The 115343-nt window shown below is 73.9% G+C and carries 59 protein-coding genes and 1 pseudogene (1 of these 60 cut by a window edge); 25 read left to right on the top strand and 35 right to left on the bottom strand.

All coding sequences use genetic code 11. The features are described from left to right. Positions 1-243: 243 nt before the first annotated feature. A complete protein-coding gene (locus ACFYNO_RS28980; protein WP_388018879.1) occupies positions 244-624 on the bottom strand; it encodes a MarR family transcriptional regulator in 381 nt (126 codons plus the stop codon). Next, entirely contained in the window at positions 618-1217 is a 600-nt protein-coding gene (locus ACFYNO_RS28985) for a replication/maintenance protein RepL (RefSeq protein WP_388018882.1), read from the bottom strand. Before ACFYNO_RS28985 ends, ACFYNO_RS28980 begins: the two co-directional genes overlap by 7 nt. 823 nt (positions 1218-2040) lie before the next feature. Between ACFYNO_RS28985 and ACFYNO_RS28990 the strand changes: the two genes are divergently transcribed. Further along, positions 2041-3189, top strand: coding sequence for an AAA family ATPase (locus ACFYNO_RS28990; protein ID WP_388018885.1), 1149 nt, complete (start codon positions 2041-2043; stop codon positions 3187-3189). Further along, the gene (locus ACFYNO_RS28995) at positions 3186-4337 is read left to right on the top strand and encodes a ParB/RepB/Spo0J family partition protein (RefSeq protein WP_388018888.1); all 1152 of its coding nucleotides are present in this window, start codon (positions 3186-3188) and stop codon (positions 4335-4337) included. The genes ACFYNO_RS28990 and ACFYNO_RS28995 overlap by 4 nt, the downstream gene beginning before the upstream one ends. A 237-nt stretch (positions 4338-4574) precedes the next feature. Here the strand turns inward: ACFYNO_RS28995 and metF are convergent, their stop codons facing one another. The 5 genes from metF to ACFYNO_RS29020 all read right to left on the bottom strand — a co-directional run bounded on the left by metF (position 4575) and on the right by ACFYNO_RS29020 (position 13659). Next, the gene (metF, locus tag ACFYNO_RS29000; protein WP_388018891.1) at positions 4575-5465 is read right to left on the bottom strand and encodes a methylenetetrahydrofolate reductase [NAD(P)H]; all 891 of its coding nucleotides are present in this window, start codon (positions 5463-5465) and stop codon (positions 4575-4577) included. Further along, positions 5462-8947 (bottom strand): methionine synthase, encoded by a 3486-nt coding sequence (gene metH, locus ACFYNO_RS29005; protein WP_388018894.1) that lies wholly within the window; start codon positions 8945-8947, stop codon positions 5462-5464. Before metH ends, metF begins: the two co-directional genes overlap by 4 nt. Then, on the bottom strand, positions 8944-9930 hold the full coding sequence (locus ACFYNO_RS29010) for a carbohydrate kinase family protein (protein ID WP_388018897.1): 987 nt from the start codon (positions 9928-9930) through the stop codon (positions 8944-8946). The genes metH and ACFYNO_RS29010 overlap by 4 nt, the downstream gene beginning before the upstream one ends. Before the next feature lie 70 nt (positions 9931-10000). Further along, a complete protein-coding gene (locus ACFYNO_RS29015) occupies positions 10001-12058 on the bottom strand; it encodes a condensation domain-containing protein (protein WP_388018900.1) in 2058 nt (685 codons plus the stop codon). A gap of 401 nt (positions 12059-12459) precedes the next feature. Then, positions 12460-13659: a serine hydrolase domain-containing protein gene (locus ACFYNO_RS29020; RefSeq protein WP_388018903.1), complete on the bottom strand. Its 1200-nt coding sequence runs from the start codon at positions 13657-13659 to the stop codon at positions 12460-12462. A 245-nt stretch (positions 13660-13904) separates the two neighbouring features. Between ACFYNO_RS29020 and ACFYNO_RS29025 the strand changes: the two genes are divergently transcribed. Beyond that, positions 13905-14651, top strand: a complete 747-nt coding sequence (locus ACFYNO_RS29025; RefSeq protein ID WP_388018906.1) for a MarR family transcriptional regulator — start codon at positions 13905-13907, stop codon at positions 14649-14651. Positions 14652-14675: 24 nt separating this feature from the next. Here the strand turns inward: ACFYNO_RS29025 and metK are convergent, their stop codons facing one another. Beyond that, positions 14676-15869, bottom strand: coding sequence for a methionine adenosyltransferase (metK, locus tag ACFYNO_RS29030; RefSeq protein ID WP_388018909.1), 1194 nt, complete (start codon positions 15867-15869; stop codon positions 14676-14678). A 415-nt stretch (positions 15870-16284) separates the two neighbouring features. On the opposite strand from metK, the gene ACFYNO_RS29035 reads away from it, so the two are divergent. The 12 genes from ACFYNO_RS29035 to ACFYNO_RS29090 all read left to right on the top strand — a co-directional run bounded on the left by ACFYNO_RS29035 (position 16285) and on the right by ACFYNO_RS29090 (position 52877). Beyond that, a complete protein-coding gene (locus tag ACFYNO_RS29035; RefSeq protein WP_388018912.1) occupies positions 16285-16818 on the top strand; it encodes a toxin-antitoxin system HicB family antitoxin in 534 nt (177 codons plus the stop codon). Positions 16819-16938: 120 nt separating this feature from the next. Continuing rightward, complete coding sequence (locus tag ACFYNO_RS29040) at positions 16939-17787, top strand: DUF4097 domain-containing protein (RefSeq protein WP_388018915.1); 849 nt, start codon at positions 16939-16941, stop codon at positions 17785-17787. A 49-nt stretch (positions 17788-17836) separates the two neighbouring features. Next, complete coding sequence (locus tag ACFYNO_RS29045; protein WP_388018918.1) at positions 17837-18835, top strand: ABC transporter ATP-binding protein; 999 nt, start codon at positions 17837-17839, stop codon at positions 18833-18835. After that, complete coding sequence (locus ACFYNO_RS29050) at positions 18832-19623, top strand: ABC transporter permease (RefSeq protein WP_388018921.1); 792 nt, start codon at positions 18832-18834, stop codon at positions 19621-19623. Before ACFYNO_RS29045 ends, ACFYNO_RS29050 begins: the two co-directional genes overlap by 4 nt. A 392-nt stretch (positions 19624-20015) precedes the next feature. Then, positions 20016-20807 (top strand): thioesterase II family protein, encoded by a 792-nt coding sequence (locus ACFYNO_RS29055; protein ID WP_388018924.1) that lies wholly within the window; start codon positions 20016-20018, stop codon positions 20805-20807. Positions 20808-20981: 174 nt separating this feature from the next. Then, complete coding sequence (locus ACFYNO_RS29060) at positions 20982-27143, top strand: amino acid adenylation domain-containing protein (RefSeq protein ID WP_388018927.1); 6162 nt, start codon at positions 20982-20984, stop codon at positions 27141-27143. Next, positions 27140-44668 (top strand): amino acid adenylation domain-containing protein, encoded by a 17529-nt coding sequence (locus ACFYNO_RS29065; protein ID WP_388018930.1) that lies wholly within the window; start codon positions 27140-27142, stop codon positions 44666-44668. The genes ACFYNO_RS29060 and ACFYNO_RS29065 overlap by 4 nt, the downstream gene beginning before the upstream one ends. Positions 44669-44671: 3 nt before the next feature. Further along, positions 44672-45904, top strand: a complete 1233-nt coding sequence (locus tag ACFYNO_RS29070; RefSeq protein ID WP_388018933.1) for a cytochrome P450 — start codon at positions 44672-44674, stop codon at positions 45902-45904. Positions 45905-45947: 43 nt separating this feature from the next. Continuing rightward, a complete protein-coding gene (locus tag ACFYNO_RS29075; RefSeq protein WP_388018936.1) occupies positions 45948-47141 on the top strand; it encodes a cytochrome P450 in 1194 nt (397 codons plus the stop codon). Positions 47142-47259: 118 nt separating this feature from the next. Beyond that, entirely contained in the window at positions 47260-48465 is a 1206-nt protein-coding gene (locus ACFYNO_RS29080; protein ID WP_388018939.1) for an FAD-dependent oxidoreductase, read from the top strand. Next, a complete protein-coding gene (locus ACFYNO_RS29085; protein WP_388018942.1) occupies positions 48462-51617 on the top strand; it encodes an amino acid adenylation domain-containing protein in 3156 nt (1051 codons plus the stop codon). Before ACFYNO_RS29080 ends, ACFYNO_RS29085 begins: the two co-directional genes overlap by 4 nt. Positions 51618-51638: 21 nt before the next feature. After that, on the top strand, positions 51639-52877 hold the full coding sequence (locus ACFYNO_RS29090) for a cytochrome P450 (RefSeq protein ID WP_388018945.1): 1239 nt from the start codon (positions 51639-51641) through the stop codon (positions 52875-52877). A 64-nt stretch (positions 52878-52941) separates the two neighbouring features. On the opposite strand, the gene ACFYNO_RS29095 is transcribed toward ACFYNO_RS29090, so the two are convergent. From ACFYNO_RS29095 to ACFYNO_RS29115, 5 genes are all read right to left on the bottom strand, one after another. Beyond that, positions 52942-53757, bottom strand: coding sequence for a hypothetical protein (locus ACFYNO_RS29095; protein WP_388018948.1), 816 nt, complete (start codon positions 53755-53757; stop codon positions 52942-52944). 16 nt (positions 53758-53773) lie between these two features. Continuing rightward, on the bottom strand, positions 53774-54682 hold the full coding sequence (locus ACFYNO_RS29100) for an aldo/keto reductase (protein WP_388018951.1): 909 nt from the start codon (positions 54680-54682) through the stop codon (positions 53774-53776). Continuing rightward, a complete protein-coding gene (locus ACFYNO_RS29105; RefSeq protein WP_388018954.1) occupies positions 54679-55869 on the bottom strand; it encodes a JmjC domain-containing protein in 1191 nt (396 codons plus the stop codon). Before ACFYNO_RS29105 ends, ACFYNO_RS29100 begins: the two co-directional genes overlap by 4 nt. 14 nt (positions 55870-55883) lie before the next feature. Beyond that, positions 55884-56018 (bottom strand): hypothetical protein, encoded by a 135-nt coding sequence (locus ACFYNO_RS29110; protein ID WP_388018957.1) that lies wholly within the window; start codon positions 56016-56018, stop codon positions 55884-55886. Positions 56019-56171: 153 nt separating this feature from the next. Next, positions 56172-56597 (bottom strand): ATP-binding protein, encoded by a 426-nt coding sequence (locus ACFYNO_RS29115; RefSeq protein ID WP_388018960.1) that lies wholly within the window; start codon positions 56595-56597, stop codon positions 56172-56174. 174 nt (positions 56598-56771) lie between these two features. Between ACFYNO_RS29115 and ACFYNO_RS29120 the strand changes: the two genes are divergently transcribed. Then, positions 56772-58058: a hypothetical protein gene (locus ACFYNO_RS29120; protein ID WP_388018963.1), complete on the top strand. Its 1287-nt coding sequence runs from the start codon at positions 56772-56774 to the stop codon at positions 58056-58058. 1 nt (position 58059) lies between these two features. On the opposite strand, the gene ACFYNO_RS29125 is transcribed toward ACFYNO_RS29120, so the two are convergent. From ACFYNO_RS29125 to ACFYNO_RS29160, 8 genes and pseudogenes are all read right to left on the bottom strand, one after another. Further along, a complete protein-coding gene (locus ACFYNO_RS29125; RefSeq protein ID WP_388018966.1) occupies positions 58060-58593 on the bottom strand; it encodes an NUDIX hydrolase in 534 nt (177 codons plus the stop codon). 125 nt (positions 58594-58718) lie between these two features. Further along, the gene (locus ACFYNO_RS29130) at positions 58719-59159 is read right to left on the bottom strand and encodes a hypothetical protein (RefSeq protein ID WP_388018969.1); all 441 of its coding nucleotides are present in this window, start codon (positions 59157-59159) and stop codon (positions 58719-58721) included. Further along, complete coding sequence (locus tag ACFYNO_RS29135) at positions 59156-59743, bottom strand: hypothetical protein (protein ID WP_388018972.1); 588 nt, start codon at positions 59741-59743, stop codon at positions 59156-59158. Before ACFYNO_RS29135 ends, ACFYNO_RS29130 begins: the two co-directional genes overlap by 4 nt. Before the next feature lie 588 nt (positions 59744-60331). Beyond that, complete coding sequence (locus ACFYNO_RS29140; RefSeq protein ID WP_388018975.1) at positions 60332-61135, bottom strand: thioesterase II family protein; 804 nt, start codon at positions 61133-61135, stop codon at positions 60332-60334. Continuing rightward, entirely contained in the window at positions 61132-63141 is a 2010-nt protein-coding gene (locus ACFYNO_RS29145) for an alpha-hydroxy-acid oxidizing protein (RefSeq protein WP_388018978.1), read from the bottom strand. Before ACFYNO_RS29145 ends, ACFYNO_RS29140 begins: the two co-directional genes overlap by 4 nt. Positions 63142-63143: 2 nt before the next feature. Next, a pseudogene (locus ACFYNO_RS29150) lies at positions 63144-69641 on the bottom strand (SDR family NAD(P)-dependent oxidoreductase); the annotation flags it as partial. A gap of 83 nt (positions 69642-69724) precedes the next feature. Beyond that, complete coding sequence (locus tag ACFYNO_RS29155; protein WP_388018981.1) at positions 69725-87580, bottom strand: SDR family NAD(P)-dependent oxidoreductase; 17856 nt, start codon at positions 87578-87580, stop codon at positions 69725-69727. 109 nt (positions 87581-87689) lie between these two features. Beyond that, entirely contained in the window at positions 87690-88874 is a 1185-nt protein-coding gene (locus ACFYNO_RS29160) for a cytochrome P450 (RefSeq protein ID WP_388018984.1), read from the bottom strand. A 462-nt stretch (positions 88875-89336) separates the two neighbouring features. On the opposite strand from ACFYNO_RS29160, the gene ACFYNO_RS29165 reads away from it, so the two are divergent. After that, positions 89337-89960, top strand: a complete 624-nt coding sequence (locus ACFYNO_RS29165) for an LmbU family transcriptional regulator (RefSeq protein WP_388018987.1) — start codon at positions 89337-89339, stop codon at positions 89958-89960. A 45-nt stretch (positions 89961-90005) separates the two neighbouring features. On the opposite strand, the gene ACFYNO_RS29170 is transcribed toward ACFYNO_RS29165, so the two are convergent. Further along, positions 90006-90653: an FMN-binding negative transcriptional regulator gene (locus tag ACFYNO_RS29170; RefSeq protein ID WP_388018990.1), complete on the bottom strand. Its 648-nt coding sequence runs from the start codon at positions 90651-90653 to the stop codon at positions 90006-90008. A 293-nt stretch (positions 90654-90946) separates the two neighbouring features. Between ACFYNO_RS29170 and ACFYNO_RS29175 the strand changes: the two genes are divergently transcribed. After that, positions 90947-92290, top strand: coding sequence for a lysine N(6)-hydroxylase/L-ornithine N(5)-oxygenase family protein (locus tag ACFYNO_RS29175; protein WP_388018993.1), 1344 nt, complete (start codon positions 90947-90949; stop codon positions 92288-92290). A 104-nt stretch (positions 92291-92394) separates the two neighbouring features. On the opposite strand, the gene ACFYNO_RS29180 is transcribed toward ACFYNO_RS29175, so the two are convergent. After that, entirely contained in the window at positions 92395-92622 is a 228-nt protein-coding gene (locus tag ACFYNO_RS29180) for an MbtH family protein (RefSeq protein ID WP_388018996.1), read from the bottom strand. A 341-nt stretch (positions 92623-92963) separates the two neighbouring features. Between ACFYNO_RS29180 and argB the strand changes: the two genes are divergently transcribed. The 3 genes from argB to ACFYNO_RS29195 all read left to right on the top strand — a co-directional run bounded on the left by argB (position 92964) and on the right by ACFYNO_RS29195 (position 96722). Beyond that, positions 92964-93944, top strand: coding sequence for an acetylglutamate kinase (argB, locus tag ACFYNO_RS29185; RefSeq protein WP_388019003.1), 981 nt, complete (start codon positions 92964-92966; stop codon positions 93942-93944). A 98-nt stretch (positions 93945-94042) separates the two neighbouring features. Beyond that, a complete protein-coding gene (locus tag ACFYNO_RS29190; RefSeq protein WP_388019009.1) occupies positions 94043-94345 on the top strand; it encodes a hypothetical protein in 303 nt (100 codons plus the stop codon). A gap of 49 nt (positions 94346-94394) precedes the next feature. Further along, positions 94395-96722 (top strand): MMPL family transporter, encoded by a 2328-nt coding sequence (locus ACFYNO_RS29195; protein ID WP_388019011.1) that lies wholly within the window; start codon positions 94395-94397, stop codon positions 96720-96722. A 55-nt stretch (positions 96723-96777) separates the two neighbouring features. On the opposite strand, the gene ddaH is transcribed toward ACFYNO_RS29195, so the two are convergent. Then, a complete protein-coding gene (gene ddaH / locus ACFYNO_RS29200) occupies positions 96778-97599 on the bottom strand; it encodes a dimethylargininase (protein ID WP_388019013.1) in 822 nt (273 codons plus the stop codon). A gap of 136 nt (positions 97600-97735) precedes the next feature. Between ddaH and ACFYNO_RS29205 the strand changes: the two genes are divergently transcribed. Then, a complete protein-coding gene (locus ACFYNO_RS29205) occupies positions 97736-98938 on the top strand; it encodes an ATP-binding protein (RefSeq protein ID WP_388019015.1) in 1203 nt (400 codons plus the stop codon). 63 nt (positions 98939-99001) lie between these two features. Continuing rightward, positions 99002-100204, top strand: a complete 1203-nt coding sequence (locus tag ACFYNO_RS29210) for a HEAT repeat domain-containing protein (RefSeq protein WP_388019018.1) — start codon at positions 99002-99004, stop codon at positions 100202-100204. 48 nt (positions 100205-100252) lie between these two features. Here the strand turns inward: ACFYNO_RS29210 and hemC are convergent, their stop codons facing one another. The 6 genes from hemC to ACFYNO_RS29240 form a co-directional block, all read right to left on the bottom strand. Continuing rightward, the gene (hemC, locus tag ACFYNO_RS29215) at positions 100253-101179 is read right to left on the bottom strand and encodes a hydroxymethylbilane synthase (protein ID WP_388019020.1); all 927 of its coding nucleotides are present in this window, start codon (positions 101177-101179) and stop codon (positions 100253-100255) included. A gap of 10 nt (positions 101180-101189) precedes the next feature. Beyond that, complete coding sequence (locus ACFYNO_RS29220) at positions 101190-102782, bottom strand: acyl-CoA carboxylase subunit beta (protein WP_388019023.1); 1593 nt, start codon at positions 102780-102782, stop codon at positions 101190-101192. 36 nt (positions 102783-102818) lie between these two features. Continuing rightward, complete coding sequence (locus ACFYNO_RS29225) at positions 102819-103022, bottom strand: acyl-CoA carboxylase subunit epsilon (protein WP_388019026.1); 204 nt, start codon at positions 103020-103022, stop codon at positions 102819-102821. 88 nt (positions 103023-103110) lie between these two features. After that, positions 103111-105120 (bottom strand): condensation domain-containing protein, encoded by a 2010-nt coding sequence (locus tag ACFYNO_RS29230; protein WP_388019029.1) that lies wholly within the window; start codon positions 105118-105120, stop codon positions 103111-103113. 241 nt (positions 105121-105361) lie between these two features. Further along, on the bottom strand, positions 105362-106186 hold the full coding sequence (locus ACFYNO_RS29235) for a BTAD domain-containing putative transcriptional regulator (protein WP_388019032.1): 825 nt from the start codon (positions 106184-106186) through the stop codon (positions 105362-105364). Between the two features lie 185 nt (positions 106187-106371). Next, positions 106372-107193: a BTAD domain-containing putative transcriptional regulator gene (locus tag ACFYNO_RS29240; RefSeq protein WP_388019035.1), complete on the bottom strand. Its 822-nt coding sequence runs from the start codon at positions 107191-107193 to the stop codon at positions 106372-106374. A gap of 356 nt (positions 107194-107549) precedes the next feature. On the opposite strand from ACFYNO_RS29240, the gene ACFYNO_RS29245 reads away from it, so the two are divergent. Further along, positions 107550-108575 carry a BTAD domain-containing putative transcriptional regulator gene (locus tag ACFYNO_RS29245; protein ID WP_388019038.1) on the top strand — a complete coding sequence of 342 codons (1026 nt, stop codon included), beginning with the start codon at positions 107550-107552 and terminating at the stop codon, positions 108573-108575. 69 nt (positions 108576-108644) lie between these two features. Here ACFYNO_RS29245 and ACFYNO_RS29250 read toward each other — a convergent pair whose 3' ends face one another. Continuing rightward, positions 108645-109838 carry an aminotransferase class V-fold PLP-dependent enzyme gene (locus ACFYNO_RS29250; protein WP_388019041.1) on the bottom strand — a complete coding sequence of 398 codons (1194 nt, stop codon included), beginning with the start codon at positions 109836-109838 and terminating at the stop codon, positions 108645-108647. Between the two features lie 467 nt (positions 109839-110305). Between ACFYNO_RS29250 and ACFYNO_RS29255 the strand changes: the two genes are divergently transcribed. Continuing rightward, positions 110306-110776, top strand: a complete 471-nt coding sequence (locus tag ACFYNO_RS29255; RefSeq protein WP_388019044.1) for a hypothetical protein — start codon at positions 110306-110308, stop codon at positions 110774-110776. A 623-nt stretch (positions 110777-111399) separates the two neighbouring features. On the opposite strand, the gene ACFYNO_RS29260 is transcribed toward ACFYNO_RS29255, so the two are convergent. From ACFYNO_RS29260 to ACFYNO_RS29275, 4 genes are all read right to left on the bottom strand, one after another. Beyond that, the gene (locus tag ACFYNO_RS29260; protein ID WP_388019047.1) at positions 111400-112629 is read right to left on the bottom strand and encodes a helix-turn-helix domain-containing protein; all 1230 of its coding nucleotides are present in this window, start codon (positions 112627-112629) and stop codon (positions 111400-111402) included. A 441-nt stretch (positions 112630-113070) separates the two neighbouring features. Beyond that, a complete protein-coding gene (locus ACFYNO_RS29265) occupies positions 113071-113901 on the bottom strand; it encodes a 4'-phosphopantetheinyl transferase family protein (protein WP_388019050.1) in 831 nt (276 codons plus the stop codon). 20 nt (positions 113902-113921) lie between these two features. Next, positions 113922-115136, bottom strand: coding sequence for a hypothetical protein (locus ACFYNO_RS29270; RefSeq protein WP_388019053.1), 1215 nt, complete (start codon positions 115134-115136; stop codon positions 113922-113924). Between the two features lie 19 nt (positions 115137-115155). Beyond that, a protein-coding gene (locus ACFYNO_RS29275) for a hypothetical protein (RefSeq protein ID WP_388019056.1) crosses the window boundary here: on the bottom strand, positions 115156-115343 show its 3' end. Its footprint extends 763 nt past the window's final position; only the last 188 of its 951 coding nucleotides appear in the window; its start codon lies off the right edge, out of view; its stop codon occupies positions 115156-115158.

Consider the following 115343-nt stretch of genomic DNA (forward strand, 5'->3'; position numbering starts at 1 on the left):
GGTGGGGGGTGAGGGCGGGGATGCGGGCCTTGGGGGGCTGGTGGGGATGTTGTCCGCGGACAACATCCCCACCAGCCCCCCAAGTGGGTGCGACATGTACTTGTAGGCAAGGCGACCCGATCCTGAGGTCGGGTCACCTTGCCTACAAGTACATGTCCTCTCCCCCGATCGAAGGCGGGCCGGAGGCCAAGTGGGGCCCACGATGTTGTCCGCGGACAACATCCGGAAGGGCGGTGTCCCGGGTCAGCCGACCACTCGGAGGCGGGAACGGCCGGGCTTGGGTGGGGCGGTCTGGTACTCGGGGAGCAGGATGGGCGGGACGCCTTCGCTGGCGGCCCGGGCCATGGCGGCCTGCAGCTCCGCCTCGGAGGTGTAGCCGGCCAAGACGGGGTGCAGGCGGTAGCGGTAGCCCTTGCGGAGGACCAGGCCGCGCTCGACCAGGAGGGCCATGCCCCGGCTCACCACCGAGGGGAGGATCTTCAGCTCGTCCGCGATCTCCTGCTGGGTCAGCGGGACCACGCCGCCGGGGCTCTGCTGATCGACCATCACGGACAGGACGTTCGTCGCGGTGGGTGTCAACTCCAGGCGGTGCAGCAGCCCGAGGAGGTCGGTGACCATCAGCATGCCGGTGTCTCCTTGCCGTCGCGCCCGGGGCTGGCAGGGGCCGGTACGACGTTGTCAGGGAAGCCGTTCTCCAGGGCGAGTGCCCGCAGTTCGGTCAGGAAGCCCCGCTGCTCGTTCCCGTTGCCTTTGTACGCGATGAGCGGGTTGAGCTGCCAGGTCCCGCGGCCGACGGCACGGATGTAGTTACGGGCCGCCAAGTACTTGAGGGCTTGGGTCACGTTCGGGCGCGCTGCACCGATCTCCTCGGCGATCTCCCGCTGGAGGGCTTGGCAGACGCCGCGCTCGGCCCGTCCGATGATGTTCGACAAGACCGCGCACTGAAGCTTCGTCATCCTGCTGGACATCAGCGCCTGCGGCAGGACGTAGCGGGCGAAGTAGCGGCTGAGGAGGGCGTAGCCGTCCGCTCCGAGAACTTCGTGCGAGGCGCAGCGGTAGAACCTGGTCCTCGCCTCGTAGACATTGCGGGGCAGAGCGGCGACAGACCCACGGATGATCTCCGGAGCGACGTTGACCTGGTTCTGTGGGCCCGCCGAATGAAGTGTCGACGTCCGGCCGTGCCAGGGCGCAGTACCGCGCCGTGGTGCGTGAGTCAAGACAGTGCTCCCTTTAGGTGACGTCGGCACACTATCTGTCTATCGCAGCTGTGCGCAGGACTCTGCGTCTTGGTGCGCACATATGAGTGACAAGCGTCGAATGAGATATCGAGCGCCGTACTCCTGTTCCCACGACTTCGCAATGCTGCGATGAAATCGCGGCAAGTGTAATTTTCGCGTGACCACAGGGGGTGCCTAATGTATCGCCAGCGATACCTTGGATTTTCCAAGTTCGCAGGTCAGAGCGCGTCTCCGAAGGACCGTGTCTTCCTAATAAAAAGGGCAGGTCCACGCCTTCCGCCCGCTCCCCCACTCGCCGCCTTCCCGACCGTCACCGCAGCGTGCCCGCCCCGGTGCTGCCGCACCCTGGCCTGCCAGGGCAGCTGCTGCGGAACCAGGCGACTGCGGGTGCCGCTCACCGAGTCCGGCGGGGGCGGGGTCCGGAGGAGCCCCCGCCGGGGCTTCCGCGCGGCTGGAAGCCAGGCGCGTCGGGCGGAGGGCAGTTCCAGGGTCAGTGGCAGGGGCGGAGCGAAGCGGGCGCGGCACCGCCGGATCGGCCGAAGGTCGATGCCACCACCAACGGCGAGTCAGGCGCCCACGGGCAGGGCCCGGTCGGTGCCGGATGTTGTCCGCGGACAACATCCAGCTCGAGGGGCAGTCGAACGGCGCTCGCGGGACGGCGGGAATGTTGTCCGCGGACAGCACCGTAGGGGGCCTGGTGGCGAGCTCTTCCGCGCACCAGACGGGGCATCTCAGCACATTTGACGCGAGATCACGAGGTGTCGGTGGGTCAAGCACGCCTCGGGGTTAGTAAACTCCCCTCATGGCCACCCCTCAGACCGATGATCGGGACAAGGTAGTTACCAAACTCCCCCCGCAGCTGCGACGCGAGCTGAAGATCCGCGCTGCCACCGTTGGCGTCGACATCCAGGACGCTGTCACTGACGGCATCAAGGCCTGGCAGACGGCCGTCAAGCCGCTGCCCGCGATCGATGTCTCCGGGGCGCAGTCCTTCTCCACCTACGTGCCCAGTGCCCTGCTGGCCGACTTCCGGGCCGACTGCTCCGAGTTGAAGCTCGCCTACAACCAGGGCCTGGCACAGTCGATCCGGCTCTGGTTGGACTCGCATCCGCTCCCCCAGCGGGTGCGGCGGGCCACCGGGGCGCGGCGGGTGGCGATCGGGAACCAGAAGGGCGGGGTGGGCAAGACCGCGCTGACCGCCGGGCTGGCGCAGGCGCTGGCCGAGATGGGGTTCCGGGTGCTGATGGTCGACTTCGACCCGCAGGGCCACCTGACCAAGCAGCTCGGCCACGACCACCTGCCGCTCAAGGGCGACAGCCTGGTGAAGCACATGACCGGTGAGCGCTCCGGGGAGCTGGCCGAGTTGGTGCTGCCGATCGGCGGTGAGCCCTTCGAGGACCGGCTGCACCTGCTGCCCGCCTGCACCGATGGCTTCCTGCTGGACGCCAAGCTCGCCACGTACCGCGAGATCCGGATCAAGGAGACCGCCCTGGAGAAGGCGCTCGATCCGCTCGCCGACGACTTCGACTTCATCCTCGTCGACTGCCCCCCGTCGCTCGGCTACGCGATGGACAACGCGCTCTACTACGTGCGCACCCGGGAGGACGAGGAGGCCGGCTCCGGCCTGATCATCCCCGTCCAGGCCGAGGACTCCTCCGCCGACGCCTACGTGCTGCTGCGCGAGCAGATCGACGCCCTCTGCAACGACCTCGGGGTGGACATCTGCGACCTCGGCTTCGTGGTCAACCTGTACGACAACCGCAAGGGCCATGTCCTCACCTCCTCGCTGGACAGCTGGCGCAGCCTCGGCGAGCCCGAGGTGATCGCCGTCATCAACGACCTGAAGGACCAGCGCGAGGCCGTCCGCACCAAGACCCCCCTGCTCGTCTGGGCCCCCGACAGCGAGCAGGCCGACGCGATGCGCGACATCGCCAGGAGGATCACCGCATGAGCAGCCGAGTGGCCGACCGCCTCGGGAACGGCAGCTTCGGTGCCGCCCGTTCGCTCCGCAGCGAGCGGGGCCGCGCGAAGGCCGTGACCGAGGGTGCCATCCCCGCCTACGAGCTCGTCCGGCTGCGCCTGGCGACGGTGGCCCCCTGCCCGATGAACCCGCGCCGGAACTTCGGCAGCGACGAGACCAAGACCGCCCTCGGCAACAGCCTGACGGTCCGCCAGACCACCGCCTGCGTCGCCGTCAGCCGCGAGGCGTACCTGAAGCTCTGGCCCAACCACGAGCGGCTGCTGGACCCCGCCGCCGAGCACGTGCTGCTGAACGGCGAGCGCCGGTACCGCTCCGCGCTGCACGTCGGCCTGGACACGCTCGACTTCGTGGTCCGGGACGACCTGGCGACCAGCCGGGAGGACTTCCTCGACGCGCTGCTGCTGGAGAACGAGGACCGCTCGGACTTCGACGTCATCGAGCGGGCCCGGGGCATCAAGCAGCTCCTGGAGGCCTGCGGCGGCAATGCGGCCGAGGTGGCCCGCCGGCGGGGCCGGGACCGCTCCTGGGTGGGCAACCAGATCGCGCTGCTGACGCTGCCGCCGCGGCTCCAGGAGCAGCTGGCGGTCGGCGAGCTGGCCGAGCGGTACGGGCGCCGGCTCGCCCGGGCGCTGAAGGAGAACCCGGCGCTGGGGACCGAGGAGCTGCTGGAGCTCGCCGAGCAGTTCAAGGACGAGGAGCGGGTCCGGCGGGACCAGGACCGGGAGCTGCGGGAGCTGGCGAAGGCCGGGGCGCTGGGGAGCGGCGGGGCGGTGGCCCCCGTGCCGGCGCCTGCTCAGGAGCGGGTCGTGGAGCGGGTGGGGGAGGGGGCGATGTTGTCCGCGGACAACATCGGGTCCGCTGCTCCGGCTGTCGGGATGTTGTCCGCGGACAACATCGAGGAGGGGGAGGCGGCCGTTGAGATGTTGTCCGCGGACAACATCCCGGCTCCCGAGGTGACCGCGCCGGTGCCGCACCAGGTGCAGGAGGAGGCGCCGCGGGACGACTCCCGCGAGCGGGTGCGGCGGCTCGGGGCGACGGTCGAGGAGCGGGCCGAGACGCTGCGGCGGGGGAGCAGCCCCGAGGAGCTGACCGCCCTGATCGAGGCGTTGCTGGGTTAGGGGTTGGTGGCAGGCGCCTGGGCCCCGGATCTCGTGGAGATCCGGGGCCCAGGCGTTTTGGTGGGGGTGGGGGAGGGGGGCGATGTTGTCCGCGGACAACATCGGGTCCGCTGCTCCGGCTGTCGAGATGTTGTCCGCGGACAACATCGGAGGGAGCAGGGGGTGGGGGAGTGAGATGTTGTCCGCGGACAACACGTGCGGGATGTTGTCCGCGGACAACATCCCGCCATGCTCATGTCAGTAGCGCCCCGCGAGCGTCAGGGACTGGACGTTGTGGTGGATGTCCAGGGTCGCCGTCGACTTGTTGAGGGTGATGTAGTGCAGCCCCGGCGCCCCCTCGCGGAGGAGGCGCTCGGCCATCGCCGTGGCGTAGTCGACGCCGATGCGGTGGCCGTCGGCGGGGCGGTCGCGGGCGGCTTCGAGGCGGTGGGCCAGGTCCTCGGGGAAGGCGGCGCCGCTGAGCTCGGCGAAGCGGCGGATCTGGCGGACGTCGGTGGCGGGCATGATCTCCGGGATGATCGGGGTGTCGCAGCCCGCCGCCACGACCCGGTCGCGCAGACTCAGGTAGTCGTCGACGTGGAAGAACATCTGGGTGATCGCGTAGTCGGCGCCGGCCCGGCACTTGGCGACGAAGTGGCGCAGGTCGGTCTCCCAGTCGGGGGAGCGCGGGTGCCGCTCGGGAAAGGCGGCCACGCCGACGCTGAAGCCGCCGGACTCCTTGACCAGGGTGACCAGCTCGTGGGCGTGCCGGTAGCCCTGCGGGTGCGGGTGCCAGGGGGCGTTGGGGTCGCCCGGCGGGTCGCCGCGCAGGGCCAGCACGTCGCGGACTCCGGCGTCCGCGTACTGGCCGATGATGTGCCGCAGCTCGCCCACCGAGTGCCCGACGGCGGTGAGGTGGGCGACCGGGCGCAGGGTGGTCTCGGTGGCGATCCGCTTGGTCACCTCGACGGTGCGGTCCCGGGAGGACCCGCCCGCGCCGTAGGTGACGGAGACGAAGCTGGGCGCCAGCGCCTCGATCCGGCGGATCGCCTCCCAGAGGGTGCGGCTGCCCTCCTCGCTCTTCGGCGGGAAGAACTCGAAGGAGAAGGACGGGCGGCCGCTGTCGAGCAGTGCGCGCAGTGTGGTCATGAGCGGCCTCCCGCGTTGAAGTACCCGGCCTCCGGGTGGTGGACGACGATCGCATCGGTGGACTGCTCGGGGTGGAGTTGGTACTCCTCGGAGAGCACCACACCGATCCGCTCGGGCCGCAGCAGTTCGGCGATCTTCGCCCGGTCCGAGAGGTCGGGGCAGGCCGGGTAGCCCAGCGAGTAGCGGCAGCCCTGGTACTCGGTGCGGAACATGCCGTCGACGGTGTGCGGGTCGGCGGCGGAGATGCCCAGTTCCGCGCGGACCCGGGCGTGCCAGTACTCGGCCAGGGCCTCGGCGAGCTGCACGGAGAGGCCGTGCAGCTCGAGGTAGTCGCGGTAGGAGTTGGCCTCGAAGAGCTCGGCGGTGGCCTGGCCGATCTTCGAGCCGACGGTGACCATCTGGAAGCCGACCACATCGGTCTCGCCGGACTCCTCCGAGCGGAAGAAGTCGGCGAGGCAGAGCCGGCGCCCGCGCTCCTGGCGGGGGAAGGTGAAGCGGGTCCGCTCGCCGCCGTGCTCGTCCAGCACGATCAGGTCCTCGCCCTTGGAGACGCAGCGGAAGTAGCCGTGCACCACGGCGGCTTCGAGCAGCCGGTCGGTCTGCAGCCGGTCCAGCCACATCCGAAGCCGCGGCCGGCCCTCGGTCTCCACCAGCTCCTCGTAGGAGGGGCCGGAGTCGGCGCGGGTCTGCTTGAGTCCCCACTGGCCCTTGAAGAGCGCGGCCTCGTCGAGCCAGGGGGCGTACTCCTTGAGCTGGATGCCCGTGACCACCCGGGTGCCCCAGAACGGCGGGGCGGGCAGCGGGTTGTCGGTGGCGACGTCCGAGCGGCGCGGGCCCTCCGCGGGCCGCTCGGCCACCCGCAGGGCGGCGGCGGCCGGCTTGACCCGGCGCTGCTTGAGCTCGGGCAGCGTCGCCCCGGGCACCCCGCGCTTGACCGCCATCAGGGCGTCCATCAGGTGCAGGCCCTCGAAGGCGTCCCGGGCGTAGCGCACCTCGCCCTGGTAGAGCTCGTGCAGGTCCTGCTCGACGTAGGCCCGGGTGAGCGCGGCGCCGCCGAGGATCACCGGGTAGTCGGCGGCGAGCCCGCGGGCGTTCAGCTCCTCGAGGTTCTCCTTCATGATCACGGTGGACTTCACCAGCAGCCCCGACATGCCGATCACGTCGGCACGGTGCTCCTGCGCGGCCTCCAGGATCGCCGAGACCGGCTGCTTGATTCCGATGTTGACCACGTTGTAGCCGTTGTTGGACAGGATGATGTCGACCAGGTTCTTCCCGATGTCGTGCACGTCGCCGCGCACGGTCGCCAGCACGATGGTGCCCTTGCCAGCGGCCTCGGACTTCTCCATGTGCGGCTCCAGGTGGGCGACCGCGTTCTTCATCACTTCGGCCGACTGCAGCACGAACGGCAGCTGCATCTGACCGGAACCGAACAGCTCGCCGACCACCTTCATGCCGTCCAGCAGCACCTCGTTGACGATCTCCAGCGCCGGACGGCCCGTCAGCGCCTCGTCCAGGTCGGCCTCCAGGCCGTTCTTCTCGCCGTCGATGATCCGCCGCTTCAGCCGCTCGTCCAGCGGCAGCGCGGCCAGTTCCTCGGCCTTGCCGGCCCGCAGCGAGCTGACGGTGGCGCCCTCGAAGAGCTCCATCAGCTTCTGCAGCGGGTCGTAGCCCTCCCGGCGGCGGTCGTGGATCAGGTCCAGGGCCGTGCCGACCTGCTCCTCGTCGAACCGGGCGATCGGCAGGATCTTGGCGGCGTGCACGATCGCCGAGTCCAGGCCGGCCTTGACGCACTCGTCCAGGAAGACCGAGTTGAGCAGGACCCGGGCGGCCGGGTTGAGGCCGAAGGAGATGTTGGACAGCCCGAGCGTGGTCTGCACCTCGGGGTGGCGGCGCTTGAGCTCGCGGATCGCCTCGATGGTGGCGATGCCGTCCTTGCGGGACTCCTCCTGGCCGGTGCAGATGGTGAAGGTCAGGGTGTCGATCAGGATGTCCGACTCGCGGATGCCCCAGTTGGCGGTCAGGTCGGTGATCAGCCGCTCGGCGATCTCGACCTTCTTCTCCGCGGTCCGGGCCTGGCCCTCCTCGTCGATGGTCAGCGCGATCAGCGCCGCGCCGTGCTCCTGGGCCAGCCGGGTGACCTGGGCGAAGCGCGAGTCCGGGCCGTCGCCGTCCTCGTAGTTGACCGAGTTGATGACCGCGCGGCCGCCCAGCATCTCCAGGCCGGCCCGCAGCACCGGGACCTCGGTGGAGTCCAGCACGATCGGCAGGGTGGAGGCGGTGGCGAACCGGCCGGCCAGCTCGGCCATGTCGGCGGCCCCGTCGCGGCCCACGTAGTCCACGCACAGGTCCAGCAGGTGCGCGCCCTCGCGGATCTGCTCCCGGGCGATCTCCACGCAGTCGTCCCAGCGGCCCGCCAGCATCGCCTCGCGGAACTTCTTGGAGCCGTTGGCGTTGGTCCGCTCGCCGATCGCCAGGTACGAGGAGTCCTGCCGGAACGGCACCGCCTGGTAGAGCGAGGCCGCGCCCGGCTCGGGTACCGGCTGCCGCTCGGCGGGGGCCAGCCGGCGGACCCGCTCGACCACCTGGCGCAGGTGCTCGGGGGTGGTGCCGCAGCAGCCGCCGACCAGCGAGAGGCCGTACTCGCGGACGAACTCCCCGTGCGCGTCGGCCAGCTCGGCGGGGCTCAGCGGGTAGTGCGCGCCGTTCTTGCCCAGCACCGGCAGGCCGGCGTTCGGCATGCAGGCCAGCGGCACCCGGGAGTGCCGGGCCAGGTAGCGCAGGTGCTCGGTCATCTCGGCCGGGCCGGTGGCGCAGTTCAGGCCGATCAGGTCGATGCCCAGCGGCTCCAGCGCGGTCAGCGCGGCGCCGATCTCGGAGCCCAGCAGCATGGTGCCGGTGGTCTCCACGGTGACCGAGCAGATCAGCGGCAGGTCGGTGCCGAGCGCGGCCAGCGCGCGGCGGGCGCCCAGCAGGGCGGCCTTGGCCTGCAGCAGGTCCTGCGAGGTCTCCACCAGCAGCGCGTCGGCGCCGCCCGCGATCAGGCCTTCGGCGTTGCGCTGGAAGGCGTCGCGCAGCAGGGCGTAGGGGGCGTGGCCGAGGGTGGGCAGCTTGGTGCCGGGGCCCATCGAGCCGAGCACCCAGCGCTGCTGCCCGGTGGCGGCGGTGAACTCGTCGGCCACCTCGCGGGCGATCCGGGCGCCGGCCTCGGAGAGCTCGAAGATCCGCTCGGGGATGTCGTACTCGCCGAGCGCGGAGTGGTTGGCGCCGAAGGTGTTGGTCTCCACGCAGTCCACGCCGGCCTCGAAGTAGGCCGCGTGCACCGAGCGGACGATGTCCGGCCGGGTCACGTTGAGGACCTCGTTGCAGCCCTCCAGCTGCTGGAAGTCGTCCAGGGTGGGGTCCTGGGCCTGGAGCATGGTGCCCATCGCCCCGTCGGCGACCACGACCCGGGTGGCGAGCGCCTCGCGCAGGGCGGCGGTCACGACGCGCTCCCGGTGCCTGGCGCGATCAGCGCGGCCGCCTCGGTGCCGTACGCCTGCTCGGCCACGGCCAGCAGCCGGGCCGGGTCGACGGTGTAGGCCTGCGGGCCGACCGCGCCCAGCGCCTCGGCGGCGAGCACGCAGCCGAGCCGGGCGGCGGAGACGGTGTCCAGGCCGCGGCCGGTGCCGGCCAGGAAGCCGGCCCGGAAGGCGTCGCCGACGCCGGTCGGGTCGGCCACCGCGACGCCGGGCACCGCGGGGACGGTGAGCGGCTCGTGGCCCGCGCGGTCGATCCGCACGCCCGCACCGCCCAGCGTGGTGACCCAGCTGCCGACCCGGGCGAGCACCGCCGCGCGGTCCCAGCCGGTGCGCTCCAGCAGCAGCGCGGCCTCGTACTCGTTGGTGAAGAGCCAGCGGGCGCCGTCCACCAGCTCCCGGGTCTGCTCGGCGGTGAGCCGGGCGAGCTGCTGGGAGGGGTCGGCGGCGAACGGCAGGCCCAGCTCGCGGCATTCGCGGGTGTGGCGCACCATCGCGGCGGGGTCGTTGGCGCCGACCAGGACCAGGTCGGGGGCCGGGCTGCCGGGGCCGGTCAGCCGCCGCAGGTCGATCTGCCCGGCCTCCTGCATCGCTCCGGCGTAGAACGCGGCGATCTGGTTGGCGTCCTGGTCGGTGATGCACATGAAGCGGGCGGTCTGGTGCTCGGCGGAGACCAGCACCGCGCCGGTGTCGACGCCGTGCTCCTTGAGCCAGACCTCGTACTCGGCGAAGTCGCTGCCGACCGCGCCGACCAGCTGCGGGGTGAGGCCGAGGCTGCCGAGGCCGAAGGCGATGTTGGCCGCGACCCCGCCGCGGCGCACCTCGAGCCCGTCGACCAGGAAGGAGAGCGAGACGTGGGCGAGCTGGTCGGGGATCAGCTGATCCACGAACCTGCCCGGAAAGACCATCAGATGGTCGGTAGCGATGGAACCAGTGACGGCGATGCGCACGTCAGGACCTCCTTGGATGTCCGCCGAGCGGTCAGGGACTGGTGCTGTGGGGGGATGCCGTGGGGTGCCGTCAGCCGGCCTGTGCGGCGACGGCTTCGAGCAGCCGGGTGAGCAGGGCGCCGTCGCCGGCGGCTCCGGTGAGCACCACCAGCGGCGGCCGGCCGCCGTCCGCCGCGATGAGCCGGGTGAGCTCGTGGGCGGCGGCGCCGCCTCCGGAGAACGCGCCCAGCACGAGCCGCCCGTCGGCCAGCGGCCGCAGCGCGGTGTAGCGGGCGCGGGTGCCCTCGGGCACCAGGCGCAGCAGCACGATCGCCTCGGGGCCGGGGTACCGGCGGGCCAGGCGGTCGTAGCGGGCGCGGGGGACGTCGTGGGTCTGCAGCAGGCAGACGGTGCCCGCGTCCGGGCGGGCGGCCGGGCGCAGGGTGACCAGCCCCGGTTCGGGGCCGGGCTCCGGCAGCGGGTCGGTGGCGGGCAGTACGGGTGCCACGGCGCCGCCCAGCGACTCCAGGGCGGCGGAGAGCTGGTCCAGCACCTCGCCGAGGGTGGTGTAGCCGTCGGTCTGCTGCAGCAGGATGCCGAGCAGCAGGGCGGTCTGGGTCAGCGCCTCGGCGACCTCGGCCGGGCGGGCCCGGTCGTAGGTGACGGTGAGCACCAGCCGGTCATCGCCGTCGTGGTGGGCGACCAGGGTGGTGGGGAAGGCGGTGCGGGCGGCCAGGTGCTCGGGTTCGCCGGCGCTGATGCCCTGGGCGGCGCACTCGGCGGCCAGGTCGCCGAGCGCGGGCGGCCGGCCCTCGAAGACCAGCAGGCTCTCGGCGGGGTCGGTGGCCTCGCCGCTCCAGTCCCGGACCTGCCCGGCCGACACCCACTCGTAGCCGGACATGTCCAGGGCCTTGTCCACGAGTTGGGCGAGCAGGGCGGGGAACGCGGCGTCCGGGTCGACCTCGACGGAGACCGGCAGCGCGCCGCGCAGGGCGCCGGGCAGGCGCTGCGCGCCGTCGAGCGGGATGCCGCGGCCGGTGACGGTGATGTCGAAGCGCACCCGGGCCGGGCCCCCGGCGCCGCTCGCCCGGTGCAGCAGCAGCGCCCAGACGGCCTGCAGCACGGTGCTCTCGGCGGCCCCCCAGGTGGCCGCCCAGGTGCGCAGCCGGGCGGTCTGCGCGCGGGTGAGCGGCAGCCGGACCCGGCCGGTGGCGGGGGTCCGCTCGGCGGTGTCCTCGGGCGGGGCGGGCTGCGGGCCGGTGCCGGGCGGCAGCGCCCGGCTCCAGAAGTCCCGGGCCGGGACGGTGTCCTGGCCGGCCAGCCAGCGCGCGTAGTCCTCGATGTCGGGGCGCCGCTCGCCGCCGGCCAGCCGGCCGCCGGCCAGGTAGGCGCGGTAGAACTCGCGCAGCAGCAGGTGGACGCTCCAGTCGTCCAGCAGCGCGTGGTGGTAGGTGAGCAGCACCCGGGTGGCGGAGGTGCCGGCCGGTGCGTCGGCCGCGCCGCCGATCACGGTGATCCGCAGCGGGCCGGGGCGCCGGGGGTCGACGCCGCGCCGGCGGTCGCGCTCGACCAGCGCGTGCCAGGGCTCGGAGCCCTGGGGCAGCCGGTCCAGCTCGGGCACCACCCGGTCGGGGATCAGGATCCGGGGCTCGGGGGCGTTGTCGAAGCCGGCCCGCAGCACGGACTCGCGGTCGGCGACCGACTGCCAGGCGTCGGCGAACCGCTCCTGGTCGAACGGCCCGTACCAGGCCCAGGTGAGCTGTCCGATGCCGCGCCCGGTGCCCGGGTGGGCGTCGGCGTCGGCGAGCAGCTCGCGCTGCAGCGGGGTCGCGGGGAAGGAGCGGACCGGCAGGATCCGCGGGGTGCGGCAGGTGAGCAGGTCGGCGAGCAGGCCGACCGGGTAGGCGCGCGGGGTGCGCAGCGTCTGGCGGCCGCGGCGGCGGCGCGTCCGCGGGTGCCAGGCCGGGGTCTGCGGGTGCTCGGCGGTGATCAGGTCGAGCGCGGCCTCGAGCCGGGTGCTGTCCAGCGGCCCGCCGAGTTCGAGGACCGGGGTGTCGTAGGGCGGACGCCCGGGGTCGATGACGACGGTCATCGCCTCGTCCGGCACGGCTGGGTCCGGCACGGCGGCCGAGGAGTGACTGGTGGTCATCGTGTGGTCCGGGGGCGCGCACATCCGGCGGCCGCGGGTGCGGCGGTCCGTCGTTTGTCACGGTCGTGCGCTGCCTCCGCCGGTGTCCGCGGAGATCCCCTCCCTCCCCTCTCTGGGCGCCCAACGAGTATGCGAAGACCCGCCGATACGGGCCTGATACAGCGCTGACACGGAGATGGTGGGGGCGCGGGGACGCCGCGGGGCGGTGTCCCCGGTGGCGCGCCGTACGGGGGAGCCGGCGCGCCACCGGGAGTTGGGGGGACGGTGGATCTCCCACCGTCAGCGGAACGCTAGCGCAGCGCCCGGGCCGGGGGTCGGGTTCTCCAGCCGCTCTGGAAGGGCCCGCGAGTGGAGCGGGCGGCCGGGCGGGGCGGGTGGGGTCACACCCGCCCCGCCGGCGCTCAGGACCCGGTGCCGCAGAACTCGGCGTTCAGCTCGGCGGTGAACAGGGTGATCGGGTTCGGGAACCAACTGCCGTTCGCCCAGTCGCCGTTCACATGGGTGGTGAGCAGGTGGCGGCCGTCGGGGGTGCCGAAGGTGTAGCTCCAGGAGCCCTCGATGGCGCCGCCCATGCCCTGGACGGTGGTGCCGCAGGAGAGCTTCACCGAGGCGAGGCCGAGGCCGTACTCGGTGTCCGGGATCCACTGGACGGTGGGCTGGGTGGCGAGCATCTCCCGCTGCTCGGCGGGCGGCAGCAGCCGGCCGGCCAGCAGGGCGCCCACGAAGGTGTTGAGGTCCTTGGCGTCGGAGACCATGTCGCCGGCGGCGAAGCCCCAGGACGGGTTGAGCTCGGTGACGTCGTAGGCGGGCACGTCGGTGCCGGTCAGGTAGAGGTGGGAGTAGCCGCGGCCGTGCGGGCCCTTGATGCCGGTGGTGTCGCCGGTGGGCTCGTAGGTGGCGGTGAGGTGCAGCGGGCGGACGATCCGGTCCTCGATCTCCTGGGCCAGGGCGTGTCCGGTGGCCCGCTCGATGATCAGGCCGGCCAGCACGTAGTTGGTGTCGGAGTAGCCCCAGCCGGTGCCGGGGGCGAAGGCGGGCGGGCTGGTGAGGGCGAGCCGGACCAGCTGCTCGGGGGAGTAGTGGTCGAAGCGGTGCTGCAGGAAGGGCGTGCCGGTGGCGTCGTCGAGCATGGTCTTGGTGAGCACGTAGTTGTAGATGCCGCTGGTCTGGCCGAGCAGCTGGCGCACGGTGATCCGGCTGCCGTCGTAGCCGTTGCCGTCGACCAGGCCCGGCAGCCACTGCTCGACCGGGTCGTCCAGGCCCACCCGCTGCTCGGCGACCAGCTGCAGCATCACGGTGGCGACGAAGGTCTTGGTGGTGCTGCCGATCCGGAACCGGTCGGCCCGGCGCGGCTGGGCGCCGGTGGCCAGGTCGTCCACCCCGGCCCGGCCGAACCAGCTGCCGCCCCGGCCGTCCTGGACCAGGGCGGTGGCCCCTGGCAGCCCGGCCTCGGCGACGGCGCGGTCCAGCACGGACTGGACGCCGCCGTGCCCGGCGCCGGTCCCGGCCGGCACCGGCGCGGCGCCGGCCGGGGCGGCGGCCGCGGTCGCCAGCAGTGCCGCGGCGGCGGTCAGTACGGCGGCGCGGATCGTGAGCTTCACCCGTGGTCTCCCTGGTCGGTGCGCGACCCGCCCGCTGCGGGTTCCGCATTCGGAAGGGACGCTAGGCGGCCGTTTGGGGGGCGGGCAATCCTGACTCGTCGTCAGCGAACCTTTTCCGCAGGTGAATGCGGGGCAATTGGTGCAACGGCCCTGGTGTGAAAGGCAACGGCGCCGGTGGGCGGGCGGGGGCCGAATACTGTCGGGTGCGGGGGGAACCGCGCACGGCATGGGCAGGGGAATCAGGGATGCCAGGAGCCAGGCTGACCCGGCGGGAACGCGGGCGGATCGCCGCCGGATTGGCGGGGGGACTCGGGTACGGGGAGATCGCCCGGGCGCTGGGCCGCTCCACCTCGACGGTCTCCCGGGAGATCGCCCGCAACGGCGGGCCGGCCGGCTACCGGGCCGACCGGGCGCACTGGGCCGCCGAGCGGCGGCTGCACCGGGCCCCGGTGCGGCGGCCGGCCGGGCGGCGGCCCGGGGGCGGCGGGGACGGGCGGGACCGCGAGGCGGTGGGCCGGTTCGCCGACGGGCTGGGGGAGTTGCTGACCCGGCTGGGCCTGCCGCGGCCGGTCGCCCGGGTGCTCTCCTGCCTGTACACCACGGACAGCGGCTGCCTCACCGCGGCGGAGCTGGACGAGCGGTTGCGGGTGAGCCCGGCCGCGGTGGCCCGGGCGGTCGGCTACCTGGAGCGGCAGCAGCTGGTCCGCCGGGAGCGCGCCGGGCAGCGGCGGCGCGAGCGGTACCGGATCGCGGACGACGTCTGGTACCGGGCGCTGCTGGCCAGCGCCCAGCGCAACGTGGAGCTGGCGGAGGCGGCCCGCGGCGGGGGGCGGCTGCTCGGCCCCGGCAGCCCGGCGGGCGCCCGGATGGACGGGGCGGCCGACTTCCTGGAGCGGATCGGCCGGGAGCTGGTCCGGGCCGTCGAGCTGTGGCGCCTGGGCGCGGCCGGGAACGCCGCTGTCGCGGTCGCCGGGGGCGACCGCGACAGCTGAGCGGGGTGCTGGGGGCCGAGTCGGTCAGAGGCCGGCGGCGGCCTTCAGCCGGTCGGCGCGGTCGGTGCGCTCCCAGGTGAAGTCGGGCAGCTCGCGGCCGAAGTGGCCGTAGGCGGCGGTCTGCGAGTAGATCGGGCGCAGCAGGTCCAGGTCGCGGATGATCGCGGCGGGGCGCAGGTCGAAGACCTGGGTGACGGCCTCCTGGATCTTCAGCACCGGGACGGTCTCGGTGCCGAAGGTCTCCACGAACAGGCCGACCGGCTCGGCCTTGCCGATCGCGTAGGCGACCTGGACCTCGGCCCGCTTGGCCAGGCCCGCGGCGACGATGTTCTTGGCGACCCAGCGCATGGCGTAGGCGGCCGAGCGGTCGACCTTGGACGGGTCCTTGCCGGAGAAGGCGCCGCCGCCGTGGCGGGCCATGCCGCCGTAGGTGTCGATGATGATCTTGCGGCCGGTCAGGCCGGCGTCGCCCATCGGGCCGCCGATCTCGAAGCGGCCGGTCGGGTTGACCAGCAGCCGGTAGTCCGAGGTGTCGATGGAGAGGTCCTTGAGGACCGGCTCGACCACGAACTCGCGGATGTCGGGGGCCAGCAGGGAGTCCAGGTCGATGTCGGCGGCGTGCTGGGTGGAGACCACCACGGTGTCCAGCCGGACGGCCTTGTCGCCGTCGTACTCGATGGTGACCTGGGTCTTGCCATCGGGGCGCAGGTAGGGGACGGTGCCGTTCTTGCGGACCTCGGTCAGCCGCTGGGAGAGGCGGTGCGCCAGGGTGATCGGCAGCGGCATCAGCTCGGGGGTGTCGTCGCAGGCGTAGCCGAACATCAGGCCCTGGTCGCCCGCGCCCTGCTGGTCGAGGACGTCCACCTCGGCACCCTGGCGGGCCTCGTGGGCGGTGTCGACGCCCTGGGCGATGTCGGGGGACTGGGCGCCGATCGACACCGAGACGCCGCAGGAGGCGCCGTCGAAGCCCTTGGCGGAGCTGTCGTAGCCGATCTCCAGGACCTTGTCGCGGACCAGCTGGGCGATCGGTGCGTAGGCGCCGGTGGTGACCTCACCCGCGATGTGGACCTGGCCGGTGGTGATCAGCGTCTCGACGGCGACCCGGGAGGTTGGGTCCTCCTTGAGCAGGGCGTCGAGGATGGTGTCGCTGATCTGGTCGGCGATCTTGTCGGGGTGGCCCTCGGTGACGGACTCCGAGGTGAACAGGCGACGGGACATGACTCTCCAGGGGTGTGGGCTCTCCGGTCGGGCGGGCGGTGCGGCGATGATCATGCCCGTGCTCAAGACTCTGCTGGCAGTCGCTCGAGCACCGGCAGCGGAGTGCTCGATTCGCGCGGGCCGGTTCGCCCGGCCGACGAGGAGCAGTGGAGACGGGGTCGGGAACACTTCAAGGATCTCTTGAATGTCATGACCCGGTTCACCGCTGCGCCACGGCGGCACCCGACGGCGCTGCCACGGTGCCACCAGGATGGCACCAGCACCCCGCAGGGTGGCCGGAGGCGCGCCGGAGGAGCTCTCAAGTCGACCATGGCACCACGAATTTACCCGCTCTGACCTGCGCATTTAAAAGTGGTGGCACCAGTGGTGCCATTTTGGCTCGCCATAGCGCCACATCTGTGCCAAGCTATGCGACATGGACCTCACACCGTACGTAGCAAGCCTCCGGAACGAGCTCGCACAGGCCGCCGAGGCGGGGGGTGACGACGCTCGGGCCCTCGCAGAGCGCATCACCCCCGCCCTAGAGTCGGCGGCACGGCTCACGCTCCTGAACGCCTTGTCGGACGCCATGGGCGAGATCACTCTCGAACTCGCCCCGGGATCGGTCGACGTGAGGCTCCGGGGGCTGGATCCCGAATTCGTCGTCACCGCGCCGCCCAGCGGCGCGCCTTTCGAGGGCCAGGACGACAGCGACCGCCTTCTGGAGGAGGCCGAGCTGCCGGCCCTGCCCCCCGTACCGGAAGGGGAAGAAGGCAGCACCGCACGGATCAACCTCCGCCTCCCGGCCCATGTGAAGGCCCGGGCCGAGCAGGCCGCCGCACGCGACGGCCTCTCCCTGAACGCCTGGCTGGTCCGGGCGGTCTCCGGCGCACTGGAGCCGGGCGGCGGGCGACAGCAAGCGGCGCGCACCGGAAACGGCAGGAGGAGCATCAGGGGCTGGGTCGGCTAGACCGGCCGCCAGACCCTGGAGCTCATGAACACCGGCCCGTGAGGCACCGATTCGCCTCAGGCCATCACACCGGTTCCCACCTGCGGGAACGCCCCAACAGACAACGAGGACGGGACAGCCATGCCTTCTTACACCACCCCGGGTCCGATCACCGCCGACATCCACGTGGAGGTCGGGAACACCACGGTGCACGCCACCGACCGGACCGACACCGTCGTCCAGATCCGCCCCACCACCCCCGACGACAAGGACGACCTGCGCTCGGTGCAGGAGACCAAGGTCGAGTTCACCGACGGCCGGCTGACCATCAAGACGCCGCGGGCCCGCGGGCTGTTCAGCCCCAAGGGTTCGGTGGTCGTGGAGGTCTCGATGCCGCAGGGCTCGCAGCTCACCGCCTCGGTCGAGCTGGGCTCCCTCAACTCCAAGGGCCTGCTGAGCAACTGCGAGGTGCGCTCCAGCGCCGGCGACATCCGGATCGACGAGGCGCGCACCGTGCGGCTGAAGACCTCCAGCGGCGACATCAGCCTGGAGCGGGCCTCCGGCAACGCCGAGATCTCCACCGGCTCGGGCGAGGTGCGGGTCCACGAGATCGCCGGCAACGCCGAGATCAAGAACTCCAACGGCTACACCTGGGTCAACGAGATCGCCGGCGACCTGGAGGTCAAGGTCTCCAACGGCAACACCACCGTCGGCCGTGCGCAGAACTCGGTGGTGGTCAAGTCCGCCCACGGAAACGTGAAGATCGGGGAGGTCGCCCGCGGCACCGTCGACCTGCAGACCAAGTCCGGCAGCATCGAGGTCGGGATCCGCGAGGGCAGCTCGGCCTGGCTGGACGTCAACTCCCAGACCGGCAAGGTCTACAGCGACCTCGGCGCCACCGAGGGACCGGTCGAGGGCACCGAGACCGTCAAGGTGCACGGGCGGACCGGCTTCGGCGACATCGTCATCCAGCGCACGCAGAGCGTCTGACGCGGGCAGAGCCCTGCCCTCGCGACAACCAGGAGATGGAGGGGGCACGATGAGTGCCGCATTCGAACAGATGGGCCCGCCCATGGGCATCAGCGCAGTCGGGCTGTGCAAGTCGTACGGCGAGAAGTCCGTACTCAACGGGGTGGACCTTCAGGTCGAGGCCGGGACGATCTTCGCACTGCTCGGCCCCAACGGGGCCGGCAAGACCACCACGGTGCAGATCCTCTCGACGCTCATCGCGGCCGACGCGGGCGAGGCCTACGTCGTCGGCCAGTCGCTCGGCGACCCGGACGCGGTCCGCCGCCAGATCGGCGTCACCGGCCAGTTCGCCGCCGTCGACGGTCTGCTGACCGCCGAGGAGAACCTCCTCCTGATGGCCGACCTGCACCACCTCGACAAGCGCGAGGGCAAGCAGCGGGCCGCCCGCCTGCTGGAGCAGTTCGACCTGACCAAGGACGCGAAGAAGCGCGCCGCCACCTTCTCCGGCGGCATGCGCCGCAAGCTCGACCTGGCGATGACCCTGGTCGGCAAGCCGAGCCTGATCTTCCTGGACGAGCCGACCACCGGCCTCGACCCGCGCAGCCGCCGGGTCCTCTGGGAGCTGATCAAGGAGCTCGCCAACCAGGGCGTGACGATCTTCCTCACCACGCAGTACCTGGAGGAGGCCGACCAGCTCGCCGACCGGATCGCCGTGCTCGACGGCGGCCGGATCGTCGCCGAAGGCACCGCCGACCAGCTCAAGCGCCGGGTCCCCGGCGGCCACATCCGCCTGCAGTTCGCCACCGCGGCCGCCCTCCAGGCCGCCGCCGACCGGCTCGCGATCAGCACCGCCACCCTGGACGAGGAGAGCCTGAGCCTCCAGATCCCCAGCGACGGCAGCATCCCCGCGCTGCGCTCGGTGCTCGACCTGCTGGAGCACTCCGGCGTCCACGCCGAGGCGCTCACCGTCCACACCCCCGACCTCGACGACGTCTTCCTCGCGCTCACCGGCAACGGCAGCGCCAGCCACGTCCCCGCCCCGGCCGCCGTGAAGGAGAGCGTGCGATGAGCACCGCCTACGCGATGCGCGACTCGATGACGATGTTGCGCCGCAACCTGAAGCACGCCCAGCGCTACCCGTCGATGACGGTCTCGATCGTCGCGATGCCGGTCCTGATGCTGCTGCTCTTCGTGTTCGTCTTCGGCGGCACGCTCGGCGCGGGCATCAACCACTCGGGCGGCACCAACCGCAGCGCCTACACCAACTTCGTGGCTCCCGGCATCATCCTGATGACCGTCACCGCCGGCGCGATCTCCACCGCCGTCTCGGTCTGCACCGACATGACCGAGGGCATCATCAACCGCTTCCGGACCATGTCGATCGCCCGCTCCTCGGTGCTCACCGGGCACGTGATCGGCAACGTGATCCAGACCATGATCAGCCTGGTCATGGTGATCGCGGTGGCGCTGGCGATCGGCTTCCGCCCGCACGGCACCTTCCTCGGCTGGCTCGGCGCCCTCGGCATCCTGGCCCTGCTCGCCTTCGCCCTCAGCTGGATCTCCGCCGCGATCGGCCTGGGCGCCAGCAGCGTCGAGGCCGCCAGCAACGCGCCGATGCCGCTGACCTTCCTGCCCTTCCTCGGCAGCGCGGTCGTGCCGCCGTCCTCGATGCCGATCGGCCTGCGCCAGTTCGCCGAGTACCAGCCCTTCACCCCGATCACCGACACCCTGCGCGCTCTGCTGATGGGCACCAGCGTCGGCAACAGCGCCTGGATCTCGCTCGCCTGGGGCGTCGGCCTGAGCGTGCTGGGCTTCCTGTGGGCCCGCTCCGCCTTCAACCGCGAGGCGAAGATCTGACCCGCCCGACCCGGCGCCGGCCGCGGTGAGAAAACCGCTCGGCAGCGCTTCGAAAAAACACCGAAGAATACTCGAGAAACGCGACTGGGCCGCCCGGCATTGTGCCGGGCGGCCCAGTCGCGTTCGATTGTCCGAGAGGCCGTGCCGTCTTGGCGACAGGACAGGTCAGCGGCCCTGCCGTGCGGTCGGCGGCCCGCTCCCGGAGCGCTCGAGAAAATCTCGAAACGTGCCCGTACAAGCACCTGGCACTCGGTACTTCCTTGCCTCGTGGAATGGAACACTCCTACGATCGATGGGGAGGAGCGGGGTAATTCAATTCAGTCCGTTCCGGCCCACTGCACGAACCTCCCGAGTGTTTCCGCCAGACCGCCACCGAATTCCGCAGAGGGGTCATGAGCATTCACACGCGCAGCCATTCACCGGAACGCGGCGCCGGCCTCGCGGTCGAGAGCCCCTTCCTCTGGCGCGCCCGGCGGGCCGAGCACACCCACCAGCTGGTCTGCTTCCCGCAGGCCGGCGGCGGGGCCGGCGCCTTCGGCGACTGGCCGCAGCAGCTCCCGGCCGGCATCGAGGTGCTGGCCGTGCAGCTGCCCGGCCGGCAGAACCGCCTGCTGGAGGACCCCGCCACCGAGGCCGGCCCGCTGGTGCGCACCCTGATCCAGGCGCTGCGCCCGCTGTTGGACGGCCCGTTCTCCTTCTTCGGCCACTCCAGCGGCGCGCTGCTCGCCTACGAGCTGGCCCAGGCCCTGCAGGCCCGCGGCGGCCCGGCGCCGGCCCACCTCTTCTTCTCCGGCCAGGCCTCGCCGATCCCGTTCCGCGACCGGCCCCGGCTGGCCGGCCTCTCCGAGCAGGAGTTCCGCGCCGAGGTGCTGCGCCTGGGCGGCTTCGACGAGGAGGTCATGCAGGACGAGGAGGCCCTGGAGGCGCTGCTGCCCCCCGTGCTGGCCGACTTCGCGCTCTGGGAGCAGCACCCGATCTCCGTCACCCCGCGGCTGGCCGCCCCGATCACCGCGCTGGTCGGCGAGAGCGACAGCCGGGTGCCGGTGGAGCACATGGCGACCTGGCGCGACCACACCGACGCCGAATTCGAGCTGAAGGTCTACCCCGGCGGGCATTTCTACCTCTTCGACCAGCCGGTCGGCACCGAACTGCTGGAATTCATCGCCGCCCGGCTCACCGCCTGACCAGCACCGACCGCCGCTCCGCGGGAATGTGCCGGAGCCGTTCCGGCGCATTCCCGCGGAGCCGCCCCGGGGGACGCGGAACGCGATTGATGAGCAATACCACCCGAAAGAACTCCCGCCGCTACGTTCAACCATTGGGGGATGGTCGCTTTGTGCTCGTTCCATGACCCGGCGATGCCACCGGCGACGATTCCTGAGCTGTTCGAGCGCCAGGTCGCCGCGGCGCCGGACGCCGTGGCCCTGGTCTTCGGCGCCGAATCGCTGAGCTACCGCGAGGTCGACGCCCGGGCCAACCGGCTGGCCCGGTTCCTGATCGGCCGGGGCGTCGGCCCCGAGACGGTGGTCGGCGTGGCGCTGCGGCGCTCGCCCCAGCTCTGGGTGACCGTGCTCGCCGTGCTCAAGGCGGGCGGCGCCTACCTGCCGATGGACGCCGCCTACCCGGCCGACCGGCTGCGCTACATGGTCGAGGACTCGCGGGCCCGCCTGGTGCTGGCCGACTCGGTGACGTCGGGTCAACTGCCCGAGCTGGCCGCCCCGGTGCTGGAGCTGGACGCCCCGGAGACCGCGGCCGCGGTGGCCGCCGCCCCGGCCGGCCCGATCGGCGCCGCCGAGCGCAGCCGCCCCAACCGGGTCGCGCAGGCCGCCTACGTGATCTACACCTCCGGCTCCACCGGGCGCCCCAAGGGCGTGGCCGTCACCCACGGCGGCCTGGCCGCGCTGCTGGACACCCACTACGGCCGGCTCAAGGTCACCGCCGACAGCCGGGTGCTGCAGTTCGCCTCGCCGAGCTTCGACGCCTCGGTCTGGGAGATGTGCATGGGCCTGCTCTCCGGGGCGGCCCTGGTGCTGGCCGACAAGGAGCAGCTGGCCCCCGGCGAGCCGGTGGCCGAGACCATCGCCGCGCACGGCGTCACCCACGTGACGCTGCCGCCGCCGGTGCTGGCCGCCGTGCCGGCCGGCTCGCTGCAGAGCGTCGAGACCCTGGTGGTGGCCGGCGACGCCACCACCCCCGAGCTGGTCGCCACCTGGTCGGCCGGCCGCCGGATGATCAACGCCTACGGGCCGACCGAGACCACCGTCTGCGCCACCATGAGCGCCCCGCTGACCGGCGACGGCAAGGTCCCGCCGATCGGCCGGGCGATCACCGACACCGCCGTCTACGTGCTGGACGACGCGCTGCGGCCGGTGGCCCCCGGCGTGACCGGCGAGCTCTACGTCTCCGGCGCCTCGCTGGCCCGCGGCTACCTGGGCCGCCCCGACCTGTCCGCGCAGCGCTTCGTGGCCTGCCCGTTCGGCGCGCCCGGCGGGCGGATGTACCGCACCGGCGACCTGGTGGAGCCCACCCCCGACGGCGACCTGGTCTTCCACGGCCGGGCCGACACCCAGGTGAAGATCCGCGGCATCCGGATCGAGCCGCTGGAGATCGAGGCCGTGCTGAGCGCCCACCCCGGCGTCTCGGACGCCGCCGTGGTGGTCCGCGACGCCCGCGGCAGCCTGCAGCTGGTGGCCTACGTGGTGCCGGCCGGGCGCGGCGCGGGCAAGCCGGCCGGCGAGCAGCAGGGCACCGCGTACGGCAGCATCGCGCTGGACTCCGGCTTCGGCGCCGCCGACCTGCGCGCCTACGCCACCCAGCACCTGCCGGAGTCGATGGTCCCGGCCGCCTTCGTGCTGCTGGACCGGCTCCCGCTGACCCCCAACGGCAAGCTCGACAAGGCCGCCCTGCCGGAGCCCGAGTTCCGCGGCGAGGCCTACCGGGCGCCGCGCAGCCCGCAGGAGGAGCTGCTGGCCGAGCTCTTCGCCAAGGTGCTCGGACGCAACCAGGTCGGCATCGACGACGACTTCTTCGTGATCGGCGGCGACAGCATCATGTCGCTGCAGATCGCCGCCTTCGCCCGGGCCCAGGGCGTGATGGTCAGCGAGCGGCAGATCTTCGAACTGCGCACCGTCGCCCGGCTCGCCGAGGTCGCCACCGCCGCCGGCCCGGCCGGCCCGGTGCTCGAGGAGCTGGAGGGCGGCGGCACCGGCGAGCTGCCGCTGCTGCCGGTGGCGCGCTGGATCAAGAGCTGGGGGCCGGGCTTCGACCGGTTCCTCCAGGCCATGGTGCTGGAGCTGCCCGCCGGCATCGAGACGGCCCAACTCGCCGCCGTGGTAGGCGCGGTGCTGGACCGGCACGACATGCTGCGGGCCCGCCTGCTGGACGACGAGACCCTGGTGATCGGCCCGGCCGGCTCGGTGGAGCCCGGCTCGGTGCTGCGCGAGGTGGCCTGTGCCGGCGGCTGGGACGCACCCGAGGGCTCGGCCGAGGGCCGGGCCTGGCGCGAACTGCTGCTGGCCGAGCTGGAGGAGGCCGCGCAGCGGCTGGACCCGGCGGCCGGCGCGGTGGCCCGGTTCACCCGGTTCGCCGCCCCCGACGGCACCGGCCGGCTGCTGGTCGCCCTGCACCACCTGGTGGTGGACGGCGTCTCCTGGCGCATCCTCACCCCCGACCTGGCCGACGCCTGGCGCCAGGTGAGCGCCGGCCGGGCCCCCGAGCTCGCCCCGGCCGCCACCTCGATGCGCACCTGGGCGCACGCCCTGGCGGCCGAGGCCCGCACGCCGGCCCGGATCGAGGAGCTGGACCTCTGGGAGTCCATCGTCGAGCGCACCGAGCCGCTGCTCGGCGCCCGCCGGCTGGACCCGGCCACCGACGTGCGCGGCACCGTCCGCTCGGTCCAGGTCGAACTGCCGGTCCCGGTCACCGAGGCGCTGCTGACCACGCTGCCCGCGGCCTTCCACGGCGGTGTCAACGACGGCCTGCTGGCCGGCCTGGCGCTGGCGCTGGCCAAGTGGCGGCGCGACCGCGGCACCGAGCACCCCGCCGCGCTGGTCCGGCTGGAGGGCCACGGCCGCGAGGAGGGCGCCGCGCCCGGCGCCGACCTGTCCCGCACCGTCGGCTGGTTCACCAGCGCCTTCCCGGTCCGCCTCGACACCGCCGGGCTGGACCTGGACGAGGCCTTCGCCGGCGGCCGCGCCGCGGGCGAGGCCGTCAAGCGGGTCAAGGAGCACCTGCGCTCGCTGCCCGACAAGGGCATCGGCTACGGCCTGCTGCGCCACCTCAACCCGCAGACCGCCCCGGTGCTGGAGCGCTACCCGATCGGCCAGGTCGGCTTCAACTACCTGGGCCGGTTCTCGGCCGGCGCCGACATGCCGGAGCAGCTGCGCGGCCTCGGCTTCACCCAGGACCCGGTGGCCTCCGCCTGGCCCGAGCTGGCCGAGCTGGACGCCGCCCAGGACCCGCGGATGCCCGCCCCCGCCGAACTGGACATCAACGCCTCGGTCCGGGACACCCCGGCCGGCCCCCGGCTGGAGGCCGCCTTCAGCGCCCCCGAGGGCGTGCTCGACCCCGCCGCGGTGCGGGAGCTGGCCGAGCTGTGGTGCGCGGCGCTGACCGGGCTGGCCCGGCACGCGGCCGAGCCCGGCGCCGGCGGCCTGACCCCCTCGGACGTGCCGCTGGTGAAGGTCAAGCAGAGCGACCTGGACGAGTGGGCGGCCCGCTACCCGGGCCTGGCCGACGTCTGGCCCACCACCTCGCTCCAGTCCGGCCTGCTCTTCCACTCCACCCTGGAGGACTCCTCCTTCGACGCCTACCAGGTGCAGTACGCGCTGCACCTGGCCGGCCCGGTGGACCCGGAGCGGATGCGGGCCGCCGCCCAGGCGCTGCTGGAGCGCCACCCCAGCCTGCGCACCGCCTTCGTCCACGACGCCGACGGCGGCCTGGCGCAGCTGGTGCTGACCGGCCTGCGGATGCCCTGGACCGACCTCGACCTGAGCTCCCTCGGCGCGGCCGAGCGCGAGCAGGCCTTCGAGGAGTTCCTGGCCAAGGACCTGGCCACCACCTTCGACCAGGCCGCCCCGCCGCTGCTGCGGATGTCCCTGGTCCGGCTGGACGGGGAGCGCCACGAGCTGGTGCTGACCGCCCACCACGTGCTCTTCGACGGCTGGTCGGTCCCGCTGCTGATGCAGGACCTGCTGCGGCTCTACGGCTCGGCCGGCGACGCCTCGGCGCTGCCCCGGGTGCCGGACTACCGCGAGTTCCTGGCCTGGCTCTCCCGGCAGGACCGGGCCGAGTCGGCCCGGGTCTGGCAGGCGGAGCTGTCCGGCGTCACCGAGCCGACGCTGGTCGTGCGCCCCGACGAGGTCCCGCCGGCCGGCTCCGCCCGAGCGGCCGACGACGCGGTGATGAGCCAGGCCGACGTGCCGCTCGACCAGGAGACCGCCCGGGCGCTGCTGCGCAGCGCCGGTGAGCTGGGCGTCACCCTGAACACCGTGGTGCAGGGCGCCTGGGCGGTGCTGCTGGGCCAGCTGACCGGCCGTCAGGACGTGCTGTTCGCCTCCACCGTGGCCGGCCGGCCGCCGGAGCTGCCCGGGGTCGACGCGATGGTCGGCATGTTCCTCAACAGCCTGCCGGTCCGGGTGGGCTTCGGCCCCGGCGACCGGCTGGGCGAGGTGCTGGGCACGCTGCAGACCCGGCAGGCCGTGCTGAAGGACCACCAGCACCACGGGCTGAGCGAGATCCTGCGGGCGGTGGGCCTGGGCGAGCTGTTCGACAGCATCATCGGGTTCGAGTCCTTCCCGATGGACCGCTCCGGCATCGTCGAGGCCTCCCGGTCCGCCGGGATCGCGATCACCGGCATCCGCTCCTTCACCGCCAGCCACTACGCGCTGAGCGTGTTGGTCTTCATCGAGCCGGACGACATCCGGCTGACGGTGCAGTACCAGCGCTCGATGGTCGAGCCGGCCGTGGTGAAGGCGATCGCCGCCCGCTACGGCATGGTGCTGCGCCAGCTGGTCGCCGACCCGGCCCGGTTCGCGGGCACCGTGGACCTGCTGGAGCCCGCCGAGCGGGAGCGGCTGCTCGCGCCCGCCGCGGCGGCGGACGGCGCCGCGGCGACCGTGCCGGAGCTGTTCGACCGGGCGGGCCTCCCGGAGCTCGGCGAGCGGGCGGACCGGCTGGCCCGCGCGCTGGCCGGCCGCGGAGTCGGCGCCGAGACGCCGGTCGCCGTGGCCCTGCCGGCCGGCGAGGACCTGCCGGTCGCGCTGCTCGGCGTGCTGAAGTCGGGCGGCACCCTGGTGGCGCTCGACCCGGCCGACCCGGCCGGGCGGCAGGCCGCGGTGCTCGCGAGCACCCGGCCGCTGCTGCTGGTCACCGACCGGCCGGCCGCCGACGGCGCCACCCCGACCGCGGGCGTGGCGGAGCTGCTGGCCGAGGCCGGCGGCGCGGGCCGGCTGCCGGCCCCGCACCCCGACCACCTCGCCCTCCTCACCCACCCGACCGGGCTCTCCGTCACGGCACCCGCCGTCGGAACCACCCACCGCAACCTCGCCGGGCAGGTCGCGAGCCTGCCCGCCGGGGTGCCCGACTGGACCGCCGGCGTGCCGGTGGCGCGGCTGCTGGCCGCCGTGCTCTCCGGCGGGGCCGAGTCCGGCACCGCCTCAGAGCGGCCGGCCGGCCCGGTGCTGCCGCAGGGCCGGGCCTATCTGCTCGGCGCCGGCCTGGTGCCGGTGCCGCCCGGCGCCGTCGGCGAGCTCTACCTCGCGGGCGACGCCGTCGCCCGCGGCTACCCGGGGCACCCGGCGGACACCGCGCTGCGGTTCGTCGCCGACCCGTTCGGCCCGCCCGGGGCGCGGATGCTGCGCACCGGGGACCTGGCCCGCTGGAACCGCGCGGGGCAGCTCGAGCACCTGGGCCGCACCGACGCCCTGCTGACGGTCCGCGACCTGCGGATCGACCCGGCCGAGGTGGAGGCCGCGCTGGCCGCCCACCCGGCGGTGGCCCGGGCGGCCGTGCTGGTCCGCCCCGGCACCGACCAGCTCATCGCCTACCTGCAGCCCGCCGACCCGGCCGAGAACGCACTCGACGGCGCCGACGAGGACCTGCGCGCGCACACGGCCGCGCTGCTGCCCGCGGCCCTGGTCCCGTCCGCCTTCCTGGTGCTGGAGCGGCTGCCGCTGGCCCCGGACGGCGGGGTGGACCGCACGGCACTGCCCGATCCCGACACCGTCGGCATCGCCTACCGCGCACCGAGCACCCCCCAGGAGACCGCCCTGTGCGAGCTGCTGGCCGAGGTGCTGGGGGTGGAGCGGGTCGGCATGGACGACGACTTCTTCGCACTCGGTGGCAACTCCCTATCGGCTACTCGGCTGACCAGCCGGATCCGCAAGGTGCTCGGCGTGAGCGTGCCGTTGCGGGCGATCTTCGAGTCTCACGTCATCTCAGAAATTTCGAGCACGGTCAGGAACGCAGGCACGTCGAGCCGGCCTCGACTGCGCAAGATGGACAGGAGTGGACAGAAATGATCCCGTTGTCGTTCGCACAGCGTCGGCTGTGGTTCATCGACCGGTTCGAGGGCCCATCGGCGACGTACAACGTCCCCTTCCTCATGCGGTTGACCGGTGACCTGGACCAGGGCGCGCTGAGCGCCGCGGTGCGCGACGTGGTGGCGCGGCACGAGAGCCTGCGCACCCTGATCGCGATGAACGAGCACGGCGTGCCTTCGCAGCTGGTGCTCCCGGTCGAGCAGGCGCAGGTCGAGGTGCCGGTGCTCGAGGTGGCGCCCGAGGCGCTGGACGAGGCGATCGCCGAGGCCTCCCGGCACGCCTTCGACCTCGGTTCGGAGATCCCGGTCCGGGCCACCCTGCTGCGCTCGGGCGAGCGCGAGCACGTACTGGTGCTGCTGATCCACCACATCGCCGCCGACGGCGAGTCGATGCTGCCGCTCTCCCGCGACCTGGCCGCCGCCTACACCGCCCGGCACCGCGGCGAGGTCTCGCAGCAGCCCGAACTGCCGGTGCAGTACGTGGACTACACGCTCTGGCAGCGCGAGGTCCTGGGCGACGAGAACGACCCGGACAGCGTGGTCTCCGCCCAGGTCGGCTACTGGCGCGACGAGCTGGCCGGCGTGCCGCAGCCACTGCGGCTCTCCACCGACCGCCCGCGCCCGCCGGTCGCCAGCCACAAGGGCGACATGGTCGGCTTCCCGATCGACGCCGAGCTGCTGGCCCAGGTCGAGCGGACCGCGCGCGAGCGCGACATGTCCGTCCCGATGGTGCTGCAGGCGGCCCTGGCCGTGGTGCTCCAGCACCTGGGCGCCGGCTCCGACATCGCGATCGGCTCCACCGTGGCCGGCCGCACCGACGACGAGCTCCAGGACCTGGTCGGCTTCTTCGTCAACACCTGGGTGCTGCGCACCGACCTGACCGGCAGCCCGACCTTCGACCGGGTGCTGGAGCAGGTCCGGCAGAAGGCGCTGACCGCCTACGACAACCAGGACGCCCCGTTCGAGCACCTGGTCGAGGTGCTGAACCCGGAGCGCTCCACCGCCTACCACCCGCTCTTCCAGGTCATGTTCACCTGGGAGAGCGACGCCTGGATCGACCTGGAGCTGCCGGGCCTGGAGCAGGCCCGGCTCGAGGTGCTCTCCACCTCCAGCGCCAAGTTCGACCTGGAGTTCAACTACTTCTCGGACCCGGACGGCCCGGGCATGCTCTGCTACCTGGAGTACGCCACCGACCTGTTCGACGAGTCCACCGCGCAGTCCATCGTCGACCGCTACGTGCGGGTGATCCGCTCCGTGGTGGCCCGCCCGGACCAGCCGGTCGCGCTGGCCGAGATGCTCGAGGCCGACGAGCTGGACACCGTGCTGCACCGGTTCAACGACACCGCGCGCGAGCTGCCGCAGCTGACCGTCCCGCAGCTGTTCGCCCGTCAGGTCGCGGAGCGCCCGGACGCGGTGGCCGTCGAGTGCGAGGGCACCGTCCTCACCTACCGCGAGCTGGACGCCCGCGCCGACCGGCTGGCCGGCGTGCTCGCCGGTCTCGGCGTCGGCGCCGAGACCCCGGTCGGCGTGGCCGTGCAGCGCACCGCCGACCTGGTCACCTCGCTGCTCGCGGTGCTCAAGGCCGGCGGCGCCTACGTGCCGATCGACCCCAAGTACCCGAGCCGCCGCCTGGACTTCATCCTCGAGGACGCCGCGCCGCGGCTGATCCTGACCGACGGCCGCAGCGCCGACGTGCTGCCGCTGACCGGCATCGACCAGCTCTCGCTGGACGACCTGGACCTCGACGACGCCGCGCTGGACGCCGCCGCTCCGCAGGCCGCGCCGCTGCCCGGCCAGCTGGCGTACGTGATGTACACCTCCGGCTCCACCGGCACCCCCAAGGGCGTCGCCGTCACCCACGCCACCGTGCTCAACGACGTGCTGGGCCTGGCCGAGCAGGTCGGCATCACGGCCGGCACCCGGGTGCTGGCCGGCACCTCGATCAACTTCGACGTCTCGGTCTTCGAGCTCTTCGCCACCCTGACCGCCGGCGGCACCGTCGAGCTGGTCCGCGACGTGCTGGTGATCGGCGAGCGCGGCGGCTGGCGCGGCGGCGTGATCAGCACCGTGCCGTCGGTCTTCGCCGAGCTGCTGGACCAGGTCCACGGCAAGATCGAGGCCGACACCGTGGTCTTCGCCGGCGAGGCGCTGCCCGCCGCGCTGCTGGACCGGGTGCGCGCCGCGATCCCCGGCGTCCGGGTGGTCAACGGCTACGGCCAGACCGAGTCCTTCTACACCAGCACCTTCGCGCTCGCCGCCGACCAGGAGTTCACCGGCACCGGCGGCGCCCCGATCGGCTCCCCGCTCGGCAACATGCGCGCCTACGTGCTCGGCCCCGGCCTGCGCCCGGCCCCCGTCGGCGTGGTCGGCGAGCTGTACGTGGCGGGCCAGGTGGCCCGCGGCTACCGCGGCCGCCCGACCCTGACCGCCGACCGCTTCGTCGCCGACCCGTTCGGCCCGGCCGGCTCCCGGATGTACCGCACCGGCGACCTGGCCCGCTGGAACGAGCAGGGCCAGCTGGAGTACGCGGGCCGCGACGACGTCCAGATGAAGGTCCGCGGCTTCCGCATCGAGCCCGGCGAGGTCGAGGCGGCGCTGACCGCCCACCCCGGTGTCGCCAAGGCCGTGGTGACCGTCAAGGGCGGCCGCGGCGGCAGCCCGCAGCTGGTCGGCTACATCGTGCCGGTGGAGGCCGAGCAGAGCGGCCTCGGCAGCGTGAAGAGCCTGGGCGACCTCGACGTCGACCTCACCGTCACCCTCTCGGTGCGCGACCTGCGCCGCTTCGCCGCGAGCCGGCTGCCCGAGTTCATGGTCCCGGCCGTCTTCGTGCTGCTCGGCCGGCTGCCGCTGGCCCCCAACGGCAAGCTGGACCTGGCCGCGCTGCCCGAGCCGGACTTCTCCGGCGGCGAGTACCGCGCCCCGCGCAACCCGGTCGAGGAGGTGCTGACCGGCGTCTACGCCGAGGTGCTGGGCCTGGACCGGGTCGGCATCGACGACGACTTCTTCGGCATCGGCGGCGACTCGATCCGCTCCATCCAGGTGGTCTCCCGGGCCCGCGCCCAGGGCGTCGAGGTGACGCCGCGGCAGATCTTCGAGCACCGCAGCGCCGCCGAGCTGGCCACCGTCGCGCTGGTCGGCGAGACCGGCGGCGGCCCGGTGCTGGCGGAGCTGGCGGACGGCGGCCTCGGCCACCAGCCGCTGCTGCCGATCGGCCACTGGCTGGGCGAGCTCGGCGCCGGCGCCGACCGGTTCGCCATGTCCCAGGTCCTCGACCTGCCGCAGGGCATCGACCTGGCCGGCCTGACCGCCACCCTGTCCGCGGTGCTGGACCACCACGACATCCTGCGTTCGCGCCTGGTCACCGAGGGCGAGGGCGGCCTGCTGGTCGCCCCGGCCGGCTCGGTGGACACCGCCGCGCTGATCCGCCGGGTCGAGACCGACGGCAGCTGGGACGCGCAGTGGCGCGAGCTGGCCACCGCCGAGCTCAACGCCGCCACCGGCCGGCTGGACGCCGAGGCCGGCGTGATGGCCCAGTTCGTCTGGTTCGCCGCCGCGAACGGCACCGGCCGCCTGATCGTGGTGCTGCACCACTTCGTGGTGGACGGCGTCTCCTGGCGCATCCTGCTGCCGGACCTCGCCACCGCCTGGGAGCAGGTCCGCGACGGCCGCGAGATCGAGCTGCCCCCGGTCGCCACCTCGGCCCGCCGCTGGGCGCACGCCCTGGTCGAGCAGGCCACCGCCCCCGAGCGGCTGGCCGAACTGCCGCTCTGGCGCTCGGTGGTCTCCGGCCCCGACCCGCTGCTCGGCAGCCGCCCGCTGGACCCGGCCGTCGACACCGTCGACACCGTCGAGCACACCTGGCTGACCCTGCCGGCCGGCGTCACCGAGACCCTGCTGACCACGCTGCCCGCCGCCTACCGCGGCGGCGTCAACGACGGCCTGCTGGCCGCCCTCGCGCTGGCCCTCGCCGCCTGGCGCCGCTCGCGCGGCATCGAGGAGTCCTCGGCGCTGGTCCGCCTGGAGGGCCACGGCCGCGAGGAGCAGGTGGCGCCCGGCGCCGACCTGTCGCGCACCGTCGGCTGGTTCACCAGCATGTTCCCGGTCCGCCTGGACCTCGCCGGGATCGACCTGGACGAGGCGCTGGCGGGCGGCGCCGCCGCCGGCAGCGCCGTCAAGGCGGTCAAGGAGCAGCTGCTCGCGCTGCCCGACAAGGGCATCGGCTACGGCCTGCTGCGCCACCTCAACCCGGACACCTCCGCGGTGCTGCGCCGGTACCCGACCGGCCAGATCGGCTTCAACTACCTGGGCCGCTTCTCCGCCACCGACGTACCCGAGCACCTGCGCGGCCTGGGCTTCACCCGCTCCGAGGGCACCACCGACCTGATCGGCGACCTCGACCCGCGGATGGCCGCGCTCTCCACCCTGGACGTCAACGCGCTGGTCGCCGACACCGAGCGGGGCCCGGAGCTGACCGCCCGGCTGGCCTTCCCGGCCGGCCTGCTCAGCCTCGCCGAGGTCGAGGAGCTGGCCGGCCTGTGGCGCACCGCGCTGCTCGCCCTGGCCCAGCACGCCACCGCCCCGTCGGCCGGCGTGCTCACCCCCTCCGACGTGCCGCTGGTCCCGGTGACCCAGGGCGACCTGGACAACTGGTCCGACCAGTACGCGGGCCTGGCCGACGTCTGGCCGCTCACCACCATGCAGTCCGGCCTGCTCTTCCACGCCGAGCTGTCCGGCTCCACCTTCGACGCCTACCAGATGCAGCTGGTCTTCCACCTGGCCGGCGAGGTCGACCCGGCCCGGATGCGGGCCGCCGGCCAGGCGCTGCTCGACCGGTACGACAGCCTGCGCGCCGCCTTCGTCTTCGACGCGGCCGGCGACCGGGTGCAGCTGGTGCAGAAGCAGGTCCAGCTGCCCTGGCAGTACCTGGACCTCAGCGGCTTCGGCGAGACCGGGCAGAAGGCGGCGCTGCGCCGCTTCCTGACCGAGGACCACAACACCCACTTCGACCTGGCCAAGGCCCCGCTGGTGCGGATGTCCCTGGTGATGCTGGCCCCCGACCGCTGGGAGCTGGTCTTCACCGCGCACCACGTGCTCTTCGACGGCTGGTCGGTCCCGCTGCTGATGCAGGACCTGCTGCGGCTCTACGGCGCGGCCGGTGACGCCTCGGTGCTGCCGAAGGCGCACAACTACCGCGACTTCCTGGTCTGGCTCAACCGGCAGGACCGCGCCGAGTCGGACCGGGCCTGGGCGGAGGAGCTGGCCGGCCTGGAGGCGCCCACCCTGCTGGTGCCCAACCAGCACGCCGGGGCCGCCCCGGAGGGCATCGGCCAGATCGACATCCCGCTCAGCGCCGACGACGCCCGCGAGCTGGGCCGCCGCGCCGCCGAGCTGGGCCTCACCCTCAACACCCTGGTGCAGGGCGCCTGGGCGCTGCTGCTCGGCGGCCTGACCGGCCGTCAGGACGTGGTCTTCGGCGCCACCGTCTCCGGCCGCCCGCCGGTGGTCCCCGGGGTCGACGGCATGATCGGCCTCTTCATCAACACCCTGCCGGTCCGGGTCGACTGCGGCCCGACCACCACCCTGCGCGGGATGCTCACCGATCTGCAGAACCGGCAGAGCGCCCTGCTCGACCACCACCACCAGGGCCTGCTGGACATCCACCGCTCGACCGGCCTGAACATCCTGTTCGACACCCTGGTCGGCTTCGAGTCCTACCCGATCGACGGCGTCGCGCTGACCGAGGCCAACTCGGCCGCCGGCATCTCGATCACCGGCATCAGCCCGCTCTCCGGCGCGCACTACCCGATGGTCGTGATGGCCTTCGCCGAGCCGCACCTGCGGGTCGCGCTGCAGTACCAGCACCACCTCTTCGACCCGGAGACGGTGCGCGGCTACACCGAGCGGTTCGCCCGGATCCTGCAGCAGCTGGTCACCGACCCGGACGCCACCGTCGGCGAGGTCGAGCTGCTGGAGAGCGCCGACCTGGACCTGGTGCTGCGCCGGTTCAACGACACCGCCGTCGAGGCCCCGCAGGGCACCGTCGCCGAGCTGTTCGCCGCGCAGGCCGCCGCCACCCCCGAGGCCCCCGCGGTCGCCGCCGGCGACCTGGTGCTGAGCTACCGCGAGCTGGACGGCCGGGCCAACCGGCTGGCCCAGGTGCTCGCCGCGCAGGGCGTGGGCCGGGAGTCGGTCGTGGGCGTGGCCCTGCCGCGCTCCGCGGAGCAGGTCGTCGCGCTGCTCGCGGTGCTGAAGGCCGGCGCCGCCTACCTGCCGGTGGACCCGGACTACCCGGCCGAGCGCATCGAGTTCATGCTGCGCGACGCCGAGCCCGCGGTGCTGCTGACCGACACCGAGACCGCCGACAAGCTGCCCGCGGACGCCCGCCTGCTGGTGCTGGACGCCCCGGAGACCGCCGAGGCCGTGCGCACCGCCGCGGACCTGGCCCCGGCCACCGCCGCCGGCAGCCCGGAGCAGCTCGCCTACGTGATGTACACCTCCGGCTCCACCGGTCTGCCCAAGGGCGTCGGCGTCACCCACCGGGCCGTCACCGGCCTGGCCACCGACCGCCGTTACCGCAACGGTGCGCACGCCCGGGTGCTGGTGCACTCGCCGCAGTCCTTCGACGCCTCCACCTACGAGCTGTGGGCGCCGCTGCTGGGCGGCGGCACGGCCGTGGTCGCGCCGGCCGGCAAGCTGGACGCGGCCGCGCTGACCGCGCTGATCGCCGAGCAGCGGATCACCGCGCTCTGGCTCACCGCGGGCCTCTTCAAGGTGATCGCCGACGAGAACCCGGAGGCGATCGCCGGCGTCCGCGAGGTGTGGACCGGTGGCGACGTGGTCTCCCCGGCCTCGGTCGCCCGCGCCCTGGAGGCCAACCCCGGCCTGACCGTGGTCGACGGCTACGGCCCGACCGAGACCACCACCTTCGCCACCTGCCACCCGATGGCCTCGGTCGCCGAGGTCGGCGAGTCGATCCCGATCGGCCGCCCGATGGACAACATGCGGGTGTACGTGCTCGACGCGGGCCTGCGCCCGGTGCTGCCCGGCGTGGCCGGCGAGCTCTACATCGCGGGCGCCGGCCTGGCCCGCGGCTACGCCCACCGACCAGGCCTGACCGCCGAGCGGTTCGTGGCCTCGCCGTTCGGCGCGGCCGGCGAGCGGATGTACCGCACCGGCGACGTGGTCGCCTGGACCCCGGAGGGCACCCTGGCCTTCCGCGGCCGCGCGGACTCCCAGGTCAAGATCCGCGGCTTCCGGATCGAGCCCGCCGAGGTCGAGGCCGCCCTGGTCTCCCACCCCGGCGTGGCCCAGGCCGTGGTCACCTGGAACGAGGACCGCTCGGGCGAGCGCCGCCTGGTCGGCTACGTGGTGCCCAAGGCCGACGCCGTCGAGGAGCTGGACGCCGCCACCGGCGGCGCCGAGGAGCAGATCGACGAGTGGGAGCTGATCTACGACGACCTCTACGCGGAGACCAGGACCGCGTGGGGCGAGGACTTCAACGGCTGGAACTCCAGCTACTACGGCGGTCAGCCGATCGAGCTGGACCAGATGGCCGAGTGGCGCGACGCCGCGGTGGCGCAGATGATGCGCTGGCAGCCGAGCCGGATCATGGAGATCGGTGTCGGCACCGGTCTGCTGATGTCCCAGGTGCTCGGCCGGGTGGACGAGTACTGGGCCACCGACATGTCGGGCCCCGTCGTCGAGCGCCTGCGGGTCCAGGTCGAGCAGGCCGGCCACGCCGACAAGGTGCACCTGCAGCACCAGAACGGTGACGACCTGTCGGGCCTGCCCCGCGACCACTTCGACCTGGTGGTCATCAACTCCGTCATCCAGTACTTCCCGAGCGCGGAGTACCTGGACGAGGTGCTGGCCGGCGCGCTGGAGCTGCTGCGCCCCGGCGGCCGGATCCTGGTCGGCGACGTCCGCAACGCCGCCACCCTGCGGCTCTTCCGCTCCGGCGTGCAGCGGGCGCTGCACCCCGAGGCCGCCCCGTCGGTGAGCCGGGCCGCGGTGGCCCGCGCGATCCTGATGGACAAGGAGCTCGTGCTCGACCCCGAGTGGTTCTCCCAGTGGGCCGAGCGGCACGGCGCCGGCGGCGTCGAGATCCGGCTGAAGGCCGGCCGCGCGCACAACGAGCTGACCCGGCACCGCTACGAGGTCGTGCTGCACAAGGCCCCCGCGGCCGCGGTGCAGGTGGCCGAGGCGCCGGTGCTGCGCTGGGGCCGCCAGGTCGACGACCTGGTCGGGCTGGCCGAGCTGGTCCGCTCGCACGGCGACACCCCGGTCCGGATCACCCGGATCCCCAACGGCCGGCTGGCCGACGAGGTCGAGGCCGCGGTCTCGATGGGCGTCATCACGGCGCCCGCCGCCGCCGGCCCGGTGGTCGAGCCCGAGGACCTGCGCGCCTTCGCCGCCGAGCAGGGCTGGGGCCTGGTGCTCAGCTGGTCGGCCGCGGCCGACGAGTGCTTCGACGCGGTGGTCTTCCCGGCCGGCCTGGCGGACGACCAGGCGGTCAGCGGCTCCTTCGTGCCCTCCCGCCGGACCGACCGGGTGCTGGCCAACGTGCCCGCCGCGGCCGGCCGGATCGGCACCCTGGTCGGCGCGCTGCGCGGCTACCTGAAGGGCCGGCTGCCCGAGCACCTGGTGCCCTCCACCGTGGTGGCGATCGCCGAGGTGCCGCTCACCCCGAACGGCAAGCTGGACCAGAAGGCGCTGCCCGCGCCGGACTTCGCCGGCGCCGCCACCGGCCGGGCCCCGCGCACCCCGCAGGAAGAGGCGCTGTGCGGCCTGTTCGCGGCGGTGCTCGGCCTGGACCGGGTCGGCATCGACGACAACTTCTTCACCCTGGGCGGCCACTCGCTGCTCGCCACCCGCCTGGTCAGCCGGATCCGCTCGGTGCTCGGCGTCGAACTGCCGATCCGGGTGGTCTTCGAGGCCCCGACCGTGGTGGAGCTGGTCGCGCACCTGAGCGCCGGTGCCGCGGTGCGCGCCCCGCTGCGCCGGGCGGCCGAGCGGCCCGAGTCGCTGCCGCTGTCCTACGCGCAGCGCCGGCTCTGGTTCATCGACAAGTTCGAGGGCCCGTCCTCGACCTACAACGCGCCGTTCCCGCTGCGCCTGACCGGCGAGCTGGACCGGACCGCGCTGCGGGCCGCGCTGGCCGACGTGGTGGTCCGGCACGAGAGCCTGCGCACCCTGATCGTCGAGGGCGCCGACGGCGTCCCGGCGCAGGTGGTGCTGCCGGCCGAGCAGGTCTACCTGGAGCTGCCGGTGGTCGAGGTGCCCCAGGGCGGACTGGACGACGCGATGGCCGCGGCCGCCGCGCACCCGTTCGACCTGGCCGCGGAGATCCCGGTCCGGGTCACCCTGCTGAAGATCAGCGAGCAGGAGCACATCCTGGTCCTGCTGATCCACCACATCGCCAGCGACGGCTCCTCGATGGCCCCGCTGGCCCGCGACCTGGCCACCGCCTACGCGGTGCGCAAGGAGGGCGCGGCCCCGCAGTGGGCCGAACTGCCGGTGCAGTACGCCGACTACACCCTCTGGCAGCGCGAGGTGCTGGGCGAGGAGGAGGACGAGGGCAGCCTGCTGGCGGCCCAGGTCCGCTACTGGCGCGAGGAGCTGGCCGGCGTGCCGCAGCCGCTGCGGCTGCCCACCGACCGACCACGCCCCGCCTCCGCCTCGCACCGCGGCTCCGCGGTCGAGTTCGCGCTCGACCCGGCCACCGCCACCGCCGTCGAGGAGCTGGCCCAGCGCCACGGCGCGACCGCCTCGATGGTGCTGCAGGCCGCGCTGGCCGTGCTGCTGCACGGACTCGGCGGCGGCGACGACCTGACGATCGGCTCGCCGATCGCCAACCGCACCGACGAGGCGCTGGCCGAGCTGGTCGGCTTCTTCGTCAACACCTGGGTGCTGCGCACCGACCTGTCCGGCAACCCGGCCTTCGGCGAGCTGCTGGAGCAGGTCCGCGGCAAGTCGCTGGCCGCCTACGACAACCAGGACGTGCCGTTCGAGCGCCTGGTCGAGGTGCTCAACCCGGAGCGCTCCACCGCCTACTCGCCGCTCTTCCAGGTGATGTTCGCCTGGCAGAACTTCGCCCGGAAGGACTTCGCGCTGCCGGGCCTCCAGGTGGAGTTCGAGCGGGTGCGCACCGAGACCGCCAAGTTCGACCTGTTCTTCAACATGGCCGACCTGCCGGGCATGGGCGTGGTGGGTCTGCTGGAGTACGCCACCGACCTCTTCGACCGCGCGACGGCCGAGGCGATCGCCCAGCGCTTCGTGCGCCTGGTGGGCGTGCTGGCCACCGAGCCGGAGCGCGGCATCGCCACCGTCGAGCTGGTGGAGGCGGCCGAGCGGGAGCTGGTGCTGCACGGCTTCAACGCCACCGCCGCCGAGACCCCCGAGCTGACGCTGCCCCAGCTGTTCGAGCAGCGGGCCGCGGCCACCCCGGACGCGGTCGCGCTGGTCACCGAGGGCGAGGAGCTGACCTACCGCCAGCTGGACGAGCGGGCCGACGCGCTGGCCCGCGCGCTGGCCGGCCGCGGGGTCGGCGCGGAGTCCGTGGTGGGCATCGCCCTGCCGCGCTCCGCCGACCTGGTGGTGGCCCTGCTGGGTGTGCTGAAGGCCGGCGGCGCCTACCTGCCGATCGACCCGAAGTACCCGAGCAGCCGCCTGGCGCACATCGTCGCCGACGCCCGCCCGCACCTGGTGCTCACCGACGCGGCCAGCGCCCACGTGCTGCCGCAGGACGGCGCCGAGCGGGTGCTGCTCGCCGACCTGGCCGGCGAGGCCGGCGCCGAGCCGGCCGCCGTGCGGCCGGACAACGCCGCCTACGTGATGTACACCTCCGGCTCCACCGGCCTGCCCAAGGGCGTGGCCGTCACCCACCGCAACCTGGTCAACGGCCTGCTCCGGCTGGCCGGCACGGTCGGCATCACCGCCGCCACCCGGACCTTGGCCGGCGCCTCGATCAACTTCGACGTCTCGGTCTTCGAGGTCTTCACCACCCTGACCGCCGGCGGCACCGTCGAGCTGGCCCGGGACGTGCTGGTGATCGGCGAGCGCGGCGGCTGGAGCGGCGGCGTGATCAGCACCGTGCCGTCGGTCTTCGCCGACCTGCTGGAGCAGACCACCGGCACCATCGCCGCCGACACCGTGGTCTTCGCCGGCGAGGCGCTGCCCGCCGCCCTGGTGCGCCGGGTCCGCGAGGCGATCCCCGGCGTCACGGTGGTCAACGCCTACGGCCAGACCGAGTCCTTCTACGCCAGCGCCTTCGCGCTGGCGGCGGGCGAGGAATGGACCGGTGCGCACACCGCGCCGGTCGGCGCCCCGCTCGGCAACATGCGGGCCTACGTGCTCGGCGCCGGCCTGGTGCCGGTGCCGGTGGGCGCGGTCGGCGAGCTGTACGTGGCGGGCGAGGTGGCCCGCGGCTACCACGGCCGCGCCGCGCTGACCGCCGAGCGCTTCCTCGCCGACCCGTACGGTCCGGCCGGCTCGCGGATGTACCGCACCGGCGACCTGGCCCGCTGGAACGCCCAGGGCCAGCTGGAGTACGTCGGCCGCGGCGACGCGCAGCTGAAGGTCCACGGGTTCCGCATCGAACCCGGCGAGATCGAGGCCGCGCTGACCGCGCACCCCGGCATCGAGCAGGCGGTGGTGGCGGCCCAGGCCGTCCCCGGCGGCGGCTCGCGGCTGGTCGGCTACGTCGTCCTCGGCGGCCTGGACTCGGGCGGCGAGGTCGACGCCCAGGGCCGCTTCGAGGCCGACATGACCGCCGGTGTCACCATGCGCGAGCTGCGCAGGTTCGTCACCGGCCGGCTGCCGGAGTTCATGGTCCCCTCGGTCCTGGTGCCGCTGGACCGGCTGCCGCTGGCCCCCAACGGCAAGCTGGACCGGGCCGCGCTGCCCGCCCCGGACTTCACCGGCGAGACCTACCGGGCCCCGCGCAGCCGGGCCGAGGAGGTGCTGGCGGAGGTCTTCTCCGAGGTGCTGGCGGTGGACCGGGTCGGCATCGACGACGACTTCTTCGCCATCGGCGGCGACTCGATCCGCTCCATCCAGATCGTCTCGCGGGCCAAGGCCCAGGGTGTCGTGGTCAACGCCCGGCAGATCTTCGAGCTGCGCACGGTGGCCGAGCTGGCCGCCGCCGCGGGCAGCCAGGACCTCGGTCCGGTGCTGGCCGAGCTCGAGGGCGGTGGCACCGGCGAGATGCCGCTGCCGCCGATCGCCAAGTACATGCTGGAGCTGGGCGCCAGCTTCAACCGGTTCTCCATGTCGGCGGTGCTCGACCTGCCGACCGGGATCGACGAGGCCGGCCTGACCGCAGTGCTCGCCGCGGTGCTGGACCGCCACGACATCCTGCGCTCGCGCCTGGTGCTGGCCGGCGAGGGCAGCCTGGAGATCTCCGCCCCCGGCACGGTCGACCCGGCCGCGCTGCTGCACCGGGTGGACTGGGACGGCGCCTTCGACGCCGCCTGGCTGGAGTCGGCCAAGGCCGAACTGGACGCCGCCACCGGCCGGCTGGACCCGGCCGCCGGCACCATGGCCCAGTTCACCTGGTTCGCCGGCCCGGACGGCGCCGGCCGCCTGATCGTGGTGCTGCACCACCTGGTGGTCGACGGTGTCTCCTGGCGCATCCTGGTGCCGGACTTCGCCGCGGCCTGGGAGCAGATCAGCGCGGGCTCGCCCGCGAACCTGCCGGCCGTCGGCACCTCGGCCCGCCGCTGGGCGCACGCCCTGCGGGACGAGGCCTCCGACCCGGACCGGATCGCCGAGCTCTCCAAGTGGTCCGAGCTGCTGGACGGCGACGACCCGCTGCTCGGCTCCCGCCCGCTGAACCCGGCGGTGGACGTGATGTCCACGGTCGACGCGGTCTCCCTGGAGCTCTCCGGGGAGGTCACCGAGGCGCTGCTGACGGCGGTGCCCACCGCCTTCCACGGCGGCGTCAACGACGGCCTGCTGGCCGGTCTCGCGCTCGCCGTCTCGCAGTGGCGCGCCGACCGGGGCGTGCAGCAGTCCTCGACCCTGATCAAGCTGGAGGGCCACGGCCGCGAGGAGCAGGTCGTGCCCGGCGCCGACCTGTCCCGCACGGTCGGCTGGTTCACCAGCCTCTTCCCGGTCCGCCTGGACGTGGCCGGGTTCGACCTGGCCGAGGCGCTGGCCGGCGGCGCGGCCGCGGGCGGCGTGGTCAAGGCGGTCAAGGAGCAGCTGCTCGCGATCGACGACAAGGGCGTCGGCTACGGCCTGCTGCGCTACCTCAACCCGTCCACCGCCGCCGACCTGGACTGGCGCGCGACCCCGCAGATCTCGTTCAACTACCTGGGACGGGTGGCCGCGGGCGACCCGGCCGACGGCGGCGCGGGCTGGACCCTGGCCGCCGACGCGCTGGGCCTGGCCGCCGAGCTGGACGCCGACATGCCGGCGCTGGCCACGGTCGAGGTGAGCGCCTACGTCACCGACACCGCGCAGGGCCCGCGCCTGACCGCCCGGGTCGCCTTCCCGACCGGCCTGCTCTCCCGCGAGGAGGCGCAGCAGCTGACCGGCCTGTTCGGCACCGCCCTGGAGGGCATCGCCCGGCACGCCGCACAGCCCGGCGCCGGCGGTCTGACCCCGTCGGACCTGCCGCTGGTGACGATGGCCCAGGCCGAGATCGAGTCCTGGGAGCAGCAGTACCCGTCGCTGACCGACATCTGGCCGCTCACCCCGCTGCAGTTCGGTCTGCTCTTCGAGACCATGCGGCTGGAGCAGCACGAGTTCGACGCGCACATCGTCCAGGTGGCCTTCCACGTCCAGGGCGAGATCGACCCGGCCCGGATGCGGCTGGCGGCCCAGGGCCTGCTGGACCGCTACGACACCCTGCGCACCGCCTTCGTCACCGGCGCCAGCGGCGACCTGACCCAGCTGGTGCTCAAGGACGTCGAGCTGCCCTGGCGGGTGGTCGACCTGCGCGAGCTGGACGACGCGGCCCGGGACGCGGCGCTGGAGGAGGTGCTGCGCGAGGACCACTTCGCCCACTTCGACCCGGCGAAGCCGCCGATGCTGCGGGCCAGCCTGGTCCGGCTCGGCGAGGACAACTCCGAGCTGGTCCTGACGGTCCACCACGCCATCTTCGACGGCTGGTCGTTCCCGATCCTGGTCCGCGACCTGGCCCAGCTGTACGCGGCCGAGGGCGTGTCGGCCGGGATGCCGCGGGTGCCCGACTACCAGGAGTTCCTGCGCTGGCTGGCGCGCCGCGACGACGACGCGGCCGCGGCGGCCTGGACCAAGGAGATGGAGGGCGTCAGCGAGCCCACCATGCTGGCCACCGAGGAGCTGGCCGAGACCGAGGCCCGGGTGGGCCAGGTCGACGTGCCGCTCCCGCTGGAGGAGGCCCAGGCGCTGAAGCGGCGGGCCGCCGAGCTCGGGGTGTCGATGAGCACCCTGGTCCAGGGTGTCTGGTCGGTGATCATCGGCCAGCTGACCGGGCGTCAGGACGTCATCTTCGGCACCACCGTGTCGGGCCGTCCGCCGGAGGTGGCGGGCGTCGACCAGATGGTCGGCCTGTTCGTCAACTCGCTGCCCATCCGGGCCGAGTTCGCGCCCAGCGACACCCTCGCCGACGTGCTGCGGCACCTGCAGCGGCGGCAGACCGCGCTGCTGGACCACCACCACTACGGCCTGCACCGCATCCAGCGGGGCACCGGCCTCAAGGAGCTGTTCAACACCATCGTGCTGTTCCAGTCCTTCCCGGTGGACCGGGAGGGCATCGGTGCGGCCAACACCGCGGCGGGCCTGTCGTTCAGCGGCATCCGCCCGTCGGCCGGCGCCGCCTACCTGGTGGGCCTGGCGGCCGACGCCGAGCCGTACCTGCGGATGATCCTGCAGTACCAGCGCCGGGACATCAGCCCCGAGCGGGTGCAGGCGATCGCCGACCGGGTGCTGTACGTGATGCGCCAGCTGGTCGCCGACCCGCAGATCCCGGTGGGCGCGCTGGACGTGCTCGGCGCGGCCGAGCGCGAGCAGCTGCTGGCGGCCTTCAACGACACCGCCGTGGAGAGCCCGAAGCTGACCCTGCCGGAGCTGTTCGAGCGGCAGGCCGCCCGGACCCCGGACGCGGTCGCGGTGCACTTCGAGGACCGGACCGTCAGCTACGCCGAGCTGGACGCCCGGGCGAACCGGCTGGCCCGGGCCCTGGCGGCCCGCGGGGTCGGCGCGGAGACCGTGGTGGGTGTGTCGCTGCGGCGCTCGCCCGAGTGGTGCGTGGCGGTGCTCGCGGTGATGAAGGCCGGCGGCGCCTACCTGCCGCTGGACCCGAAGTACCCGGCCGACCGGCTCACCTACATGGTCGAGGACTCCTCGACCAGGCTGATCCTGGTCGACGCGGACACCGCCGACCAGCTGCCGGAGCTGCCGGCGGACACCCTGCGGCTGGACGACGCGGAGTTCGCGGCGGCCACCGCGGAGCTGGACGCCACCGCGCTGACCGGCGCGGACCGGGCGCTCACCCTGGCCAACGCGGCCTACGTGATCTACACCTCCGGCTCCACCGGCCAGCCCAAGGGCGTGGCGGTCACCCACACCGGCATCATCAACATGGTCTCGGTGATGACCGAGCGGATGGCGGTCGACTCGGACAGCCGGGTGCTGCAGTTCGCCTCGCCGAGCTTCGACATCTCGGTCGGCGAGATGTGCATGTCGCTGCTGGCCGGCGGCGCGCTGGTGATCGCCGAGCCCGACAAGATCACCCCCGGTGCCCCGCTCGCCGAGACCGCGGACACCTACGGCGTGACCCACGCGATCCTCACGCCCACCGTGCTCAGCGCCATGCCGGCCGGCTCCTTCGGCTCGGTGCGGTCGCTGATGGTGGCCGGCGAGGCCGCCTCGCCGGAGCTGGTGGCCACCTGGTCGGCCGGCCGCCGGATGTTCAACGGCTACGGCCCGACCGAGACCACGGTCGGCGCCACCATGGGCGAGCTGACCGCCGGACAGCCGGTCACCATCGGCCGCCCGCTGCCCAACACCCGGGCGTACGTGCTGGACACCGCGCTGCGGCCGGTGCTGCCGGGCGTGGCCGGCGAGCTGTACGTGGCGGGCGCGGGCGTGACCCGCGGCTACCTCGGCCGCTCCGGCCTGACCGCCACCCGCTTCGTGGCCTGCCCGTTCGGCGAGCCCGGCGAGCGGATGTACCGCACCGGCGACGTGGTCGCCTGGACCGCGGACGGCGAGCTGGAGTTCCGCGGCCGCGCGGACAGCCAGATCAAGATCCGCGGCTTCCGGGTCGAGCTCGGCGAGATCGAGGCCGCGCTGCTGGCCCGGGAGGACGTCGAGCAGGCCGTGGTGATCGCCCGCGACAACCGCAACGGCGACAAGCAGCTGGTGGCCTACGTGATCCCGGCCCAGGGCGCGAGCCCGAACGCCGAGGAGCTGCGCAAGGCGCTCGGCGAGCGCCTGCCGGAGCACATGGTGCCGGCGGCCTTCGTCACCCTGGAGCGGCTGCCGCTCACCCCGAACGGCAAGCTGGACCGCAACGCGCTGCCGGACCCGGAGTACTCCGGTGCCAAGTACCGCGCGCCGCGCAACCCGCTGGAGGCCAAGCTCGCGGAGCTGTTCGCCGAGGCCCTGGAGCTGGAGCAGGTCGGCATCGACGACGACTTCTTCGACCTGGGCGGCCACTCGCTGCGCGTCACCAAGCTGATCAGCCGGATCCGGGCCTCGCTCGGCATCAAGGTGCCGATCCGCGTGATGTTCAGCAACACCACGGTGGCCAAGCTCTCCGCGCACCTGGAGTCGAAGACGGCCAGTCAGCTGCCGGTCTTCAGCGACCCGTTCGCGGCGGTGCTGCCGATGCGGACCGAGGGCACCAAGTCGCCGCTCTGGTTCATCCACCCCGGTGTCGGCCTGTGCTGGTCCTACGTGGGCCTCGCCCAGCTGCTCGGCGACCGTCCGGTGCGCGGCATCCAGGCCCGCGGCTTCGACGGCAACGGCCGGGCCGAGTCGACCCAGGAGATGCTGGACGACTACCTGCGCCAGATCCTCGAGATCCAGCCGGAGGGCCCGTACCTCTTCGTCGGCCACTCCACGGGCGGCACCTACGCCCACGCGATCGCCGCCGAGCTGGAGCGGCTGGGCCACCGGGTCGAGCTGCTGGCCCTGCTGGACTGCCCGCCGGCCAGCTGGTTCCGCAACATCGAGGACCCGGTGAACATGCCGGAGGTCCGGGAGTTCTTCACGGAGTTCTTCATCGGCTCCGGGGTGGACGAGGACCGCGAGGCGCTGGTGGAGAACGGCAGCCAGCTCTTCAAGGCGCACTCGGAAATGCTGCTGGAGTACGACTCGCCGGTCTTCAACGGCGACGTGGTGTTCTTCAACGCCACCCAGAACCCGGACGAGTCCTACGCCGGCGTCTGGGCCCCGCACATCGGCGGCACGATCCACCACTACGACATCGACGCCACCCACATGGGCCTGCCCAAGGCCCAGCCGGCGGCCGAGATCGCCCGCATCATCAACCTCCACCTCGAGGGGAACTGAGCCATGACCGGAATCACCACCGGCACGGACGAGCAGGCGGCCGCGGCGCTGGCCGACGGCCTGGGCATCAACCCGGACTTCTTCTGGCTCCGGGGCCACCGACCAGACCACCCGGTCGAGGTCAACGACTACGGCGTCGTGGACGTCTTCGGGTACAAGGAGGTCCTGGAGGTCTTCGCCGACCCGTCGACCTTCTCGGCCGACGTGGCCGAGCTGATCGTCGGCGACGCCGAGATCGACCCGGAGTTCAGCGACGGCACCCTGCTGCAGTCCGACCCGCCGGAGCACACCAAGCTGCGCAAGATCATCAGCAAGGCCTTCACCCGCGGCACCGTCGCCGCGCTGGAGCCGCGGATGGTCGAGATCACCCACGAGCTGCTCGACATGGTCGCCGGGCAGGACCGCATCGAGATGGTGAACGACCTCGCCTACCCGATGCCGATCATCGTCATCTCCGAGCTGCTCGGGGTGCCGAAGAGCGACCGCGACCTGTTCAAGACCTGGGTCGACCGGATGGCGCACAGCGCGGTCGCCCTCACCTCGGGCGACCGGGAGTTCGACGACGAGGTCGACGCCCAGGCCGCCATGCGGGTGGTCCCGGAGATGTTCGCCTACCTGCGCGAGCACGCCGCCGAGCGGCGGATCAGGCCGCGCGAGGACCTGCTCACCAAGCTGGTCGAGGCGGAGGTGGACGGCGAGCGGCTGACCGACAACGCGGTGGTCAACTTCGCCAACGAGCTGCTGGTGGTCGGCCACGCCACCACCAGCGCCCTGCTCGGCAACACCCTGCTCTGCCTGGACGCCTTCCCGGAGCACCAGGCGGCGGTCCGGGCGAACCCGGGGCTGATCCCCGGCGTGGTCGAGGAGTCGCTGCGCTACCTGAGCCCGATCGCCACCGCCTACAAGGCGTGCGTCGCCGAGGGCGAGCTGGCCGGCGTCAAGATCCACCCCGGCCAGCTGGTCGCCATCTCGCTCTCCGCGGCCAACCGCGACCACCTGCAGTTCGACCGCCCGCACCTGTTCGACCCGTACCGCGACCCCAACCCGCACATCGCCTTCGGCCGGGGCATCCACTTCTGCCTCGGCGCCCCGCTGGCCCGGATGGAGGGCCGGATCGCCACCGAGATCCTGCTGGAGCGCTTCCCGACCCTGCGCACGGACCCGGACAACCCGCCGAGCTTCCTGCCGCTGCCGCACGTCATCTCCACCTCGGAGCTGCCGCTCCTCACCCGGTGAGGCGCCTGAGGGCCCGTCACCGGGCCAGTGAAGGAGAGAAGCGATGAACGGCCCCATCGACAAGTGGGACATGCACCCCAAGCACTTCTGGCTGCGCGGTGAGCAGCCGGAGCAGAAGGTGCAGTACGACGAAGAGATCGACATGTGGCACGTCTACGGCTACCCGGAGGTGATGGAGACCCTCAGCGACACCAAGACCTTCTCCTCCGCGGTCGCCTCCCGGTTCCTGCCGCCCGAGCAGGCCGCCGTCGCCTTCGACGGCAACCTGACCCAGGTGGACCCGCCGGACCACCGGAAGCTGCGCGAACTGGTCGGCAAGACCTTCACGCTGAAGATGGTGGCCGGCCTGGAGCAGCGGATCGCCACCCTGACCCACGAGCTGCTGGACGAGATCGAGGGCGACGGCTTCGACCTGGCCGAGGGCCTGGCCTACCCGCTGCCGGTGATCGTCATCTGCGACATGCTCGGGCTGCCGCGGGAGGACCGCGAGCAGCTCAAGGAGTGGACCGACCAGTCCCTGATGGCGAGCACCCAGCTCACCACCAAGGCGGGCGACGGCGCCCAGGAGGAGTCGCTCGACACCCAGGCCGAGGCGGCCATGGAGCTGGGCTTCTACCTCCTGGAGGCGGTCACCGACCGGCGCAGGCGGCCGCGCGAGGACCTGTTCTCCAAGCTGATCGCGGCCGAGGTGGACGGCGAGCGGCTGACCGACCGGCAGATCGTCAACTTCGGCAACCTGCTGATCTCGGCCGGCCACATCACCACCACCATGCTGCTCGGCAACAGCATCCTGTGCCTGGACGCCTTCCCGGACGCCAACGAGCAGGTCCGCAAGGACCGTTCGCTGGTGCCGACGATGCTGGAGGAGTCGCTGCGGTTCCTCAGCCCGCTGGCCGCGGGCTACCGGGTCGCCACCCGGGACGTGGAGCTGGGCGGGGTGACGGTGCCCGAGGGCGACGTGCTGGAGACCTGGTTCTCGGCCGCCAACCGGGACGACCGGGTCTTCAAGGACCCGTACACCTTCGACCCGACCCGCAACCCCAACCCGCACCTGGCCTTCGGCCGCGGCGTGCACTTCTGCCTGGGCGCGCCGCTGGCCCGGCTGGAGGGCCGGATCGCGATGAACATCCTGTTCGACCGCTACCCGAACCTGCGGATCGACCCGCGGGAGACGCCGAAGTTCCTCGGCTCCCCGGAGTTCACCGGGGTCTGGCAGCTGCCGATCCGGGTGGACTAGGCGCCCCGGCGGCCCGGACCCCACCGGGTCCGGGCCGCCGCCGCACACCCCGCGCGGGTGCCCCGCGCACCACGACACCGGCCGCCGGGCGGCCGGCCCAGGAGCGAAGGAGCCTCCTTTGACGCAGTACGACGTGATTGTGGTCGGCGCGCGCTGCGCCGGGGCTCCGGCCGCGATGCTGTTCGCCCGCGCCGGCTACCGGGTGCTGATGGTCGAGCGCGGGAAGTTCCCCAAGGACACCCTGTCCACCCTCTACATCCACCAGCCCGGGGTGGCCGCGCTGGCCCGCTGGGGCATCCTGCCCGAGGTCGTCGCGACCGGCGCGCCCGCCCTGGACCGGGTCCGCTACACCCACGGCGAGATCCGGCTGGACGGCTGCTCCTGGGCCGCCGAGGGGCAGCGCGCCGCCTACGCGCCGCGCCGCTACCTGCTCGACCCGATCCTCGCCGCGGCCGCCGTGGCGGCCGGCGTGGAGTTCCGGGAGAACTGCTCGGTCAGCGACCTGGTCTTCGAGGACGACCGGGTGGTCGGCGTCCGGCTGGCCGGCGGCGCCGTCGAGCGGGCCGCCCTGGTGGTCGGCGCCGACGGCATGCGCTCCACCGTGGCGGCCAAGGTCAACGCCCCCTACGTGGTCCAGGACCCCACCTCCACCTGCGCCTACTACTCCTACTGGTCCGGCCTGCAGCCCGGGTTCCGGCTCTTCGACAAGCCGGGCCACTGGGTCGGCACCGTGCCGACCAACGACGGCGCCACCCTGGTCGCCGGCTACCTCCCGCAGGACCAGTTCGACGCCGTGCGCGGCGACGCCCTCAACGCGCTGCTCGCCAACGTCGAGAAGACCGCCCCCGAACTGCGCGAGGAGATGGCCGGCGGTGCCCGGCTGGAGCGCGTCTTCGGCACCGGCGACCAGCGCAACTACTTCCGGCAGGCGGCCGGGCCCGGCTGGGTGCTGATCGGCGACGCCGGCCACCACAAGGACTCGATCACCGCCCGCGGCATCACCGACGGCTTCTACTCCTCCCAGCTGCTCGTCGACTGCGTCGGCGACGGCCTGCACGACCCGGCCCGGCTGGCCGCGGCCCTGGACACCTTCGCCGAACAGCGGCTGGAGGCCCTGCTGCCCGAGTACCAGGCCACCCTGAAGACCGCCCGGCTGGCCCCGCCGGCGCACCACCTGGACCTGCTGCGCGCCATCGCCACCAGCGGCGAACTGACGGACCGGTACTTCTCGACGCTGTCCGGCGTCTGCCCGATCGACGAATTCGTCACCCCCGAACTCCTCGACCTGATGGAGGAGATGGAAATGGAAGGACTGCAGGGATGACCGACGGGACGACCGACGGCACGACCGCGAACGACCGGCTTCCGCTCACCCTCGGGCAGGAGTTCATCCGGTCCGGCCAGGACGGGGCGCGCGGCCCCCACCCGCTGCTCGCGCTGCGCCTGACCGGCGCCCTGGAGCGGACCGAACTGGCCGCCGCCCTGCGGCTGCTGGTCGCCCGCCACGAGCCACTGCGGACCACCTTCACCGAGCTCGACGGCACCGCCCACCAGGAGGTCTGGCCGGCCGGACCGGTCGAGCTGGAGCTCACCGACCTGCCGGCCGGCCCGGAGCAGGCCGGGCAGCTGGCCGCCAAGGCCGCCGAACTGGCCGCCCGCCCGTTCGACCTGGCCTCCGGCCCGCTGCTGCGCTCGCTGCTGGTCGGCCTCGGCGCCGAGGAGCACGTGCTGCTGCTCAGCGCCCACCGGATCGCCGTGGACGCCCGCTCCGAGGCGCTGCTCACCGCCGAACTGGCCGAGCTGTACGCGGCGGCCGTCTCCGGCCGCGCCGCCGAGCTGCCCGAACTTCCGCTCTCCTACAGCGGGTTCGCCACCGAGCAGCGCGCCGCCGCCGGCGAGCAGGAGCTGGCCGCGCAGCTGGAGCACTGGCGCGGCCACCTGGCCGGCCTGCCCGCGCTGCGGCTGCCCACCGACCGACCACGCACCGGGGCCCGCGGCACCGCCGCGCACCACGGCTTCCGGCTGCCCGCCGAGTCGGCGCGCGCCCTCGCCGCCACCGCCGAGGCGGCCGGCGGCACCCTTTTCACCGGCCTGCTGACGGCCTGCCAGGTGCTCTTCTCCCGGCACACCGGCCAGGAGGACCTGGCGCTCGGCACCCTGGCCGCCGGCCGCCCCGCCGCGGAGCTGGCCCACCTGGTCGGCGCCTTCGACAACCCGCTGCTGCTGCGCGCCCAGGTCCGCCCCGAGGCGCCGTTCACCGAGCTGCTGGCCGAGACCCGTACCGCGCTGGCGGCCGGCCTGGCCCACCAGGAGGTGCCCTTCGAACGGGTCCGCGCCGCACTCGGCGAGGGCCGGGACGCCGGCGACACCCCCGGCATCCAGGTGCTGGTGCTGCTCCGCGAGGCCGCCGAATTCGCCCAGGCGCCCGCCCTGGCGATCCGCACCGAGCAGCTGACCGGCGGCCCCGCCGCCTTCGAGATCACGGTGGCCTTCACCGCCACCGCCGACGGCGCCCTGGACGTCGAGATCGGCTACGACTCCGCGCTCTTCGAGGCCGCGACGATCGAGGTGCTGGCCCGTCACCTGGCGGTGCTGCTCGGCGCCGTCGCCGCCGACCCGGCCCGCACGGTCGCCGACCTGCCGCTGGCCGACGAGGCCGAGCTGCGGCTGCTCACCACCGACTGGGCGGTCAACCACACCGACTTCCCGTCCGAGAGCTGCGTGCACGAGCTGGTCGCCGAGCAGGCCCGGCTGCGGCCCGAGGCGGTCGCCGTCACCGCCGGCCTGGAGCAGCTGACCTACGCCCGGCTGGAGGCCGGCGCCAACCGGCTGGCCAACCGGCTGGTCGCCGACGGCGTGCAGCCCGGCACCTTCATCGCCGTCTGCCTGCCCCGCGGCCCCGAGCTGATCACCACCCTGCTCGCCGTGCTCAAGGCCGGCTGCGCCTACCTGCCGCTCAACCCCGACTACCCGGCCGACCGGCTCGGCTTCATGCTCTCCGACGCCGCCGTGCCGCTCTGCCTCACCGAGTCCTGGCTGACCGGCAAGCTGCCGGCCGGCGGCACCCGGATGGTCGCGCTGGACGAGCTGGAGCAGGAGATCGCCGCCCAGCCCGACACCGCCCCCGAGGTGGCCGTCACCGCCGACGACCCGGCCTACCTGATGTACACCTCCGGCTCCACCGGCACGCCCAAGGGCGCCGTGATCGGCCACCGCTCGGTGGTGCGGATCTTCGCCAACACCGACTGGATCTCGCTCGGCCCGGACGACGTGATGACCCAGGGCTCGGACGTCACCTTCGACGCCGCGATCCTGGAGATCTGGGGCCCGCTGCTGGCCGGCAGCCGGATCGTGGTGATCGACAAGGACACCCTGCTGGACCCGGCGGCGCTGACCGCCGCGATGCGCCGCAACGGCGTCACCACCCTGTTCGCCACCACCGCCGTCTTCAACCAGATCGCCGCCGCCGACCCGCACGCCTTCGGCGCGCTGACCAACGTGCTCTTCGGCGGCGAGGCCGCCAACTCGGTCCGGGTGGCCGAGGTGCTGGCCTCCCCGACCCCGCCGAAGCGGCTGGTGAACCTCTACGGCCCCACCGAGACCGCCGTACTCGGCACCTGGCACCTGATCAGCCGGGCGGACGAGAACATGCCGGTCCCGATCGGCCGCGCCGTCGCCAACACCACCGTCTACGCGCTGGACGAGCAGCTGCGCCCGGTGCCGGTCGGCGTGCCCGGCGAGCTGTTCATCGCCGGCCCCGGCGTGGCCCAGGGCTACCTCAACCGGCCCGAGCTGACCGCCGACCGGTTCCTGGAGAACCCCTACGGCGGCCCCCAGGACCGCCGGATGTACCGCACCGGCGACCTGGTCCGCTGGACCAGCGCGGGCGTGCTGGAGTACGTCGGCCGGGCCGACCACCAGGTCAAGGTGCGCGGCTACCGGATCGAGCCGGGCGAGATCGAGCTGGTCCTGCAGCAGCACCCGCAGGTCGGCGTCGCGCTGGTGGTGGCCCTGGCCGACGGCGAGCACAAGCGCCTGGTCGGCTACGTCACCCCCGCCGTCCCCGGCCAGCAGGCGCAGCCCGCCGAGTTGCGCGAGTTCGTCGCCGCCCGGCTGCCCGTGCACATGGTGCCGTCCGCCGTGGTCTGCCTGCCGGAGTTCCCGCTCACCCCGAGCGGCAAGGTGGACCGCCGGGCGCTGCCCGCCCCCGAGCACGCCGCGGCCGCCGCCGAGGACGTCCAGGAGCCGCGCACCGAGGCCGAGAAGGTGCTCGCCCGGATCTGGTCCGACGTGCTGGGCGTGCCCGCCGTCGGCGTGACCGACAACTTCTACGAGCTGGGCGGCGACTCCGTGCTCGGCATCAAGGTGGTCGCCCGCGCGAAGAAGGCCGGACTGGTGATCACCGCCAAGGACGTGTTCCGCCGCCAGACGATCGCCGAACTCGCCACCACCGCGGCGCCGGCGCCCGCCGCCTGAGGATCCAGAGGAGACCGAACGATGACCGCGCCCGCCCTGGCCGCCCCGGTGGACTTCGACCCCACCGCGCTCGACCTGACCGACCCGCAGACCTTCCTCGACCACGACCCGCACGAGCTCTTCCGCCCCTACCGGGCCCACAGCCCGGTCTTCTGGCACCCCGGCAGCGAGCACCTGCCCGGCTTCTGGGTGCTCACCAAGTACGACGACGTGATGGCGGTGTACCGCGACAACAAGCGGTTCACCTCCGAGCGCGGCAACGTGCTCAGCACCCTGCTGCTGGGCGAGGACTCGGCCGCCGGCAAGATGCTGGCCGTCACCGACGGCCCGCGGCACCGCGAGATCCGCAACCTGATGATGAAGTCCTTCTCGCCCCGGGTGCTGGCGCCCGTGGTGGAGAGCGTGCGGGCCCGCACCGACCGCCTGGTCGCCGAGGCGGTGGACAGGGGCGAGCTGGACTGGGTGCACGACGTGGCCGACCAGGTGCCGATCCACAGCATCGGCGACCTGATGGGCGTGCCCGAGGAGGACCGCGAGCAGCTGGTGGACTGGAACGCCCAGACGCTCTCCCGGTACAGCTCCGAGGACAGCGAGGAGGTCTCGCTGATGGCCCGCAACGAGATCATCCTCTACATCTCCGGGATGCTGGAGGAGCGCCGCCGCAACCCCGGCGAGGACGTGCTCAGCACGCTGGCCAACGCCACCATCGACGGCAAGCCGCTCACCGAAGAGGAGATCATCTACAACACCTACAGCCTGCTGCTGGGCGGCGACGAGTCCAGCCGGTCGACCGCGACCGGCGCCCTGATCGCGCTCAGCGAGCACCCGGAGCAGTGGCGGAAGCTGAAGAGCGGCGAGGTGGGCATGGATACCGCCACCGAGGAGGTGATGCGCTGGATCACCCCGACCAACCACTTCGGCCGGCACGCGCTGACCGACCTGGAGATCCGCGGGCACCAGGTGAAGGAGGGCCAGGTCGTCACCCTCTGGAACGCCTCGGCCAACTTCGACGAGGACGCCTTCGCCGACCCGTACTCATTTGACCTGGCCCGCACCCCCAACAAGCACGTCAGCTTCGGCCACGGCCCGCACTTCTGCCTCGGCGCCTACCTGGGCCGGGTGCACCTGCAGGCGCTGCTGGAGTCGATGGTGACCCGGATCGCGGAGAGCGAGGTGCTGGGCGACCCGGTTCGGTTGTTCTCCAACTTCGGCATGGGCTGGAGCAGCATGCGGGTCCGGGTCACCCCGGAGCGGGGCTGACCGGGCCGGTCGAAAACGCCGAGTGCCCCGACACCAGTTGGTGCGGGGCACTCGTGACGTGAGGTCAGGCAGGGATCTCCGAGCTGACCGGGATCGGCGGCTGCACTCCCGTGAGCTCGACGGCCCGCGCCACCAGGAGGTGCGCCAGCTCGGGGTAGTAGCCACGGGCGACCGCCTGCAGCATCTCGGCGAGGGCGGCGAGCTCGCCGATCCGGCCGGCGGGGGTGTCGAGGACATCGGCGAACTCGGTGCGAACGCGTGCGGCCACCTCGGGGACGAGGAGGCTGTTCACGTACAGGATGCCGGGGTCGTAGCCGACGGGGACCAGGCCCCAGCGCTCCCAGTCGAGGATCACCAGCGGGGCGGTGAGGTTGCCCCAGTGCAGGTCACCGTGGCCGGTGACGCGCTCGATCTCCGCTGGCGCCGGGATGCCGAGGAACTGCGGGAAGGCCTTGCCGAACCAGGCGTCCCGCACCGTCGTCCGCACGCCCCGGGACTTCCCGAGCCCCGTGAGGGCGCCACGCAGGTCACTCCACCACTGGTCCGGCAAGCCGGGGTCGTGGTCGAGGTCGGGGCGGTGCGGCGAGATCACCGGGTGCTGGACGAAGTCGAGCAGGTCGGCGCCGAAGCCGAAGCCGTCCGTCGCCCAGTCGAGCGAGCCGTGGAGCCGGGGACGGGGCACATCGTCCGGGACCAGCGCCTCCGCGCCCACGATGCCCTCACCGTCAGGGCGGCGGCCGTCCGGCCTCCTGGTCGAGAACACCCGCAGCCATCGGTCACCGGCGCGTCGGCTGAGCGTGCTGCCGAGGTCTCCCCAGACTGGGGCTCCGTCGCACTCCACCCCGAGTCGGCGGGCAGCCGTCTGGAGTGCGGCGTCCATGCGGACTCTGGTGTCGTCATCCGGTGGCGAGTGCATTGATCACCTTCCTGACTCGGCTGGCGGCCAGCGGTTCGGCCAGCACCTTGGCAGCATCGTCCCAGTGCTGCCGACTGCTGGCCGACAGCAGGACGACGTCCAGGTCCGGGCACGAGCCCGCTACCAGCAGTGCGGCGGCCGGGATCGAGAGGCCCGGCCGGATGAACTCCGCCAGTTCGGGTGTCATCAGAGCGGGCAGCTCGCCGCCGTGCAGCGGTGCCGAGCCGAACGTGGTGATGCCGGCTTCGTGAGCCTGGACGAGCGGACCGCCACCGTCGAGCGCCTGCTCGATGGGGGTGGCCATCACCAGACTCACCGGGAGTTGCAGGCCCCGGAAGTGGTGGCGGCCCGAACCGGCCGCCTCGGTGGCCAGGCGCATCAGGTCGGGCACGGTGAACACACTGGCGGTGAATCCGGACCAGGTGGCGACCCCATAGCCCCGGATCTGCCCGGCCTGCACCAGGATCTCCAACTCGGCTAAACAAGCGCGAAGTTGAGCATGGAACTCGTCCCGGCCGAGCTGCTGGTGGACCCGCTCGGGGCTATGGACGAAGACCAGGTCCGCCGTCCGGCCAAGAGCGCGCAAGGACTGCTCGGTCTGCCAGCGGACGAACGCCGGCTCCAGGCTGTGGCCGACAGCGGCCTGTTCGGCGGTGAGCACGCCCGCCACGACAGCGGCCTGTCCTTGAGCGCGGGTGTGGAACCCCGTCTTGGTGGACAGCCAGACGTCCGGGTACTCACCGAGGACGGGGGCGAGTTCCTGGTGGGCCAGGCCGTGAGCGTAGTTGGGTGCGGTGTCCACCCAGGGCGCACCGGCGGCGAGGGCGGTGCGCGCCGCCTCCTGGACGGCGCGCACCCGGTACGTCCCCAGGCCCAGGACGGCCGTCATAGCGCCGTCCCGACGACCGAGGCTGCTTGACCCTCGATGAGTTGCGAGAGCGCCGAGGCCACGTCCTTGACTTCGAGCCCGGCGGTGGCGGCCAGCGAGCCGAGCGTGGCGGGCCGGCCGGTGAGGAGGACCCGGAGCATGGGAGCGGCCTGTTCGCCGAAGTCCCATTCGGTTCCAGCAGCGGCGAGCGTCACCGTTCCCTCGGCCTGGTTCTCCGTCAGGTGCGCTCGGGGTGTGGTCAGGCGCACGGAGATCTCCGCCCGAGCGGGCAGGCCGGTGACGTAGGGCAGGGAGGGCACCGCGCGGCCGCAGTGGGTGGTGTCCACCGAGTCCGCCCAGCGGCTGACCAGGTCCGGGCCGGTCAGTTCGACGGCCATGGCTTCGCGCAGCTCCCGCACGAACGCGGCCTGCTCGCGGGGCGAGCCGAAGCGGGGGATGTCCTGGCGGAGCGTCAGGTGCGAGCGGAGCTGGTCGATCAGCCAGATCAGGAGGTCCGCGCCCGTATGCGTCACCAGGCCGAACGACAGGTGCAGCGACTCGGTGCCCTGATCGGCCGTGACGCCGTGCCACCAGCCGCGCGGCACGTAGAGCACGTCACCGGCGGTCAGCACCAGATCGGCCACCGGGTCGCCCTGCGGTTCCTCCGGCGACTCGACGTCCCGGAAAGTCGGGTCCAGGCGGGTGGGTCCGTACAGCTTCCAGCGCTTGGAGCCGTGCACCTGGACCACCACCACGTCATGGTCGTCCCAGTGGGTGCCGAAACCCTCTCGTTCGGTCCACGAGGCATAGGCGTTGACCTGGACCAGCGTCCCGAGGAGGCGTTCCAGGGCCTCGGCAGCGGTCCCGATCGGCGGGTGGATCTTCTCGATCGAGTCCAGCACCATCGAGGCGCCCTCGGCCAGCCGGGCGTGCAGCTCGGCCGGCTGGATGCGGTGCCAGGTCACGGACCGGCGCGTCGCGACTGGCAGCGTGTACCGGTGCTGGGGCACCATCTCGCCGTCCAGCGACAGGCGGAGCCGCGGGGGCTCCAACTGCTGGGTTGCGAGGATGGTGTTCATGTCGTCCCAGGAGAGGAGACCGGCGACGTCGGCGGCCTCTCCTGGGAGGACGGCGTAGGAGCGGTGGAGCGTCTGGGCGAGGAAGGACTCCCCGCCCAGACGCGCCGCCCACGAAGCAGCGTCAAGCATCGTGGGCGGCCTTACTAGTCGTTGCCGTCGGAACGGCCGCCGCTGACGTCGGACGGCTGCTCGGTACGCGCCCGCGCAGCGGTGATCTTCCGGGCGGCGACCAGGAGGCCGCCCTCAGCGGCCGGAGCCGCCGGGGTGTCCTGCACCATGTGCTTCTTCCCTTCTTCTTGGGGTACTCCCGCCGGGATTCCGGCAGGGAGCTCGGAGACGGCACCGGTCAGCCATCGAGAAGGACTGGCGACCGGCGCCGGGACCAGCCGGCCCGAGATTCCCCAACGGGCCGGCTGGAGCATGAAGTGGCGTCAGGCCGATCCGGGAAGCGTGTCGATCTCGAACCAGACGGCCTTGCCCGCGCCCTCGGGACTCCAGCCCCACGAGCGGGCGAGTCCCGCGACCAGAACGAGCCCACGACCGCCGGTGAGCAGGTCCGCAGCGGCACCGGGTTGGGGAGGCCGCAGGCTGCTGTCCGCGACCTCCACCCGGATGCGTTCGCCCGTCCACCACGCGGTGACCCGGAACCGGGCACCGGCGTGCTCCACGGCGTTGGCGAGCACCTCGCCCGCGCACAGTTCGACGTCCCGCAGTGCTTCGTCGGACAGCGGAACGCGCCAGCCCCGGGCGACCTCTATGATCAGCCGACGCGTTGACGGAACGGCAGCCAACTCGGGCTCAACTTCCCACGTCTGCGGCGCAGGCAGCGTGACGGCGTCGATCGGGCTCGTCAGCACGGGCCGCCCTCCGTCTCGATCGGGTTCCCCGGGCGACCCCCGGAGGATTCCCAGGATTTCCGGTCGGACAGTTCCGCGATAAGGGCCAGATGATTACCCATCGTGGATAGAATCGCGGTCTGTTATGCCACGTGACACCGAGTGATGATCGTCCCGGTGTGGGGGTTACCCGACATGACCGAACCGACACCAGCATCCGGCCTGCCGGCTCAGCTGCTGGCCGACCCCGCGATGGTGGCGGCCTGCCAGGCGCGGAACTTCACCGAGATCTTCCGGCTGGCCAAAGCCCGGGGCGGCTTCCACCCGTCCCGGATCGCCCGCGCCTGCGAACTGACCCCCAGCCGCGTCGGCGAGGTCATCGCAGGGCGCCGCGAGATCGCCAACATGACCGTCATCGAGCGCATCGCGGACGGCCTCCGCATCCCGGGACACCTGGTCGGACTTGCTCCCCGAGCTTGGGAGCGCCCGGAAGCCGCCCGGAAGCCGACGGCTCTGCCAGCGGACTCAGTACTGCCGAGCCGGGAGCTGGACGACATCCTCGCCATAGCGGCCAGCACCCGGGTCACGCCGACGGTTCTCCGCTCGCTCCAAGCCTCCATCGAGGACTACTGGCGACGCGACGACGAGCACGGCGGCGAAGCCCTCCGCCCTGCGGTCATCGGCCAACTGCGCTACGTGCTCGGCATTCTGCGTGACACCGCCGATCCGAACCACCAGCGCAGCTTGCACGGCATCGCGGCCGAACTCGCGCGCCTCACCGGTTGGACGTACTTCGACGCCCGGCAGTACAGCACGGCCCGCAGCTACTTCACCGAGTCCCTGCGTCTGGCGAGGGAGATCGACGACCGTCCGTTCATCGCCAACGTGCTCTCCTGCCTGAGCCTTCAAGCCACCTACGAGGACAGGGCACGCGAGGCGGTCATCCTCGCCAGGGCCGCCCAGGACAGCGCACGGCTCGACGGCGGCGCCCCGAGACTGATGGCGATGCTGTCCATGCGGGAAGCCTTCGGCCACGCCAGCGCGCACGACCAGGACGCCACCCACCGCGCGATCGAGGAGGCGGGGCGACACTTCGATCGCATCGACCAGGCAGACGAGGAACCGGCGTGGGTCCAGTACTTCGACCGGACGAAGCTCACCGTCGACACGGGCATCGCCCTGGGCCAGCTCGGCGACGCCGCAGCCGCCGAACCACTCATCAGGGATGCCCTCCGGGCCGAGACGAGCGCGAACCAGCGGGGGCGGGCATTCCACGCCTACTGGCTGGCGCGCACGCAACTCCAACGCGGCGAAGTCGAGCTGGCGTGCAGCACGGCCGGTGAAGCCCTCGGTCTGACAACAGAGGTCGGGTCCCCGCGCGTGGTCGCGCACCTCCAGGAGTTCCGCCACCAACTGGCGCCCTACCGCAGCACCCGGCCGGCTGCCGAGCTGTCGGCACGAATCCAGGAGATGCGCGCCTGAGCTAGAGGCCGGCCTCATCGAGCAGCAGATACAGCACGCCGACCAGCGAGCCACTGCTGACGATCTCCCTGCGGTCGATCATGCCGCGCAGGTCGGAGAGTGGAATCCACTCGATCCGGTCCGACTCGTTGCGCTCGCTCGGAGGCCCGGTGAACTCGACGGCTTCGGCCCTGAACACAAAGTGCTCTGAGTCGGTGATGCCGTTAGCCGGCTGGGCATAGATCAGCGGCTTGACCTCCCCGACCCGCCAGCCGGTCTCCTCCAGCACCTCGCGAGCGGCGGCCTCGGCCGGGGACTCCTCCCCCTCGATCAGCCCCATGGGCAGCTCCCACGCCCACGAGTCGGTGATGAACCGGTGCCGCCACATCATCAGCACCTGCTTCTGCTCGTTCACCACCGCCGCCACCGCCAGGTGCCGCAGCTTGAGCACGTGGTGTTCCCAGCGGTGCCCGTCCGGCTGCTCGACGTCGACCAGCCACACGTCCACCCAGGGGTTCTCGTAGATCGGTCGTTCCCCGTGGATCTTCCACTGCATCGCTGCGGCCCCTCTCGACGGACCTTCAGCATGTCAGACCAGCAAGGTACTTCGAGCCGGTTCTGATGAATTCGCGTCAAAGTGACGAATAGTAGAGATGCCCGCAGATCGCTGCCCGTCAGGTCTCACGATTGCGAAGAAAGTCCCGCCGCCGATCGGCGGCGCGGCGGGCGCCGCCGATAGTCCGGCAGCACGACTTCCGGTACCTCGTCCGGCACCTCGCCGAGCGCCGCGATCCAGTCGTCCCGGCTGCCCTTGAAGGCGATCCGGGGATTGATCCGGTAGAGGCCGTTCGATACCCGCCAGAGCAGCCCGAGCCCGATCAGCCGGGACAGGGCGGGCGAGATGTTGCTCTTGCTGGTGCCGAGGCGAACCCCGATCTCCTCCAGCGTCAGGTGCACCCAGCCACCGTCAGCCATGTCGCCCAGTACGACGTGCCACACGTCGTACTGGGTCGTCGTCAGGCGGTACAGCGGAAGGGCCCGGGAGAGGCCCTGCGCCGTGTACATCGAGCCCGCCACGGTCAGGAACGCCTCGTCGTCCTGGTCATGCTCGTGCGTGGTCACAGCGACTCCAGCTTGGGTCTGCGGGCGCGGCGGGGCGGGCGCACGGTGCACTCGGGCAGCCGGATCCTGGGGATGGTGTCTGGCATGCGGGCCAGGGCGAGCCGCTGCTGACGGCTCGTTCCCCAGAAGGCGATCCGGGGGTTGATCCGGTACTGGCCGCGCCTCTCCTGCCAGATGAAGCCCAGCGCGAACCTGGCAAGTGCCTGGCCGGCCTCCCCGCGGCCGATCCCGAGGCCTTCCCCGAGCTTGGTGACGGTGATCGGCACGATCCCGCCCTTGAGCTGGGCGCCGAGCATCGCGTGCCACACGTCGTACTCGGTGGCGGTGAGGCCGATGAGCGGCAGCTTGGCGGACAGCTCCACCGACGCCAGGTAGAAGTGCTCGCCGAGGAAGTCGAAGTCCTCATGCCCACCGGAGGAGAGGGCAGGCGCCGGGGCGACCGACACCGACTCGCCCGGCTCCAGCCGGATCGAGACGATGTTCTGCGGATTCGCAATCTCCGCGGGTGGTGGCTGGGCCGGTGTCCTGCCCGGCCGAGCGGAGGGAAGGCGGGCGGTCCTGGCGCCCGTCGAGGGACTGATCACCACCAGAGATTATCCCAACGGATAACTTTTGTAGGGCTAGAACCCACACTCCGCACTACTCCACGCGAATGTAGGTTATAACCTACGTTACTGGTCAGTAACGTAGGTTATAACCTACATTCGTTCGGCGTTTTCGCAGGTCAGAGCGCTGCCCCTCTTTAAGCTAAGAACCACTGCCCGGGCGAGCACATTCGCTCGGCCTCCGCCGAGCCGGTCCTCCATGCCGGTCCGCTGCCAACTGATCCATCTGAACGGGTGATTCGACCCCCTGGCAGGCAGTGGACAGCAGCCGTCGCACGGCAACCGGAGGACATCCCGGACCCGGGCAAGGACGGGACCAAGGAGTGGCAGGTGGCGACCCGGGAACCACCGAGTCGATGCCTGTGAGCCCCGCCCACGACCAGGGGTCACCGCCTTCGACGGCGGGCAGGTGGCCGAGGCGGGTGGTGCGGTCCGCAGTCCGGCCGCGTCAGCTGGGGCGGGAGGGGCCGCCCCGGTAAGGCAGTGGACGGGATGAGAAGACGCCCAGTGCTGCGGCCCCCGATCACCAGGTGATCGGGGGCCGCTCGCAATGCGCCTGACGCCGGCTCAGCGGCTCCCCACCAGCGCGCCGGTGCTGAACGCGTGCACGTCGTCCAGGATCGACCGGGACACCTCCTGCTCGCGCGGCTGCAGATAGAAGTGGCCGCCCTCGAAGAAGCGGGCCTTGAACTCGCCGGTGGTGTGCTCGCGCCACTGCAGCAGCTCGTCCACCGGGACGCCCCGGTCGGCCTTGCCGGAGTAGGCGCTGATCGGGCAGCGGGTCTGCGCGCCCGGGGTGCCCTGGTACAGCTCCGAGGCCTTGAAGTCGGCGCGCAGCGCGGGCAGCACGGCGGCCATCAGGTCCTTGTCGGCCAGCAGCGCCGCCGGGGTGCCGGAGAGCGCGGCCATGCTCGCCGTCATGTCCTCGTCGCTGAGCAGGTGCACGCCCTGGTTGGTCTGCACCGAGGCCGCGCCCCGGCCGGAGACGATCAGGCCCAGCGGGCCGCGGCCCTGCGCCCGGGCCTCCAGGCGCAGCGCCACCTCGAAGGCCACGGTGGAGCCCATGCTGTGCCCGAAGAGGACCAGCCGGCGCTCCTCGGCGAACGGCAGCAGGGCCTCGACGGCGCGGTCCGCCATCTCCGCGATGTTGTCCGGGCAGGCCTCCGCGAGCCGGTCCTGCCGGCCCGGGTACTGCACGATGAACGCCTCGACCTGCGCGGCGGCGGAGACCGCCGCCGACAGGCCGAAGTAGCCGGTCGCGGCGCCGCCGGCGTGCGGGAAGAAGACCAGCAGCGGGGCGTCCGCCGGGCCCTTGTGGTACTGCCGCAGCCAGCCGGTGCGGTCCCGGCCGCGGCCCAGGAGAGTGCTCATGCGGCTGCTCCGTTCTCCAGGGCCGCGCCGGCGAACAGCTGCGGGCCGAGCTCGGCGAGGGCGGCGCTGCCGGTCAGCGCCAGGGACAGCTCCAGGTCGGCGAGCAGGCAGCGCAGCACGTGCTCCACGCCGCGCTGGCCGTCCAGCCCGAGCCCGTAGACGTAGGGGCGGCCGTACAGCACCGCGTCCGCGCCCAGGGCGAGCGCCTTGACCACGTCGGCGCCGGTGCGCACCCCGGAGTCCAGCAGCACCGGCACCCCGGTGCCGACGGCGGCCCGCACCGCGGGCAGCGCGTCCAGGGCGGCCACGCTGCCGTCCACCTGGCGGCCGCCGTGGGTGGAGACCACCACGCCGTCGGCGCCGTGCTCGAGCGCCAGCCGGGCGTCCTCCGGGTGCAGGATGCCCTTGACGATGATCGGCAGGCTGGTCAGCGAGCGCAGCCAGGAGACCGCGTCCCAGGTCAGGCTCGGGTCGTTGGAGATCTGCAGCCAGCGCCGGACGGCCGACTCGGGGCCGGCCTCCTGGCCCAGGCTCCCCCAGAAGACCGGGTCGGTGGTGAAGTTGGCGATGCCGATGCCGCGCAGGAACGGCGAGTAGCCGTGGTCCAGCTCGCCCGGGCGGAACCCCAGGTGGGTGTTGTCCACGGTGAGCACCAGCGCGGTGTAGCCGTTCGCCTCGGCCCGGCGGACCAGCGACTCGCCGACCGCCCGGTCCGAGGGCAGGTAGAGCTGGAACCAGCGCGGGCCGCCGCCGGACTGCCGGGCGACCTCCTCCAGGGAGCGCGAGGCGAAGCTGGAGAGCACCATCGGCAGGCCCAGGCGGCCCGCGGCGCGGGCGGTGGCCGACTCGCCCTCGGGGTGCACCAGGGCCTGCGCGGCCAGCGGCGCCAGCAGCACCGGGGCGGGCAGGCGCTGGCCGAACAGGGTCACCGAGGTGTCGGGTCGGGTCACCCCGCGCAGCACCCGCGGCACCAGGCGGTGGCGCTCGAAGGCCTCCCGGTTGGCGCGGCCGGTGGAGCCGGTGCCCGCGGTGCCGGCCAGGTAGCCGAAGGCGTTGGGCGCCAGCACCGCGCGGGCCGCCTCCTCCAGCTGGGTCAGGTCGGTGGGCAGGCCGGGCGTCTGGCCGTCCAGACCCGCCGTCAGGATCTCCTTGACCAGCTCGGTGGCCGGGCCCTGCGGCGCCTTGCGGGCCAGCGCGGCCCGGTCGCGGCGGATGTAGCGGCCGAGCACGGCGGCGGTCTCCGCGGCCTGCTCGACCAGCGAGAAGTGCCCGCCGGTCAGCGGCTCGACGCTGTGCCCCTGGGCGCTGTGCCGGCCCCAGTCGGCCATCTGCTCGAAGGTGTTCTTGGGGTCGCTGCTGCCCAGCAGCACGGTCACCGGGGCGGCCGTGGCCGCCTCCGGGTCGCCCTGGTAGCGGCGCAGCGCGCGGTGGTCGGCGCGCAGCAGGCGCACCAGGTCGCCGACCACCTCCGGGTCCTCCAGCAGCGCGGCCGGGATGCCGCCCAGGGTGCGCAGCCCGGCGACGATCTGCGCGTCGCTGAGCGCGTCCACGTCCTGCTCCTGCCAGTCCTGGGCCGGCGGCCGGGCGGCGGAGACGAACAGCCGGGCCACCGAGCCGCCCTGGCGCTCGATCAGCCGGGCGGTCTCGAAGGCCACCAGGGCGCCCATGCTCAGGCCGAGCAGGAAGACCGGCTTGTCGTCGTACTCGGCCAGCGCCCGGGCCGCGCCCTGGGCCAGCGCCTCGATGGACTCGGCGCAGGCCTCGGCGCGCCGGAACTGGCGGCCCGGGTACTGCACGGCCAGCAGCTCGGTGCCGGCCGGCAGCACGGCGGAGAGCCGGGCGAAGGCGTTGGCGGTGCCGCCCGCGTGCGGGAAGCAGACCAGGCGGACGGCGGCGGTGCCGGCTTCGCCCCGGTAGTAGCTGCGCAGCCACCGGGAGGCGTCGGCCGGTGCGGTCGTCGGAGCCGGCTGGGGCTGGGTCGTTGGTTCGGCCGGTGGGGCCGTCATGGTCACACCCATGCTGAGGAACCCTCCTTCGAAGAGCTCAGTTCGGTGAGCAGGTCACGCAGCCGTTCGCTGACGGTGGCCCGCTGGCTGTCGCTGAGGGGGCGGTCGGCGACCGCGGCCTCGAGCCGGGCGATCTCGGCGAGCAGGGCGACCGTCTCCGGTGCCCCGCTCGCGGGAGCGTCCTGCTGGTCGTGCTGGTTCTGCTGGTCGTTCTGGTCGTGCGTGTTCTGCGGTGCCGGCTGCTCCGGGAGCTGCGGGCGCAGGTGCGCCACCAGCTCGGTCGGGGTCGGCCAGTCGTAGATGAAGGTGGCGGGCAGCCGGATCCCGGTGGCCTCGGCGAGCCGGTTGCGCAGCTCCACCGCGGTCAGCGAGTCGAAGCCCAGCCGGTCGAAGAAGCCGTCCGGGTCCACCGCCGCGCCGGAGGCGTGGCCGAGCACGGCCGCCACCTCGTCGAGCACGGTGTCCAGCAGCGGATCGCCGGTGCGGGCACCGGAGCCGGCCGGGGAGTCGGCCGCGGCCGCCGCCCCCTGCGCGCTCGGCGCCGCCGCGGCGGCCGCCGCCTTGACCGCCGGGGCGGGCAGCAGGCCGCGCAGCATCGCGGGCACCTCGCCGCCGGCCGCCGCCCGCTCGCGCAGGCCGGCCAGCTGCCAGCCGGCCGCCACCGCCACCGGCTGGTCGCGGCGCACGGCCGCGTCCAGCAGCTCCAGGCCGCGCTCGGCGGTCAGCGGAGCCACGCCCACCCGGGCCATCCGGGCCACGTCGGCCTCGGTGAGGCCGGCGCCCATGCCGCCGTCCCCGCCCCACAGGCCCCAGACCACGGAGACCCCGGGGCGGCCGATCGAGCGGCGGTACTCGACCAGCCCGTCCAGGAAGGCGTTGCCGGCCGCGTAGCCGGCCTGCCCGGGCGAGTTGACCGTGCCGGCCAGCGAGGAGTAGACGACGAAGGCGCTCAGGTCCAGGCCGTCGGTCAGCCGGTGCAGGTTGAGCACCGCGTCGACCTTGGGCCGCAGGGTGCGGTCCAGCGCCTGCGGGGTGAGCGAGGAGAGCAGGCCGTCGTCCAGCACGCCCGCCGCGTGCACCACGCCGCCGATCCGCACGCCGTCCAGCGCCAGCCGGGCCAGCGCGGCGGCCAGCGCCTCGCGGTCGGCCGCGTCGCAGGCCTCGGTGCGGACCTCGGCGCCCAGCGCGCGCAGCTCGGCGATGTCCCGCTCCGCCTCCGCGCCCGGCCGGCCGCGGCCCATCAGCACCAGCTGCCGCACTCCGTGACCGGTCACCAGGTGGCGGGCCGTCAGCCGCCCCAGCCAGCCCAGGCCGCCGGTCACCAGCACGGCCCGGTCGGTGTCCCAGCGCTCGCCGGTGCCCAGGTCCAGCACCACCTTGCCGATGTGCCGGGCCTCGCTCAGGTACCGGAAGGCGTCCGGCGCCCGGCGCAGGTCGAAGCCGGCGACCGGCGGCGGGGTCAGCGCGCCCTGCTCGAACAGGCCGGCCAGGGTGAGCAGGATCTCCTGCACCCGGTCCGGTCCGGGGTCGCGCAGGTCGTAGGTGCGGTAGTCCACCCCGGGGTGGCTGAGCGCCACCGAGGCGCCGTCGCGCCGGTCGGTCTTGCCCATCTCCAGGAACCGCCCGCCGCGCGGCAGCAGCCGCAGCGAGGCGTCGGCGAACTCGCCGGCCAGCGAGTTGAGCACCACGTCCACGCCGGCGCCGCCGGTGGCGGTCAGGAACTCCGCCTCGAAGTCCAGCGTGCGGGAGGAGGCGATCCGCTCCTGCGGCACCCCGGCGGCGCGCAGCGCGTGCCACTTGGCGGGGCTCGCCGTGGTGTACACCTCGGCGCCCAGGTGGCGGGCGATCTGCAGCGCGGCCGTGCCGACGCCGCCGGTCGCCGCGTGCACCAGCACCGACTCGCCGGCCCGCAGGCCGGCCAGGTCCACCAGGCCGTAGTAGGCCGTCGCGTAGGTCACCGGCACGGCGGCCGCCTGACGGAACGACAGGCCGGCCGGGATCGGCACCACGAACCGGCGGTCGGCCACGGTGACCGGGCCGATGCCCTGGAACAGGCCCATCACCCGGTCGCCCGGCCGCAGCCCGGTCACCCCGGGCCCGACCTCCAGGACCACGCCGGCGCCCTCGCCGCCCTGGCCGGAGCCGCCCGCGTGCCCGTCCACCGAGGCCGGGATCACGCCGAGCGAGAGCAGCACGTCGCGGAAGTTCAGCCCGGCGACCCGCATCTCCACCCGGACCTGGCCCTCGGCCAGCGGCTCGCCGGCCTCCGGCCAGGGCTTCAGCGCCAGGTTGGCGAAGGTGCCCTTGGCGACGTAGTCGAGGTGCCAGTGCGGTGCGCCGGCCGGGGCGCGCAGCAGGCCCTCCGGCTCGGCCGCGGTCAGCGTGGGCCGGTGGGCGGTGCCGCCGCGCAGCGCCAGCTGCGGCTCGCCGGCGGCGAGCGCGGCGGCCACGGCGCGCAGCGAGGCGGGGCTGCCGTCCTCGTCGAGCAGGGTGAAGCGGCCCGGGTGCTCGCCCTGGGCGGAGCGCAGCAGGCCCCAGACGGCGCGCTGGGCCGGCTCGCCGGCGTACTGCTGGCCGCCGAGGGTGACGGCGCCGCGGGTGAGCACGGCCAGCTTGGTGCCGGCCAGCCGCTCGTCCTCGATCAGCAGCCGCACGGCCTCCAGCACCTGGTGCAGCAGCCCGCGCACGTCCACGGCGTCGGCCGCGCCGGCCGGGACGGCGAGCAGCAGCTGCTCGGGCACCGGCTCGCCCTCGTCCAGTGCGGCGGCCAGCTCGGCCGCGTTGGCCAGCACCGGGCCGGTGCCCAGCTCGGCCGCCAGCGGGTCGGCGTCGCCCAGCACGATCCAGTCGTAGCTGTCGGGCGCGGCGGGCAGGTCGGCCAGCGGCTCCCAGGCGGTCAGCAGCAGGCCGTCGTCCTGGCCGGCCGGGGCGGCCGGGCGCAGCGCCAGCGAGGCGATCGAGGCGACCGGGCGGCCGTCCCGGTCGGCCACCGACACGCTCACCCCGCTCGCGCCGGCGGGCGCGATCCGCACCCGCAGCGCGGCCTCGGCCGTGCCGTGCACCCGGACGCCGTTCCAGGCGTAGGGCAGGAACATCCGGTCGTCGCCGCCGACCCCGTCGAGCACCCCGCCCAGGGCGATCGGGTGCAGGGCCGCGTCCAGCAGCGCCGGGTGCAGGCCGTAGCCGCCGGTGCCGGGCTGGCGCCCGTCGGGCAGCGCCACCTCGGCGAAGAGCTCGCTGCCGCGCCGCCAGAGGGCCCGCACGCCGCGGAAGACCGGGCCGTAGGCGAGGCCGGTGGCGCCCATCGCGGCGTAGAGCTCGGCGGGCGCGGTGCCGGCCGGCTCGGCGCCGCTCGGCGGCCACTGCGAGGCCAGGTCGGCGGTCTCGGCGGGCGCGGCGGCGGTCAGCAGGCCGTGCGCGTGCCGGGTCCAGTCGCCCTGCTCGCCGGTGTGGATGCCGACGGCGCGGGCGCCGGTGCCGTCCGGGGCGCCGACGGTGACCCGCAGCGGCAGCGCGCCGTCCGCGGGGAGCACCAGCGGGGCCTCCAGGACCAGTTCCTCCACCAGGTCCAGGCCCGCCGCCCGGGCGGCCTGCACGGCCAGGTCGAGCAGCGCGGTGCCGGGCAGCAGCACCTGCCCGGCGACCTGGTGGTCGGCCAGCCAGGGGTGCTCGGCCAGCGCGAGCCGGCCGGTGAGCAGCAGGCCGCCGGTGTCCGGCAGTCCGGTGGCGGCGCTGAGCAGCGGGTGCTCGACGGCGGTCAGGCCGGCCGAGCCGACGTCACCGGTGCGGGCCGGCTGGTCGATCCAGAAGGTGCGGTGCTGGAAGGCGTAGCCGGGCAGCTCGATCCGGCGGGCGCCGCGGCCGGCGAAGACCGCGCGCCAGTCCACCGCGCCGCCGCGCACGTGCAGCCGGGAGACGGCGGTGAGCAGTGCGGCCGGCTCGGGCAGCCGCTTGCGCAGCGCGGCGACCACGGTGTGGCCGGCCGCGCCGTCCAGGCAGTCGGCGGCCAGCGAGGTGAGGTCGGTGCCCGGGCCGAGCTCCAGGAACCGGGTGCAGCCCAGCTCGGCGAGGCCCCGCACGCCGTCCTGGAACCGGACGGCCTCGCGGGCGTGCCGCACCCAGTACTCCGGGTCGGCCAGTTCCTCGGCGGTCACCGGACGGCCGGTCAGGTCGGAGACCATGGTGAGGGTCGGCTGGTGGACCGTCAGCCCGGCGGCGACGGCGCGCAGCTGGTCCAGCGCGGGGGCCATCAGCGGGGAGTGGAAGGCGTGGCTGACCTTCAGCCAGGTGGCCTTGCCGCCGTCCGCCTCGACGGCGGCGACGATCGCGGCCAGCGCCGCCCGGTCGCCGGAGAGCACGGTGCTCGCCGGTCCGTTGACGGCGGCGACCGAGACCAGCTCGCGGTGGCCGGCGATCCGCGCCAGGGCCTCCTGCTCGGTGGCGCGCAGCACCACCATCGCGCCGCCCTCGGGCAGCCGCTGCATCAGCCGGCCGCGGGCGGCGGCCAGCGCGGCGGCGTCCTCGAGCGCGAGGAACCCGGCGGCGCGGGCGGCGGCCAGCGCGCCGACCGAGTGGCCGAGCACCGCGTCCGGCCGCACGCCCCAGGAGCCGAGCAGCTCGAACAGCGCGGTCTCGAAGGCGAACAGCGCGGGCTGGGTGTACTCGGTGCGGTTCAGCAGCTCGCCGGCCGCGGTGTCCGGCTCGGCGAGGACCACCTCGCGCAGCGGGCGCGGCAGGTGCGGGTCCAGGGCGGCGCAGACCTCGTCGAAGGCGGCGGCGAAGGCGGGGAAGGCCTGGTACAGCTCCCGGCCCATGCCGGCCCGCTGGGCGCCCTGCCCGGCGAAGAGGAAGGCGGTGCGGCCCTCGGCCGCGGTGCCGCGGACCAGGTCGGCCGGCCCGGTGCCGTCGGCCAGCGCGCGCAGCCCGGCCAGCAGCTCCGCGCGGTCGGCGGGCAGCAGCACGGCGCGGTGCGCGAGCCGGCCGCGGGTGGTGGCCAGCGAGAAGGCGGCGTCGGTCAGGCTGCCGGCGGCCGGGTCGGCCAGGTGCGCGTGCAGCCGGTCGGCCTGGGCGCGCAGCGCGGCCTCGCCGGCCGCGGAGAGCACCACCGGGACGGCGGGCAGCGGCGTGCCGGGCTCCCCGGCCGGCTCCTCGGCGGGGGCCTGCTCCAGGATGACGTGCGCGTTGGTGCCGCTGATCCCGAAGGAGGAGACGGCGGAGCGGCGTGGTCGCTCGAGGGCCGGCCAGGGGGTGGCCTCGGTGAGCAGCGCCACCTCGCCGGAGCTCCAGTCCACGTGCGGGCTGGGCTGGTCCACGTGCAGGGTGCGGGGCAGCACGCCGTGCCGCATCGCCATGATCATCTTGATCACGCCGCCGACGCCGGCCGCGGCCTGCGAGTGGCCGATGTTGGACTTCAGCGAGCCCAGGTAGAGCGGGTGCTCGCGGTCCCTGCCGTAGGTGGCGAGCAGGGCGTGCGCCTCGATCGGGTCGCCCAGGCTGGTGCCGGTGCCGTGCGCCTCCACCGCGTCCACCTCGGCGGCGGACAGGCCGGCGCCGGCCAGCGCCTGCCGGATCAGCTGCTCCTGCGCGGGGCCGTTGGGGGCGGTCAGGCCGTTGCTGGCGCCGTCCTGGTTGACGGCCGAGCCGCGCAGCACCGCCAGCACCGGGTGGCCGAGCCGACGGGCGTCGGAGAGCCGCTCGACCAGCAGCAGGCCGGCGCCCTCGGCCCAGCCGGTGCCGTTCGCCCCGGCCGCGAAGGCCTTGCAGCGGCCGTCCGGCGAGAGCGCGCGCTGCCGGCTGAACTCCACGAACGGCATCGGCGTGGCCATCACCGTCGCGCCGCCGGCCAGCGCCAGCGAGCACTCGCCGCGCCGCAGCGCGGCGGCCGCCAGGTGCAGGGCGACCAGCGAGGAGGAGCAGGCGGTGTCGATGGTCATCGCCGGGCCCTCGAGCCCGTAGGTGTAGGAGAGCCGCCCGGAGGCGACGCTGCCCGCGCTGCCCAGGCCCAGGTAGCCCTCGTACTCGGCGGGGGCCGGCGAGAAGCGGGAGGCGTAGTCGCCGTACATGGTGCCGACGAAGACACCGGTGCGGCTGCCGCGCAGCGCGGCCGGGTCGAGCCCGGCGGCCTCGAAGGCCTCCCAGGCGGTCTCCAGCAGCAGGCGCTGCTGCGGGTCGATGGTGTAGGCCTCGCGCGGGCTGATGCCGAAGAACTCGGCGTCGAACTTCGCCGCGTCGTGGAGGAAGCCGCCCTCCCTGGAGTAGGAGGTGTGCGGCACGTCCGGGTCCGCGTCGTACAGGTTCGCCAGGTCCCACCCGCGGTCGGTGGGGAACGGGCCGACCGCGTCGACCTCGTCGGTGACCAGGCGCCACAGGTCCTGCGGGGAGCGGACCCCGCCCGGGTAGCGGCAGGCCATCGCGATGATCGCGATCGGCTCCTGCTCGCGGTCCTTGATCCGGGCGTTGTCCGCCTTCAGCCGCTCGTTCTCCTTCAGCGCGGCCCGCAACGCCTCGACGACTTGCTGCTGGGTTGTGGAAGCCATCCTGCTCTCTCCGTACTTCCCTGGTGGGGTTGTGGTCTGTCGCTGGGTCAGGAGGTGGTCGCGCCGAGCGCCAGGCGGACCAGCTCGTCGGCGTCCATCTCGTCCAGCAAGCTGTCCGGCACGATCTCGTCGGCACTGTCGTCGGTCGGACCGGCGGCCTCCTCGGGGCCGTCGGGCTCGGTGTCGGGCACCAGCGCGTCCCGCAGCCGGTCCGCCAGGGCACCGGACGTGGGGTGGTCGAAGATCAGCGTCGGCGGCAGCTTGACGCCGGTGGCCGCGGCCAGCCGGTCGCGCAGGTCGATCGCGGTCAGCGAGTCGAAGCCCAGGTCCTGGAACCGGCGGTCGGCCGGCACCCGGTCGCCGTCGGCGTGCCCGAGCACCGCCGCCACCTGGGCCCGGACGGCCTCCAGCAGCAGGTGGTGGTGCTCGTGCCGGGGCGCGCGCTCCAGCTGGTCCCGCAGGTCGGCCGCGGTGTCCCGGACCGGGCCGGCCGCCGCCCTGGCCCGGCGCTGGGCGCCGGCCAGGCCGCGCAGCAGGGCTGGCACCGGGTCGGCCTGGCGCAGGTCCAGCGCGGCCGCCGTCAGCACCGGCGTGCCGGCGGTGGCCAGGGCCGCGTCGAACAGGGCCAGGCCCTCCTCGTCGGTCAGCGCGGCGACGCCGTAACGGGCAGTCATCCGGGCCAGGTCCACGCTGCTCAGCGCGTCCGTCATGGCGCTCTCCGCCGCCCACAGGCCCCAGACCAGCGACAGCGCGGGCCGGCCCTGGGCGTGCCGGCGCTGGGCCAGCCCGTCCAGGAAGGCGTTGGCCGCCGCGTAGTTGGCCTGCCCGGCCGAGCCGAGGGTGCCGGCCACCGAGGAGAAGAGCACGAAGGCCGTGAGGTCCAGCTCCCGGGTCAGCTCGTCCAGGTGGACGGCCGCCTCGGCCTTGGGCCGCAGCACCCGGGCCAGCCGCTCGCCGGTCAGCCCGGCCAGCGCCGAGTCGTCCAGCACGCCGGCGGCGTGGATCACGGCGGTCACCGGGTGCTCGGCGAGCAGCGCGGCCAGCGCGCCGCGGTCGGCGGCGTCGCAGGCGGCGACGGTCACCGTGGCACCGGCCCCGGCCAGCTCGTCGACCAGCTGCTGCGCGCCCTCGGCGGCCAGGCCCCGGCGGCTGGTCAGCAGCAGGTTCCGCACCCCGTGACGGTCCACCAGGTGACGGGCCAGCAGCCGGCCCAGGGCGCCCAGGCCGCCGGTGATCAGCACCCGGCTGTCCGGGCCGAACGGGCCCGCCGCGGGCACGGCCACCGGGCGGTGGCGGCGCAGCGCGGGCACTGTCAGCCGGCCGGACCGGACCGCGAGCTGCGGCTCGGCCGAGGCCAGCGCCCCGACCAGGGCGCGCAGCGACTCGGGCCTCCCGTCGGTGTCGAGCAGCGCGAACCGCCCGGGGTGCTCGGCCTGCGCGGAGCGGACCAGGCCCCACAGGGCCGCGCGGTCCGGCTCCGGCCGCTCGCCGTCCGCCGCCGCGACCGCGCCCTCGGTGAGCACGGCCAGCCGGGCGGCGGCGAACCGCTCCTCGGCGGCCCAGCGCTGGGCCAGTTCCAGCAGTCCGTCCAGGCCGGCCGGCTCGGCGGCCAGCACCACGGCGGGCACCGGCTCGCCGGCGTCAACGGCCCGCAGCAGCGCGTCCAGGTCCAGGTGGGCGCGGACCGCGGCGCCGGTGGCCCGCGCGGTCGCCACCAGCTCGTCGACCGCGCCGCCCAGCACCGCCAGCGGCCCCGGCAGCGCGGACGCCTCGGCCTCCGGCGCGACCCAGTGCAGGTCGAACAGCCCGGCACCGTGCACCGGCCCGGCCTCCACCGCGTCGGCGCTCAGCTCGCGCACCGCCAGCGCGTCGGCGGTGAACACCGGCGCGCCGGCCGGGTCGGCGAGCAGCAGCCGGTAGCTGTCACCCTCGCCCCGGCGCAGGCGCACCCGCAGCTCGGTGGCGCCGGTGCCGGCCAGGGCCAGGCCGCGCCAGCTGAACGGGACCAGCAGCGGGTCGCCCGCCGCGCTGCCGGCGAGCAGGGCGTGCAGGGCGGCGTCCAGCGCGGCGGGGTGCAGGGCGAAGACCGCCGGAGCGCCCGCGGGGAGCGAGACCTCGGCGTACCGGTCCTCGCCGTCCTGCCAGACCGCGCGCAGGCCCTGGAAGACCGGGCCGTAGGCGTAGCCGCGCTCGGCCAGCGCCGGGTAGAGGCCGTCCAGCGGCACCTGCCGCGCGCCCGGCGGCGGCCAGGCGGTCAGCTCGTCCGGCTCGTCCGGCTCGGCCGGCCGGCCGTCCGTCAGGGAACCCTCGGCGTGCCGGACCCACGGGGCGTCGGCGGCGGCCTCGGGGCGGGAGTAGAGCGCGAGCGGGCGGCTGCCGTCGGCGGCGCGGGCGCCCACCATCAGCTGCAGCGCGCAGGCCTCGGCCAGCGGCAGCGGACGCTCCAGGGTCAGCTCCGCGACCTGGCCCGCACCGGCCCGCCGGGCCGCGAACAGCGCCAGCTCGGCGACGGCGGCACCGGGCAGCAGCGGGGTGCCGGCGATGGTGTGGTCCGCGAGCCACGGCTGGGCGTCGAGGTCCAGCCGGCCGGTGAAGAGCCAGCCCTGCTCGCCCGCCAGCTCGACCGCCTGGTCCAGCAGCGGGTGCCCGCCGTCCCGGACCGGCGCGGCGACCGGGGCGGCCGGTGCGTCCAGCCAGTAGCTGTCGCGCTGGTAGGCGTAGGTCGGCAGGTCCACGGCGCGGCCGCCGGGCAGCGCCCGGGTCCACCGCACCTCGGCACCGCGCACGTAGGCCTGCGCCAGCGCGGTCGCGACGGTGCGCGCCTCGGGCTGGCCACCGCGCAGCAGCGGGGCGGCCAGCGCGTCGGCGCCGTCCAGGCAGCTGCGGGTCATCGCCGTCAGCACCGGGTCGGGGCCGAGCTCCAGGTAGGTGGTGACACCCTGCTCGCGCAGGAAGTCGATGCCGTCCAGGAAACGGACGGCGCCGCGCAGCTGGCGCACCCAGTAGTCGGGGTCGGCCAGCTCGTCAGCCAGTGCGCCGGTGACGTTGGAGACCACCGGGATCCGCGGCTCGCGGAAGGTCAGGCCTTCGGCGACCTGGCGGAACTCCTCCAGGATCCCGTCCATGTGGGGGGAGTGGAAGGCGTGGCTGACCTTCAGCCGCGAGGTGCGGCGCCCCGCCTCCTTCCAGGCGGCGGCCACCTCCAGGGCGGCGTCCTCGTCACCGGTGATGACCACCGAACGCGGGCCGTTGATCGCCGCGATGTCCAGCTTCCCGGCCCACGGGAGCAGCGTCTCGCGGACCTCGGCCTCCTCCGCCTCGATCGCGACCATCGCACCACCGGCCTGCGCCGACTGCATCAACCGCCCACGCGCCGCGACCAGCGCGCACGCGTCGTCCAGCGACAGCACCCCCGCGACATGCGCGGCCGCCACCTCGCCCACCGAGTGGCCCAATAGGTAATCCGGCGTCAGCCCGTAATGCTCCACCAGCCGGAACAGCGCCACCTCGATGGCGAAGAGCGCGGGCTGGGTGAACTCCGTGCGGTCCAGCTCCTCACCGCCGGCGAACACCAGTTCACGCAGCGAGCGGCCCAGGTGACCGTCCATCCGCTCGCACACCGCATCGAACGCCGCCGCGAACACCGCGTCCGACGCATACAGCTCACGACCCATCCCGACCCGCTGGCTGCCCTGCCCCGTGAACAGGAACGCCGACCGGCCGCCGGCCCGCATCGCACCCGTCACCAGCTGCGGCGACTCCTCGCCGCGGGCCAGCGCCGCCAGTCCGGCGCCCAGCTCCTCCGTGCTCCCGGCGAGCACCACGGCCCGGTCGACGTGCGCCGAGCGGGTGGTGACCAGGGAGTGCGCGATGTCCAGGTGCTCCGGGCCGAAGCCCGCCCCGATGTCCGCCGCCGCGGCGAGCCGGCGCAGCTGCTCGGCCTGCCCGGCCAGCGCCTGCGCGCCCCGGGCCGAGACCACCCACGGCAGCAGCGCGGGCAGCTCGCCGGCGTACTCCTCGGCCGGCTCCTCGGCGGGGGCCTGCTCCAGGATGACGTGCGCGTTGGTGCCGCTGATCCCGAAGGAGGAGACGGCGGAACGCCGCGGTCGGCCGATCCGGGGCCACGGGGTGGCCTCGGTGAGCAGCGCCACCTCGCCGGAGCTCCAGTCCACGTACGGGCTGGGCTCGTCGATGTGCAGGGTGCGGGGCAGCACGCCGTGCCGCATCGCCATGATCATCTTGATCACGCCGCCGACACCCGCCGCGGCCTGGGTGTGGCCGATGTTGGACTTCAGCGAGCCCAGGTAGAGCGGGTGCTCGCGGTCCTGGCCGTAGGTGGCGAGGATCGCCTGCGCCTCGATCGGGTCGCCCAGCTTGGTGCCCGTGCCGTGCGCCTCCACCGCGTCCACCTCACTCGCCGTCAGACCGGCCGCCGCCAGCGCGTCGCGGATCACCCGCTCCTGCGAGGGGCCGTTGGGCGCGGTCAGGCCGTTGCTCGCGCCGTCCTGGTTCACCGCGGAACCCCGGACCACCGCGAGCACCTGGTGCCCGTTGCGCCGCGCGTCCGACAGCCGCTCCAGCAGCAGCATGCCGACGCCCTCGCCCCAGCCCGTGCCGTCCGCCTCGGCGGAGAACGCCTTGCAGCGCCCGTCCGGCGCCAGCCCGCGCTGGCGGCTGAACTCCACGAAGGTCCGCGGCGTGGCCATCACGGTCACCCCGCCCGCCAGCGCCAGCGTGCACTCGCCCTGCCGCAGCGCCTGGCTGGCCAGGTGCAGCGCGACCAGCGAGGAGGAGCAGGCCGTGTCCACGGTGATCGCCGGGCCCTCCAGCCCGAAGGTGTAGGAGATCCGGCCCGAGGCCACGCTGCCGGCGCTGCCGGTGCTCAGGTAGCCCTCGTACTCGGCGGGGGCGACGGCGAGCCGGGAGGCGTAGTCGTCGTACATGCTGCCGACGAAGACGCCGGTGCGGCTGCCGCGCAGCTCGGCCGGGTCGAGCCGGGCCTGCTCCAGGGTCTCCCAGACGGTCTCCAGCAGCAGGCGCTGCTGCGGGTCGATCGCGTAGGCCTCGCGCGGGCTGATGCCGAAGAACTCGGCGTCGAACCGGTCGGCGTCGTAGAGGAAACCGCCGTGCCGGGAGTAACTGGTGCCGGGCGTCTCGGGGTCGGCGTCGAAGAGCGCGTCCAGGTCCCAGCCGCGGTTGGCCGGGAAGAGGCCGATCGCGTCGGTGCCGCTGGCCACCAGCCGCCACAGGTCGTCCGGCGAGCGGGTGTCGCCGGGGTAGCGGCAGGCCATGCCGACGATCGCGATCGGGTCCTCGTCCGCCGCGACCGCCGCCCGCGGGGCCACGGCCGCCGCCGGCTCCGGCTCGGCGGCCGGGACCAGCTCGGCGAGCAGCCGCTCGGTCAGCGCCGCCGGAGTCGGGTAGTCGAAGGCGAGGGTCGCCGGGAGCTTGACGCCGGTGGCCTCGGCCAGGCGGTCGCGCAGCTCCATGCCGGTCATCGAGTCGATGCCCAGCACGGTGAACGCCGTGCTGTCGCTGACGGCCGAGGAGTCGGCCAGGCCCAGCACCACGGCCAGCGCCGCCCGGACCAGCTCGCCGACCGCCCGCACCCGGTCCGGCTGCGAGAGCCCGGCGATCCGCTCGGTCAGCGCCGACCCGCCGGAGCCGGCGGCCGCCGCGCCCGCCTTGCGGCGCGGGGCCCGCACCAGGGTGCGCAGCAGCACCGGCGCCGGACTGTCCGGCACCCGCACGGCCGCCAGGTCCAGCTCGGCGGGCATCAGCAGCGGCTCGGTGCTGGTCAGCGCGGCGTCGAAGAGCTCCATGCCGCGCTCGGCGGTCAGCGGGAGCACGCCCTTGCGGGCCCAGCGGACCAGATCCGCCTCGCTGAACTCGGACGCCATGCTGCCGCCCGTCGCCGCCCACAGGCCCCAGGCCAGCGAGGTCGCGGGCAGGCCCTCGGCCCGGCGCTGCTGCGCCAGGGCGTCCAGGTAGGCGTTGCCGGCGGCGTAGTTGGCCTGGCCGGGGTTGCCGATCAGGCCCGCGATCGAGGAGAAGAGCACGAAGGCGGTCAGCGGCAGCTCGCGGGTCAGCTCGTGCAGGTTCCAGGCCGCGTCCACCTTCGGGCGCAGCACCTGCTCGACCTGCTGCTCCGTCAGGTTCCCGACGGTGGCATCGGCCAGCACACCGGCGGTGTGGATCACGGCGCCCACGGGGTGCTCGGCGAGCAGTGCGGCGAGCGCGGCGCGGTCGGTGACGTCGCAGGCGGCGACGGTCACGTCGGCGCCGGCCTCGGCCAGCTCGTCGACCAGCTGCTGCGCGCCCTCGGCGGCCAGGCCCCGACGGCTGGTCAGCAGCAGCCTGCGGACGCCGTGGCGGTGCACCAGGTGGCGGGCCAGGATCTGGCCGATGCCGCCGGTGCCGCCGGTGATCAGCACCGTGCCCTCGGCGTCGAGGACCACCGGGTCGCCCTCGGCGGGGACGCGCTCCAGCACCGGGCTGTGGAACCGGCCTCCGCGCACCGCGAGCGGGGCGTCGGTCTCGGTGGCGGCGGTCCGCGCGGCCGCGGCCAGGTCGGTCTCGGTGTCCACGTCCAGCAGGGCGACCCGGCCGGGGTACTCGTTCTGGATGGTGCGCAGCAGGCCCAGGGTGGCGGCGGCGGTCAGGTCGGCGACCTGCTGACCGGGCGTCACCGGGACGGCCTCGCGGGTGATCCAGAGGATGCGGGTGTCGGCCAGCCGCTCGTCGGCCAGCAGCTCGCGGACCGTCTCCAGGCTCTGCCAGACGGCCTCCTGCACATCGGTGCTGGGCGCGGCCAGGACGACCACGTCCGGCACCTCGTCCAGGTCGGTGCGGGCGCCGAGCCCGCGCGCCAGGCCGTAGGGAGCCGCGCCGAGCACGGCCCAGCTGAGCTCCTTGGCGGTCCCGGCGAGCTGCACCGGCTTCCAGCCGTAGCGGTAGAGCCCATTGCGGTTGGCGCCGGAGCCGGCCTGCTCGGCTGGTCGGAGCGCGATCGACTCGACGGAGAGCACCGGCTGCCCGGCGGTGTCCGTCGCGGTCAGCGAGGCCCCGCCCTGGGCCGGGCGCAGGGTGACCCGCAGCGCCGTCGCGCCGGAGGCCTGCACCGACACCCCGCCGAACGCGAACGGCAGGCTCAGGCCCTCGCCGTCCAGCAGCAGCGCGTGCAGCGAGGCGTCCAGCAGCGCCGGGTGAACACCGAAGCCGTCGAGGCCGCCCTCGGGCAGCGCGACCTCGGCGAACAGCTCCTCGCCCGAGCGCCAGGCCGCCCGCAGCCCCTGGAAGACCGGGCCGTACGCGTAGCCGCGCTCGGCCAGGCCCTCGTAGACGCCGTCCAGCGGCACCTCCACCGCACCCTGCGGCGGCCACACCCCGGCCGCGGCGGCAACGGCCGCCGGCCCTCCCGTGCCCAGGGCACCGGAGGCGTGCGAGACCCACTCCTGCCCGTCCGCGTGCTCCGGCCGCGAGTAGACGCCGACCCGGCGCTCGCCGGTACCGTCCGCCGCGCCGATGACCACCTGGAGCTGCACCGCGCCCTCGGCCGGGAGCACCAGCGGCGCCTCCAGCACCAGTTCGCGCAGCCGGTCGCAGCCGACCCAGTCGCCCGCCGCCAGCGCCAGTTCGACCATCGCGGCGCCCGGCAGCAGCACCTGCCCGCCGACCGCGTGGTCGGTGATCCACGGGTGGGTGCGCTGGGAGATCCGGCCGGTGAAGAGCAGGCCCTCGCCGCCCGCCAGGCTGGTGACGGCGCCGAGCAGCGGGTGCTCGGCCGCCTCCAGGCCCAGCCCGGCCGGGTCCTCGGCCGAGACCACGGCCTCCGGCCAGTAGCGGGTGCGCTGGAAGGCGTAGGGCGGCAGCACGATCTTGCGGCCGCCGGGGAAGAGCACCTCGGCGTCCGGCGCGGTGCCGCCCAGCGCCAGCTGACCCAGCGCCAGCGCGAAGCTCTGCGACTCCGGGCGGTCCTTGCGCAGCACGGCGGCGACCGTGGCGGCCGCGCCGTCCAGGCAGCTGCGGGTCATCGCCGCCAGCACCGGGTCGGGGCCCAGCTCCAGGAAGCTGCTGACGCCCTGCTCCTGGAGGTACCGCACACCGTCGAGGAAGCGCACCGCACCGCGCAGCTGGCGCACCCAGTAGTCGGGGTCGGTCAGCTCCTCGGCGAGGGTGCCGGTGACGTTGGAGACGACGGGGATCCGCGGCTCACGGAAGGTCAGGCCTTCGGCGACCCGCCGGAACTCCTCCAGGATCCCGTCCATGTGCGGCGAGTGGAAGGCGTGGCTGACCTTCAGCTGCCGGGTCTGCCGCCCGACCTCGCGCCAGTACGCCGCCACCTCCAGGGCGGCCGGCTCGTCGCCGGAGATCACCACCGCCTCCGGCCCGTTGACCGCGGCCAGCACCACCGCGCCGCTGCGGCCGGCCAGCGTCGGCTCGACCTCCTCGCGGGTGGCCCGGATCGCGATCATCGCGCCGCCGGCCTGCGCCGACTGCATCAGCCGGCCGCGCGCCGCGACCAGCGCGCAGGCGTCGTCCAGCGAGAGCACGCCCGCGACATGCGCGGCCGCCAGCTCGCCCACCGAGTGGCCGAGCAGGTAGTCCGGCGTCAGCCCGTAGTGCTCGACCAGGCGGAACAGCGCCACCTCGATGGCGAAGAGCGCGGGCTGGGTGAACTCGGTTCGGTCCAGCTCCTCACCGCCGGCGAACACCAGTTCACGCAGCGAGCGGCCCAGGTGGCCGTCCATCCGCTCGCACACCGCATCGAACGCCGCCGCGAACACCGCGTCCGACGCATACAGCTCACGACCCATCCCGACCCGCTGGCTCCCCTGCCCCGTGAACAGGAACGCCGACCGGCCACCCGCGGGAGTGCCCAGCACCACATCCGCCGACGCCTCACCGGCGGCCAGCGCCGCCAGCGCCCGCACGAAGCCGGGCCGGTCCGCCGCCACCACCGCGGCCGCGTGCGCCCGCACGGTCGACACCGCGGCCAGCGACACACCCACGTCCGCCAGCCCCGGCGCCTGCGCGCCGTCGACGAACTCCAGCAGGCTCGCCGCCTGCCCGCGCAGCGCCGCCTCACTGTGCCCCGAGAGCACCCACGGCGCCGCCGCCGGCAGCACCTCCTCGGCCTCGCGCACCACCGGCTCGGCCTCCGGGGCCTGCTCGATGATCACGTGCGCGTTGGTGCCGCTGATGCCGAACGAGGAGACGCCCGCCCGGCGCGGCCGCCCGATCCGGGGCCACGGGGTGGCCTCGGTCAGCAGCTCGACCTCGCCGCTCGCCCAGTCCACATACGGCGACGGCTCGTCCAGGTGCAGGGTGCGCGGCAGCACCCCGTGCCGCATCGCCATGATCATCTTGATCACGCCGCCCACACCCGCCGCGGCCTGCGCGTGCCCGATGTTGGACTTCAACGAGCCCAGGTAGAGCGGGTGTTCACGGTCCTGGCCGTAGGTCGCGAGGATCGCCTGCGCCTCGATCGGGTCGCCCAGCTTGGTGCCCGTGCCGTGCGCCTCGACCGCGTCCACCTCGGAGCCGGCGAGCCCGGCGGCCGCCAGCGCGTCGCGGATCACCCGCTCCTGCGAGGGGCCGTTGGGCGCGGTCAGGCCGTTGCTCGCGCCGTCCTGGTTCACCGCCGTGCCGCGCACCACCGCCAGCACCTCGTGCCCGTTGCGCCGGGCCGCCGACAGCCGCTCCAGCACCAGCACGCCGACACCCTCGCTCCAGGTGGTGCCATCGGCCGAGGCCGAGAAGGACTTGCACCGCCCGTCCGGCGAGAGCGCGCGCTGGCGGCTGAACTCCACGAAGGTCTGCGGCGTGGCCATCACCGTCACGCCGCCCGCGAGCGCCAGGTCGCACTCGCCGCTGCGCAGCGCCTGGGCGGCCAGGTGCAGGGCGACCAGCGAGCCGGAGCAGGCCGTGTCCAGGGTCAGCGAGGGGCCCTGCAGCCCGAGCGTGTAGGAGACCCGGCCGGAGGCCACGCTCAGCATGTTGCCGATCATCCGGTAGGCCTCGGACTGCTCCGGGCCGCCCTGCAGCAGCAGGCCGTACTCGCTGTACATCGCCCCGCTGAAGACGCCGGTGCGGCTGCCGCGCAGGCTGGCCGGGTCGATGCCCGCCCGCTCCACCGCCTCCCAGCTGGTCTCCAGCAGCAGGCGCTGCTGCGGGTCGATCGCCTGCGCCTCGCGCGGGCTGATGCCGAAGAACTCGGCGTCGAACAGGTCGGCGTCGTAGAGGAACCCGCCGTGCTTGCAGTAGCTCTTGCCGAACCGCTCCGGGTCCGGGTCGTACAGGTTCTCGACGTCCCAGCCGCGGTTGGCGGGGAAGAGGCCGATCGCGTCGGTGCCGTCCGCGACCAGCTGCCACAGCTCCTCCGGCGACCGGGCGTCGCCGGGGTAGCGGCAGGCCATGCCGACGATCACGATCGGGTCGTCGCCGTCCGCCGCGACCGCGCGCGGGGCCTCGGCCGCCGCCGGCTCGCCCGCCGCGACCAGCTCGGCGAGCAGCCGCTCGGTGAGCGCGGCCGGGGTCGGGTAGTCGAAGGCGATGGTGGCGGGGAGCTTCATGCCGGTCGCCTCGGTGAGGCGGTCGCGCAGCTCCATGCCGGTCATCGAGTCGATGCCCAGCACGGTGAAGGCCGTGCCGTCGCTGACGGCCGACGGGCCGGAGAGCCCGAGGACCACGGCCAGCGTCGAGCGGACCAGCTCGCCGACCGCCCGCACCCGCTCGGGCTGCGGGAGCCCGGCGATCCGCGCGGCGAGCGGCGACCCGCCGGTGCCGGCGGCCGCCGCGCTCGCCTTGCGGCGCGGGGCCCGCACCAGGGTGCGCAGCAGCGCCGGGGCGGGGCCGTCCTGGAGGCGGATCGCGGACAGGTCCAGCTCGGCGGGCATCAGCACGGGCTCGGCGCTGCTCAGCGCGGCGTCGAAGAGCTCCATGCCGCGCTCGGCGGTCAGCGGCAGCACGCCCTTGCGGGCCCACCGGCTGATGTCGGCCTGTGCCAGCTGCGCGGCCATGCTGCCGCCGGTCGCGGCCCACAGGCCCCAGGCCAGCGAGGTCGCGGGCAGGCCCTCGGCCCGGCGCTGTTGGGCGAGGCCGTCGAGGTAGGCGTTGGCGGCGGCGTAGTTGGCCTGGCCGGGGTTACCGATCAGGTTGGCGATCGAGGAGAAGAGCACGAAGGCGGTCAGCGGCACCTCGCGGGTCAGCTCGTGCAGGTTCCAGGCGGCGTCCGCCTTGGGGCGCAGCACCTCGCAGACCTGGTCCGCCGTCAGGTTGCCGACAGTGGCGTCGGCGAGGACGCCGGCGGTGTGGATCACGGCCGTGACCGGGTGCTCGGCGAGCAGTGCGGCGAGCGCGGCGCGGTCGGTGACGTCGCAGGCGGCGACGGTCACGTCGGCGCCGGCCTCGGCCAGCTCGTCGACCAGCTGCTGCGCGCCCTCGGCGGCCAGGCCCCGACGGCTGGTCAGCAGCAGCCTGCGGACGCCGTGGCGGTGCACCAGGTGGCGGGCCAGGATCTGGCCGATGCCGCCGGTGCCGCCGGTGACCAGCACCGTGCCGTCGAAGACCACCGGGTCGGTCCCGCCGGTGACGCGCTCGACGACGGGGGAGTGCAGGGCGCCGTCGCGCACCGCCAGCTGGCCGCCCTCGGCGGCGACGGCGGCCACAGCGGCGGCGGCCAGGTCGGCGGTCGCATCGACGTCGAGCAGGAAGACCCGGCCGGGGTACTCGTTCTGGACGGTGCGCAGCAGGCCCAGGGTGGCGGCGGCGGCCAGGTCGGCCACGGGCTGACCGGTCGTCACGGCGGCGGCCTCGCGGGTGACCCAGAGGATGCGGGTCTCGGCCAGCCGCTCGTCGGCCAGCAGCTCGCGGACCGTCTCCAGGCTCTGCCACACCGCGTCGTGCACACCGGTGCCCGGTGCGGTCAGCGCGATGACCTCGGGTACCTCGTCCAGGTCGGTGCGGGCGCCCAGCGCCCGCGCCAGACCGTACGGGTCCGCGCCGAGCACGGCCCAGCGGGCCACCGCCCCGGCGGTCACCTGGGCCGGCTTCCAGCCGTAGCGGTACAGCCCGTTGCGGTTCGCGGCCGCCGCGCCGACCTGCTCGGCTGGTCGCATCGCGATCGACTCGACGGAGAGCACGGGCTGGCCCACGGTGTCCGTCGCGGTCAGCGAGGCCCCGCCCTGGCCCGGGCGCAGCGCAACCCGCAGCGCCGTCGCGCCGGAGGCCTGCACCGACACCCCGCCGAAGACGAAGGGCAGGTTCAGGCCCTCGCCGTCCAGCAGCAGCGCGTGCAGGGCGGCGTCCAGCAGCGCCGGGTGAACGCCGAAGCCGTCGGCGTCGCCCTCGGGCAGCGCGATCTCGGCGAACAGCTCCGCACCGGCGCGCCAGACCGCCCGCAGGCCTCGGAAGACCGGGCCGTACGCGTAGCCGCGCTCGGCCAGGCCCTCGTAGACGCCGTCCAGCGGCACCTCCACCGCACCCTGCGGCGGCCAAACCTCCGGCACCTCGACGCCGATGCCGACCTCGCCGGCGGTCAGCACACCCGAGGCGTGCCGCACCCACTCCTCGGCCGACTGGCCGTCAGCCGTGGGCTCCGGCCGGGCGTGCACGGTGACCGAGCGGTCGCCGGAGCCGTCCGGGGCGCCGACGGTCACCTGCAGCTGCACCCCGCCCTCGGCGGGCAGCACCAGCGGCGCCTCCAGCACCACCTCGCGCAGCCGGTCGCAGCCGACCCGCTCGCCCGCCGCGAGCACCAGCTCGACGAAGGCGGTGCCCGGCAGCAGCACGCCGCCCGCCACCGCGTGGTCGGCGATCCAGGCGTGGGTGCGCAGGGAGAGGCGGCCGGTGAAGAGCAGGCCCTCGCCACCCGCCAGGCTGGTGACGGCGCCGAGCAGCGGGTGCTCGGCCGCCTCCAGGCCCAGCCCGGCCGGGTCGTCCGCCGACGCCGGGACATCGAGCCAGTAGCGGCTGCGCTGGAAGGCGTAGGGCGGCAGCACGATCTTGCGGCCACCGGGGAACAGCACCTCGGCGGCGGGCTTCGCGCCGCTCAGCGCCAGCTGACCCAGCGCCAGTGCCAGGCTCTGCGCCTCCGGGCGGTCCTTGCGCAGCACGGCGGCGACCGTGGCGCTCGCGCCGTCCAGGCAGCTGCGGGTCATGGCCGCGAGCACGGGGTCGGGGCCGAGTTCCAGGTAGGTGGTGACGCCGTGTGCGCGCAGGAAGTCGATGCCGTCCAGGAAGCGGACGGCGCCGCGCAGCTGGCGCACCCAGTAGTCGGGGTCGGTCAGCTCCTCGGCGAGGGTGCCGGTGACGTTGGAGACGACGGGGATCCGCGGCTCGCGGAAGGTCAGGCCTTCGGCGACCTGCCGGAACTCCTCCAGGATCCCGTCCATGTGGGGGGAGTGGAAGGCGTGGCTGACCTTCAGCCGCGAGGTGCGGCGCCCCGCCTCCTTCCAGGCGGCGGCCACCTCCAGGGCGGCGTCCTCGTCACCGGTGATGACCACCGAACGCGGGCCGTTGATCGCCGCGATGTCCAGCTTCCCGGCCCACGGGAGCAGCGTCTCGCGGACCTCGGCCTCCTCCGCCTCGATCGCGACCATCGCACCACCGGCCTGCGCCGACTGCATCAACCGCCCACGCGCCGCGACCAGCGCGCACGCGTCGTCCAGCGACAGCACCCCCGCGACATGCGCGGCCGCCAGCTCGCCCACCGAGTGGCCCAACAGGTAATCCGGCGTCAGCCCGTAGTGCTCGACCAGCCGGAACAGCGCCACCTCCACCGCGAACAGCGCAGGCTGCGTGAACTCCGTGCGGTCCAGCACCTCACCGCCGGCGAACACCAGTTCACGCAGCGAGCGGCCCAGGTGGCCGTCCATCCGCTCGCACACCGCATCGAACGCCGCCGTGAACACCGCGTCCGACGCATACAGCTCACGGCCCATCTCGACCCGCTGGCTGCCCTGACCGGTGAACAGGAACGCCGATCGGCCGACCGCGGGAGTGCCCAGCACCACATCCGCCGACGCCTCGCCCGCGGCCAGCGCCGCCAGCGCCCGCACGAAGCCGGGCCGGTCCGCCGCCACCACCGCGGCCGCGTGCGCCCGCACGGTCGACACCGCGGCCAGCGACACACCCACGTCCGCCAGCCCCGGCACCTCCGCACCGTCGACGAACTCCAGCAGCCGCGCCGCCTGCCCGCGCAGCGCCGCCTCACTGTGCCCCGAGAGCACCCACGGTGCCGGCGCCGGCAGCACCTCCTCGGCCTCGCGCACCACCGGCTCGGCCTCCGGGGCCTGCTCGATGATCACGTGCGCGTTGGTGCCGCTGATGCCGAACGAGGAGACACCCGCCCGGCGCGGCCGCCCGGCCTCCGGCCAGTCCGTCGCCTCGGTGAGCAGCGCCACCTCACCGCTCGTCCAGTCCACATACGGCGACGGCTCGTCCAGGTGCAGGGTGCGCGGCAGCACCCCGTGCCGCATCGCCATGATCATCTTGATCACGCCGCCCACACCCGCCGCGGCCTGCGCGTGCCCGATGTTGGACTTCAACGAGCCCAGGTAGAGCGGCTGCTCCCGGTCCCGGCCGTAGGTCGCGAGGATCGCCTGCGCCTCGATCGGGTCGCCCAGCTTGGTGCCCGTGCCGTGCGCCTCCACCGCGTCCACCTCACTCGCCGTCAGACCGGCCGCCGCCAGGGCGTCGCGGATCACCCGCTCCTGTGACGGTCCGTTGGGGGCGGTCAGGCCGTTGCTCGCGCCGTCCTGGTTGATCGCCGTGCCGCGCACCACCGCCAGCACCTGGTGGCCGTTGCGCCGCGCGTCCGACAGCCGCTCCAGCACCAGCACGCCGACGCCCTCGGCCCAGCCCGTGCCGTCCGCCTCGGCCGAGAAGGACTTGCACCGCCCGTCCGGCGCCAGCCCGCGCTGGCGGCTGAACTCCACGAACATGCCGGGGCTCGCCATCACCGCGACACCGCCGGCCAGCGCCAGCTCGCAGTCGCCGGTGCGCAGCGCCTGCACGGCCATGTGCAGGGCGACCAGCGAGGCGGAGCAGGCGGTGTCGACGGTGATCGCCGGGCCCTCCAGCCCGAGCGTGTAGGCGACCCGGCCGGAGATCACGCTGCTGGAGCTGCCGGTGAGCAGGTAGCCCGCGGCGCCCTCGCCCGCCTCGTGCAGCCGGGGGCCGTAGTCCTGGGCCATCGCGCCGACGTACACGCCGGTGCGGCTGCCGCGCAGCCCGGCCGGGTCGAGCCCGGCCCGCTCCACGGCCTCCCAGGCCGTCTCCAGCACCAGGCGCTGCTGCGGGTCCATCGCCGCGGCCTCGCGCCCGTTGATGCCGAAGAACTCGGCGTCGAACAGGTCGGCGTCGTGCAGGAAGCCGCCGTGCCGGGCGTAGGAGCGGCCCAGGCTGGTCGCGTCGGCGTCGAAGAGCTGGTCGAGCGCCCAGCCGCGGTTGCCGGGGAACTCGGTGATGGCGTCCCGCTCGCCCAGCACCAGCTGCCACAGGTCGTCGGGGGAGGCCACCTCGCCGGGGTAGCGGCAGGCCATCGAGACGATCGCGATCGGCTCGTCGGCGTCCCCGCCGCGGCGGGCGGCCCGGCCGGCCGGGCCGGTGTCACCGGAGAGCTCGGCGACCAGCCGGGCCACCAGCTGCTCCGGCGAGGGGTGGTCGAAGAGCAGGGTGACCGGCAGCCGCAGGCCGGTCGCGGCGCAGAGCCGGTTGCGCAGCTCCACCGCGGAGTTGGAGTCGAAGCCGAGCACCTGGAAGGAGCGCTGCGGGTCGACCTCGGCGGCGCTGCCGCGGCCGAGCACGGCCGCGATCTCGGTGCGCACCAGGTCCATCAACCGGGCGCTCTCGGCGGCCAGCGCCCGCTCGTCGCGGACGGCGGGGGCGGCGTCGGCGGCCTCGCGCTGGAACGGGTAGGTCGGCAGGTCGACCACGGCGGCGTCGCCGGGGAAGGCCGGCCGCCAGTCCACCGCGACGCCCTGGGTGTGGAGTTCGGCCAGCGAGGTGAGCAGGCGCTGCGGGCCGTCGCCGTCCCGGCGGATCGAGCCGACCACGACGGCCGCGGAGTCCGCGGCCTCCAGGGTCTGCTGGACCGGCAGGGTCAGCACCGGGTGCGGGCTGAGCTCGACGAAGGCGTCGTGGTCGGCCAGCCCGCGGATCACCCGCTCGAACTGCATCGGGGCGCGCAGGCTGCGGAACCAGAACTCGGCGTCCAGCTCTGCGGTGTCCAGCGGGCCGCCGGTCGCGCTGGAGTGGAACGGCACGGTGCCGGTGCGCGGGCGGATCGGCGCCAGGCCGGTGCGGAAGTCCTCGTGCAGCTGGTCGATGTAGGGGGTGTGGGCGGCGACGTTGATCCCGACCTTGCGGGCGCGCACGCCCTCGGCGGTGAACTCGGCGAGCAACTGCTCCAGGGTCTCCAGGTCGGCGCCGAGCACCACGGTCTGCGGTCCGTTGACGGCCGCGACCGAGACCCGCTCGCCCCACTGCGCGAGGCGCGGGCGCACCGCCTCCAGCGGCAGCGCGACCGAGAGCAGGCCGCTGACGCCGCCGATCCGGGCCTGCGCCTTGGCCTGCACGGCCGCGACCCGGGCGCCGTCCGCCAGCGACAGGCCACCGGCCACCACGGCCGCCGCGACCTCGCCGATGCTGTGGCCGACCACGGCCGCGGGGCGGATGCCGAAGGAGCCCCAGAGCTCGGCCAGCGCGATCATCACGCCGATCAGCGCGGGCTGCGCGACGTCGTCGGTCTCCAGGCCGGGCGCGCCTGGTCGGGCCCGCAGCACGTCCTCCAGCGACCAGTCCACGTGCGGGGCCAGCGCCGTGCCGAAGGCCTCGATGCTCGCCCGGAACACGTCCGAGGAGTCCAGCAGGTCGGCCGCCATGCCGGGCCACTGGGCGCCCTGGCCGGGGAAGACGAAGACGGTGCGCTCGCGCGCCGCGGTGGCGATCCCGCTGATCCGGCCGGCCGTGCGCCGGCCCTCGGCCAGCGCGGCCAGCTCCTCGCGGAACTCGGCGGCGGTGCCCGCCAGCAGCACCGAGCGGTGCCGGAAGGCGGTGCGGGTCGAGGAGAGCGAGTGGCCCAGGTCGCCCACCGCCGGGTGCTCGGGGAGGTGGTCCAACAGCCGTGCCGCCTGAGCCTGTTCGGCGGCGGCACGGTGCCCGGAGAGCGGCCAGGGCAGCACCGGGGCGCGGAACGCGGCGGGGGCGGCCGGGCGGTCCGACTCGGGGCGCGGCGGCTCGCCGACGGCCAGGCGGCGGGCGGCGCCGTCGGCATCGGTGTAGGCGAGGGCGGCGGGCAGCTCGGCGGCGGGGCGGGCCAGCAGCTCGCAGAGCGCGGCCAGGCCGTCGGCGCCCGGCTCGAGGACGGGCTCCTGTGCGCCGGCCGGGCCGGCGGCCAGCACGGCGGTGATCCGGTCGCCGTCGGCCAGCGCCCGCTCCAGGGTCTTCAGCACCAGCAGCGCGCCCTCGCCGCCGGCCAGCGCGAGCCCGGTGGCGCCCGTGCACAGGCTCTCGCAGGCGAGCTGAACGGCCGTCAGGGCGTCGGCCGCGGTCCGGCCGGGCCCGCGCAGCCCGAGCACGGAGAGCAGCTGCGCCGCGTCCACGGCGTCCCCGGCCGCCTCGGTCCCGGGCAGGCCGAGGAAGCACCCGGTGTCGCCGTCGCGCAGCGCGGCCGGCCGCAGGCCGGCCCGCTCCAGCGCCTCCCAGCCCAGCTCCAGCAGCAACCGCTGCCGCGGGCCCGGGGCGCCGGCCGCGTGCGGGTCGATCCCGAAGAACGCCCAGTCGAAGTGCTCGGCGTGCTCGGCACCCCGACGGATCAGCCCGACGACGGCGACGGGCGTCCCAGTACTACGGACACCCCTCACGGGCTCGCCGGCACGGTGGGTGGTCTCGACAGACACGCGGGTTCCCTCACTTCGAGTCCAAAGGTGTTCCACGAAGCAGCACTTCTCGGGGGGCGCCAGGAACACCCGGTAGGCGACCCGTTCGGACGGTCGGCGTGCGCGGCCGCTACCACTCCACGAGCAGCCGGGACAGCCCCCGGGTGCCGAGTCCGTCCTTCCAGACCACCGCCGCGGGGTCCGACGACAGGCGCAGACCGGGGAACCGCCGCAGCAGGCGCGACAGCACGATCTGCAGCTCGAGCCGGCCCAACTGCGCGCCCAGGCAGCGGTGCACCCCGTGACCGAAGGTCAGGTGGGTGGCCTCGCGGCCGTGCGGGTCGATCAGCTCCGGGTCGGCGAAGGCCTTGCCGTCGCGGTTGCTGTGCAGCAGGGAGATCACCACGGCCTCGCCGGCCTGCACCGTCACGCTGCCCAGCTGCACCGGCTCGACCGCGACCCGGTTGAAGCTGATCGGCGTGGAGGGGGTCAGCCGCAGCAGCTCCTCGATCGTGCCGGTCAGCAGCCCGGGCTCGTCCACCAGCTCCTGGTAGGCGGCGCGGTCGTCGAGCAGGGCGAGCAGCGAGAGGCTGAGCTGGCCGACCACCGTCTCGTACCCGGCCATCAGCAGGGTGAGGCCCATGGTGAGCAGCTCGCCCTGCGACAGCTCGCCGCGCTCCTGCGCGCCGATCATCGTGGTGAGCACGTCCGGTTGCGGTTCGCGGCGCTTGCGATCGATCAACTCCGACATGTAGTCGGCGAGTTCGAGGCGGCGCCGGGCCTTCTCGCGCGGCGCGCTGGCCGAGATGTCGAACAGCACCTCGACCCAGTCGCGGAACCGCGGGGTGTCCTCGGGCGGCACGCCGAGCAGCGAGCAGAGCACGCCCAGCGGCAGCGGCGTGGTCAGGCCCTCGATCAGGTCGCTGCCCGGACCGGCCGTCTCCAGCGCGTCCAGGTAGTGGTCGGTCAGCTGCTCGATGGCCGGGGCCAGCGCGTTGACCCGGCCGCTGGTGAACGCCTTGGTCACCACCCGGCGCAGCCTGGAGTGCTCGGGGCCCTCCATGCTCATCATCGAATTCGGCACCGGCTGGGCGTCGTTGAGCTTCGGCGCCTGCGGCTTGACGGCCTCGGCGCGGCTGAACCGCTTGTCGGAGAGCACCTGGCGGGCCAGCGCGTAGTCGCAGACCAGCCACAGCTTGTCGCCGGCCGGGGTGTCGATCGGGACGACATCGCGCTCGAGCGCGCCGGCCTCGGCCACCTGCCGTCCCAGGAAGTCCGGAAGCGGGCCGAGCCGGCCCGCGCTGAGGTGCCTCATGGCGTCGTCGCCGGGTGCGGGTACTGGTCCTGGCCGGCCGCCTGGGCCGGGGCGTGCGTCATTTCCGATCCTCCTGATCCGGCGGTTCGAGACGAATGGGGCGAGGAATTGCGCGGGCGCCCTCGGCGGGGGGAATTCCGGCCAGGATTGAACATACCCTCAGCTCGTGAAGCGGTGAAGGAAAGCACTCGCAACGGCACAACAGCGCCTCGGGCCCGTTGGTCCGTCCCGTCGACGGGACGGACCAACGGGCCCGAGGCGTTCGAGCACCGCAGCAGTAATCCACGAGCACTCCAGAACGGCATGCCAGGCTCGAACCCGTTCGCACGCGTAAAAGGAGGCATGATGGCGATTCACGCCAGCGACTTCGAGCGTTCAGGAAACGGACAGACCGACCCAGAACAGACCGTACTGCCGCAGCAGCGAAGACTTCCAGGGGAGCAGCAGCGGCGCGGTCAGGTGATGACCACCAGGACCGGTCTGCGGATGCCTGACGGGACGCCGTTCGAGGAGTGGGAGCGGGCCGGCCGCCAGCTCTCCGGCATCGTCGACTCCTCCTCCTGGTGGCTCGGCGACTGGCTGGTGTTCGGCAAGGACCACTACGCGGACCGCTACCAGCGCGGCATCCGGGCCGTCGGCCTGCAGTACCAGACCCTGCGCAACTACGCCTGGGTCGCCCGCCGGTTCGAGTTCTCCCGCCGCCGCCCGGCGCTGACCTTCCAGCACCACGCCGAGCTGGCCTCGCTGCCGCCCGAGCAGCAGGAGATCTGGCTGGACCGCGCCGAGCAGGACCGCTGGACCACCAAGCAGCTGCGCCGGGCGATCTGCGCCTCCCGCCAGGACCCCTCGCGCACCGGCGCGCCGGCCGAGGCGACCCGCCGGCTGGAGCTGCCGGGCAGCCGGCTGCAGTGGTGGCACCAGGCCGCCGAGCAGCTGGGCATCGACTTCGAGCAGTGGGTGATGTCCACCCTCGACAGCGCCGCCAGCATCGCCCTGGAGAATCTCGGGGACCTGCCCGACGTGCGCCAGATCACCGCGATCGGCGCGCTGGGCGAGGGCGAGCACCCGGTGGCCGTCAGCGCCTGAGCAGCGGCTCGGCGCTGGGGCCCCGAGCCGTCAGGGCCCCGGGGCTCAGGGCAGCTTGGCCATCAGGTCGGCGGTCGCCCGCTTGTGCCCGCAGGGGCTGCCGGCGAACGAGGCCAGGACCCGCTCGCGGACCTCCTCGGGCTGCTCCTGACTGAGCTTGAACATCCCGTCGGCGCCGGTCACCCGGATCCGGAAGGAGCCCACCGCGGGTGCGATCTTGCGGAAGTAGCCGAGCGACTCGGTCATGTCCCAGCCGTCGCCGAAGCGCTCCTCGAAGGCGCGCACGGTGGCCTTGACGACCTCCAGGGTGTCCTCGAGGGAGTCGAACTTCTCCACCGTGCCGCGCACGTGCACCGAGGTGAAGTCCCAGGTCGGAGCGGCCGGGGTGACCTGGTAGACGGTCGGCGAGACGTAGGAGTTGGGGCCGGTGAAGGTCAGCAGGACGGTGTCGCCGTCCTCCAGCGCCTTCCAGTGCGGGTTGGCCTGGTTCATGTGGGCCAGCAGCACCAGGCCGGACAGGTCGCCGGGGAACTCCGAGCCCGGCTGACCCGGGTCCGGGATCACCGGCAGGTGGGTCGCGAACGGGCCGTCGACCAGGTTCCCGTTGGACACCGCGAGGGCCAGCGGATTGGCCCGGATCAGATCGATCTTCCACGAACTGTCCGGGTCGGAGTAGAAACTCGGAACGAACATCCAGATTTCACCCTCTCAGTGCTCCGGAACACGGCACAACCCTCCCGGGCAATGACCCGGGGGCGGACTCCGACGGACTCGGCGAACGAGTCCACCGGAAATCCCGGCCGACCCTACCGCCGTCCCGTCGACCGGACAACGAATGCCGGGCGCAAGTCGCCTCAGGCGACTCTGCAACGGTTCTCCTCCGCTCTTCATGTTGACTTCGAGGAGTTCTCCGGCGCAATACTGAACCTCCGTCTCCCGGGACACCGGTGGAGATTTCAACACGCAACGCAAGCGGGAGAATTTCTATGGGTACAGCGGGTAGCCGTAACCAGGAGATCCACGACGTGGTTGGCATCGGGTTCGGCCCGTCCAACCTGTCGCTCGCGATCGCCTTGGAAGAGCACCAGACCACGTCCCCCGGGCAGCCGGTGAAGGCCGCTTTCTTCGAGCAGCAGGCCGAGTTCGGCTGGCACCGCAACATGCTGCTGCCGAACGCGACGATGCAGATCTCGTTCCTGAAGGACCTGGCCACTTTCCGCAATCCGACCTCCCGGTTCAGCTTCGTCTCGTACCTGCACGCGGCGGGCCGGCTGGTCCAGTTCGTGAACAATCAGGACTTCTTCCCGACCCGTCGGGAGTTCCACGGCTACCTGGAGTGGGCCGCCGCCCAGGTCGCCGACCGGGTGAGCTACGGCAGCCGGGTCACCGCCATCCGGCCGGTGCCGGGCGGCGTGGCCGGCGTGGCCGACCTGCTCGACGTCGAGGTGAGCGGCCCGACCGGCACCCGGGTGGTGCGCACCCGCAACGTGGCGGTCTCCACCGGCCTGGTGCCGCGGCTGCCGGCCGGCGTCACCAGCGACGAGCGGGTCTGGCACAGCTCGGAGTTCCTGGCCAAGTTCGGCGCGGCCGACAAGGCCGGCCTGCGCAGCGTCGCGGTGGTCGGGGCCGGCCAGAGCGCCGCCGAGATCGCCCGGTACCTGCACGACAACCTGCCCGCGGCCCAGGTCTCGGCGGTGGTGCCGTCCTACGGCTACACGGTCGCGGACGACACCCCGTTCGCCAACCAGATCTTCGACCCGGCCGCGGTGGACGAGTACTACTTCGGCGGCGCGCGGGCCCGGGACGCGTTCTGGCGCTACCACCGCAACACCAACTACTCGGTGGTGGACTCCGACGTCATCCGGGACCTGTTCCAGCGCACCTACGACGAGCAGGTGGAGGGTGCCAAGCGGCTGCACTTCCGCAACCTGACCAAGGTCGCCGAGGTGCGCCGGGTCGGCGACCGGACCCGGCTGGTGCTGGACGCGCTGCTGGACGGCGAGCCGCAGCACCTGGACGTGGACGCGGTGGTCTTCGCCACCGGCTACGACGTGCTCGACCCGGCCCGGCTGCTCGGCGACTTCGACCGCAACTTCCTGCGCGACGAGGCCGGCCGGCACCAGGTGGAGCGCGACTACCGCCTGGTCAGCTCGGTCGAACTGGGATGCGGTGTCTACCTGCAGGGCGGCACCGAGCACACCCACGGGCTGTCCTCGTCGCTGCTGTCGAACATCGCGGTGCGCAGCGGCGAGATCGCCGACTCGATCGTGCTGCGGCGCGCCGAGCAGCAGCTCACCCAGGAGCGCGCCGTGGTGCGCGCGGCCGCCTGACCGGCGCCGGAACGGCAGAGCGCGGGGCGCGCCCCAGTGCTGACGGTCCAGCACCGGGGCCCACCCCGCACTCTGCCTGCCCGCCCCCGACGGGGGAGGTCACCTCAGGCGGCGACCTGGTCGGCGGCCATCGCGTCGCGCAGGCTCTTGGGACGCAGGTCGGTCCAGTTCTGCTCGACGTACTCCAGGCACTGCTGGCGGTCCTCCGCCCCGAAGGCGACGCGCCAGCCGGCCGGCACCTCGGCGAACGACGGCCAGAGCGAGTGCTGCTCCTCGTCGTTCACCAGGACGAAGAAACGGCCGTCGGCGTCATCGAACGGGTTGCTGCTCATCATTCCACTCCAATTCAAGCCGTCCTCGATCCACTTCCGAGTGGAGGTGGACCATCATTCAATTAGTGGGATGGAGTCGGCGGAACCGCCGGCTCGATCATGGCACCTTTCCGGCGTTCCGTGGAGCCCCGCCGGCGGACAACGCACAGCAAAAATGGCCGGGCGCCCCACCGCGCCCGTCCGGTCAACCGGACATCCGGCTGCCGACGACCCGGACTCCACTGTTTTCACAGGTAGTCGACAACAAAGCTTCCGACCGAGCCGACCGGCTCGCAATGATGGATCCGAAACTACAGCCTGGACCGTGATTTTCACCCCGGCCGGCGATTGCGAGGTTTCTCATGACGACCAGTCCGCATCCGGCCCTGGCCAAGGCCCGGTCCGTCAGCGAGGCGCTGCCCTGGCTGGCCCGCCACCAAGGCCGGACGGTCGTCATCAAGCTGGGCGGGCATGCCATGGTCGATCCCGAGCTGACGGCCGGCTTCGCCGCCGACATCGCCTTCCTGCGCTACGCGGGCCTGCGCCCCGTGGTGGTCCACGGCGGCGGCCCGCAGATCGACCGTGAGCTCGAACGCCTGGGCCTGGAACGGGAGTTCAGGGCCGGACTGCGGGTCACCCCGCCGGTCGCGATGGACATCGTCCGCATGGTGCTGGCCGGTCAGGTGCAGCGCGAGCTGGTCGGCCTGATCAACGGTCACGGCCCGCTGGCGGTCGGGATGACCGGCGAGGACGCCGACACCCTGGTCGCCACCCGGCTGGTGCCGTGGATCGACGGCGAGCCGGTGGACGTCGGCCGGGTCGGCCGGATCACCCGGGTGGACACCTCCACCATCGAGACCCTGCTGGACGCCGGGCGGATCCCGGTGCTCTCCTCGGTCGCCCGCAGCGCCGAGGACGGCGACGTCTACAACATCAACGCCGACACCGCGGCCGCCGCCCTGGCCACCGCGCTGGGCGCCGAGGCCCTGATCATCCTCACCGACGTCCGCGGCCTCTACGCCCGCTGGCCGCACAGCGACGAGGTGATCAGCCGGCTCACCGCCACCGAGCTCGAACTGCTGCTGCCCAGCCTCTCCGACGGCATGGCCCCCAAGATGGCCGGCTGCCTGGACGCGGTGCGCGGCGGCGTCCGCGCGGCCCGGGTGATCGACGGGCGGGTGCCGCACTCGATCCTGCTGGAGATGTTCACGGACGAGGGCTTCGGCACCGTGATCGTCCCGGACCAGGAGCCGAAGCAGGCCCGGGAGCGGGAGCGGGCGGCGGCGCTGGTGCCGACGCCGGTAGCGGCCGGTGCGACGCCTCAAATGATGTCATGGTCATGACCATGGCACTATGGAGTGGAGCCACTATGACGACACCTTGGCCCAGAACTTCCGACGAGTGGCACCACATGGCGTCAGACGTGTGCCATGATGACGCCATGGAGATGACAGCTCCGAGCCACACCCCTGGCGGCCGGATCCGGCTGCGGTTCGCCGCACCGGAACAGCTCGACTCGGCCGCCGCGCTCTTCGGCTCGGCGCACCCCGACCGCGAAGGCCTGGCGCTGGCCATCCCCAGCGACGGCAGCCTGCCCGTGCTGCGGGCCGTCATCGCGGCACTGGACGAGGCGGGGATCGCCCCCGAGACGATCACCGCCCACTCCGGCGAACTCGACGACGTGTTCGCGGCCCTCGGCGGCCCGTCCTGGTCCGGGGACCAGGACAGCCACTGGGAGTACTGACCCCCCCGCCCCTGACCGGCACCACCCGACCCCAACAGGAGTCCTTCCGATGGCCACCTTCCTCTACAAAGTGGGCCGCTTCGCCTTCCGCCGCCGCGGCCTGGTGACGCTGCTGTGGCTCGCCGTCTTCGTTGGGGTCGGCTTCGCCGCATCCTCCGCCCCGCCGCCCCCGCCGGACACCTTCTCGATGCCGGGCACCGAGTCCCAGCAGGCCTCCGACGTGCTGCAGGCGAAGTTCCCCGCCGCCGGCGTCACCGGTGCCACCGCCCGCGTGGTGGTCCGCACCCCGGACGGCGGAAAGCTCACCGACCCAGCCCACAAGGCGCAGGTCGAGCACCTGGTGGCCGCGCTCGCCGCCGGCCCGCAGGCCGCCTCCGCCACCGACCCGTTCAAGACCGGCTCGCTGAGCCACGACGGCACCACCGCCTACACCGTGGTCACCTACCAGGTCGCCGCCACCAAGCTGACCGACGCCGCGCACAAGGGCCTGACCACGGCGCTGGACGGGACCCGCGCCGAGGGGCTGACCGTCGAGGCCGGCGGTGACGCCGTCCCGGTCGCCGGCGGCATGAGCGGCTCCGCCGAAGGCATCGGCATCCTGATCTCCGCGGTGGTCCTGCTGCTCACCTTCGGCTCGATGATCGCCGCCGGCATGCCGCTGCTCACCGCGCTGATCGGGGTGGCCATCGGAAGCGCCTCGATCACCGCGCTCGGCAGCACCCTGGGCCTGTCCACCACCACCTCGGTGCTCGCCATGATGATCGGCCTGGCGGTCGGCATCGACTACTCGCTCTTCATCATCTCCCGCTACCGCACCGAGCTCGCCGAGGGCCGCGACCGCCAGGACGCCGCCGGACGGGCCGTCGGCACCGCCGGCTCGGCCGTGGTCTTCGCCGGCCTCACCGTGATCGTCGCGCTGGCCGGCCTCGCCGTGGTGAACGTCCCGATGCTCACCAAGATGGGCCTGACCGCCGCCGGCACCGTCGCCATCGCGGTGCTGCTCGCGGTCACCCTGGTGCCCGCCTTCCTCGGCTTCGCGCCGATCCGGGTGATGCCCCGCCGCGACCGCCGGGCCCTGCGGGGCAAGCCGCTCTCCGCCCGCCAGCAGCGCAAGGCCGACAAGCGCGCCGCCCGCCAGAAGCCCAACCTGGGCACCCGCTGGGCCGCCCTGGTGGTCCGCCGCCCGCTCAGCGTCCTGGTGCTCGGCGTGGTCGGCCTGGGCATCATCGCGGTGCCCGCCGCGAGCCTGAAGCTCGGCCTGCCCGGCGACGGCCAGATGCGCACCGACACCACCCAGCGCAAGGCCTACGACATGCTCTCCGGCTCCTTCGGCGCCGGCTTCAACGGGCCGCTGACCCTCACCGTCCAGGCCGCCGACGCGAGCGCCGCGGCCAAGGCCGTCGGCGGCAAGCTGGAGCACCTGGGCGGCGTCGCCTCGGTCAGCCCGGCCACCGCCAACGCCAAGAACGACACCGCCGTCCTCACCGTCATCCCGACCACCGGCCCCGACGACCACGCCACCGGACAGCTCGTCAAGTCCATCCGCTCGCTGGAGGGCGGCTTCAAGGCCGACCCCGGTGCCACCGTCCTGGTGACCGGTCAGACCGCCCTGATCGACGACTTCTCGCAGACCCTCCAGGACACCACGCTGCCCTACCTCGGTCTGGTGGTCGGCCTGGCCTTCGTCCTGCTGGTGCTGATCTTCCGCTCGGTGCTGATCCCGCTGAAGGCGGCCCTCGGCTTCCTGCTCTCGGTCGGCGCGGCGCTCGGCGCGGTGGTGGCGGTCTTCCAGTGGGGCTGGCTGGCCAAGCAGCTCGGCGTCAGCACCCAGGGCCCGATCATGAGCACCCTGCCGATCTTCATGATCGGCGTGGTCTTCGGCCTCGCGATGGACTACGAGGTCTTCCTGGTCACCCGGATGCGCGAGGCGCACGTGCACGGCGCCCAGCCCGCCGAGGCCGTGGTGCACGGCTTCCGCTACGGCGGCCGGGTGATCGGCGCCGCCGCGGTCATCATGACCAGCGTCTTCTCCGCCTTCGTCCTGGAGAACAACGACTTCGTCAAGATGGTCGGCTTCAGCCTCGCCGCCGCCGTCTTCTTCGACGCCTTCGTGGTACGGATGGCCATCGTGCCGGCCGTGCTCGCCCTGCTCGGCCGGTCCGCCTGGTGGCTGCCCCGCTGGGTCGACGCGGTGCTGCCGAACATGGACGTGGAGGGCGCCAAGCTGGACCGGCTGACGGTCAGCCAGATCCCGGCCTCCGTCCCGCAGGCCCAGCCGTACCCGCAGCAGTACCCCGGGCACAGCGAGCAGTACCCGCAGTACCAGCAGCCCACCGAGGCGCCGCGGCAGCAGTACTCGCACTCGAACTCGCGCTGATCCCCCCAGCGCGGAAGCCCGGAGGCCTCTCGGCCTCCGGGCCCTCGCGTTTCCGCTACAGCTCCAGGGTGCAGCACTTCACGCTGCCGCCGGCCTTCAGCAGCTCCGTCAGGTTGACCCCGATCGGCCGGTAGCCGCGCTCCGCCAGCTGCCCGGCCAGCCCGGTGGCGGCCTGCGGCAGCAGCACGTTGAGGCCGTCGCAGAAGGCGTTCAGGCCGAACACCGCGGCGTCCTGGTCCGAGGCGAGCACCGCGTCCGGGAAGAGCCGGCGCAGCACCGCCTGGCTGCCCGGGCTGAACGCCGCCGGGTAGTACATGACCTCGCCGGGGCCGAGCACCGACAGGGCGGTGTCCAGGTGGTAGAAGTTCGGGTTCACCAGGCTCAGGCTGATCACCGGCACGCCGAAGAACTCCTGCGCCTCCAGGTGCGAGCGCGGGTCGGTGCGGAACCCGGTGCCGGCCAGCAGCAGGTCGCCGACCTGGAGGTAGTCGCCCTCGCCCTCGTTGATGAACTCGGGCCACAGGATGTCCTGGTAGCCGTTGGCGGCGAACCAGTCCAGGTAGGCGGGGCCCTCGGCGGTGCGCTCGCGGTGCCGGAACCGGGCGCCCAGCACCTTGCCGCCGACCACGGTCGCGCCGTTGGCGGCGAACACCATGTCCGGCAGGCCCGGCACCGGCTCGACCAGCTCGACGGTGTGGCCGAGCGAGCGGTAGAGGCCGTGCAGCTCCTCCCACTGCACCAGCGCCGAGCCGGCGTCGGTCGGCTTCTCCGGGTGCATCCACGGGTTGATGCTGTAGTTGACGTCGAAGTACTCGGGGCGGCACATCAGCAGGCGGCGCGGGACCACCGCGCGGCCGGCGGAGACGGTACTGGTCATGGTGGTGCTCTCCTCGCGCTCTGGCGGTGCGATTCACGGTGGAGCCGCACGCACGGTAGCCCCGTTCGTGCGCTTCCCCCGGATTCCTCCACCGGCCCTCGAACCGGCCACTAGGCAGCGGCCCGATCCTGACGGCATGACGGTGGTCGGCAGGACAGCGGCGATCCGAACCGTGGACGAGGCACTGGCGGACTGCGCCGCGGGCAGACCGGGCACCCTGCTGGTCGACGGGCCCACCGGCAGCGGCAAGAGCGACCTGCTGCACACCGTGGTCGAACAGGCGACGGCGATCGGCGCCCTGGTCCTGCACGCGGTCGGCACGCCCACCGGACGCGGCACCCCGCTGGACCTGCTGCACCGACTCCTCGTCAGCGATCGCACCGGCGCCCTCGGCGCCCTGGAGCCCTCCACCGCCGACTGCCTGCTGCGCTGGGACGCGGCACTGCGCCAACTGAGCCGCACCACCCCGGTCGTGCTCTGTGTCGACGACGTCCAGTACGCCGACCGCGCCTCGCTCACCGTGCTGCGCTACCTCGCCCGGCCCGCCCGCTCGGGGCGCTTCCTGCTGGTCCTCGCGGGCACGGGCGATCTGCCGCGCATCCCGGGAGCCCGGCAGGTCCGACTCGAACTCCTCACCCCGGTCGAGGTCGCCGAACTCGCCGGCGACACCGACCGCGCGGTGTTCCTGCACGGCGCCAGCGGCGGCAACCCCCTGCTGCTCCGCGCCCTCCTCGCGCGGCCCGACACCTTCGCCCTGGCGGTCGGCGCCTGCCTGCACCGCTGCGGCCCGACGGCGGCCGCCGTCGCCCAGGCGGCCGCGGTGCTCGGCACTTCCACCACCCCGGACCGCGTTGCCCTGCTCCTCGGTACCACCCCCACCTCCGCCCGCCAGGGCCTCGCGGTGCTGACGGCCGCCGGCCTGGCCGACGGCACCACCCTCCGCCCGCAAGCCGTCCGCGCCGCCGTGCTGACCACCCTCGGCCCGCCCCGCCTGGCCGACCTCCACCGCCGCGCAGCACTCGCCCTGCACCGCACCGGCGCCCCCGCGAGCCAGGCCGCCGACCACCTGCTCGCCGCAGCCGCCCGCACCCCCGACCCCTGGCCCGCCACCCCGGCCGAGGTGGACCTGCTGTGCGAGGCCGCCACACCCGACGACGGCGTCCACGCCCTGCGCCTGCTCGAACTCGCCCACCGCCTCTGCCCGGACACCCAACAGAGGAAGGTCATCGCCGCCCGCCTGGCCCGCCTCCTCTGGCAGTTCAACCCGGCAGCGGCCGAACGCCTGATCTCCGCCCGCCTCACCACCGCCCAATCGGCCGGAGCCGGGGCACGGAGCTGACGTTCCGCCGCACGGCGCGGAATTCGCTCGCCCCAGCTGCGCCAGGGCGAGCACAATCACCCGGTGCACCTCCCCGCGCTGCTGGCCGCCATCGAGAGCGGCGACGAGAACTCGGTCCTCGACCTCCTGGACAGCGTCCGCTCCGACGAGTTCACCGGCGAGCAGGCGACCACCCTGCTGTCTGCCGCCGCGCACGCCGGTCTCGACGAAGCGGTGCGACAGCTCATCGACGGCGGCGCCGATCCGACCCGCCCGTGGGCCGACGGATCCGACCCGGTCAGCTGGGCCACCGAACGCGGTGACTACACCGTGCTGCTGGCCCTGCTCTCCCGCAGCCATGACCAGCACCGGCCGGACAGCCCGCAGCGCCGGGCCCTGCGAGCCGCCGAAGCCGCGCTCGGCGCAGCCACCCCGGGCGAGCCCGGCCCGCCGCCGGCCCACCTGGCGATCGTCAGCCACCTGGAGGCCGCGCTCGGCATCCACCGCACACCGGACGAACTGTTGGCCCGTGCGCTGGTGCACGCGCTGCCCCAGCATGACGACTGGTTCGAATCGGTCTCCCAACTGAGCTACCGCACCACCTGGGAGACGTTCGAGTGGATCAGCGTCCTGGTCAGCGACACTTGCTCCGTGGCCCGTCGGCGCTTCGGTCTGGACGTCCTGCGGTTCATGACCTTCGGCCTCCCCTCGCCGCACGGCCCGTCGGCGGCGGACGACTACCTGACGGACGAACTGCCGTTCGCCCGTCAGGCCACCGACCTGCTCTGCCTGCTGCTGGACACCGAGCAGGACCCCTACGCCCTGCGCAGCGCCATCGCCGCCTTCGGCTCCTACTGCGCGTCGGACGAGATCCGGGCCGTCCTGGGCCACGCCCGCCACCCCGACCCGGGGATCCGCCGCGAGGTCGCCGGCCTGATCGCCACCAACCGCTCGACCACCGTCACGGCCGACGACCCCGAGATCCTCGCGGCTATGATCCGCCTGACCGGGGACCAGGCCTCCGAGGTGCGGGCCGCCGCGCTCAGCGCACTCACCGCGTCCACCACCGACACCCCCGCCCTGCGCGAGGCGCTGACGGCCCGCCTCGGTGATCCGCACTTCGACGCAAGACTGCACGCCGCCTCGGCCCTGGTCCTGCGCGGGGACGAGCGCGGCCGCCCCGTCCTCGACGAGATCCGACGCGGCATCAGCAGCCACCGCAGCCCGGGCGCGCTGGCGCTGGATGCCCTCGACTACAGGCTTCGCTCCCACGCCACTCGGCGCTGACTTACGCCAGACGGCGTCGCTCAGGTCCAGGGCGTACAGCTCCGACACCTAAGCCGCCACCCGCGCCCCCACCAGCAGCTCCTCCGCCCCCTGCTCCAGCAACGCCCCCGCCACCCGCACACCCAACTCCTCCGCCCCACCCACCGGCCCCGAGCAGCGCGCCTCCACCTGCCGCCTCCCGTCCACCGACGTGACCTGCCCGTGCAGCGTCAGCACCCCGCCCACCGCCTTCCCGAACGCCCCCACCGGCACCGAGCACCCGCCGTGCAGCTCCGCCAGCATCGCCCGCTCCGCCGTCACCTCCGCCTCCGTGACCGGATCACCCGCACCACCCAACAACTCCCGCGCCAGCGCGTCGTCCTCCCGCACCTGGATGCCCAGCGCCCCCTGCCCCGGGCTCGGCGGGAACAGGTCGACCGGCAGCACCTCGCTGATCTCCGCCTCCCGCCCGAGCCGCCGCAGGCCGGCCGCCGCCAGCACCACCGCGTCCAGCCGCTGGGTCCGCAGCCTGCCCAGCCGGGTCGGCACATTGCCCCGGATCTCCACCGGCACCAGGTCCGGCCGCACGTGCAGCAGCTGCGCGATCCGCCGGGACGCGGACGTGCCGATCCGCCCGCCCCGTGGCAGACCGGCCAGCGTCGAGCCGCAGAGCGCGTCCCGCACGTCCTCGCGCCGCGGCGGCGCCAGCAGCACCAGGCCGGGCGGGTTCGCGGTCGGCAGGTCCTTGAGCGAGTGCACGATCACATCGACCTGCCCCGACACCAGCGCGTCCACCTGGTTCGCCGAGAAGGCCGAGCCGCCACCGCGCTCGGAGACCGCCCGCAGCGCCGAGCGCCGGTCCTGGTCGCCCGCCTCCAGGATCACCTGGTGCCGGAAGACCACCTCCGGGAACCGCTCCCGCAGCGGCGCCAGGAACAGCTTCACCTGCGTCCTGGCCAGCTGACTGGCCCGCGAACCCACCACCAGCTCGACCACGGTCAACTCCTCACATCGGCGGGTTGCCGTGCTTGCGGCTCGGCAGGTCCGCGTGCTTGGTCTGCAGCATCGCGAGCGCGGCCGCCAGCGCGCTGCGGGTCTCGGCGGGGTCGATCACGTCGTCCACCAGGCCGCGCTCCGCGGCGTAGTAAGGGTGCATCAGCTCGCTCTTGTACTCCTGGATTTTCTGCGCCCGCATCGCCTCCGGATCGTCCGCACCGTTGATCTCGCGGCGGAAGATCACGTTGGCCGCGCCCTCGGCGCCCATCACGGCGATCTCGTTGGTGGGCCAGGCGTAGGTGAGGTCGGCGCCGATCGACTGGGAGTCCATCACGATGTAGGCGCCGCCGTAGGCCTTGCGCAGGATCAGCGAGATCCGCGGCACGGTGGCGTTGCAGTAGGCGTAGAGCAGCTTGGCGCCGTGCCGGATGATCCCGCCGTGCTCCTGGTCCACACCCGGCAGGAAGCCCGGCACGTCCAGCAGCGTCACGATCGGGATGTTGAACGCGTCGCACACCTGCACGAACCGCGCCGCCTTCTCCGAGGCCTCGATGTCCAGCACACCCGCCAGCACCTGCGGCTGGTTCGCCACGATCCCCACCACCTGGCCGTCGATCCGGGCCAGCGCGCACAGGATGTTCCGGGCCCAGCGCTCGTGCACCTCCAGGTACTCGCCGTCGTCGACGAGCTCCTCCACCACCTTCGCCATGTCGTAGGGCCGGTTGCCGTCCAGCGGCACCAGGTCCAGCAGCGCTTCGCAGCGGCGCTCCGCCGGGTCCGCGGTCGCGGCGTGCGGCGGGTTCTCCCGGTTGTTCTGCGGCAGCATCGACAGCAGGTAGCGGACCTCCTCCAGGCAGGTCCGCTCGTCGTCGTAGGCGAAGTGCGCCACCCCGGACACCTCGGCGTGCACGTCCGCACCGCCGAGGCCGTTCTGCGAGATCTGCTCCCCGGTGACGGCCTGCACCACGTCCGGGCCGGTGATGAACATCTGCGAGGTCCCGCGGACCATGAAGACGAAGTCGGTCAGCGCCGGGCTGTAGGCCGCGCCGCCCGCACACGGGCCGAGCATCACCGAGATCTGCGGGATCACCCCCGACGCCCGGGTGTTGCGCTGGAAGATCCCGCCGTACCCGGCCAGCGCGCTGACGCCCTCCTGGATGCGGGCGCCCGCGCCGTCGTTGAGCGAGACCAGTGGCGAGCCCGCCGCGATGGCCATGTCCATGATCTTGTGGATCTTCTGCGCGTGGGCCTCGCCCAGCGCGCCGCCGAAGATCCGGAAGTCGTGCGCGTAGACGAAGACCGTCCGACCCTCCACCGTGCCCCAGCCGGTGATCACCCCGTCGGTGTACGGCTTCTTGGCCTCCAGCCCGAACCCGGTCGCCCGGTGCCGGCGCAGCTGCCCGACCTCCTGGAAGGTGCCTGGGTCCAGCAGCAGCTCGATCCGCTCGCGCGCCGTCAGCTTGCCCTTGGCGTGCTGGGCCGCGGTCGCCTGCTCGCCCGGGCCGGCCTCGGCGGCCGCCCGGATCCCGTGCAGCCGGGCGACCCGGCCCCGGATGTCGTCCGCTCCGAGTGCGACCGGAGCCAGCTCAGTGATTGTTGACATGTCGTCAGATCCGTTTCCGGGGACCCGGAGCCACCGTCACCGCCAGCTGCGCGGCGCCTGGTACACCTCCGGGATCCTCCACCACTGGGGGCTGGTGCGCGACCGCTCGTCACCCCGGTCGGCGCCCGCCGCGGCCGCGCGCCGCGCGAGCAGCACCACGGTCAGCGCGGTCAGTTCCTCCTCGGTGGCCTGCCCGCGCAGCACGCGCAGCACCTGGCCGCCACGGTCCGAATCGCCCATGCCCCCTCCTCCAGCGTTTCGTACACCGTCCGGCACGCCGCTCAAGAACCGCTCCGGTCCAGCTGGACGAACGCTCGGCGCCGCCCGCTCAGCCGCTCCCGCCGTGCTCGCCCGCGCCCACCAGGTGCTGCGCCCGGGCCGCCGCCAGCGCCCGGGCCAGCGCGTCCGCGCAGTCCGCCGCGGCGCCGATCCCCGCCATCACCACGGCCGCCGCCCCGACCCCGCTGCCGGCCGTCTGCCGGGCGATCTCATAGGCCGCACCCGCGCCCGGCCCGCAGCCGCCGAGCACCAGGTCCCGTCCCGGCACCAGCAGTTCGCGCACCGCCGCCGGCAGCACCCGCGGCACCTCGTCCAGCGAGAGCCGGACCAGCCGCTCCGGACCCTGGTCCGCCCGGGCCAGCAGCTCGTACGAGCGGGCCGGCACCCCGGGCACCTCCACCAGGCAGACCACCCCGGCCCGCGGCTCGCCGGGCCGCAGCACCGCCAGGCTGCCGTGCCGCAGCCCGCCGCCCGGCCGCGCCACCCGCGGCACCTCGGCGGAGTCCAGCAGCGCCAGCGCCTGCCCGACGGTGACCTCCGGATCCTGCCGGTCCGGCAGGCAGCGCAGCAGGTGCAGGCATTGCGACAGCGTCCCCGAGGCGTCCCCGTCGCTCAGGTGGGCCCGGTCGTAGGTGGCCGAGAGCAGCAGCCCGCCCTCGCCGTCGTACTGCGCGACCAGGGTGACCGGCAGGATGGTGTCCCCGCCGGTGCTGCGCGGGGTGTCCACCTGGATGCTGCGGTCCTCCAGCTCCGCCCGCAGCGCCTGGGGCAGCTCGATGCCGCTGTCGAAGTGCACCAGCGTGCCGCCCAGCTCCGCCGGCTCCGGCCCCGCCGTCCAGGTGCCGACCAGCTCGCCCGGCACCCAGGCGTACCCCGTCAGGTCCAGCGCCGAGTCCCGCACCTGGCGCAGCAGGTCGGCCAGCGGCGCCTCCGGGTCCACCACCACGGTCATCGGCGGCGTCTCGCCCAGCAGCCCGGGAATGCCCGCGGCGCCGCGCAGCGGCAGCTCCCGGCCCGACAGCTGGACCCCGAAGGTCACCGGCGTGGGCCCGCCGGCCCCCGCCGCCCGGTACAGCAGCAGCGCCCAGGCCACGTGCAGCACACTGCTCTCGCCGACCCCGCGCAGCGCCGCCCAGGAGCGCACCCGGGCGGTCAGCGAGGGCCGCAGCCGGCGCTGCACCCGGCCCGGCCCGCTGCGCCCGGTCGGCCCGCCGAGCCGGCCCACGCTCACCGCCGCACCCGGCGGCGGCGCCGTGGCCTGCCAGAACTCGCGGGCCGCGGTGGTGTCCTGACTGGCCAGCCAGCGGGCGTGGTCGCGGATGTCCGGCCGCCGCTCGCCGCCGGGCAGCACCCCGCCCGCCAGGTAGGCCCGGTAGAACTCGCGCACCAGCAGCAGCGCACCCCGCTCGTCCAGCAGCGCCCGGTGGTAGGTCACCAGGATCCGGGTGCTGGGCATCAGCCCGTGCAGTCCGGGCGGCCCGGCCAGCAGGGTCACCCGCAGCAGCCCGGGCCGGTGCGGCTCGAAGCCGCGCTGACGGTCCTCGGCGAGCAGCCGGGTCCAGCCGACGGCGGTGTACGGCAGGTGGCGCACCTCCACCTCGGCGCGCTCGTGCAGCACCAGCCGGGGCGCGGCGGTCCAGTCGAAGGAGGCCCGCAGCACCACCTCGCGGTCGGCGACCGACTGCCAGGCGGCGGCGAACACGGCCGGATCCAGCGGACCCGACCAGTTCCAGTGCAACTGCTCCAGCTGGCGGAGCGGGCCGTCCGGGCCGGTCACCGCGGCCAGCAGCACCTCGCGCTGGCGGCCCGTCACCGGCAGCAGGGTGTCCACGCCGGCCGAGGGGGCCAGCAGGTCGGCCAGCAGGTCGGGGGAGAGCGGTCCGGGGGAGAGGCGCAGCAGGTGGCGGCCGAGCGGGTCCTCCACCAGGGTCACCAGGTGCCCGCGGTGGCGCTCGACCAGCCTGGCGGCGACCGCCTCGGCCCGCGCGGTGCCCAGCGGCCCGCACAGTTCGAGCTCCAGCGGTGCCCCGGGCGCCGTGCCGACCGGTTCGAGAACCACGGCGAGGACGGCGCCCGCTGAGGAATTCTGGCTGTTCATCCGGTGCCCGGGCGCCGGGCGCTACCGCCGCGGCGATGCGTTCCGGCCTCCCTGCCCCCTCTCGTCTCGTCTCCGCACGCCGAGCAGTTGCCCGGAACTTGGGTCGCTTGCGTCGCTGTCCGGCCCGGCACAACCGGGCTGACCTGCGGCGTCGTTCAGCGACTCAGCCCGTCGGACAGCGACCCGGCGCCGCCGCCGCGGCTCAGCCGACCCGGCTGAGCCGGTCCCCCCGGCCGTCCGCGGCCGGCAGCAGCGCGGTCTCCGGACCGGAGACCATGATCGAGCGCTGCAGCCGGCGCAGGGCGGCCGACGGCTCCAGGCCGAGCTCGCGCACCAGCGCGTTGCGGAGCCGCTGGTAGGCCTCCAGGGCCTCGCTGCGCCGCCCCGACCGGTGCAGCGCCAGCATGAACTGGGCGTGCAGGTTCTCGTGGGTGCGGTACCGGCTCACCAGCACCGTCAGCTCGCCCAGCAGCTCCCGGTGCCGCCCGAGCCGCAGGTCCGCCTCGATCCGCTGGTCCAGCGCACACAGCCGGGTCTCCTCCAGCCGCATCCGCTCCATCTCCAGCTGCGGCCCGGTCTGCACGTCGGCCAGCGCGGAGCCGGTCCACAGCGCCAGCGCCTCGCCCAGCTCCTTGGCCGCACCCGCGAAGTCGCCGGCGTCCATGGCCCGGTAGCCCAGCCCCGCCCGCCGCTCGAACTCCAGCACGTCGCTGCTGCCGCCGCCGGTGTTGAGCAGGTAGCTGCCCGGTAACGTCACCAGCACGTCCTTCGCGGTGCGCCGGTCGTCACCCGCCGGCAGCGCCGCCGAGATCAGCTCGCGCAGCTGCAGGATGTAGGTCTGCAGCGTGGTGCGCACGCTGCGCGGCGGGCGCTCGCCCCACAGCTCCTCCACCAGCGCCGCCACCGGCACCACCTGATCCGCCTTCAGCGCCAGCAGCGCCAGCACCTGGCGGGGCTTGGGAGCGGTGGGGGCCACCGGGATCCCGTTCTCTCTGACGTCCAGCGGTCCCAGTACAGCGATGTCCATGGCCGTCTCCCCTGTCCGGTACGTGAGTCCGATTCGCCAGCCGCCCGATAGCTCTCGTGACAGGGCCGGGTTCTGAGCTTGATCAGTAAAAAACAGACCGGACGGTTTGTCAATACCAAACCACTCGTGCTGTTTCTACCCGCTCCTCGACCCGGACGGGACGGCGGAGGAGACCTGGTACGGCGTCAGGCCGCATACAGGTTGAAGGTGGAGGTGCGGCGCGGCCCGCTGGCCACGTCCAGCGCCGGGTCGACCGCGAGCATCGCCTGGTGCAGCCGCTGCAGCTGCGGGGAGGGCTCCACGCCCAGCTCCTCGATCAGCCGCATCCGCAGCCGCCGGTACACGTCCAGCGCCGTCGCCTGCCGCCCGGAGCGGTACAGCGCCACCATCGCCTGCGAGTGCAGGCCCTCGTGCTGCGGGTGGCGGGCGATCAGGTCGGTCAGCTCCGCGAGCAGTTCGCCGTGCCGGCCCAGCCGCAGGTCGGCGTCGATCCGCCGCTCCACGGTGACCAGCCAGCTGGCCTCCAGCCGCATCACCTCGATCTCCAGCACCGGGCCGAGCCGCACGTCCACCAGGGCCGGCCCGTGCCACATGCCCAGCGCGTCCCGGAACCGGCCCGCGGCGCCCTCGTCGTCACCCGCCTCGAAGGCGCTCTGGCCCGCCAGCACCAGCTGCTCGTACCGGTGCACGTCCACCGAGTCCGGCGGGATCTGCAGCAAGTAGCCGCCGTGCCGGGTGGCCAGCACGTCCTTCGCCGTGCCCGGCGCGTCCGGACCCATCGCGGTGCCCAGCCGCCGGCGCAACTGCAGGATGTAGGTCTGCATCGTGGTGGTGGCGCTCTGCGGCAGATCGGTGCCCCAGAGCTCCTCCATGAGCGTGCGCACCGGCATGACCCGGCCCGGATAGAAGGCGAAAAGCGCGAGGATCTGCCTCGGCTTCCCCGCCGTCGGAACGATCGACACCCCGTTGACATCGGCGCTCAACGGACCCAGAACCTGAATCTGCACGGCTTCCTCCCCCGTACCGGCGAGCTCCTACGACGGCTCCAGGCCGTCGGCTGGGTGCACGCTAGCCCGAGTCGCGCCGCAAGCCGCGCTCTCTCCACCCGCGCTCGAGCGACCCTCCACGCGGCCCTGCGCCACGCCGCTAGAGGGGCCTCGCAGGAGCGGTGGAACCCCGCTCGCGGGACCGGGACCGGCCGGCCCGCGGCGGCTAGGGTGCGAGACTCCGACCGGACTGTCGACGGAGGCACCATGGAACTGCGCCCGCCCGTGTTCCACCACGCCGGCGGCACCCACACACCCGACCCCGGGCAGCGGCGCCGCCGCCCGCCCGTACCCGTCGCACTCGCCCGAGCCGTACCGTGACCCGCCTGCTCGCCCGGCCGGTCCCGCTGCCGCTCGCGGCCCCGGGCGAGACGGCGGTGGGCAGCGCGGTGGGCAACGACGAGCGCACCGAGTTCCGACTGCTCGGCCCGGTCGAGATCCGCGACGGCCGCACCGGCACCGACATCGTGCCGCCCGGCACCAAGCAGCGGGCCCTGCTCTCCGCCCTGGTGCTGCACGCCGGCCAGCTGCTCTCCGCCGACCGGCTCAGCGAGGAGCTGTGGAGCGACCGGCCGCCGTCCAACGCCTCCAACGCGCTGCAGGCGCATGTCGCCCGGCTGCGCAGGCTGCTGCCCGCGCCCGACGGCAGCGCGCCCGGCCACGAGTGGATCAGCACCCTGCCGACCGGCTACCTGCTCAGCCTCGGCCGCGCCACCACCGACGTCCAGCGCTTCCACCGGCTCTCCTCCGAGGGGCGGGCCGCGGTCGCCTCCGACCCCGGCCACGCCGCCCGGCTGCTGCGCAGCGCCCTCTCACTGTGGCGGGGGCCGGCCCTTCAGGACAGCCGGTACGGACCGATCTGCACCACCGAGGCCGACCGCCTGGAGGAGAACCGGCTCGCCGCCCTGGAGACGCTCTACGAGGCGAGCCTGCGCTGCGCCCAGCACGGCGAGATCACCGGCGAGCTGGAGAAACTGACGGCCGACCACCCGCTGCGGGAGCGGTTCTACGACCTGCTGATGGTCGCCCTCTACCGCAGCGGCCGCCAGGCCGAGGCGCTGGGCGTCTACGAGCGGGCCCGGCACCGGCTGGTGGAGGCGCTGGGCATCGAGCCGGGGCCCACGCTGCGCCACCGGCTGGAGTCCATCCTCAACCACGCGCCCGACCTGTCCGCCCCCGCGCCCCCGGAGGCCGTGCTGACCGACGCCGCCGCCCTGGGCGCCGAGATCGCCCGGCTGCACTACCGGCTCGGCGAGCTCAGCCGTGAACACGAGCACCTCGCCCGCCGCTTCGACGCCCTGATGAGCCGGAACCCCCCAGAAAACAGACCAAGCGGTATGTAGTCTGTCGGATTTGCAGGACGCCCGGTCTGTTCTGCCCTCCGGGGCTTCGGCGCCCCACCGCCGCGGTGCTCATGACGCCGGGCAGAGGCGCAGCCGCCGCCCGCCCTGCCCGGCCGGGCGGGCACCCGGCAGCTCCCTCGGCACGGCCCGCAGCCGGGACAGCTCCTCGGCCACCACCGCGCTCAGCGCCTCGCCGAACCGGGCGATGTCCTCCGGCCCGTTGTCGTGGTGGACCGAGGCCCGCACCACCGTGTTGGCGCCGCCCCCGACCGGCAGCAGCGGGGTCTCCTGGGCCACGGTCTTCCAGACGATGACGCCCTGCTCCGCCAGCCGGCGCCGGATCAGCGCGGCCGGCAGTTCCGGGTGGCGGAAGCCCAGCAGGCCGGACTGCACCCGCCCGGGGGCGATCACCTCGATCCCCGGCACCGCCTCGGCGGCGGCCCGCAGCTCGGGCAGCAGGTCCGCGCGCTGCTCGGCGGCGGCTGCGTGGTGGGCCAGCGCGCTGTCCAGCGCCACCACCGCCGCGTTCTCCGGCCGCACCCGCGGCTCGGCCTCGCCCGGCGCCAGGGCCTGGCGCAGCCGCTCCCCGGTGTAGGCGAAGCCGATGCCCTGCGGTCCGCGCAGGAACCGCCAGCCGTCCCCGGTCAGCAGGTGGCAGCCGATCCGCCCGGCGTCCACCGGCAGCTGCCCGACCGAGTGCGAGGCGTCCACCGCGTAGAGGCAGCGGTACGGGGCCAGCAGCCGGCCCACCTCCTCCACCGGATTGACGATCCCGTAGCCCGATGGGACGTGGGCCACCGACACCAGCGCCACCCCGTCGTCGATCCGGGCGGCCATCCAGTCCAGGTCCAGGTCGCCGTCCTCGCGCAGCGGCACCACCTCCAGCTTGCAGCGGGCCCGGTCGCGCAGCGCGTACAGCGTGCCGAGGCCGGCGGCGCTCTCGTAGGGCGTGGTCCAGATCCGGTCCGAGCGGTCGAGCGGGAGACGGGAGAGCAGGTCCTCGAAGGCGGCCGCCGCGCTGGTGGCCAGCACGGTGTCGGCGGCCGGCACCGCGAGCAGGCCGCCGAGCCGGTCGTGGATGCCGGAGTAGAGCACGTCGGCGAACTCCTCCTCCAGCTCCCAGGGCCCGAACCGGTCCTCCCGGCGTGCGTAGTCGGTGAGCAGGGCGCGCACGCCCTCCGGCATCCGCCCCACGCCCGCGGTGTTCAGGTGAACCCGCTGCTCCCGGCGCGGCATCGGCACGGGCCTCGTCGACACGCTCATTCCAGGGCCTCCCCCCGGTCTCGAACTCATTGCCAGGTATTGCCAATTCCTCGTGGCAATACTTTGACAACGACTCGAAGAAGTTGGCAATACCTGGCAACTTCCGCTCAAGGAAGACTCGAGATCGGGGGTGGTCCCGGGGTGGTCCGGCGCCCCTTTCCCCTCTCCGGGGCCGCTCTGAGGGGTTGCCGGGGAGCGCACCCCGAGGGGTTTCCAAGTGTTGCCAAAGTCCGGCAAGACTGATTGCCGAGCGTTTCCCGTCCCGCCAGTTCCTCGATTTCCGCAGGTCAAAGGCGCGAGGTGGGACTCCCGAGGCCGAGTTCGGCGGCCCCGACCACCCTCCCGAAGGCTCTTCTCAAGCCCATCTCAAGTCCTTCTCGACGGAATCCCGAGTGCACGTTGCCAATCTTCTTGGCAACGGGTTGCCAAACAGGCAGCACAGAGTTTCCAACCGAGGAGAGCCCGCCATGAAGAAGACCGTCGCCCGCGTCGCCGCCGTCGCCGCCACCACCGCCGCCGCGCTCGTCGCCATCGCGGGAGTCAGCACCGCGACCACGGTGAACGCGAGCGGGAGCGACATCGGCTGGCCCTCCGCCCCGACCGGTCAGGTCTCGGTCGTCAGCGCGGCGGGCGACATCGGCTGGCCGGCGGCTCCCGCCACCCCGGCCCCGACCACGACCGCCAACATCGGCTGGCCCAACGCGGTCGTCAACGCGAGCACCAACGACATCGGCTGGCCCGCGGCCACCGCCACCCCGGCCGGCGACATCGGCTGGCCGGCCGCCCCCACCGCGCCGACCGCCACCCCGGCCGCCGCCAGCGCCAACATCGGCTGGCCAGTGGCTCCCGCGTCGCCGGCCACCGCCGTCAACGCGGGCAGCACCGACATCGGTTGGCCCATCGCCCCCGCCACCAGCGCCGCCGCGCTGTCCGTCTGAGGAGGAACCCCGTGCACCCGTCCCGGCAACCCCGCCCCGCCCCCGACAGCACCGCCCGCCGCCGCACGGCCGCCACCAGACCACCAGCCACCCGCAGGCAGGCGCACACGCCCAAGCCCGTCGCCCGCGCCCCACCAACCCCGGCCCACCCCGGCACCACGCACCACACCACTCCACGCTGAAGCAGCACCGCCCCTGAAACACCCTCAAGCCCGAACAGGGCAGCCCCCCGGAGCCGGAGCCACGGCGTCACCCCCGCCCAGCCCCTCCGCCCCCGGCCACCGCGGACGACACCACCCGTCCCGCAGCACCGCACCGGCGACCGCGCCCGCCACCCGGCAGGACCTCCCGGTACCCGATCGACCACCCGGCACTGCCCACCACCGAAGCAGCCAGCCCTCACAGGGCGAACCCGGAGCCGGAGCCACGGCGACATCCCCGCCGAGCGCTCCGCCCCGGTCGCACCGGACGCCACCACCCGTCCCGCCCCCGCGACCGGCCCGCTCCGACCGTCCCACCGCACCGGCCGCCGCACCCGCCACCCGGCAGGGGCCCCGGTGCCGCAGAAACGCCGAGGGGGTGCCCAGCGCGAGCGCCGGCACCCCCCACCACACCCGCCCCCGCTACAACGCCCCGCGCGGCGGCCCCTCCTGCAGCTGGGTCAGCGCGTCCGCGAGAAGCCGCCAGATCTCGGCGGCCAAGTCCATGTTGGCGTCCGCCTGCGCCTGCTCCGCCAGGGCCCGCAAGCCCTGCACCCCGCCGTCGTCACCGGAGAGGACCCGCAACTGATGGCGCAGGATGTCCAGCCGCACCTGGTCCCGATAGGTCATCCGGGGAGCCTCCAGGGCCAGTTCGCCCAGCAGCACCCGGGCGTCCTCGTAGCGCCGGGTGAGAAAGGCCAGATCGGCCTTGAGCGCCGTCAGCTCCTGGCGCAGACCGGGCGTCCCGACCAGGGCGATCGCCGACTCGGCGGCGCTGGCACACCGCTCGGCGGCCGCCGGGTCGGCCGGCACCTTCTGCAGGTGCAGCCGGCCGCAGGCCAGCCGCAGCCGCAGCCAGAGCACCAGGTCCTCCCGGGCGCTGAACCGCTCCAGGGCCTGCTCCAGGTACTCCTCGGCGACCGCGTGGTCGCCCTGGCGCAACCGGACGGCGGCCGCGGTCCACATCGCCTCCGCCCACAGCGTGTCGGTGCGGCCGGCCACCAGGGCGGTCAGCTCGTCGGCGTGGACCCGGGCGTCCGGCAGCCGGCTCGCCTCGGCCTCCACCGACACCAGGGCCAGCAGCACATTGGCCCGGTCGTCCACGCCCAGCCCGTCGGCCCGGGCCAGCCGGTCGGCGCTGCCGGCCGCCTCCAGCGCCCCGGCGATCTCGCCCAGCGAGCGCAGGCAGCGGGCCAGCCGGGTCAGCCCGCGCACCCGCAGCGCGGGCAGCCCGACCTGGTCGCCCAGGCGCACCAACTGCTCCAGGTGCTCCCGCTCACCCACGTGGTCGCCCTGGATCCGCAGGTCCTCGGCCAACCGCCACAGGGCCTGCCAGCGCAGCGCGGGAGCCCCGTCGCCGTCGGCGGCCAGCGCCGTGGACAGCGCCTCCGCGGTCCGCTCGCCGCCGGCCGACACCGCCAGTGACAGCACGTCGGCCAGCGACCCGCCGGTCGGCTCCTCGAAGTCGGCCGGCTCCAGGCCCAGCCGCTCGGCGAGGTAGCCGACCGCGCGGGCGGTCGGCTGGCGGGCCCCGGACTCGAGGCGGGACAGGTAACCGGTGGACATCCCGTCCCCGGCCAGTGCGGTCTGGGACCAGCCCCGGTCCGTCCGGAGCTTCTTCAGGCGGCGGCCGAACGCGGGCTGTTGAAGCATCGGGCCACTCCCTGGAGGCGGAAACACGGACGGCGCAGGCGCGTGGGGCACAGGCGTGTGAGGAGCGTGGTCGCCGCCGCGAGCGGATCGGTCCGACCAGTGAGACGGGTCGAGCGTAGGGCGGTCGGCAACACGTTGGCAAACCTTTGCCAGAACTGCTCCGGAGGCCTCAGGCGGCTCTCACCAGGGACTCTTGCGATCGCCGAGCGGGTCTTGAGCGGATCCGGGCAGAGTCTCGAGTACGACCAAGCCGGCGGCGCCCCCGCGCCGTCCCACCGATGTCTGGGAGTGACCATGAAGCACTCGGTCCCGGTACGCCGTGATGCCCGATCGGGCGGCAACGGGCGGCCGGCACCGCATGCCTCGGGCGACGACGACATCGGCTGGCCCAAGTGCTGGCCGCCGCAGCCCCGCTGACGACCCGCCGAAGGGTGCCGACCGCTACCGGCGGTTCCCCGGGAAGTCCAGCACCCGCCCGAGCGCCGGGCCCTCCTGCTCCTGCGGCGCCGAAACCGCCCCGAACGCGCCCCGGACCCCACCGGTCCGCCGGTGCGCCTCGGTCACCAGGTACCGGCCCTGCACCACGTGGGTCGCGAACTCCCACTCGTGCGCGAACGGCGAGTCCTCCGCCAGCTCCACCGCCCCGCCGGCCCGGCGGAAGCCGAAGGCGCCGAAGCGCCGCCGCAGCCCGTGCCCGAGCGCCTTGGTGTAGGCCTCCTTGAGCGTCCACAGCCGCAGCAGCCAGGCCGCCCGCTCGTCCTCGGGCAGCTCGGCGAGCACCCGGGCCTCCTCCGGGGTGCAGGTGTGCTCGCGCAGCAGCTCGAAGGAGATCCGCCGGTCCACCGGCTCGGTGTCCACCCCGATCGGCCCGGTGCGGCTCACCCCGACCACGATCAGCTCGTCGCTGTGCGACAGGCTCAGCTCCAGCTCGGCGCCCAGGCCGCGCAACTGCGGCCGTCCGCCCGGCTGGTAGGCCAGGTCCAGATCCTCGGGGCGCACCTGCAGCGCGGCGGCGGCGGTGAACTTCATCACCAGCCGCGACACCGCGAACCTCAACTTCCCCTCCTGAGCCGGGTTCTGACGGTAGCGCGGCCAGTCGGGGCCGAGCAGCCGGCGCAGCTCGGGCGTCAGCAGCACGGCGGACAGCCACTCGCCCCACGTCGTGTAGACCACCACGCGGCCGGTCTCCGCCACCCGCTCGCACACCGGCTCCCACGGCCACAGCGGGGCGGCCACGTGCAGCGGCCGGCCGGCCTCCTGGTCGTCCGTCATGGCGTATCCCCTGTTCCCGGTCACCAGAGCAGTTCGGTGCCGTGCACGTCGCAGTCCAGGCCCCAGCGGTTGCGCTCGGCCAGCTCGGTCCAGACCGCCTCGCGCGGATCGGTCCCATTGCCCGGCAGCGGCACGCCCAGCCGGCCGATGATCCGCACCAGCGCCAGCAGCGCCCACTCCGGGCGGCCCAGGAAGCCGTCCCGGCCGGCCGCCGCCGTCACGCCGAGCACCGCACCGGCCAGCAGCAGCAGCGCCTGCCGGTCGGCCAGCGCCCGCACCACCGGATCGCCGGGACCGGCCTGCGCGGCGGCCCGGCAGCGGGCGTGCACCGCCCGCCGCTCGGTCACCAGGCGCCGGGCGCTGCGGGCCAGATCGGCGGCGGCCGGTCCGGCCGCGCGGCGCGCGGCCGCGGCGTCCAGCGCCGCGGCCACCACCAGGTGGCAGGGCGGGCCGGCCTCCCCGGCCGGCGGTGCGGCGAGCCGGAACAGCTCACCGCTGCCGACCACCGCCCCGCCCACCGCGCGCACCAGCCGCAGCCGCCCGTCGTCCCCGAACGCCCGCCCACTCCGGGCCCCGGCCTGGTCCACCATCAACTTGGCCAGCCGGCGCCGCTCCACCTGCCGGGCACCGAACCCGGTCTCGTTCAGGACCAGCTCGAGCGCGTCCAGCACCTCGCCGACCAGCTGCGGCACCGCACAACCGACCGCGGCGACCAGCACCGACACCTCCTCGGCGGGGCCGGGCAGGGCGCGCAGCGCCACCGCCGTCAGGCTCTCGCAGGCCAGCAGGTCGGCGAAGGCGTCGGCCAGGATCGGCTGCCACTGCCGCAGCTCCCGGTCCTGGCGGCCGCGCTCGTCCACGGTGCGCACCGCGGACCGCAGCACCCCGCCGGCCGCCGCCACCAGCCCCGCCGCCCCGAGCAGCGCGGCCAACTCGGCACCGCCGCCGGACCCGGCGGCGAGCAGCGGCTGCACCGCCCAGCGCCGACCCAGCGCCAGGTCGCGGCCGAACACCGGCCGCAGCACCCGGGCCAGCCGGTCGCCGCCGGTGTACCGGCCGCCGTCGGCCGCCGCCAGCAGCTCGGCGGCCACCTCGGCGGGGGCCGGCGGCAGCCCGGCCGGATCGGCGCCCGCCAGCACGGACAGCCCGTACGGGTTGGCCCGGTCGAGCGGGGCGCCGAGCAGCGCCTCGATCCGCCGCGCCGCATCGGCCGGCGCCGAACGGGTCAGGGCCATCACGACCTCCGCATCGCGTTCATCTGAGCCGGCGCACCGTGTCCTCGGCGTACCACTTGGCCAGCCCCAGCACCTCGGCATCGGCCCGGCCCAGCCACTCGCGCACGTACTCGCGCGCGTCCGCCGGGCAGGCGCCCTCGCCCAGCACCGGCACCATGTCCGAAGCCCGCAGCATCACCTGGTGCGCGGAGACCACCGTCACCCCGT

Source organism: Kitasatospora sp. NPDC006697 (genome assembly GCF_042869935.1).
Taxonomy (GTDB): Bacteria; Actinomycetota; Actinomycetes; order Streptomycetales; family Streptomycetaceae; genus Kitasatospora.

What these genes read in the sequence shown, in the direction of transcription:
- ACFYNO_RS28980 (WP_388018879.1), bottom strand. Translation starts at nt 624, where the DNA reads ATGCTGATGGTCACCGACCTCCTCGGGCTGCTGCACCGCCTGGAGTTG.
- ACFYNO_RS28990 (WP_388018885.1), top strand. Translation starts at nt 2,041, where the DNA reads ATGGCCACCCCTCAGACCGATGATCGGGACAAGGTAGTTACCAAACTC.
- ACFYNO_RS28995 (WP_388018888.1), top strand. Translation starts at nt 3,186, where the DNA reads ATGAGCAGCCGAGTGGCCGACCGCCTCGGGAACGGCAGCTTCGGTGCC.
- metF (WP_388018891.1), bottom strand. Translation starts at nt 5,465, where the DNA reads ATGACCACACTGCGCGCACTGCTCGACAGCGGCCGCCCGTCCTTCTCC.
- ACFYNO_RS29015 (WP_388018900.1), bottom strand. Translation starts at nt 12,058, where the DNA reads ATGACCACCAGTCACTCCTCGGCCGCCGTGCCGGACCCAGCCGTGCCG.
- ACFYNO_RS29025 (WP_388018906.1), top strand. Translation starts at nt 13,905, where the DNA reads ATGCCAGGAGCCAGGCTGACCCGGCGGGAACGCGGGCGGATCGCCGCC.
- metK (WP_388018909.1), bottom strand. Translation starts at nt 15,869, where the DNA reads ATGTCCCGTCGCCTGTTCACCTCGGAGTCCGTCACCGAGGGCCACCCC.
- ACFYNO_RS29035 (WP_388018912.1), top strand. Translation starts at nt 16,285, where the DNA reads ATGGACCTCACACCGTACGTAGCAAGCCTCCGGAACGAGCTCGCACAG.
- ACFYNO_RS29040 (WP_388018915.1), top strand. Translation starts at nt 16,939, where the DNA reads ATGCCTTCTTACACCACCCCGGGTCCGATCACCGCCGACATCCACGTG.
- ACFYNO_RS29045 (WP_388018918.1), top strand. Translation starts at nt 17,837, where the DNA reads ATGAGTGCCGCATTCGAACAGATGGGCCCGCCCATGGGCATCAGCGCA.
- ACFYNO_RS29050 (WP_388018921.1), top strand. Translation starts at nt 18,832, where the DNA reads ATGAGCACCGCCTACGCGATGCGCGACTCGATGACGATGTTGCGCCGC.
- ACFYNO_RS29055 (WP_388018924.1), top strand. Translation starts at nt 20,016, where the DNA reads ATGAGCATTCACACGCGCAGCCATTCACCGGAACGCGGCGCCGGCCTC.
- ACFYNO_RS29060 (WP_388018927.1), top strand. Translation starts at nt 20,982, where the DNA reads ATGCCACCGGCGACGATTCCTGAGCTGTTCGAGCGCCAGGTCGCCGCG.
- ACFYNO_RS29065 (WP_388018930.1), top strand. Translation starts at nt 27,140, where the DNA reads ATGATCCCGTTGTCGTTCGCACAGCGTCGGCTGTGGTTCATCGACCGG.
- ACFYNO_RS29070 (WP_388018933.1), top strand. Translation starts at nt 44,672, where the DNA reads ATGACCGGAATCACCACCGGCACGGACGAGCAGGCGGCCGCGGCGCTG.
- ACFYNO_RS29075 (WP_388018936.1), top strand. Translation starts at nt 45,948, where the DNA reads ATGAACGGCCCCATCGACAAGTGGGACATGCACCCCAAGCACTTCTGG.
- ACFYNO_RS29085 (WP_388018942.1), top strand. Translation starts at nt 48,462, where the DNA reads ATGACCGACGGGACGACCGACGGCACGACCGCGAACGACCGGCTTCCG.
- ACFYNO_RS29090 (WP_388018945.1), top strand. Translation starts at nt 51,639, where the DNA reads ATGACCGCGCCCGCCCTGGCCGCCCCGGTGGACTTCGACCCCACCGCG.
- ACFYNO_RS29095 (WP_388018948.1), bottom strand. Translation starts at nt 53,757, where the DNA reads ATGGACGCCGCACTCCAGACGGCTGCCCGCCGACTCGGGGTGGAGTGC.
- ACFYNO_RS29100 (WP_388018951.1), bottom strand. Translation starts at nt 54,682, where the DNA reads ATGACGGCCGTCCTGGGCCTGGGGACGTACCGGGTGCGCGCCGTCCAG.
- ACFYNO_RS29105 (WP_388018954.1), bottom strand. Translation starts at nt 55,869, where the DNA reads ATGCTTGACGCTGCTTCGTGGGCGGCGCGTCTGGGCGGGGAGTCCTTC.
- ACFYNO_RS29110 (WP_388018957.1), bottom strand. Translation starts at nt 56,018, where the DNA reads ATGGTGCAGGACACCCCGGCGGCTCCGGCCGCTGAGGGCGGCCTCCTG.
- ACFYNO_RS29120 (WP_388018963.1), top strand. Translation starts at nt 56,772, where the DNA reads ATGACCGAACCGACACCAGCATCCGGCCTGCCGGCTCAGCTGCTGGCC.
- ACFYNO_RS29125 (WP_388018966.1), bottom strand. Translation starts at nt 58,593, where the DNA reads ATGCAGTGGAAGATCCACGGGGAACGACCGATCTACGAGAACCCCTGG.
- ACFYNO_RS29140 (WP_388018975.1), bottom strand. Translation starts at nt 61,135, where the DNA reads ATGAGCACTCTCCTGGGCCGCGGCCGGGACCGCACCGGCTGGCTGCGG.
- ACFYNO_RS29145 (WP_388018978.1), bottom strand. Translation starts at nt 63,141, where the DNA reads ATGACGGCCCCACCGGCCGAACCAACGACCCAGCCCCAGCCGGCTCCG.
- ACFYNO_RS29160 (WP_388018984.1), bottom strand. Translation starts at nt 88,874, where the DNA reads ATGAGGCACCTCAGCGCGGGCCGGCTCGGCCCGCTTCCGGACTTCCTG.
- ACFYNO_RS29165 (WP_388018987.1), top strand. Translation starts at nt 89,337, where the DNA reads ATGACCACCAGGACCGGTCTGCGGATGCCTGACGGGACGCCGTTCGAG.
- ACFYNO_RS29170 (WP_388018990.1), bottom strand. Translation starts at nt 90,653, where the DNA reads ATGTTCGTTCCGAGTTTCTACTCCGACCCGGACAGTTCGTGGAAGATC.
- ACFYNO_RS29175 (WP_388018993.1), top strand. Translation starts at nt 90,947, where the DNA reads ATGGGTACAGCGGGTAGCCGTAACCAGGAGATCCACGACGTGGTTGGC.
- ACFYNO_RS29180 (WP_388018996.1), bottom strand. Translation starts at nt 92,622, where the DNA reads ATGAGCAGCAACCCGTTCGATGACGCCGACGGCCGTTTCTTCGTCCTG.
- argB (WP_388019003.1), top strand. Translation starts at nt 92,964, where the DNA reads ATGACGACCAGTCCGCATCCGGCCCTGGCCAAGGCCCGGTCCGTCAGC.
- ACFYNO_RS29190 (WP_388019009.1), top strand. Translation starts at nt 94,043, where the DNA reads ATGGAGATGACAGCTCCGAGCCACACCCCTGGCGGCCGGATCCGGCTG.
- ACFYNO_RS29195 (WP_388019011.1), top strand. Translation starts at nt 94,395, where the DNA reads ATGGCCACCTTCCTCTACAAAGTGGGCCGCTTCGCCTTCCGCCGCCGC.
- ddaH (WP_388019013.1), bottom strand. Translation starts at nt 97,599, where the DNA reads ATGACCAGTACCGTCTCCGCCGGCCGCGCGGTGGTCCCGCGCCGCCTG.
- ACFYNO_RS29205 (WP_388019015.1), top strand. Translation starts at nt 97,736, where the DNA reads ATGACGGTGGTCGGCAGGACAGCGGCGATCCGAACCGTGGACGAGGCA.
- ACFYNO_RS29220 (WP_388019023.1), bottom strand. Translation starts at nt 102,782, where the DNA reads ATGTCAACAATCACTGAGCTGGCTCCGGTCGCACTCGGAGCGGACGAC.
- ACFYNO_RS29225 (WP_388019026.1), bottom strand. Translation starts at nt 103,022, where the DNA reads ATGGGCGATTCGGACCGTGGCGGCCAGGTGCTGCGCGTGCTGCGCGGG.
- ACFYNO_RS29235 (WP_388019032.1), bottom strand. Translation starts at nt 106,186, where the DNA reads ATGGACATCGCTGTACTGGGACCGCTGGACGTCAGAGAGAACGGGATC.
- ACFYNO_RS29250 (WP_388019041.1), bottom strand. Translation starts at nt 109,838, where the DNA reads ATGAGCGTGTCGACGAGGCCCGTGCCGATGCCGCGCCGGGAGCAGCGG.
- ACFYNO_RS29255 (WP_388019044.1), top strand. Translation starts at nt 110,306, where the DNA reads ATGAAGAAGACCGTCGCCCGCGTCGCCGCCGTCGCCGCCACCACCGCC.
- ACFYNO_RS29260 (WP_388019047.1), bottom strand. Translation starts at nt 112,629, where the DNA reads ATGCTTCAACAGCCCGCGTTCGGCCGCCGCCTGAAGAAGCTCCGGACG.
- ACFYNO_RS29265 (WP_388019050.1), bottom strand. Translation starts at nt 113,901, where the DNA reads ATGACGGACGACCAGGAGGCCGGCCGGCCGCTGCACGTGGCCGCCCCG.
- ACFYNO_RS29270 (WP_388019053.1), bottom strand. Translation starts at nt 115,136, where the DNA reads ATGGCCCTGACCCGTTCGGCGCCGGCCGATGCGGCGCGGCGGATCGAG.